The organism is Bacillus sp. B1-WWTP-T-0.5-Post-4 (assembly GCF_009183795.1).
Lineage (GTDB): Bacteria > Bacillota > Bacilli > Bacillales > Bacillaceae_G > Bacillus_A > Bacillus_A cereus.
In genome coordinates this window covers 57672-148564 of record NZ_WEIJ01000009.1, presented here as the reverse complement: position 1 = coordinate 148564, position 90893 = coordinate 57672, and the positions used below count along the sequence as shown (strand labels likewise).

Genomic DNA, 90893 nt, shown 5'->3' with positions numbered 1-90893 from the left:
GTATAATATAATTCAGTTAGCATATAGAAGTGTTTGATGAGAATGTAAAGGAGAAAATATGAAAAAGAAGATTAATAGAATTGTAATGATGATTTGTATATTAGTAGGTTTTACAATCTTTTTATATTTACAGAACAATTTAATAAGTATAACTGAAATTAAAATAACCTCTAGTAAAATACCATCCTCTTTTAAAGGGTATAAAATTCTACAAATTTCAGACTTACACAATAAAAAATTTGGCGATAATCAAGATGTGTTAATTCAAAAAATAAAAAGTATAGACCCAGATATTATTGCAATTACGGGTGATTTAATTGACAGTAAATCATACGATGCAGAAGTTAGTATGCAATTAATACGAGAAATGGTAAAGAAGTATCCTGTATATTTTGTGACAGGAAACCATGAACAATGGTCTGGAAAGTATAACAGTTTAGAAAAAGAGTTGAAGAAATATGGTGTCAATGTTTTAAGGAATGAACATGTAAGCATTCGAAAGGGTGAGCAAGAGATAAACTTGCTAGGTATTGATGATCCAGAGTTTGGTACTGGAAACCGTGATGAAGGAAATATTATAATAGATGAAATTAAAAAAGCAAAAATTGAAATGCAGTCAGATAGATATAATGTATTATTATCCCACAGGCCTGAATTTATAAAGGAATATACGAATGAGAGGTTGGATTTGGTTTTATCGGGACATGCTCATGGAGGGCAAGTTAGATTGCCATTTATCGGAGGATTAGTTGCGCCAAATCAAGGTGTTTTACCTAAATATACAGCGGGTTTATATGTAGAACAAAATACATCAATGGTAGTGAGTAGAGGATTAGGAAATAGTATCATTCCGCAAAGGATTTTGAATAGGCCAGAAATTGTAGTCGTGCAGCTAAATTAAGCTGTACGATTTTTTTTATACAAAAATGAGTAAAGGGGCTTTCTGTATTTTGCAGGAGTAAACATTACAATTTTGTTAAAAATTTTCTACGTTACATAAAGTAACAAAATTTGACCCTCAGTGTTTGTTATAGTGTAAATAATCAAAAAACTTAAAATTTGTCGAGTGAAAATTGTGATAAGTAATTCATATAAAAAACTTAAAGGGGTGTACACATGCATAAAGAATATGAAATTGAAGAATACACGGCGATTGAGGAACAAATCCATTATTATTGTAAATGTTTATTAGTAAGTCATCCTGATCAAATAATAAAGTATTTAGAAAAAAGGTTAGAAAAATATGCAGAAACATTACAATATGCACATTTATATCCTGACACAGTTATTTTACCGTTACAGCAATTAGTTATCGAATATTCTTTAGACGTTGCTAGAATTCGGAAGTATATGAATTTAAAAACGTAAAGTGAAATTTATAGTTTAAATGAAACAGAGTCGACTTTAGGAAATGAAATTCTAATGTCGACTCTGTTTCATTGTTTAATATCGGTGATTGAACATACATACTAATCAACGAAGTTTGACATATAATTAAGCAAGAGTAAAATAAAAGTGAGTACTCACTCATTTTTATTGGAAAAGGAGGATGAAACGTGCAACAACCTTCAATTATTTTACGGACTGTATCAAAAAGTTTTGGAAAAAAAGAAGTGTTACACAATCTTTCATTGCAAGTTGAAAAAGCAGAGATTTTTGGTTTTGTTGGACCTTCTGGATCGGGGAAAACAACGCTCATTAAAATGATTGCAGGTATTAATGAGGCAACGAAAGGTGAAGTGCTTGTTAATAATACTAATATGCCTAATTTAAATGAAATGAAACGAATTGGTTATATGGCCCAGGCGGATGCATTATATGAAGAATTGTCAGCATATGAAAATGCAGATTTTATAGCAACGATGTATGGATTAAAGGGAAAAAGTAAAAAGACAAGAATTGCAGAGGTTTTTGAACTTGTACAATTGTCACAGTATATGAAAAAGCAAGTACAACAATTTTCAGGTGGAATGAAAAAACGCTTATCATTAGCAATAGCACTCCTCCATGAACCAGAAATATTAATTTTAGATGAGCCTACAGTGGGGATAGATCCGCTTCTTAGGAAAACGATTTGGGAAAAATTTTATGATCTTAAAAAGAAAGGCACAACGATTATTGTAACGACGCACATTATGGATGAAGCTGAATTTTGTGAGCGTCTAGGATTAATTAGAGAAGGGAAACTAGTTGCGGTTGGAACAACTGAAGAATTGAAAAAACGCGTGTCATCTGGACGGATTGAAGATGTCTTTTTGTTGGAAGAGGTGGTGTCATCATGAGAGTTACTGGTGTAATCATTCGTATTATTCGCCAATTTTTTCGAGATAAGCGTTCGTTAGCGATGATGTTTGGGGCACCAATGTTATTACTTTGGCTATTATCGCTAGTGTTTACACAAAAAGACTATATACCGCAAATTGCTGTTGTTGATATGCCCGCTCAAATAGTAAAAGTGATGAAAAATCAAGAAGCGTCAATTTATGAATACAGTAAAGAAAACGCGATTTCTGAGTTAAAAAAACAAAAGGTAGATGCAATACTTCGAATAGAGAATGGAAAAATGAAACTTCTGTTGGAAGGTAGTGATTCGTCAAAAAATCGTGCTGTACTTCAAGTATTGCAAAAAAGCACAGAGAAGAATGATGTATCGATTATGAAACCTGAAGTAAATTTTTTACATGGCTCTAAAGACTTTACGATGTTTGATGGGCTTGGTCCTGTATTAATTGGTTTCTTTACATTTTTCTTTGTATTTATATTATCAGGTGTATCCTTCGTAAGAGAACGTTTAAGTGGTACGCTAGAAAGGTTATTATCCACCCCAATAAGAAGATGGGAAATAGTCGCAGGTTATATTATTGGTTTTGGAATCTTTGCCTTTATACAATCCATAATTATCGTAAGTTTTTCCGTTTATATTTTAGATTTATACGTAGCTGGCTCTATATGGCTAACGCTACTTATTACATGTATGCTCTCTTTAACTGCACTAACATTAGGTACGTTTTTATCGGCATACGCAAATAATGAGTTTCAAATGATTCAATTTATACCGCTTGTTATTGTGCCACAAATCTTCTTTTCTGGATTGTTTCCAATGGAATCTATGAACAAGTGGCTACAAATGTTAGGGAAAGTATTTCCACTCACATACGGCGCTGACGCAATGAGACAAGTGATGATTCGGAATCAAGGGTTTACAGAGATTGCATTAGATCTTACTGTATTATTACTTTTTTCAATATTATTTGCAGTAGGAAATGTATTTGCTTTAAAGAAACATCGCAAAATATAATAATGACAAAAAGGAGCTTTATAAATGCAGAAGGATTGGCTGGAGGAATTAATAGCTGCAACTAATACGGATAAAAAAAATGAACGTCAAATGCGAATATTAGAGGCGGCTGTTGATATGTTTGGAGAAAAAGGATACGCTTCAACTTCAACAAGTGAAATTGCAAAGCGTGCTGGTGTAGCGGAAGGAACCATCTTCCGCTACTATAAGACGAAAAAAGATTTATTACTAGCGGTCGTAATGCCAACTTTAACTAAGTTCGCTGCACCATTTTTCGTTCAAACCTTTGCAAAAGAAATATTTAAATCAGAGTATGAATCGTATGAAGGACTTTTAAGGGTTGTAATTCATAATAGATTTAAATTTGCTCAAAAACACTTTCCTATGATAAAAATATTAATTCAAGAAGTACCATTTCAACCAGAACTAAAAAATGAAATACAGCAATTAATAGAAACAGAACTTTTTTCACATTTCAAAAAATTGATTGTGAAATTTCAAGAAGAAGGAGAGATTATTGAAATACCGTCATCTTCCGTATTACGTCTTACTTTATCAGCTGTATTAGGTTTATTATTAACACGATTTTTATTATTGCCTGAAGAAAAATGGGATGATGAAATGGAAATCGAAAATACGATTCAATTTATATTGTATGGATTAACTCCACGAATTTAAGCGTTGAAATGTGAATTACATACATTACTTTTAAGTAAAAATAAATCGCCTTTAAAAAGGCGATTTATTTTCATTATATATTTTTGATAAATAAGTACTTGTTTACTAAAAACATTCTAAATCAGCGTGTTTCTTTGTCTCTTTTTCTAAGACCTAATAATCCTGCTAGTCCTAATAAACCAAGCCAAGCCCAATTATTATTTCTATCACGATTATCATTTAAATCATTTGTTGTATTAACATTTCGAGTTCTTACATCATTATTAACTCTGTCTAAGTTATTGTCATTTACTCGAGTTGAAATATCAGTGTTATTAACTCTATTCATATTATTTCCATCGTATTCAGCTTGCGCAGATGTACCTAAAAACATAATAGATAGTGCTAAAACACTTAAAATAGATGATAATTTCTTTTTCATAACAATCCCTCCTTTCTTAATCATTAATTTCTCCGAAGCATGTGTGTATTATTCATTTCACAATATCTAAACCTTCATTAATTGGGCGCACATTTATAGAAAATAGAGTTGAATGATTGTTAATATATCATTGGATATATATTTCTCATAAAAATAAAGGAATCAAACTTTGCTTAAAATGTTAATCTTAGTACAATTTATATTATACGGACTAGCACTAAGGAGGTAATGAGATGCGACAATTTGCAAAACCTACAATCGTCGTAAGTAAATGTTTAGAATTTGATGCTTGTCGTTATAATGGAGAGATGATTCCAGATGTAACAATACGAAATTTGCAGCCATTTGTTACATTTATACCTGTTTGTCCAGAAGTGGAGATTGGATTGGGAACTCCTCGTGAAACGATACGAATTGTAGAAGAAAATGGTATGAATAGACTTGTGCAACCGTCGACACGAGAAGACGTTACTGAAAAAATGGAGCAGTTTTCAAATGACTTTTTACAAACGATATCGGATGTGGATGGTTTTATTTTAAAGAATCGTTCACCAAGTTGTGGTACGCGTGATGTGAAAATTTATTCTGGTTTTGAAAAAGCACCAGCAAAGGGAAAAGGAGCTGGCTTATTTGGGGGAGCAGTAGTAAAAAATTTTTCGCATCTTCCTATTGAAGAGGAAGGCAGATTGTCGAATTTTATTATTAGAGAGCATTTCTTTACAAGGCTATTTACAATCGCATATTACAAAATGATTAAACATAATAAAAATATGAAAGACCTTGTATCGTTTCAGTCGGACAATAAATATTTATTTATGGCATATAATCAGGTGAAACAAAAGGAATTAGGGCGTATAATTGCAAATCACAAAAATGAAAAGATTGAAGTGGTATTTGAAAACTATGAGAAGACTTTATATGAATTATTTATGCGTGCGCCCCGTTATACATCGAATGTAAATGTATGCGAGCACATTTTTGGATATTTTAAAACAAAGCTAAAAAAACAAGAAAAAGATCATTTTATAGAACTGTTACAAAAGTATGCAGAAAAGAAAATACCACTTAGTAGTTTACTTACAATTTTAAAATCATGGGCCATTCGATTTGATGAAAAGTATTTATTAAGACAAACGTATTTCGAACCATACCCTGAAGCATTAGTAGAAATTTCGGATTCGGGAAAAGGTAGAGATTATTAAACAATAAATTACATAATTCGACACAAAATCTCCTATGTTGTTGTAGAACAATGTAGGAATTTTTTTGTGCATTAGTACAGAATCTGTTTTAAAATTAAGTTATGACAGAATTGTAGCAATTGTCTAACTAATATTCCTGTCTTTTAAGTTGTTATGTTTGTAGTAGAAACTCGCACGCTGTCGAAACTCAATATTCGATAAGGGGTGTGTAGCGGAATGGAATTTACTCTAACTCGCGAAAAACAAATGATTAAAGAAATGGTACGTGACTTTGCTGAAAAGGAAATCGCACCGAAAGCTGTATATTATGACAAAACTGCAGAGTTTCCATATGAAACATTTCAAAAAATGGGCGAACTAGGATTATTAGGCATCCCATTCCCAGAAGAGTATGGAGGTTCAGGTGGCGATACGGTATCGTATGCGTTAGCAGTTGAAGAAATTGGTCGCGCTTGTGGTGGCACCGGTTTAAGCTATGCTGCAACAATTTCATTAGGTGCTTCTCCAATTTATTATTTCGGTACAGAAGAACAAAAACAAAAGTATTTAGTTCCAATGGCGTCAGGTAAAACATTAGGTGCCTTCGGATTAACGGAGCCGAATGCTGGATCAGATGCAGGTGGTACTCAAACGAAAGCGGTATTAGATGGTGATGAGTATGTAATCAGTGGTGAGAAGTGTTGGATTACAAACGCAGAGTATGCAAATACAATTATTGTAACCGCTGTCAACGGTATTGAAGAGAATGGTAGAAAACGTATTTCTGCATTTATCGTGCCTACTACGAGTGAAGGATTAACGATTTCAAGTCCTTACGATAAGATGGGTGTTCGCGCTTCTAATACTTGTGAAATCGTACTTGATGGTGTTCGTGTACCGAAAGAAAATATTCTTGGTGATGTAAATAAAGGCTTTAAACAATTTTTATATACACTTGATGGAGGGCGTATTTCAATCGCTGCATTGGCAGTTGGTATTGCGCAATCAGCCTTTGAACGTGCATTACAATATGCGAAAGAACGTCAACAATTTGGAAAGTCAATCTCTAATTTCCAAGCGATTCAATTTAAATTAGCTGATATGGCGACTGAAGTAGAGCTAGCACGCAATTTAGTACATAAAGCAGCTTGGTTAAAAGATAACGATAAACCTTTCGGCAAAGAAGCGGCAATGGCAAAACTATTTGCATCGGAAGCGGCAAGCCGTATTGCGAATCATGCAGTACAGATTCATGGTGGATATGGCTATATGCGTGAATATGAAGTTGAACGACATATTCGTGATGCGAAACTATTAGAAATTGGTGAAGGAACTTCTGAAATTCAACGTCTCGTAATTGCTAGACATTTAGGATGTAGATAAAAGGGAGGAATCACTATGTTTCAAAAAATATTAATTGCGAATCGCGGGGAAATCGCTGTTCGTATTATGAAAACTTGTCAAAAACTTGGTATTCGCACTGTTGCTATTTATTCTGAAGCAGATGAAAATGCCCTTCATGTGAAAATGGCAAATGAAGCTTACTTAGTAGGTGGACCGCGTGTTCAAGAAAGCTATTTAAACCTTGAAAAAATTATTGAAATAGCTAAGAAGACAAATGCAGAAGCAATTCATCCGGGTTATGGTTTATTATCAGAGAATCCGTCTTTTCCGGTTCGCTGCAAAGAAGAAGGAATCGTATTTATCGGTCCTTCAGAAGAAATCATTACGAAGATGGGAAGTAAAATTGAATCACGTATCGCAATGCAAGCAGCAGATGTCCCAGTAGTCCCAGGTATTACTACAAATATTGAAACTGCTGAAGAAGCAATTGAAATTGCAAAACAAATTGGTTATCCATTAATGCTTAAGGCATCCGCAGGCGGCGGAGGCATTGGTATGCAGTTGATGGAAACTGAGCAAACGCTCACCAAAGCGTTTGAAAGTAATAAAACAAGAGCGCAAAACTTCTTCGGTAACGGAGAAATGTATTTAGAGCGATATATAGCAGACGCGCATCATATTGAGATTCAGCTTTTAGCAGATACACACGGTAACACAGTGTATTTATGGGAGCGTGAATGTTCGGTACAGCGCCGAAATCAAAAAGTAATCGAAGAAGCACCTTCACCATTTTTAGATGAAGGTACACGAAAGGCGATGGGAGAAGTTGCTGTACAAGCTGCAAAAGCACTTGGCTATACAAATGCAGGTACAGTTGAGTTTCTTGTAGATGATCAGAAAAATTTCTATTTCTTAGAAATGAATACGAGATTACAAGTAGAGCATCCAGTGACAGAAGAAATTACGGGATTAGACCTTGTAGAACAGCAACTCCTTATCGCAAGTGGAGAGAAACTATCATTTACTCAGGATGATGTAAAACGTAGTGGTCATGCCATTGAAGCTCGTATTTATGCAGAGGATCCGAAAACATTCTTCCCGTCACCTGGGAAAATTACAGATTTAACATTACCGTCAAATGTACGAATTGATCACTTCTTAGAAAATCATGTAACGATTACACCTTTCTATGATCCAATGATTGCGAAAGTCATTGCACATGGTGAGACTCGTGAAGAAGCAATTTCGAAATTACATGATGCTCTAGAAGAATTAAAAGTAGAAGGTATTAAAACGAACACGCCAATGCTACTGCAAGTTTTGGAAGACGAAGTGTTCAAAGCGGGTATTTATACAACGGGTTTTGTAACGAAACAACTCGTTAAAAAATAAGATCTAACAATATTAAGGGGGAAAAAATGATGACGAAAGTATACGCATCGATGGCAGGAAACGTTTGGAAGATTGTTGTAGGAGTAGGAGATACAGTAGAGGAAGAGCAGGATGTCGTCATTTTAGAATCTATGAAAATGGAAATTCCAATCATTTCAGAAGAAGCTGGCACAGTTATGAAAATTAATGTGCAAGAAGGCGATTTTGTAAATGAAGGAGATGTATTATTAGAAATTGAATAGGGAGATATAGGGGGAAGCGAATTGAAACTACCTAATTTTGCTGTCATTAAAGAAGTAGGACCACGTGATGGTTTACAAAATGAAAAAAAGATTGTTGGCACAAAAGATAAAGTAAAATGGATTCAACTACTTACAGAAGCAGGATTGTCGTATGTTGAAGTTTCCTCATTCGTTCACCCAAAATGGGTCCCAGCATTAGCGGATGCAAATGATGTGTTTTCTGAGCTGAAGAGGGATCCAAATGTTACATATGCTGCGCTTGTTCCGAACCAAAATGGTTTGGAACGAGCTTTTTTGCAAAATGTAGATGAGGTGAATGTTTTTTTATCAGCAAGTGAATCTCATAATAAAAGTAATATTAATAAATCGATTAAAGAAGCGTTAGTTGTAATCGAAGATATAACAAAACAGGCATTATTCGAAGGGAAAAAGGTAAGAGGCTATGTTTCTACTGTATTTGGATGTCCTTATGAAGGGGATATAAGTGTCACAGCAGTTGACGAATTATGTAATCAACTATTTTCATACGGCATTTATGAAGTTTCTCTTGGGGATACAATCGGTGTAGCGAATCCATTACAAGTAGAACAAGTATTAGAACATCTATTAAAGAAGTATGATGCTTCGCAGTTTGCCATGCATTTTCATAATACGTATGGAATGGCTCTAGCAAATGTAGTTAAATCATTAGAATACGGTATTACAACATTTGATAGTTCTTGTGGTGGACTCGGGGGCTGCCCTTATGCACCAGGAGCATCAGGTAATGTTGCTACTGATGACCTAGTACATATGCTCCATAAATTAGGAGTTCAAACGAATATAGACGAAGAAAAGTTATTGCGAGCTAGTCAATTTATTCAAAGTAAGCTAAATATCCAATTACCGAGTCATGTGTATAGAGCGCTTCAACATAAAACGATAAGTAGGTGAGAAGATGCTACAATTACAAAACATTTCAGTTGATTATGTAACACCTCACGTTGTAAAGATTTCGTTATATCGTGAAAGACAAGCAAACTCATTATCTTTAGCGTTATTAGAAGAGTTACAAAACATATTAACTCAAATAAGTGAAGAGTCCAATACGCGTGTAGTTATTCTAACAGGTGCTGGTGAAAAAGCATTTTGTGCTGGTGCTGATTTAAAAGAACGTGCTGGTATGAATGAGGAACAAGTTCGCCATGCTGTTAGTATGATTCGCACGACTATGGAGATGGTTGAACAATTACCACAGCCAGTTATTGCTGCTATAAATGGAATCGCACTTGGTGGTGGTACGGAATTAAGTTTAGCTTGTGATTTTAGAATTGCTGCTGAATCTGCAAGTCTTGGTCTTACTGAAACGACACTTGCAATTATACCAGGAGCGGGTGGTACACAGCGCTTACCGAGATTAATTGGTGTTGGTAGAGCGAAAGAATTAATTTATACAGGTAGACGTATTTCAGCGCAAGAAGCAAAAGAATATGGTTTAGTAGAATTTGTTGTACCAGCTAATTTACTTGAAGAGAAAGCGATTGAAATAGCAGAGAAAATTGCTAGTAATGGACCTATTGCTGTTCGATTAGCAAAAGAGGCAATTTCAAATGGTATTCAAGTTGATTTACATACCGGATTACAAATGGAAAAACAAGCGTATGAAGGTGTAATCCATACGAAAGATAGATTAGAAGGATTACAAGCATTCAAGGAAAAACGCACACCAACGTATAAGGGGGAGTAAATATGTTAGATCAAAAACAACAATCTAATTCATTTGAAGAACGAGTTGAAACGATTAAACAAGGTGGCGCACCAAAGTATCATGAACAAAATAAAGCAAAAGGGAAATTATTTGTTCGAGATCGTTTAGCGCTTCTATTTGATAATGGCGAATATGTAGAAGATGCATTATTTGCTAACTGTGAACAAACAGGCTTACCTGCGGACGGCGTTGTAACGGCAACGGGTAAAATACATGGTCGTACTGCGTGTGTAATGGCCAATGATTCTACTGTAAAAGCTGGATCATGGGGATCACGCACAGTTGAAAAGATTTTACGTATTCAAGAAACAGCTGAAAAACTACGTGTTCCGTTATTTTATTTAGTTGACTCTGCTGGAGCGCGTATTACAGATCAAGTAGAAATGTTCCCAGGGCGCCGTGGTGCAGGAAGAATCTTCTATAATCAAGTGAAATTATCAGGTAAAGTTCCTCAAGTATGCTTATTATTTGGACCTTCTGCAGCTGGTGGTGCCTATATTCCAGCCTTTTGCGACGTTGTAATGATGGTAGAAGGAAATGCATCTATGTATTTAGGATCTCCTCGTATGGCTGAGATGGTTATCGGTGAGAAGGTAACTTTAGAAGAGATGGGCGGAGCTCGTATGCATTGCTCTGTATCAGGATGCGGAGATGTTTTATGTAAGACAGAAGAAGATGCGATTACACAAGCAAGACAATACATTTCATATTTTCCAAACAACTACTTAGAAAAGACTCCATTGGTTACACCTCAAGAACCGAAACAATTCGATAAAACGTTAGCACAAATCATTCCAGAAAATCAAAATGCTCCTTTCAATATGAAAGATCTCATTAATAGAGTTATTGATGAAGGTTCATTCTATGAAGTGAAAAAATTATTTGCTCAAGAGCTAATTACAGGCTTAGCACGTATTGATGGTAAGCCAGTTGGTATTATTGCAAATCAGCCGCGTATGAAGGGTGGCGTATTATTCCACGATTCAGCTGATAAAGCTGCTAAGTTTATTAATTTATGCGATGCATATCATATTCCATTATTATTCCTTGCGGATGTACCAGGATTTATGATTGGTACAAAAGTAGAGCGTGCCGGTATTATTCGCCACGGTGCAAAAATGATTTCTGCAATGAGTGAAGCAACTGTACCGAAGATTTCTATCGTTGTTCGTAAAGCATATGGCGCTGGTTTATATGCGATGGCAGGTCCAGCATTTGAACCAGATTGCTGTCTGGCATTACCGACAGCCTCTATTGCGGTAATGGGTCCAGAAGCTGCGGTTAATGCTGTATATGCAAATAAAATTGCAGCTTTACCAGAAGAAGAGCGTGCTAGCTTCATTGCTGAAAAACGTGAAGAGTATAAGAAAGATATTGATATTTATCATTTAGCATCAGAGATGGTGATTGATGGTATTGTTCATCCAAACAATTTACGTGAAGAGTTAAAAGGACGTTTCGAAATGTATATGAGTAAATATCAAGTATTCACAGATCGTAAACATCCTGTATATCCAGTTTAAAAGCCCTATTTAGGGCTTTCTTGCTCAAAAAGTTAAGGAGGGGAAAACATTGAAACAAGCAGTTTGGTTTCCAACAGAAGAGTACAAGGAAAAAACACGTTTATATGGTTGGATGAAATCATTGGGATATGAAGACTATGAAACTTTTTATAATAAATCTATTGAGGAAACAGCTTGGTTTTGGAGAGAGGCAGAAAAAGCAGTAGGCTATCAATGGATGAAACCTTATACAGAAGTGTTAGACTTAGAAAATGGTACACCGTTTGCACAGTGGTATAATGGCGGAACATGTAACGTTGTAGAATCAGCTTTATCTCGCTGGCTTGCGGATGAAGAGACGAGAATACAGCCAGCACTTCAGTACGAAGGGGAAAATGGAACTTCAAAATCATTTACATATGAAGAGCTTGACAACTGGGTAAGCCGTGTTGCAAATGGTTTGAAACACGCGGGTATTGAAAAAGGTGATCGTGTAACAATTTATATGCCGATGATTCCAGAAACAGTTGTTGCGATGCTAGCTGTAATGAAAATCGGAGCAATTATTTCACCAATATTCTCAGGCTTTGCGTCTGATGCAGTCATGACACGTGTGCAAGCGGCAGGTTCAAAAATGATTATTACCGCAGATGGATTTTCACGCCGCGGTAAAATTGTTTCTTTAAAAGATGAAGTAGATAAAGCTTGTGAACATTGCCCAACTGTTGAAAAAGTTGTTATCGTTCGTCATGCAGGAAATGATTTTACACCACATAACTATGATTTTTCGTGGAGTACGCTAGAAAAAGAAAAACCATTCATACATGCCGAGGAAATGCAAAGTGATGATCCATTAATGCTCATTTATACATCAGGAACGACTGGTAAGCCGAAAGGAACAGTACACACGCATGCAGGATTTCCTTTGAAAGCAGCTTTTGATGCAGGATTTGGAATGAATATTAAACAAGGTGATCGTGTATTATGGGTAACTGATATGGGCTGGATGATGGGGCCGTTTCTATTATTCGGTTCACTCATTAATGGAGCAACGATGGTTATGTACGAAGGTGTTCCAGACTTCCCAGAAGCAGACCGGTTATGGGAGACAGTTGATAAATATGAGATTACTCATCTAGGTATTTCGCCAACGTTAATCCGAGCATTGATGGCAAAAGGTGATGAGTATGTCAATAAACATTCTTTAAAGAGTTTGGAAGTATTCGCATCAACAGGAGAACCTTGGAATCCTGATCCATGGATGTGGCTGTTTGAAACAGTTGGAAAAGGAAATGTCCCAATCTGTAACTACTCAGGTGGAACTGAAATCTCTGGTGGGATTTTCGGTAATGTTCTTATTAAGCCAATAGCACCGATTAGTTTTAACGCATCTTTACCAGGAATGGCGGCTGTCGTACTGGATGATCAAGGTAAACCAATTCGAGATGAAGTCGGAGAATTATGCTTAGAGAAACCTTGGGTAGGTATGACGAAAAGCTTCTGGGAAGATGATGAACGTTACGTAAACACATATTGGTCGCGTTTTGAAAATAAATGGGTCCACGGTGACTGGGTCATTTACGATGGTGAACAATATATCATCACAGGGCGTTCAGACGATACGTTAAATATTGCAGGTAAACGTATTGGACCTGCTGAATATGAATCTATTCTTGTGAAACATAACGATGTAATCGAAGCTGCTGCAATTGGTGTACCTGACGAAGTAAAAGGTGAAGTTTGTCATTGTTTTGTAGTGTTAAGAGACCATGTAACATTCACAGGAGAATTAAAGAAAGAATTAATGAGTTTAGTAAACTCTCATATTGGAAAAGCGTTGTGTCCTAAAGACATCCACGTTGTAGAAGATTTACCGAAAACACGTAATTCTAAAGTAATGCGCCGTGTTATTAAAGCAGCTTACTTAGGAAAAGAATTAGGTGATTTATCATCGCTTGTAAATCCTGAAGTAGTTCCGTTTATTCAGGGGTTACAGTCTAGTAAATTATAAAATTAGAAAGGATCTCTATATAAATAGAGCTCCTTTTTTATGTTTATAAAAAGAGAAGAAGTGAAGTTGATGAAGAAGAAAAATTCTACTATTAGTGTTAAGTATGTTTTTTAGTTTTTATCAAAATACGATATTATGGAATGTCTATTCAATGGAGAAATACTAATTTACAACAACAAGGTGATGACAAAGCGTGACTGCTTATATGTCTGTTTAAACCTTTACGTGTTAATATATAAAAAGCTGACTATAAGCAGTCAGCTTTTTATATATTACATTCTAGTATTTATCTCGCTATTTGCCGGGCAGTAATGCCCCCACCTAAAAATTCAGCGAAAGCAAGGAAGTAGGTGAGGGATCAACTTTCCGGAAAAGCCCGATTGGTTCCAAAAGACATATTCTTTCCTTTACGTTGACATTAAAAATATTACCAATTTTTTCTTTTACAATGGCAACAAATAAAGAAACATTTACAACGACACTTATTTCGTTTAGAACTCCAATCATCATCACGATGACACTTTTCTTTAGATTTCCACCAATCATCATTACAATGTTTTTCCTGAGAACTCCAATCGTCATCACAATGACACTTTTCTTTAGATTTCCACCAATCATCATTACAATGCTTTTTCTGAGAACTCCAATTATCATCACAATGATGCTTTTCTTTAGATTTCCACCAATCATCACAACAATGCTTTTTCTGAGAACTCCAGCAATCATTTTTCCAGGACATTTATTTCTACCTCCTTTCAATAGTGTTCATATTATTCTATGTTTTAATAAAAAAATGGCTTGTTTATTAACCTACTATTTTATCTTTATATGATAGAGTGTCTTCTACTCGATATAGAATTCATACAAACTATGCTAATTTTTAAGAGAAAGTGGAGAGAACTACTACTAGTTATGGTATTTTTCAATAAACACTTGTTGAAGAAAATGTTCTGATTACAAATAATATCTTATTTTCAAGTACGCTTTTTAAATGTATATTTCACAATGAAAAATGGGAAATCCACAAATAAAGTCTATGTATATGTGAGTTAATGGGAAAATCTAGTGTGTTTTTAAGGGGCGTCTTATTTAAAAGAAAAAAGGTTTGTTTTAGAAAGTAGTGTCTAAACATTAAATGGAGTAGGACTAAATTCACGGCTGCTCATTAAAAAGCTTTTAATTAGGAGAAGTCTGTTTTTATAATGAATAATGAAAAGAAAGTTTGGTACAATTGTTTGTTTTTTTCTTTTTATGTGTTTGCCTCGTACCCTTTTAAGCTAGTGGACATACTTTACTAATAGAAAGGATTAGGGGGTGAGGTATTGGGTTCTCGATTTAATAATTGTAAAAAGAAGTGTACATGTAAACAAGATGATTGTTGGGAAGTATTCGAAGAGTGTAAAAAAGAACAGCATGAGAAATGTGATAATTCTTGTGTACAAGGAATTAGAGATGAACTTAAGAAATTAATTAATCGAACAGTTCAAATTAATACAGAGGGACGTACTTATGTAGGTACTGTTTCGTCTGTAAGTTGTGATGTAGTTAGGCTTGCGGCTATTCCTGGATCGGTTGGAGTAATTATTTCCATTTGCAAAATTGAAGCAATTTTCCCACCGGTTACAACGGTTACTGCTGACTTTGATTTTAATGGTATTGATGTAGCAAACAAAGCATAATTATGCTGCCTTTTTGTAAAGCCATTCACATGAATGGCTTTATTTTAATTTTATATAAAAGGAGAATATATTCTTTATATAGAAATAAGTTTGAGGTTATAAAGCATGATGTACGAAAGGAGCAAGGAAGTGATTAAACTAGAAAGCTTTAAGAAATCTGATTTTAAACAATTAATAAATTGGATTAATTCCGAAGAATTTCTAATACAATGGTCAGGAAATGCATTCACATTTCCTTTAGACGAACAGCAATTAGAGAAGTATATAGAAAGTGCAAATACACTCGCTTTCAAAGTGGTAGATGAAGAGACTTCAGACGTTATTGGACATATTTCGCTTGGGCAAATAGATAATATTAATAAGTCCGCTAGAATTGGAAAAGTATTAGTTGGTAATACGAAGATGAGAGGACGTTCTATAGGAAAACATATGATGAAAGCAGTACTTCATATTGCTTTTGACGAATTAAAACTACATAGAGTAACTCTTGGTGTGTATGATTTTAATACATCGGCCATTTCATGTTACGAAAAAATAGGGTTTGTAAAAGAAGGCTTATTAAGAGAGTCAAAAAGAGTAGGAGAAACGTATTGGAATTTATGGGAAATGAGTATGCTAGAATATGAATGGAAGAAGTAGCAACGATAGTAATTTATAATTATATTATGTTAATAAAGGGGTTTGGTGGGTATAGTGGATAATAAAACAAAAATAATTTCAATTGCAGCTGTTTCGGGAGGAGGTAAAACTACAATTACAGAAAGATTAAAGCATAAGTTTAAAAACTCAAAAGCTCTATATTTTGATAGTTATACATTTGATAACTCTCCTGCTGATATTTGTAAATGGATTGATGATGGGGCGAATTACGACGAGTGGGTATTAACACCATTAATTCATGATATTGAGCAACTTATACAAAATAATACCTTAGACTATATTATTGTAGATTATCCTTTTGCATACTTAAATAGTGAGATGCGAAAATTCATTGATGTAACTATATTTATTGATACGCCTTTAGATATTGCGATGGCTAGAAGGATTTTGCGAGATTTTAAGGAAGGTACAATAGATGAAATACATAATGATTTGGAACATTACATGACATATGCGAGAAAAGCTTATTTAGAGGCAATTCATACTGTTAAGCCGAATTCAGATATCATATTGGATGGTTCTTTATCTGTAAGTGAAATAATTAATCACGCTGTAGAGGAACTTGGCCGAAGAGAAGTGATTGTCAATGGTTAAATGTATAACAGATGCTGTTAGGTGGATAATTGAAGTAAGGGAGAGAGAAATGTGTACACTTTATTTCAATATAATTGGCAAGTAAGAGATGATTGGTTTAAGTGGTGTGAACAACTTTGAGAGGAAGATTTACTTTGCAAACTGGGGGTATGTTAGAAACATGATTTCAAGTATAGTTGGATTAGTGCTCTTCAAGGAGAAGAAGATAGCGAACCGCAATTTAAAGATTATCAATCGATTCAAAAAGTGAAAGCGTTATCTGATTTATATAAACGAGAACTTGAAGTTTTTTTTGCAGTCATGATCATCTAGCCTAGAATGCTAGCACACTTAAAATAAGCCGTATAAAAAGTTAATCATTGGTGCTTTGATTATATAACGTCTGCGAAATAAATAGTGTGAAGGACAGCTATTCTAACAAGTATTTTATGTAACGTTCGTATATTTAAATTTTTTTGTAATTAATCGAATTCTAATTTTTTAGAAACGGATAATGAGGTATGGGTGGTGCTCTTTTTATTGAATAAAATGAGTTTATTTTTCGGAATTTCCTTACAATATAAAAATTAAAATTTTATTTGTTGTTAAGAAAATATATGAGGAAAATAAAAAAAGAGGGCTAATGCCCTCTTTTTCTTTTAATTTGGTAATTAATCACAGATTGGTATCCCAAGCACTCTTAGAGCTAATGCTACTTGAAGGGAAATCTCTAATCTAGCAATTTCAATACCAGCTACTGAAAGAACTAAAAAAGGTTGTCCGTTTACAAATACAACGCAACTATCCATAGTTAAGCCTCCTTTCTAGTAATCTACTATAGTATATGAGTAGAACTTTAAAGTGTAATAGTTCAATTGTTGGATTTAATAGAATTAATAGATTAACCCATTTAAACTAAACAAACGAACACAACGAAAGGAAACAGAGATGGATGTATGCCTCAAAAAACATAGGTTTTAAGACATGTAATGGGATATTAAATTTATCATATTGGTCAGCTATCTATATGGGCGAGAGAGTTAAACTTGCAACCAGTTTCAGCAAATTTGCTTGGAAGAGGATGATAGAATTAAAAACCGACTTGCATCTCAAGCGCAAGTCGGTTTTATATATATAAGAAGATTTCTTAATTGAAATCCTCGGATTTTTTCTGACGTATATGTAAAAACATTAAGGTGGTAATGATTAAAAAAATCATTATAGTTTGTATAATTAAATTTTTAAACTGAAGCAATATTGTCCAAGATGTAAGGGCGTCTTTAAAAGCTTGGAGTGCAGAGTACGAGGAAGGATCAAAACCATACTGGAGCAACTTTTTTGTTTCAATAAATGAAATGTTTTCTTCATCTGCATCTAATATTACTGAAATTAGTCTAGTATCTCCAAGTTTTGCTGTACTGACAAAACTATAATTACCGTTAGTTGAAAAACTAGTTTGTAAGCCATCAACACCTTGAAGTTTAATGTTTTCATTAAGGGAATATATCATTTTATTCGTATTGAAAACCTGGGAATCTTTGAAGGTAAATTGGTAAGAGGTTAGTTTCGTAATATTCAATACATCTGGAAAATCTTTTACTAATCGTGCTGCTAGTTTAGCTGCGTCTATCGCTGTTGTAGTTGATTGTTTATTTGTATTATTATTAATTCCAGTAGAGTTTAGAAATGGAGATGGTTGTAATAACTTTAGTTCTTTTGCTTTTTTATTCATTAATACTGTAAAGTTATCTTCATTTCCAGCAATGTGTTCTGCTAGGGCGAGTGCAGAACGATTATTCCCTGCCAGTAGCAATGCATGAAGTAAATCACGAACCGTTGTTTTATCATTCGATGTTACTTGTATAGGGCTTGTTTCTACTCGGAAAACTTCGTTACTTATTTGTACGAAGTCATCTAACTGTATTTTTCTATCATTTAGTTGCTCCAATACGATATATTCTGTCATTAATTTAGATAAAGCAGCTGATTGTACTGGAGTTTCTTCATTTTTTTTATAAACAATTTCACCTGAATTAGCATTTATTAAAATAGCTGATTTAGCTTGAATAATCGGACCATTTACATAAAGATAAAAATATAAAACGATAAGTGCAGTAATAAAAAAAGATAATAATAAAATAGCGAATTTCTTTAAGAATTGCATAAGCGATCCTCCTATTATGACATCAATAATAGTATTGTAAAAAGGAATGCTTAATTAGGAAGAAAGAAAAGGTAAAGAATTTCTAAAGAATTATAAAGGATTATTAAATTTAGGGTAATTATGGAAAAAGTTCAATTTCTTATATGGTAAGAAATTGAACTTTTTATTTGTAATATTAACATTTGTATGGGAGTAGTTTTACAGTGAATGTTGTTTTTTCGTCATCACTATATACTTCAATTGTTCCTTTATGCAATTCGACTATACTTTTTGCAATTGCTAATCCAAGTCCAGATCCACCAGTGTTTGTAGAGCGAGATTTCTCAACGCGATAAAAACGTTCAAAAATATGAGGTAAATCCGTACTAGGAATAGGTTGTCCGTAATTTGTTATATCAATTGTAATCATATTATTGCTTTCATAAGCAGTAAGGTCAATATAGCGACCTTCGCTTCCATAAGCGATAGCGTTTATAATAAGATTTTCAAACACACGCACTAATTTGTCACCATCAGCTAATACCATGAGCTTTTGAGACGGGAAAGAAGGCCGACATTCTATATTAGCTTCTTGAAATTGTATACGGAATTGAACAGTTAATTGTCCAAGTAACTCTACAATATCAATAGGAACAGAATACAAGCTTAATTCTTTATTTTGAACACGTGTATATTCGAACAAGTCATTCATTAATGCATTAAGACGAGTTACCTTATCGTAAATGACTTGAATATAGTATCGCAATTCCACTTCATCTCTATAATTATCATGATGGATTAAATTTACGTATCCAACTATAGAGGTAAGGGGAGTGCGTAAGTCATGTGATACATTTGTAATAAGTTCACTTTTTGCTTGTTCAGCTTGTCTTTCTTCATCAATGGAGACTTTTAATTGTTCAACAATTTCATTGACCCCGATTGCTAATTCTTCTAGATAATTATGATTTACAATAGAAACTTTATGATTGAAGTTTCCATTTGCAATATAACGAATTTCTTCTATCATTTTTTTTATACAAGTTTCATAATAAAGTTTTTTCTCGTGACGATAAAAAATGTAAAGATAGGATGAAAAAATAGAAAATAAAAACAAATAAGATACAATCATCATCCATAAAGACTCTTTAATCCCTTTATACTTTTCATAACCAAAAATTCGAATGAATTCTTTACCGAGTTCGGTTAGAGTAAGTGAACTTTCAATTACACTCGTAACGAGGCGATAAATAATTAATTCAGTAATAGGAGTGAGTGTGATAGCTAATAAAAGCCAAAAAATAAGTTTCCATTTAGGAATATCTTTTAATATATCAAATGCTTCATTTCTCAATTTTATAGCCAACTCCCCAAACAGTATGAATAAATTTTTCTCCATTTATTACTGTTTCAAGTTTATCTCGTAAGTTGCTAATATGGACCATTACCGTCTTATTTGAACCATAACCATCTTCATTCCAAACGCGTTCGAAAATTTCTTCTGAACTAAATACTCTTCCTGTATTACTCGCAAGTAAATATAAAATATCGAATTCAATAGAGGTTAGTTTAATGTACTCTCCATTTACTTTAACTGTATGATTATGTTTGTGTATTTCAACAGAGCGAATACGAATAATACCATCTTCATTCTTTTGCGAAGTAGCATTTTGGAAAGAGGATCTTCGTAATAAAGCTTTCACTCTAGCTACTAATTCTAATGGATTGAATGGTTTGATCATATAATCATCGGCACCTGTCATAAGGCCTAATATTTTATCCATATCTTCTGCTTTTGCACTAAGCATTAGAATTGGTACAGTATTATTTTCACGCACTTCCTGACAAACTTCTAATCCGTTTCGTTTTGGCATCATAATATCCAAAATCATAAGGTCAACTTCATATGTAGAAACCTTTTGCAATGCTTCATCGCCATCATAAGCTTTATAAATGTTATAGCCTTCATTTCGCAAATAAACAGCAAGTAATTCAACAATTTCTTTATCATCATCAATAATTAATATGTTTTTATTCATTGTGTAGTTCCTTTCCTTACAAATCATCAACATTACTATAATATCAAACATTTATGTACTTGTAGCGATGATTCTGTATAAAATTTCATGTAACGTATTAAAAAGGAGTAAAAAGATTAATATCGAATATAAAATAACAAAGATATTTAGATTCTACATTATAATGAAAGGTAGTTATAAGGGGGATTTTCTATGTTATGTAATGATAAATATTCATTTACTCCAACTGGAAAAATAGAAAATGATATTAAAGCTTTTCTACTAAAATATAATAAAGAGTTTACATATAAACATTCAATTCGTGTGGCAAATGAGGCAAAAAAGATTGCAGAAAAGTTTCACGTAGATAAAGAAAAAGCAGCAATTGCAGGATATTTACATGATATTAGTGGCATTTTTCCAAACGAGGAGCGGATTGCAGTTGCTGAAGAATTTGGTGTAGAAATAGTGGAAGCGGAAAGAAAGTTTCCTATGATTATTCATCAAAAATTATCGAGGGTAATCGCAAAAGAAATATTTAAAGTCGAAGATGAAGAGATTTTAAATGCAATTTGTTGCCATACAACGTTGCGTAAACATGCAACGAAGATGGATTTAGTATTATTTGTTGCAGATAAAATAGAATGGGATCAAAAAGGGACACCACCATATTTAATAGAAATAAAAAAAGGATTGGGAAAATCTTTGGAAAAAGCAGCTTTTGTATATATTTCATATTTGTGGGAAAGGAAAGATACATTGAAAGTTATACACCCGTGGCTAGAAGAAGCATATTGGGATTTAAAAAGAATTGTACAGTAGAAAGGACAAGGAAATGCAATTAAAAGAATATATGAATCAAACATTTCCAGAAGTTACATTAGGATCCTACTTATTATCTCAGTGGGAAAATCATTTGCATTTTGATTTCGGAAAAGATAAATATCAAATTGTAGAAGGAACCAACGATTTAAATATGGAATACTTTTCTCAACTATATACATATAATAAATTCTTATTTGAAGACATATTTTCAAAAGAAGATGTAGTGTTTGTAGTGACAAATGTTTATAGATTTAAAAAGGAAAACATAAAAACTCCACAGAAAATAAATGTATACAATAAATATATTAAGAAAAGAGATTTAAGATTTCATATAAGACAAGAAACATTACCGTTTCTATTTGAAGATGAAGAAGCAGATTTATATTGTACATATCAATTTTCTTTAAAATGTCTCGTAGAAGATATTAAGTATGAATCGCTTATACAAGCTGCTAATCATGAGGATTTTTCTGATTTGTATCCTCGATTTGGACGAAAAAAAGAAATTTTTTATCCAGATGTATTTCTCATTAATGCAACGAAAGATATTGTCATGTTTATGTATGATGATAGAGGATGTGAAGTAATTGCGAAGAATAAAGAAATAATACGAGATTTATATAAGAAATACAAAGAATGGATTCCAGATTATGAACGAGAAAGTATAGATAACATATTTAAATGACAATAGGGGAAGTGAAGCGTGTAATGAAACGTATTGCAATTGTATCTGCATGGGAACCAGAACTGACGTATTTGCATCAACATTATCCGAGTGAACGTGTTGAAAAAAGGGCAGCTTGGGAATTTCATTTTCATACTATTAATGAGCTGGAAATTATATCAGTTGTTACTGGTGTCGGTAAAGTAAGCTGCGCTAGTTGTGTACAATTGTTAATTAGTGAGTTTCAGCCAGATGAGTTGTTTATGACAGGAATATGCGGAAGTTTATCAAACAAGGTGAAAAACGGTCATATTGTAGTCGCACTAAACGCAATACAACATGATGTTACTGCTGCTGGTTCAGGGGAAGATGTTTTTAATTTATATAACGGTAGAACAGCACCTATTGAAACAACAAAATCACTTGTAAGAAGAATAAAAAAAATACGATCGTATGATCCGATACATTTCGGTACATTTTTATCAGGAGATCAACGTATTCGTAGTTCGGAAATGAGATATTTACTCCATACCGTATATGGAGCATTGGCAGTTGATCAAGAAGTAGCAGCTTTCGCCTATGTATGCCAAATAAATAAAAAACCATTTCTCTGTTTAAAAGCTGCTTCAGATCAAGCAAATGATAAAACGAAAGAAGAACAAAAAATCTTTAAAATGCTAGCATGTGAAAGAGCATGTGAGCATTTAATTGCTTTTTTACGTGTTTATGAGGTTAATGTAGTAAATAATAGATAGTTTGTTATAAAACAAATCAATAGTGAGTTATATGTAGGGAAATGTCCGCTCATTTCAAATTAAGAGCTGAAATTTATAATAGATGGAATATATTATATGGGTACACGTTGAGTTTAATATAAGCAGTTGGAGGGCAATTTTATATGATTCAATATAAAAGGTGTAGTGAAGTAAATATTGATTTAGTATATGAAGCTTTTAAAGATGGATTTTCAGATTACATTATTAAGATGGAGGTTTCAAAAGAGGATTTTATACAACGTTTTTTGGGACCAGAAGGTAATTTGCTAGAACATTCTTTTCTTGCTTTAGAAGAAGGCAAACCTGTTGGCGTAATACTAGGTGGTATAAAGGATTATGAAAGTATAAAGACTATGCGCTGTGGAACATTAGCGGTTCATCCTAATTACCGCGGTATTGGTGTAAGTCAAAAATTATTTGAACTGCATAAAGAAGAGGCGATTCAACATGGATGTAAGCAACTTTTTCTCGAAGTCATTGTAGGAAATGACCGAGCGATTCATTTTTATAATAAGTTGGGCTATGAAAAAGTGTACGATCTTTCTTATTATAATTTAAATGATTTGACTAAAATAATGAATAAAGATTGTAAGGATAGTGAAGTAAAACAATTAGAATTTCCAACTTTTAAAGATGAAATTCAGAAATGGTTAAACTTCCATATAAATTGGCAAAATGATATTGATTATATCAAAAAAACAAATAATGTATTTTATGGTGCATATGTCGATAATGACTTAAAAGGCTCTCTATGTGTAAATAAACAAGGTAAAATTAGTTTTATTTTCGTAGACAAAGATTATAGAAATATTGGTGTTGGGATGAAATTATTACAAGTAGCAAGAGAAGAATTAAATTTATCAAGTTTATCAATTGGGTTTCCTAACAATAATTTACTGGAAGGTTTTCTTAAGAAATGTGGATTTGAAAAGAATTCTTTAGCGCAATATGAAATGTATTTATTACTCTAAGAGCGGAAAGATTTATTCTTTTCGCTTTTTATTTTGCTGTTATGTTGGTAAATGCTCCGCAACTATAATTTATAATGAGAGGGATTTTGTTTATCCTTAAGTTATTTTTTAAATTGTCAATTTCATGCTAATAATTTTCTTTGTATAATATTCTAATTTTATGTAGAATAGATACGATGGGAGGGGATGAAATGAATAATGGATTAAAGTTTAAGATTTTTGAATTGCATTGTCTCGTTCAAAAGACTTATTCTGATATTAAAATAGCGTGTGATATTGCTATTTATCAAGAAAACACTTCTAAATATTTAATTTCATTAGGATTTTTAAATAAATCATATATGACTTATATAGAAGCAAAAAGATTCTATCGCGAAAATGAAGAGCTTGTAAGTGTAGAATTTGATAATTTCTTTGATATGTATGATAAATTAGAAAACGAATTAAAACAAGTTATTTCAACTGAAGATAAAAATCCTTCATTGCTACATAGCAGACTTGATCAGTTTCAACAGAAAGTTGAAAATATAAATGACCTAATAAAAGTATTGCAAAATGCTCGTTAATGAATGCTTTTTTCTTTTTTGTATAGAAATTATGTATTAAAAACATTTTAGGGATATTACATATTAAAGAGGTGGCTTTTGTTGATTACAAAAGTCATCTTTTTATGTTAGGAATAGATTGTATACATTTTAGCAGTTTTATATAAATAATAGAAATTTATACGAGGTAAATATCATGGGAAATAAAAAAGAAATAGCTATAGTTGCATTAACTACAGGCTTCGTTTTAACAAGTGTAACACTATATGGAGTAGGTCATGCAGAGGAACCTGGTCAAATGCAAGTTGAAATTCAAGAGGATTCGTTCCGTACAGGTAATCTGACACAACCATCAAAAAAGGCACCAGAGAATGTAGTGAAAGATGCACTTAAGGAAAATACGGAGCATGCTTTGTCTCCAAAACAAGTTAGTGCAGAAACAGGAGTAGATTACAAAGTTCTTCAAAAACGTGGTTCTTATGATGGAACTACACTTGTGCGCATGCAACAAATATATGAAGGAAAAGAAGTATATGGCCACCAGTTGACTGCTCACGTAGATAAAAAAGGTATTATTAAAAGCATTTCAGGAGCTAGCGCACAAAATTTAACACAAGAAGATTTAAAGAAACCTATTAATTTATCAAAAGAAGAAGCAAAACAATATATTTATAAAAAGTACGGAAACGATACTAAATTTATTTCTGAGCCAGAAGTTAAGGCAGTTATTTTTGTTGATGAAAATCATGGGGAGGCTAGCAATGCATATCAAGTTACATTTGCTGCTACAACACCAAATTATGTATCTGGAACTTATTTAGTGAATGCTCATAATGGTGAAATGTTAAAAGATATGGTACAAGAATCAAGTTTGAAAATAAGTGAAGAGTATGTTGAATCCGTTAAGGAAAATAAAACTAGCAATTTCACATCATTAACTGGAACAGGAAAAGATGATTTAGGCGTAACTCGTACATTTGGTATTTCTAAACAGACCAGTGGGAATTATGCACTTGCTGATTACACAAGAGGACAAGGAATTGAGACATATGATGTAAATTATAGAGATATTACAAATGAAGAAAGTTATTATCCTGGTATACTAGCAACTAGTGTTTCAACAACATTTAATGATCCAAAGGCGGTAAGCGCTCATTTCTTAGCAACAAAGGTATACGATTTTTATAAAGAAAAATATAAGCGTAATAGTTTTGATAATAAAGGAAAAAAAGTAGTTTCAGTTGTACATGCATGGGATTCTGGAGGAACAAATGATCCTGAAAATTGGGAGAATGCATTTAGTACTAATATTAATAACATTAGTATGCTTTTATATGGAGATCCTATGGTAAAAGCATTCGATATAGCGGGTCATGAATTTACACATGCAGTTACATCAAGTGAATCTAACCTTGAATTTTCAGGAGAATCTGGGGCAATTAACGAGGCATTATCGGATATTATGGGAACGGCTATAGAGAAATACATAAATAATGGGGAATTTAACTGGACAATAGGAGAACAAACTGGATCGACTTTTCGTAATATGAAAAATCCAACTGCAATTAATTTTTCAGAAGGACTACCGTATCCTGATGATTATAGTAAATATAATGATTTAAATGGAGAGGATTATGGAGGCGTTCATTTTAACTCAAGTATTATTAATAAAGTTGCGTATTTAATTGCACAAGGTGGTACTCATAACGGTGTAAATGTAAATGGTATTGGTGAAGATAGAATGTTTGATATTTTCTATTATGCAAATACTGATGAATTAAATATGACTTCTAATTTCTCTGAATTGAAATTGGCATGCCTTAAAGTGGCAACTAATAAATATGGAGCGAACTCAATTGAAGTTCAAGCAGTCCAAAATGCTTTTGATGCGGCAAAAATTACAGGAACGGTGAAAGAAAACGAAAAAACAGCAGAAAACCAAGCTCCAGAGTTAACTGTACCGTTTACGATTACACTACGTGTAGGTGATACGTTTGATCCAATGAGAAATGTAAAAGCTGTTGATAAAGAAGAGGGTGATTTAACAAATAAAGTAAAGCATAAAGGCGATGTAGATACTTCAAAACCAGGTACATACATTGTGGAATACTTGGTCGTTGATTCCCAAGGGAGAAATACAACGGCTAGACAGACTGTAATTGTAGAGGGAAATGGAGAAACATCAGATTTAGAACCTAAATTAACAGTGCCTGTTGGAGCGACAATTCATGTAGGAGATTCATTTGTTCCAATGGCAGAAGTATTAGCTATCGATAAAGAAGACGGTGATCTCACTTCTAAAATCAAAGTTGATGGTGAAGTAGATACAACTAAAGCCGGTACTTACGTATTAACGTACACGGTTACAGATTCTAAAGGTCATGAAGTAACGGCGAAGCAAACTGTAACGGTCAAAGTTAGAGAAGAAGTTAAAAATGATAAACCAATACTAAAAGTACCTGCTACAACTTCAATTACTGAGGGTGATCAATTTAATCCATTGGTAGGGGTATCAGCTACTGATAAAGAGGACGGTGACCTTATTTCTAAAGTAGCGTATGAAGGAACTATAGATACAACTAAAGCTGGTACTTATGAAATAATATATAGTGTTAGAGATTCCGTGGGTAATGAGGTAAATGCAATACAAAAAGTATTAGTGAAAGATAAAGAAACTAGCAAAGCTAATGGCCTTGCTAATAAGGAAAATAAGAGTAATATCTCAAACAACAGTAATAGCGATAAAAAAGAATATACATATAAGGAGCTTCCAAAGACGGGTGTAAGTACAACTAACAGTGCAGCAATCGGCATATTGATGATTATTACAGGCACAGTACTCACTTTTGTTCGCAAATTTAGAAAGATACAAAAATAATAGTAGGGATCATTCGTTTGAAGAAAAGAGTTCATTATTCAAAAGAAATAAAATAGAAAGTAAGTAAAACAAAATATGGATTTTTTACTTAATAAGATTTTAGTAGTTAAGCGGTGCATTTGGCTTCTATAAAAATTTGTAGTTGGATCATGTTCTGTCTACAAAACTACATTACATAAAAAACACGTTACTATTCTCATTAAAATAAAAGAATAGTAACGTGTTTTTTGGTTTGGAAAAAGCATAAATCCTATAGTTCATGAATCTGGGAGTGCTTCTAATCTGCCATTGATGAGTTACTGAAAACATTTTGTTTTAATGGAAGTTTCACTCTAAATGACAACATGAGATTTTCGATATTTACCAGGTGTTTCATTGGTGAATTTTTTAAAAATTTTAGTGAAATAACTTTGATCGCTAAAATTAAGCGAAGCGCATATGTCTGATAAAGGATAGGTGGTGAAAGTTAATAATTTCTTTGCTTCTTCGATTCGTTCACGTTGAATGTACTCAATTAATGAAATACCGACTTCTTTTTTAAATAATATAGATAAATAATCTGAATTCACATTTGCAAATTTAGCAAGTTGTTTAACAGATATTGGATTGTAAATATTTTTAAAAATGTAGTTTTTACAAATAGCAATAGTCTGTGAATATTGCTGTGTTTTTTGTGCCTTTACACGGTCTGCAAAGGTACAAAAAGCATTTTTTAATAAATCCCAAACAGATTCTTTGTCTTTTGAATCTTCTGTTCTTTGAATATGTAAATCATAAATTTTGTAAGCAATCCCAGATGGAAGTCCCCCTTTTATCGCATATCTAGTAGCGAGCGTGATGGATGAAATACAAATGTTTTTATGACGTCTTAATTGATGGAATGAAGATAAAGATGAAAGAGTCTCTTGTTGGAATTCGTAATAATATTTGAGTACGGTTTCTTTATCCCCGTCTTCTATAGAACTAAGTAGTTGCTGCTCTATATATAAATTATGATAAATGGATTCGTCTTTTTGCATTGAAATATATACATCTTCGTTTAAGATGCTGCTATGACTTATATGAAGTGAGTCACTGTTATTTGAAAAGGTGCTTACATCTGAATTTTTTTGATAGAGAATGTTATAGAACAATATCGCTATATTTACAAAGAAATTTTGATCTTTGACTGACAATGAAAAATAATGGTCTCTTGTTCTTTTATAATTTGGAATAAAATTAAGGTTACTATCCGCTTTACTTGTAGAAAAATTTACATGTGTCAAGGGCCCAATAATAACAGTACCGTTCACCATATAATCGCTCTTTATGTGAATTAAAATAAAGTGCCCTAGATATTCGTGAGTTCTGAAGATGGGGGAATTATATGTATCATTTCTCTGAAAAAGCATATGTAACTGTTCTATTTTTGATGTATATAACGAATGTGAATCATTTTTTGATTTAAATTCTAAAAGAATATTTTTGTTACAATCTAAAAAACAAACTGGAATTTCGAAAGATTGAAAAAACATATTGCAAATGTACTCTATCTCAACTAGACTGAGTTTTTTAGTCATATTCTTCCTCCTTACAGTTATGCGTAATAGTTAAATAAACATATATTCCTTTTTCATAAGTAGATACGGAAAACCTTTATCAATAAAAAATATAAATAAAAGTTATAAACTTCTAAGAATAATACCATAATTTAACATAGATAGCACATATTATTTGAATATACAGGTAATAGTTTTGGACAGTAACGTAAAATATGAATCGTCACACTTATTTGTTGGTTATTACTTATATGTATTAAAAAATGATTAAGATTGGATTTTAAATAGGGATAGGAAGTGAGAAATGAATAGATTGACAGTAAGTGACTAGTCGAAATTAGCAGTGAAAGCTATTATGTAACAAATGTAATGATTCTTGAAATAGGGATATACGTGTAATTTAGGGGAGAAAATTACATATATCATGTGGAGAGACAACGTAATAATAGAAGATAAGAAAAGTGAATAAGTGATTGTAAACAATGGATTGTTGGACGACTATGTTTTATGTTATTCGTTTAAATCTGATACTTGGCACACTATTGCTTTTAAGAAGGTAATAGTAATAAAGAAATTTTTAAAATGATAGAAGTAGTAAAGGGGATAAGAGAAATGAAAAAAATATTTAGTGTGCTTTTAGTGTTATTCTTAACATTTTCTACATGGTCTAGTGTATTAGTAAAGGCAGATTCACCATCTAAAGGTACTTTAACGATTCATAAGTATGAACAAGAAAAAGATGGAGCGCAGGGACTAGAAGGTGACGGTTCGGCAAATCAAGAGGTGCCAAAAGATGTGAAACCATTAAAAGGTGTAACGTTTGAAGTGAAAAGGGTTGCTTCTTTTGAAAAAATTTCAAACGATGGGAAAATCGTAAAAGAAGATGTGAAACCTGTAATGGGAGCCACTCCAAATCAAGTAGTAACAGATGATAACGGACAAGCTGTATTAAAAGATCTTCCGCTAGGACGTTATGAGGTGAAAGAAGTGGCAGGACCTCCACATGTGAATCTAAATCCCAATACGTATACAGTGGATATCCCATTAACGAATAAAGAGGGTAAGGTGCTAAACTATGATGTTCACATGTATCCCAAAAATGAGATTAAACGTGGTGCAGTGGATTTAATAAAAACTGGTGTAAATGAAAAAGCATTAGCAGGTGCAGTATTCTCTTTATTTAAAAAAGACGGTACAGAAGTGAAAAAAGAGTTAGCAACAGATGCTAATGGCCATATCCGAGTGCAAGGATTGGAGTATGGAGAATACTATTTCCAAGAAACAAAAGCTCCGAAAGGCTATGTAATAGATCCAACTAAACGTGAGTTTTTTGTTAAGAACTCCGGAACAATTAATGAAGATGGAACTATTACTTCTGGTACAGTAGTTAAAATAGAAGTGAAAAACTATGAAGAACCAACAATTGATAAAAAAATTAACGGAAAATTGGAAGCGTTACCAATAAATCCGTTAACTAATTATAATTATGATATTAAAACATTAATTCCAGAAGACATTAAGGAATACAAAAAATATGTGGTAACAGATACTTTGGATAATCGTTTAGTGATTCAAGGAAAGCCAATCGTGAAAATTGATGGAGCAGAAGTAAATGCAAACGTTGTTGAGGTAGCTATAGAAGGTCAAAAAGTAACAGCTACAGTAAAAGATTTCACAAAATTAGATGGTAAAAAAGAATTTCATTTGCAAATTAAATCCCAAGTAAAAGAAGGAGTACCATCTGGTTCGGAAATTTTAAATACAGCAAAAATACATTTTACAAATAAAAATGATGTAATTGGAGAAAAGGAATCTAAACCTGTAGTTGTTATTCCGACAACTGGAATAATTGAGTTAACAAAAATTGATAGTGCTAATAAGAATAAATTAAAAGGTGCAGAGTTTGTACTTAAAGATAATAATGGAAAAATAGTTGTTGTAGCAGGAAAAGAAGTAACAGGTGTATCAGATGAAAATGGTGTTATTAAATGGTCTAACATTCCATATGGAGACTATCAAATTTTTGAAACGAAAGCACCAACATATACAAAAGAAGATGGTACAAAAGCATCTTATCAATTATTAAAAGACCCCATTGATGTAAAGATTAGTGAAAATAATCAAACGGTTAAATTGACGATTGAAAATAATAAAAGTGGATGGATTCTTCCGGTAACGGGTGGCATAGGAACGACTCTTTTTACTGTAATAGGCCTTACGTTAATGCTTACAGCGGCATTTGTTTTCTTTAGAAAAAAGTTTGCTAGAAATTAAGATTTTAGGAACATGTAACTATGGGAAAAGGGGAGAAGCAAAATGCTTCCCTCTTTTCGATATTTAAGCATATACAGAGGTGGAAATATGAAACGAAATCTTGTTTTGGGGGGTATTTTTTTATTTGGATTAGGTATTTTTTTATATCCTACTATTAGTAATTGGTTGGCGACTCGTGCACATTATTCTGAGATTAGCTCTTACGATAAGAAGATCAAAGCGCTACAAAAGAAAGAAGTCGAACGTAGGGAAAAAGAAGCAGCCGAATATAATAAACAAGTTCAAACTTCTGCGAAAACATTTACAGATCCATTTTCTGAAAAAAAAAGTAATTATCAAGCGTATGCTGATGTGTTAAATTTAGGAGATGTAATGGGGTATATTGAAATATCGAAAATTAATATAAAACTGCCAATCTATCAAGGGACCTCTGAGGAAGTATTGGGTCGCGGGATAGGTCATTTAGATTTTTCTTCGCTCCCGGTAGGTGGAGAAAGTACGCATACTATTTTAACAGGGCATCGTGGTTTACCATCAGCAAAATTATTTACAGATTTAGATAAGTTGAGCAAAGGAGATCTTTTTTATATTCATTCTTTAGACAAAGTTCTTGCTTATAAAGTAGATCAAATTAAAGTAGTGTTACCACACGAAACGGACGATCTACAAATTGTACAAAAAAAAGATTATACAACTTTAATTACGTGTACGCCTTATGGAGTAAACACCAATAGATTGCTAGTTCGAGGTGTGCGTGTGGAGTTAAACGAGAAAGAAAAACAAAAAGTGAGTACAGAGATATTTATATTTAATAAGTGGACTGTAATAGTTCCAATCCTATTGTTATGTGTGTTTCTAGTCGTAATTTATAAGAAAAGGTTAACTAGATAGAATGTATTTATTTATCCTGCATTAATGGGAAGTGGGACCGGAAATTCAGAGATAAGTAAAGAAGGTATATAGGGGATTGAAGTAAATCATCATTAATAAAAATTTCATTTTATTCGACTATAGAAAAAATACGGTAAAGGTGGGAACAAAGGAATTGAGGCTACGATTAAAGCTGGTAAGTATTCATTTTATTGTTTTGTTAATGTTAAGTGTAAGTTTTTTCGTATATGTACCAAAAGAAGCATATGGATCCACGACAAACCTAGAAAGTCTAGGTGATATATCGCGTTATAATGCTGTTGTTTTTGGTAACCATAAAGCAGTAGGTGGCGACATTGAAGGGGCAATTGCAGTTCAAGGTGACATGGATGCATCGGGGTATACGATTGTAGGTGCTGCAGCGGGAACATCTAATATAGTAGGTGAAAAATGGGTTGATGAGGGATATCCGTCTTTGTTATTGTCTGGAAAATTTAAGAAATCAAGAGAAGAATCTTTTATCATTCAAAACGGAATAGTTGTAATGACAAAAGAGAGTGATCCAGATCGCATCATACAATCTTCTTATGATCGTATCGTTTATAAAGAAAAACTAGAAATTGACGCGAAATTTAATGAATTTCGCAATATAGTGAACCAAGTCAGTAAAAATGCAGGTCAATATAAAACGAATACCCCAATTCCAAATATGAGTCATGGAATCGGAAAAGATATAAACAATCCTAATATTTATGTTTCATCAGAATTGACAGGGAAAATCAATTTAGATATAAGAGATGTATTTTTACCGAGTGCTAAGGACAAAGATTTTATTGTTATGTATTCGGATGCGATAGAGGTTACATTTAAAAATGGGGCTATTCTATACGACAAGAACAATATTGGAAGGGCTACGGATATAATTCCCACATCACAACCCTATTCTCCTAATTCACCATTTACTGAGCTATACAGTAAAATGATTTGGGTTTTTCCTAATGCGAAAAAGATCACAACAGAAGGATATGGTGTTGTTGGAAGTGTGTTTGCTCCCAATGCTGTATTAGAAACAAAAGGCGGTTCGATTAATGGACAAGCATTTGTCGGTGCGGTACAACAAACTGGTGGATTTGAGTTTCACAATTTCAAATTTAACTGGAAACATTGGAACAAGCCTAGTACAGGAAAAGTAAAAATAAAAAAGGTTGATAGTAATAATGATAATAAAAAATTGGTGGGAGCAAAGTTTAAAATTGAAGATTTAAATGGGAAAATAGTTGGAGAACTAGTAACAAATGAAGAAGGAGAAGCGATATCAAAAGACTTACCAATAGGAAACTATACTTTAGTGGAAAAAGAAGCACCTAAAGGTTACGAATTATTAAAAGATAAAATAGCTGTAAAAGTAGAGAAAGATGCAGAAGTAGAAATTAAAATAGGAAATAAGAAATTGCCAGATCCAATGGGGAAAATGAAGCTTGTGAAAGTAGACATAAGTGATAAAAATAAAAAGCTAGCAGGAGCAAAGTTTAAAATTGAAGATTCAAAAGGAAAAATAGTTGGAGAACTAGTAACAAATGAAGAAGGAGAAGCGATATCAAAAGACTTACCAATAGGAAACTATACCGTAGTGGAAGTAGAAGCACCTAAAGGTTACGAATTATTAAAAGATAACATAACTGTAAAAATAGAAAAAGATGCAGTAGTAGAAATTAAAATAGGAAATAAGAAATTGCCAGATCCAATGGGGAAAATGAAGCTTGTGAAAGTAGACATAAGTGATAAAAATAAAAAACTAGCAGGGGCAAAGTTTCATATAGAAGATTTAAATAAAAAAGTAGTTGGAGAACTAGTAACAAATGAAGAAGGAGAAGTAATATCAAAAGACTTACCAATAGGAAACTATACCGTAGTGGAAATAGAGGCGCCTAAAGGTTATGAATTATTAAAAGATAAAATAGCTGTAAAAATAGAAAAAGATACAGTAGTAGAAATTAAAATAGGAAATAAGAAATTGCCAGATCCGAATGGGCAATTTGAAATTGAAAAAGTTGATGATACGGATAGTGAATTAAAGCTAAAAGGCGCTGTATTTCAAGTGTTAGATAAAGAAGGGAAAGAAGTTAGTAGATTAATAACGGATGAAAAAGGAAAGGTAATTTCCAACCAATTAGCAATTGGAAAGTATACGATTAAAGAAATAAAAGCACCGAACGGATACATGTTACTTAGAGATCCAATAGAAATAGAAATTACAGAAGCAGTAAAGACACAAAAAATAACAGTGAAAAATGCGAAGAATAATTGGGTAATTCCTAATACTGGTGGGAGCGGAACAACAATTTTTTACGTGATTGGTATTATGCTAATGTTTGGTGTGCTATATTTCTGTAAGAAAAATCGTATATTATGAACTAATTTTATAGAGTTAGACAGATTGTTGCGTTAGAGAGTTTTTAGGGCATGAGTTCGGTATTGTACTGGACTCATGTTACTAAATTTGTTAAAGGAGGAAGCATAATAGTAAACATAGAATATATTAATGAATTAAAATATTTAAGAGGTGAAAATGGTGGTAATAAAACAAGACGAAATTAAAGTAGTTGTCGGAGCTGGAGTGTTTAATAATAATCCAGGCTGGATTCAAACACAAGAAGATGAACTTAACTTACTAGATAAAGCTACGTGGGAAGAAAGATTTGAATACAACTCTATTTCAGCTATTTTAGCTGAGCATGTATGGGAACACCTTACTTTTGAAGAAGGTGTAAGAGCAGCTGAAATTTGTTATGAATTTTTAAAACCATCTGGTCATATTCGGTGCGGAGTCCCTGATGCATTCTTTCAGGATGAGGCATATCAAAATATAGTTCAAATAGGGGGCCCCGGTCCGAAAGATCATCCAGCAGCAAGTCATAAAATCGTTCATAATTATAAAACATTAACGAAAATGTTTGAAACTGCTGGATTCGAGGTAGTTTTACTTGAATATTGTGATGAAAATGGTCGGTTTTATTACAACGAATGGGATGCAAACGACGGTGTTATTTTCCGTTCGAAAAGGTATGATTCTAGAAATAAAGGCGATAAACTTGGTTTTCCATCGCTAATTGTCGATGCGATTAAGCGCTAATCATTCAACAAAAAAAGGAGTTAATCCTATGATTTCATAAGTCGCAAATGCGGCTTTTTTATTTGTACGTAAATCTATATTTATATTTAATTTTCAATACTATATAACTCGATTTAGAAAATATTTAAGTTTTTCTCAGCGTCATTCGCTTTAAATTAACACTTCGTTGACATAAATATTTATTTTATATTTATATTCGTGTAAAATGAAATAAGAACATATATTCTATATAAGGAGGCAATCAAAATGATAGCTGAAATTGGGAAACTAACTGATGGATATATTGTAAAATTTGAACGTGAATTTCCATATACGGTAGAGGAAGTTTGGTCTGTATTAACAGAAAACAGTAAGCTGAAAAAATGGATGTCCAATTTACAGATTGAAATCCTTAAAACTGGTGGAATAATAAAGTTCGACATGATGGACGGTTCATTCATAAATATTGATATTTTAGAGTGTCAACTAAACTCAGTACTTGAATTTACTTGGGATAAAGACCGTGTCCGATTTGAAATACATAAAGAGGAAAATGGTACTCTTTTACTTCTTAAAGAGTACATTCATGAATTAACAGATCATACACCGAGAGATGTAGCTGGTTGGCATATTTGTTTAAATCTTTTTTCTTGCGTTTTAGAAGGAGAAGAGAAAGAATTTTCTAAAGATGAATGGCAACAATGGTTTGAAATATACAAGGGTAAGATTCATGAAGTTAGAGGATAATTACATAATAGGTAATATTCATTATGTAATTATTATATTATAAAAATGCTTTTATGGATAAATAAGAATAGAGGTTAATATGAAAGTAAATCAATTAATTGCTAATAACATAAATAAATTAGATGCAACTATACCGTTTAATAAATCGTTTGGAATTGCTGGGTTATCTGGATCGGGTAAAACAACTTTTTGCCAAACAATTGGTGAAGAGTCAAAAAAACGATTAGTTTCTTTATTACCAAAGGCTGAATATCAATATTTATTTCCTAACATTATGGAAACAAATTTTAGTGCTATTAAGATGGAAGAAATGCCATTAGTACTTTTTTTAGGGAAATCATCGATTTCGTCTAATCCACGTTCAACGATTGGTACTCATACTGGTGTTTTTACAGAGGTTCGGGAAAAACTTGCTGAAGTATTTAATCTTTCTCCAGAGGTCTTTTCATTTAATAATCAATTAGGCTGGTGTACTGGTTGTAAAGGCCGTGGTACTACAAAAAATGTTGAGTGTAAAAAATGTAAGGGAAAACGTTATAGTGAAGAAATTGAAAAACATGAAATTGATTTGTTGGCCAAGCCACATTCAATTTCAAATATTAATGATTTAAGTGTTGAATCTATTCTTTCAATAGCAAAAGAATTAAATATTAGTGAAGAAAAACAGCATATACTGCAAAATATTATTAATATGAACATTGGTTATTTAACATTAAATCGAATTATGGGTACGTTGTCAGGTGGAGAGTTAACACGACTTTATTTGGCTGAATTCATGGCAGTAAGTGAAAATGCTGTAATTATTATTGATGAGATTTCAGTTGGACTTGATCATGAAACATTATTGAAAATTTTGGAAGAGATTAAACGATTAGGGTGTAAAAATCAAATTTGGCTTATTGATCATTCAGATACGGTACTAGATACAACTGATGAGCAATTGTTCTTTGGACCTGGTAGCGGAAAATATGGCGGGAAAATTGTGAAAGAATCACCAAGACCAAAGTCAATACTGTGGGATCGAAATAAAGAAATACCAACAGAATATTATACATTCTATGATTTATATTGCCGTAATATCCAAATGGAGGAGTTTCAAATTCCTAAAAACAGGCTTGTAACGGTTACAGGAGAATCAGGATGTGGGAAATCTACACTTGTCAATGAATGTCTAGCTACAGATTTCTTGAAAAGATATCCAAAAGATAAATTAGTTATGGTGGGACAAGACCGAAATCAATCAATTACAAGTCGATCAACTGTAGCAACTTTCCTAGATATTAAAAAGAAACTAACAAAGTATAGTGAAGACATTGATGATATTTTTGAGCGCTCGATTGAGGATATTATTGATGAACTTCCAAATGAAGATATCGCTTATAAACGTTTGAGCCTACTAATTAAGTTAGGACTTGGCTATTTAACATTAGAGAGAAAAACACAAACATTATCGACAGGTGAGTTTCAATGTGTTCATTTAGTTTCGGAATTATTTGCAAACACTAGAAATCCACATACATTATTCATTTTTGATGAGCCTTCAAAAGGTTTATCACAAAATATTTTAAATCAATTTATCGATAGTATTAGAGGTATTCTGCAAGATGAATCAGTTTCTATCATTATGATTGAGCATAATCGTTACATGTTAGAAAGCTCTGATTATATAGTTGATTTTGGAAAAAGGCAGAATGAATCTGTAGAGCATTTGGATGTTGTTAATCATGAGGATTACTATCGTCAAAAAAGTAATGTGAATAGCACAGAGAAAATAAATATCTCTTCAATGCTTAAGCAGAAAAAAGGAGTTCACTATTTAGAAGAAAATCATATTAACTATTTTAAAAATGCCGAAAATGTTTATAAGGGCGGTATTTTAAAAAGTTTATCATCAATGGCTAGGTTAATTTATGGTGAATATGAATCTGATACAATCGCACCTGTTATTGCTATTGATCTTGAAAAACATTTATATAGTCAATATAGTTTCTTATATGAGCTTGGTGGATTAATTAATCATATTGTAGCTGCTCATCCAATTAATAAAGATACGAGAAGTTTTGATTTCTATTCACAGGACAATCATTGTCCATCTTGTTCTGGACGTCTTCAAATTGAAGTTTTTGATAAAGATATTGCCATTCAAGATAAAAGTGTTCCATTTTGGGATGGGCTATTCGATCCAGAAATCATGAAGGTATTAAAATTTTATCAGCATGAAAAAATAGAATTTCTATTCGAAGAAATAAAAAATGAGCTTGGTCACGATTTGTCAAAGAGCTATAATGATATGTCAGAAGAAGAAAAGCATACGTTTTGGTATGGATATTTTGAAAAATCATTTTATGATAAAAAAGGAAAGACACGTAGAACATGGGTAGGGTTTAATACAATTATTGGTGGATATATTGTTATTTCAAAAGCACCTATTAAAGAAGAAATTAAGAGTTCAAAAAAAATGATGAAATGTCCAATTTGTGAGGGGACGGTTTTAAATCATCATAAACCACTTAAATTTGGTAACGTAGATATTCGTGAAATAATCAATCAGCCTATTAATAAAGTATTGAAAACAGTTGGTGATTTACCGGCACTTGTTAAATTGAAGTCTATTGTTGGTGGCGATATGGTATTGACGGAAGATATTTCTTTATTGCCAAGAAAAGCACAAGTTGCACTGAAGATGTTTGAATTAGAACAAGCAAGCTTTTCAAACTATGAAATGGTGTTACAAAATGTCTTACCATTCTGGGGCGAAATAAAAGGAAATATCGAATCCATTAGTGTTAATAATCAAGTAACTGTTTGTGATTTCCCTAATGTTTATGAAACGAGAGAAACCATTATAGATAAGTATTTCACAAATGGTAAATATAAAAAACTTACGTATGTATACGAAGCATTTGGATACAAAAAATTAGTTACCCAAATTAATAAAATTAAAAAAAGTAATCCATGTCCATTTTGTAAAGGTAAGAAAGTGATAACCGAAGATAATCTACATGATGGTGTCTTTAAACTAACAATTCCATGTGTAACTTGTAATGCAAGTGGTATTAATGACGAAGGGTTAAAAGAAGTTGTCGAGGGCGTGGATGTACAAACGTGGTTAACTGGAAAAGTAAGTGATGTTGTGAATGAAAGCTTATTAACAGAAGCTGTTGGACAAATACCCATTTTCAATCGCATACGTGAGTTGGATAAACGAGATATGATGGCGGTTTATGAATGTCTTGAGAGTAATCAGTAAATTTTATTAATATATGTTTTATTAATATAAATTAATAAAACATATATTCTTTATAATGTATATATTAGCGCAGTATGATTAATACAAGGTAATGAAAGAAGATCCAATTTCTTAATATCAAAATTAGGAAATTGGATCTTTTAGTATTTTTATGTCTCCATACAATATTTTTCAATAAGAAAAGAAGTAATATGGAAGGAGAGATACAAAACAAATAGTGATAAACGATTAATATATTATGTAATTATTATATTATAAAAATGAAAATTAAGGTTTAAAATGGTTCGTAAGTGATATGTTTTTGTTTATTAATCTATTTTTCATTGTCTGATTTTTTAAATTTAACAGAAATATATACTTGAATGAAGTATATATTTCTGTTAAATTTATCCTATGGATAGAACAAGTTTAATTAAAGGTCATTTAGAAATGTGTGTATTATCTATTTTGTCGAAAAAGAAAAGTTATGGTTATGAGATTATGAAAGAACTTGAAATAAACAATTTAAAATTGAAAGGAGTAGGAAGTATTTATCCTATTTTAACTAAGTTGAAAAATCAAGAGTGGGTTAACACTTATCAAGAGGTAACAGACAGTGGTAAAGTGAGGATTTATTATGAAATTAATGAAAATGGGAAAATACGTCTTGAGAAGAAAATTAATGAGTGGTTAGAATTGCAATTGGACATTCAAACATTATTAAAAAGTGGTTTGAAAGGAGACCTTCTGAAATGAGGAATAAATTGATAGGTAAAGAAAAGCAATTTTTAAGAGACGTACTTAAGGAATTAAAGCAATACGATATTAGTTTAGAAGAAAGGGAAAATATTAAGAGACAAATATTAGAACATATTCAAGAGTGTCATGAACATGGTGAAGACAGTATAGATGATTTAGGTACCCCTCAATTATTTGTTAAAGATTTTATAGAAATAAATGAAATTGATTTACAAGTTAAAATGAAACAACTTCAAAATGAAAAAGGAAAATTCAACACATTTATCTTACGTGGCATATTCATCGCAATTATTACTTACCTCATCTCGCAAACTACATTTTCAATATTTTTAACTGAATCATTTAATTCAACTAATAGCAAAAATACATTTAATTATAATATTTTATATCGCATATCAGAGAATCAATGGTGGAACGTTTTATTAATAATGATTAGCTTTATGCTCTCTGTAGTAGTGTTTATTAGCTTAGTAAGTTATAAAAAAAGAAAGCTATCTAAAGTATAATGAAGAAAACTATCTATAAACTATTTCAAATCTATATTCTTTGTAATGTAATAGTATTATGTATCATTTATCCAAAAGCATATGCTCAGCAAGATATTAAAGCTACTTTAGATAAGTATATTGAAAAATTTATAAAGGAACAGAATATTCCAGGGGCTGCTGTTGCAATTGTACATAATAAAGATGTATTCTTCACTAAAACGTGGGGGATTACTGGGGAATCTGAAAAAAAAATAACTAGTAAAACACCATTTGCAATCGGCTCAATAAGCAAATCTTTAACAGCTTTAGCTATAGTAAAATTAATAGAAGACAAAAAGATAAAATTAGAGGATTCAGTTCAACAACATCTTCCTTGGTTTAAACTAAAAGATTCTCAAATATCCTCATCTATAACAATCCAACACCTTTTAACTCATACAAGCGGAATAAACACATATGAAGGCTTATTAATATCAGATAAGCAATCCAAAAGTTCTACAGCATTAAAAGAAAATGTAATGAGACTTTCAAATGTAAAATTAACTGCTCTACCAGGAGAAAAATATCAATATAGTAATGCGAATTATATTGTTTTAGGTGCACTTATTGAGGAAATTACAAATGATACATATTCCTCATATATGGAAAAACATGTTTTTCAGCTATTAAATATGAATGGTGCGGCAGCAAGTAAAGAAACTGCATATGAAAAAGGCTATTTAACAGGTTATCAGTCATGGTTTGGCATACCAAGAAAAAGTGTAGTATCCTATGATAATGCCGGGGCATCGTATGGTTATATTACCGCAAATTTGGAAGATATGATTCAATTTATTATGTTTTTGAATCGACAAGAAGATACTCAATTTTTAAAGAAAGAAAACATCGACCTTTATCTTACACCACTTTATAACATAAATTCAGAAAAAAGCTATGGTTTTGGATTAAGAACAACAAGTATAAATGAAAGCGAAACGATGATTTGGCATTCAGGATCAACGCCCGATGCTCGTACAGAAATATTTACTTTAAATAAAAGTGGCTGGGGTGGTGTGATTTTAACAAATAAAAATCATGTATTAGAAGAACCAGCACTTTCAGTATTAAAAAAGGGGATTATTAATATTTTGAATGAAGAAGAACCGGTTGATCCCCATAAAAGCATACCATTTACACAAATTGTTATGTCTACAGTTATACTCGCGCTTTTCATTTCATCAATTATGTTAATTAAAAAATATAAACATAAGGAAACTGTAAAAAAATTAACTTGGTTATTCGTAGGGGCTCTATTCCTACTATTATCTATTATTTTCATCCCACTTCTTACTTATTGTACAAGCTCACCATGGCGTACGATAAAAATATTTGCGGCAGATGTAGGTTTACTTACAAGTATTATAGTAATTTTATTAGCTGTGAACGGATTATTATCAATCTTTATAGGCATAAGACAGAAGAGTATATAAGGGTAAATAATTAAAGAAATATAATTCAAACGTTATAAACAGTTGACCCTCACACAATGTCATTGTTTAAGATAAAGTTGAGCTTCAAAGTAGATGTAACTTATAGGAGGAAATCATGTTTAAAATAGGGGATTTTTCAAAACTATCTTCCATTAGTATACGAATGTTGAGACACTACGATAAAGTGGAATTACTACAACCAGTAAAAGTCGATGAGCAGAGTGGATATCGATTTTATTCAGCAGACCAATTAAAAAAAGTAAATCAAATTCAAACGTTAAAAGCTATGGGGTTTAATATTGCTACTATTAAAGAAATAATAGAATGCGATAATATAGATACCATAAAAGAGAAATTTTTTAATCGTAGTGCTCAAGTTAAAGAAGACATGAATAACCTCCAAAAACAATTCCGTCTCCTCGAAGACTCAATGAAAATGATGAGAGAGGATGTTGTTGAGATGAATTATCATGTTTCAATAAAAGAAATTCCAGAAAGAACTGTAGCTAGTGTTAGAAAGATTATTCCATCGTATAATTGCGAAGGTGATTTATGGAGTATATTGATGCAAGAAATTCAAATGGGAAATATTAGTATTGACCATCCAAGTTATAGTATTGCGGTTTTCCATGATAGTGAATACAAAGAAAATGATGTAGATATAGAAATACAGCTAAGTATTCTTGGTAAGCACGAAAATACAAAAGATGTTGCATTTAAAAAGATTGAATCAACTCATGTAGCTTCCATAACAGTTAATGGAAGTTATGAACAGATGACAGCTGTAAATGAAGCTGCGGCAAAATGGATTGAGACAGAAGGTTACGAATTAGCAGGCCCAATGTTTAATATTTATCATGTGAGCCCAGCGATGGAATCGGATCCTAATAAGTGGGTTACAGAAGTTTGTTATCCAATAAACAAATAAGCAATAAAAAAAGGCATGTTTTATGCCTTTTTTTATTTTATTAATATCTCAAAATATATAATTTTTCCTCTTTACAGTTTTCGTATCGGACTACATAAGGCAATAAAGACTTCAATTATTTTAGTAAAAGCAGCTAAAGCAAATATAAATACAGGATTGTAGGCTGAAATAATTCCACCTACTAATGCCCCCAATAGCATAGATAATCGTGTAAGTACACGAGAAAAACCTAAAACACGTCCTTGCAAATTGGATGGAACAGTTTCCTGCCGAATTGATGTAACAATCGTATTCCATGTGATATTACATGTCATCGCGATACCGAAAGCAATTCCGGGAGCAAGCCAATATGTACTCCATAAAGCAAATGTTAATCCAAGCGCTCCACAAAATAGGAGTAAAGGAATAAGTATACCACGTCGAAATTTCTTTTCTAAAGGAACGGCAATTAAGCTTCCTAAAAGCCCACCTATTCCTATTAAAGTATAATTATAACCACTTTGTGCGGAGGTAAGATTTAATGTCGATAATAAATAATACATAAGTACACCTAAAACAGCACTTGCTCCAAAGTTACCTACCATAGCTTGAAGTGACAAAGCTATATTTAACCAATCATTTTTGAGCCATTTAAATCCATCAAACAAATCATTTAGTACATTTTGCAATATTTTTTTATCAGTATTCTTTTTATTTAAGTTTTTCATAGAAGGTAATATAATCACAGCAATTAATGTAGCAATAAATGAAAGAGCATTAATCCAAAGTACTTGAAAGCCGCCAATAAAAGATATGAAAAGCCCAGCTATGATTGGACCAAACAAACTAGCCAATTGATTAACCATTTGATATAAAGAATTAGCCTTCGTTAATGATGCACCTGCGATGTGTGGAATGACTGTAACTGTTGTTACATCGAAAAGCATGGACATAACTGCTAAGATAAAAGTAATTACGTATAAATGCCAGACTTCTAATAGATGTAATGCATGTAAAATTGGTACGAGACTTACTAAAATAATATTGGTAATATCTGATATCAAAAGTAACTTTTTTCGATCATATCGATCAACTAGTACACCAACTAAAGGGCCAAATAAAACGATTGGCAATACGTTAACAGCAAATAAAGAACTCATAATTACAGCTGAACCAGTTAATTGATAGGCAATCCAAGGCAGTGCAAAAGTATATAGTGAATCCCCGATTCGTGAAATGAGTAAACCCAAAATAAAAATCTTGTATTCTTTTGAAAAAGTTGTCTTGACAGTTAATCTTTGTTCTTGTACAAATTTCACAATTGTATGACCTCCCTTTTTTATAGAGGAACTTGAAAATAATCCGTCCAATACGTATTAAATATAGAATTCTGTAAGAAGTTGTTGAATCCTACTTTATAATATTGATTTTATATAAAAGTGTAGGGAATAGAAATTAGGGCGGCTTTTATTGGATGAGGCGGAATGATTCGAGAACAAAAGGGGTTGCTGGATAAAGAGTTAATCTTATGACCTTTTCCGCAATTAGTGTTGTTAGCAGAACTAATAAAAGAGAATCCTATATTACTTCAGCGATGTTTAAATTAGCAACAAAAGCCACTGTAATAAGGGGCTTTTGTTGCTAATAATTTAATGATATGTGTACCCTCCATCTGGAAATAATACATTACCCGTAGTAAAACTATTTTGCATTAAATATAGAACAGTATGTGCAATTTCATTATTATGGCCAGGCCTTTTTACAAGAGAAAGAGATTTATAAGATTCATAAGCATTATCAAGAAATACCACCTAAAGTAGAATATAGCTTAACTGAACATGGAAAAACAGTCAGTACTGTTTTGGATAGTATGTGTAGTTGGGGAAGAGGGCATTTAGAATATATAGATAAAGATAAACCATAAAAATGTTATGTAAACTTATTGTAGTGTGAAGGGAAATATTGTTTTAATAATTTGTATTTTATAATATATAATTAAGGAGTGTCGTAGGTTATTATACATATTTAATTTATTTTTACAAAGGGGAAGTAATAAGATGAACGAATTAGAGTATAAAAGCTTCTATGATAAAGTAGGAAGATTAAATGGATGGGATTTTAGCAAAATAAAATGTGAAACTGTAGGAGATACATGGGACTTTTATAGTGAGGTAAAAGAAAGGTGTAAACCATCACATATTTTACTTGATGTTGGTACAGGCGGAGGAGAAAATGTACTTAACATAGCATCATCAGCTAAATTGTTAATTGGAATTGATAATTCTAACGGCATGATTGAAACGGCACATTCTAACTTGAAAAAATCAGGTGTACAAAATGTTGAGTTTCTTCAAATGGGTTCTGAAGCTTTAACATTTCCGCATGCCCATTTTGATATTGCTTCAAGTTGTCATGCTCCGTTTCTAGCGTCTGAGTTAGCAAAAGTAATGAAAAAGGGTGCCTTTTTCTTAACACAACAAGTAAGTGAGAATGATAAATTAAACCTGAAAGAAGCATTTGGCAGAGGACAATGCTTAGGTGAACGAGATGGCACTTTAAAAGAAAAGTATATGGATAAACTTATTAGTGCAGGATTTGATCTCGTGCAAGTACGCGAATATGATGTTACTGATTATTACAGTACGCCTGAAGATCTTATTTTCTTATTAAAACATACACCTATTATTCCTAGATTTGGAGAAGAGGAAGAGGATTTTACTATTTTACAAAAGTTCATTGAAACAAATAGTTCTGAAAAAGGGATTCGTACGAATTCAAAAAGATTTATGATTATCGCTGTTAAATTATAATATATTTTAGTGTAAAAGCTGCTTTTCATTTAAAGAAAAGCAGCTTTTTGTGTGGAAAAGAATACAGGAAATACTTGAAAATAATAGAAATAAATAAAGTGTAAATTAAAAAATCAAAATATGGAGGATAAATGTTTTGAAACGTTACTATATTAGCAATGAAAAAATAAATGTACATATTACTGAATGGGGGAATAATGACAAGCCTGTTATCTTTTGTTTACATGGATTAGGTAGTACGAGTTTAAGTTTTATAGAAATTGCTGAGGAATTAAAAGAAGAGTATAGATTTATCTCCGTTGATGCACCTGGACATGGTAAAACACCGCCCTTTGAAAGAACGGAAGATTATGAGATGCACAATTTAGTAAATTGGTTAAATGAAATAATAAATGAATTGAGAATCGAACATTTTTATTTTCTATCACATTCATGGGGAAGTTTTGTAGCCTTATTTTATTTGTTAAATCATCCAGAAAAAGTACAAGGAAGTATTCTTATTGATGGTGGATATCAAACAAAAAGGCTTCAAGAAAAAACGTTGGAAGAAGAAATTGCTTATTATGAAAAGGACTTTGATGAATACGTTTTTAATAATTGGGACGAATTTTTCAAAAGTGAAAAAGAAGCTTATACTAGGTGGTCTTCATTGTTAGAAGTTGCTGTAAAGGATCTAGGGGGCGAAATGGATAATAAAGTATGGTGGCATGCCAGGGGGAATACAGCTAGTAATATAATAAGAGGTATGCATAAAGATGAAACGATAGATATATATGAGAAGCTGCCGGCTAATATTGTATTACTCCGAGCTACAGTTCCACAAGTTTGGGCGGATTATAGAGATAAGACAGTAAATGTTTTCAAAGAGAAAACTGATAGTATAGTAAAAGTAATTCCTGATACTACACACATGTTGCACTGGGATAAACCAGAAATTGTTATAGCAGAAATAAAAAATAATTGGAGCTAACATATTCATACTAAAGTTGTATTTTCTATATGAAAAATCCATCCTTCCGTTTGATTTTATCTATTTATAAGTGTAATACAATACGAATAGATAATAAGAAATGAGGGGGAATGTAAAGTGATTACACATATATCAGATATAAAATTACAAACGGTTTCCATAGAAGGGGTAAAACAAGTGTATAAGGACATATTATCTTTTCCAATAAAAAAAGAAACAGCATCCTTCATTCAATTTGAAGTAACACCTTATACAACAATTAGTTTTCAAGAAGTGTATGAACCAATTGTACCTGCACATTTTGCTTTTGAAATTTCATATTCAAAATTTCATGAAACAGCAAGATGGCTTGAGGAGTCTGGATTACTCATTGCGAAATGGAAAGATGGTCATATAATTGATGAAGAGGATGGTCGATTCAATTTATACTTTAAAGACGGAGATGGAAATCTACTCGAAATTATCGCGCATAGTTATGTTAAAGAAGATGTATTAGTACCGCAGTCACCTTTAAACATTTTATATGTAAGGGAAATTGGTCTTCCTGTTAAAAGTGTACCTATTTTTAGGGAATGGCTGAAATCAAATCTAAATATGAAAACGATGGAAGACGGGGATATTTTTAACTTTGTAGTTGGTGGCACTGCTTATGTCGTCGCAACTTGGTGGCAGCGACCTTGGATTCCAATCGCGATGAAAGCTCTATCACCGAAAGTACACGTTTCTTTCGGAACACCAGACGTCGTATTTTTACAGCGAATCCAAAATAACTTTAAGAAAAATAGTGTATCATTTGAATGTAAATGTAATGAAGTATCATTTATTGAGCAAGGATATACATTTTCAATTGTGCATACATCAGAGTTTCATTCTGATATTCCTAAACAATTAAACTTACCGCTTTCTATTTAAGGATGGAAAGCGGTAAGTTTTTTGTATATTCGTGAAGAAGGTTTTAGCTAGGATTATAGTGAATTTAAAGAGGGGTATAAGGTGTTATTTTAATTTATGTTAAGGGGAGAAATGAAGTGGTTTTAGGTAATCCAATTGCAAAAGGGAATACAGCAGAAATTTATTTAACTGATGATAAGGTTGTAAAATTATTTAAAGATTACCTCCCAGATACAGAGTCTATGAATGAAGCAAAAAAACAAAAATATGCTTATTCATGCGGGCTGCCAGTTCCAAACGTATTTGAAGTGACAAAGATACACGATAGACAGGCAATTATTATGGAATACGTAAAAGGGGACAGTGTTGGTGATCTCCTACTTAATAATTTAAATGAGGCAGAGCGTTATATCGGACTTTGTGTTAATGAGCAAAAAAAGATCCATGCTATACGTGTGAATACAGATGAAATGGAGTTAATGAGGAAAAGGTTAGAGCGTCAAATTAAATCTGTACATAAATTGGATGAAAGCAAAAAGAAGAATATATTACAAAAATTAGATTCTATTACATTTGATTTTAGGCTATGTCATGGAGATTTCTATCCATTTAATTTGATTTTGAGTAAGGAAGAGAAAGTGAAAGTTATAGACTGGGTAGATGCAAGTTCAGGTGATATTCGCGCAGATGTATTTCGAACATACTTGTTGTACTCACAATCTTCGGTAGAATTAGCTGAGATGTATTTACATATATATTGCAGTCGTACCGGCTTATCAAGAGATGAAGTTTTTCAATGGGCTCCTATTATTATTGCAGCTAGATTTTCTGAAAAAGTATCACCGCAAAATGAAGTGTATTTGAAAAGATTATTGAATCAGTATTTATAAGTCATAAAAAAGGCTGTCAGCAAATTAATAAATGCTGTTGTTTAACCAAAGTTTCCTTGTAGTTAAACAACAGCATTCTTAAATATTGATATAGGTATACTTATTTTCGATCTTCATCCTATAAAGGTTCATAATCCGTACTTGTTCCTCCGTTAATTCTTCTTTATCCCAATACATATGCATTAAGCTATATTCAAAAATCTCCTTTAATTTAATAAATAATGGAAACTTGTCTATCATCTCTTTTGGTAGTTCATTTTCCTCTTGGTAGCCTTCAAATAGTGCTTTTGTAATAGAATGTTCATAGTCAATGATATTCCCATTTCCAGAAAATGAATATTCTATCGCACTATAAATAGGAACGGCTAAATCGAATATGTAAAAATGTTTTTGGAATGAATCCAAGAGAATACCAACGAACAACATGCTTATTCAATCATTTGTTAAACTCAATATAAATAAAGAAGGGGAGTTCAAAATGAATATTTCTAGAAAATTAGAGGTTGAACAGTTACGTAATAAGAATAGTGAGCTATTTGATAAAGATGTACTTAACATATTGAATGGTCAAATGATGTATGAAGAATTTAAAACGGAGGAGCTAATGGGTGAGTCTGATTATGCCCCATTTAACGAGGCCATGTGTGTAAATAGCGCTACTGCACAAGTTTTTGATGAAGAGTTTATTAAAATAAGAGCAGAAGGTCATAACAGTTCAGTCGAAAATTATGCAAAAAAAGTTATAGATCCGTTAGAAAATCTATTTGCGAAAAAGTATAAATGTATTGTTTTATGGTTCGGTGAAGATATGTTTTGCCAAATGAATCTACTTACTTTACTTTCATACCTTGAGCAGTCGTGCTATGAAGGGAAAGTATACTTAAATAGTTTCAGGGAGGATGAATTTAAAGTAAATCAAATTGAACTTGAATTGGGGGATTATTCTACTATATACAATGAAGTATTAGTAAACCATAAAAAGACTTATCATAAAGTACCACCTGTAATGTATCAAGCTATAGATTTATATTTAGAAATGCTAAAAGAAGATAATATCGTAATGAAATTCATCTCTAAAAATAAAGGTTTATCAAATCAAGAATTATTAACAAAGTTGTTTTATCTTTTTCCAACAATCGGATATGGTGATACTCAGTACATAGAACTGATTAATAAAATGAAGAAGAAAACTACACCTAAAATATAGGTGTAGTTTTCTTCTTATAATTGCTCAAGTAATTCTAATTCTTTTTCTACAAATAGCATTAGTTCTTTAATGGTTTCACCAGAGAAATCAAAACGAATACCGGCTGCATCATATACTTCTTTTATAGATTGCGAGCTTCCTAGTGATAATGCCTTTTTATAATTTTCTAGTGTTTGCTTAGGATCCTCTTTATATTGTTTATACATTTGTAATGCCCCAAGTTGGGCAATCGCGTATTCAATATAATAAAATGGTACTTCAAAAATATGGAGTACAGGTAACCAACTCGTTGCTATCCAGTTTTCGTAGCCATCAATATGTATGACGCTAGACTGATAATGTTTTTGAAGTTGTAAGTATTTTTCATTTCTTTCTTCAGAAGTATGACTTGGATTTTCATACAGCCAGTGTTGAAATTGATCGACAATAAGCATAATAGGTAAATATGAAATAACATCTTTAAAGAAGTTAATTTTTGCTTGTTTTAAATCTTTTTTGTCTGTATAGAAGGTATCCCAATAATTAAGCGAGAATAACTCCATTGTCATACTGGCTAGTTCAGCTGTTTCAGCTGGAATTTCTATATACTGTCGTAATTTTAATGGTTTTATGAGTTCGTTATGAATACTATGACCCATTTCATGTATAAAAGTGATAATATCATCTTGTGTATAATTTAAGTTCATAAAAATATAAGATAATTGTGAAGCTGGTAAGTACTCACAAAAGCCACCAGCTGCTTTTCCTTTGCGGCTTGTTAAATCAAGACAATTGTGTTTATACATTCGGTTTAAAAGTGCTGAAAATTCAACATCTAGTTTATTAAAGATATGAGTGCTCTTTTCAATTAAATCATTTTCATTTGCAATAGGTTTAAGCACTTTTTGATCTGGAGTTACAGCTGATACATCCCACGGGCGAAGCGTATCAACTTGCAGTTTTTCTTTTTTCTCTAGCATTATTTTATCTTTAAGAGGCACAACATACTTACGTATGGATTCGGCTAGTTCATAGCAATCTTTCGCTGAATAATCAAAACGCTCGTATTTTTTGAACATATAATCGCGATAATTCTCTAGTTGAATATTTTTTGCTTTTTGATGACGAATTTCAATTAATTGATTTAATATGTTTTGGAGTTCTTTTTCAACAGATAAAAATTGTTCAGAAATAATGGTTTTTGCCTTTTTACGGATGTCACGATTCGAATCTTGTAAGTAGGATTGTAATTCTGTTATCGTTTTTTCTTCTCCGTCCCAAATTCCACTTAATCCTCCAGTGATTTCAAAGTACTCTGTGACTAATTTATCTTCCTTTATTTCTAATTCGATATTTTCCTCACAAAATAACTTTTGAGCATTTTTTATTTTTGCATCTAACAAACCATATACGTTAGAATCTAATTCCATTCGAAAAGGTGACTCTAAATATTTATTATCCAATAAATTTTGGTACCGCTTTAAAAGAGGCTTTACAAATTGTTGATCATGTTCAAAAGTATCCTTTATTTCTTCATCATCCGTATTACATTGAAAGGCGATGTAATGTGATCTTAATTGTTCTTCGATTTCCCAAATTACTTTTGACTGCTCTTTTAACCAATTTTCAAGGTCTAGTTTTGAAGAAATCATCTTATTTAATAAAGTCGAAAGAGTTTTTTCCAATTGTAGTACATTACTAATATCAATCGTATTTACACGTTGCATTATATATCCCTCACTTTTTATTTATTCATAGAGATATTCTATTTATTAATTGTAATTCCCTTGTTAAGTGGGGAAAATGTGAAATAATGTTAAATTTAATAATTATAGAAGGTATTTATATGTGAAAGTAAAAGTTTATCGTAAATGAAAATTTACGGAGGGAAGTGCAATGAAAAGAGGAAAGAAGTTGATTGTATTTTTATTTTCAATTGCTGTATTGTGTGCTTGTGAGCCTGAAATGGAAGAATCTAAAAGTGAAGATTCTATAGTTATGGGTATTGTTACAGCGACAGTCAAGGAGGAATCTTTTTTTAGTGCTGCTATAAGAGATGAAAAAGAAAGGATAGTAGATTTAGAGATTGCTGATAGCGAAAATGCTAACGAAATAAAAAAAGAAATTAATAAAAGATTGCAAATTCAAGGCATTATGTCCTATAAAGTAAATATATCTCAAAGAAACCAGGAGATTGTAAATGCAGAACAAAGATGGCAGTTAGTTTTTGGACAGATATTTGATGACGTATTCAGAAAGAATGGATATGAAGGGTTTGGTATTCAGCAAATAAATTATAAAAAGAATCAACCTGCTACCATTGATATAAAAACTAAGATTAGCGATGGTGAAGTAAGGGCGAGAGAACTTGGACAGAAAATAGAAAAAGAAGTTGAAGGGGTACTTAAAACAGAAGCAGTAAAGAAATGGATTGAAAATGATTCATACGCTATTGGGATTTACGATATAGATGATCGGAAAATTAACTAATTGAGGAATGAATGCTATATGAATATAAAATCGATATAATTAAATAGAAAATTGCTGAAGGAGGTGTAATATGTATAAGTATTTACATATTTTAAACGACATAGAAAATATGATTCAAAATGGAGAAATAAATGAAGGAAAGAAATTACCGTCTATACGGTCACTCGTTACGCAATATGAATGTAATAAGGCGACAGTTATACGTGCGCTTCATGAATTAGAAAAGCGTCATATTATATATTCTGTCCCTCAAAGTGGATATTACGTTGTTAAGAAATCTGGGAGTACCATAGAAAATAACGAGATAATTGATTTTGCTTCCTCAGCACCAGATCCAGATGTTTTCCCATATTTAGATTTTCAACATTGTATTAATAAGGCTATTGATACGTATAAAAATGATTTGTTTGTATATGGAACGCCGAAAGGGTTACCATCTTTAATACCAGTTATTCAAAAACAACTAGCAAATTATCAAGTCTTTACAAAAGAAGAAAATATTTTTATAACGTCAGGTGTTCAGCAGGCACTTGCTATATTAACTTCCATACCATTTCCGAATGGAAATGAAACTGTATTAATTGAACAGCCAACATATCATCTATATATTGATTATCTAGAAATAAATAAAGTTCCTGTAATCGGTATTAGACGTACGAATGAAGGTATCGATTTGAATGAATTGGAGCAAATATTTCAAACTGGAAAAATAAAATTCTTCTATACGATACCGAGATATCATCATCCGCTTGGAACGTCTTATTCTAAAGATGAGAAAGAAAAAATCACACTATTGGCTAAGAAATACAATGTATTTATAGTGGAAGATGATTATTTAGCAGATTTAGAAACTGATTCAAAAGCAGATCCGTTATATAGCTTGGATAATTGTAGTCATGTCATATATTTGAAAAGTTATTCGAAGATTATTTTTCCAGGTTTACGGGTTGGAGTTGCGGTCATCCCACGATCCATTGCAAATGCTTTCTATACATACAAAAAAATACTAGATATTGATAGTCCGATGATTTCTCAAGCGGCTTTAGAAATTTATATAAAGAGTGGTATGTTTGAACGTCATAAAAGTAAAATTAATTCTTCCTACTACAATAGATCAATAAAACTAGCAGAAACATTAGAAAAAGTGCAAAATGAAAATTCATCATTATTTACATATAATAGACAAAACACACTTGGAATACACACTTGTTTAGAAATGCAGAAAAACATAGTTACAGAAACACTTATACAAAAATTAGGTGACATTCAAATAAGTGTCGATACTATTGATAAGAATTATATGAGGGATTTTCCTAAAGAAAAACTATTAAAATTAAATGTTTCGAATGTAAAAGAAGATAAGATTGAAGAAGGTATTCGTAAAGTAATTGAGGAAATCAAGCAATCAAGACAGTTGGATTTTCAGTTTAGAAAGGAATAATTTGAATTAGGAGGTTTGTTGTGAGATTGTTTTACAATTAGTTACTCCAGATGGAGAAGCCTATATGAGGAAATATGATAGGAAGCATATACCAGAGGTTATAAAGCTGAATTATAAAAGTTGAATAAAATGAAACGATTACGGAGAAAAGTAGCAGTTGTGGCCGGAGCAACTATATATGTAACTGAATAACTATATGTTTTTTAAGAGCGCTCTTAGAAAAGAGTGCTCTTTTTCATTAATGTAAATATTTACTTAGCATCTTTTTAAAATGATTTTTATCATAATTTATATATTGCGTAGCTGTATTTCGTATTGGATCTCCGGCATAAAATCTTTCATACAATTCGTGTCTAGATCCTAATGGACTTCCAATGATATCCCAGGCCAACTTAAATAATTTTGTGCGTTGTTCGGCATCTATATTCGTTCCTTTAAAGTACTTTTTCAATAAATCAGCTATCGGACTTTGGAAGTCATTCGAGCTCGAAGGAAGTTGAATGAACCCACCTGCTCCAATTAATTGTAAAATTTCTATTGCACGGGGATAATATTTGGAACCAAGATTCCTTGCAGTTTCGATATATTTAAAATTCGGCAAATAAGTTTTCGTTTCATTTGTAGTACCTTCAACTTCTGCAGCAATTAAAAGTGCGCGAATTGTTTCGATTTGCATAATTAATTCCCCAAGCTTCTCTTGAACATGCAAATAAGTAGTAGCACCGATCGCTTCAGCAATTTCACAAGCAATTGCAGTTATAAATTCTAGCTTTACTACTAATCGTACAATTGCTTGGTGATAAGCTAAACTACTAGAAGCTACATCTGACTTTATTGCCCATAACGCTTCAGGGTTGTTATATAGTAAGACACGTTCCCATGGTACAAATACATTATCAAAGATTAATAGTGCATCCATTTCATCGTACTGTGAGCTAAGAGGGGAATCAACTGTAATTGAATGTGTATTCGCAAATGGTTCTCTACAAACCATATGTAATCCAGGGGAATTGGCTGCCACAATGAGAAAGTGAGCTAAATCTTTTTGCGTATCAGTCAGTTTTGCTAATGGATAGATTAATAAATCATTTGAATAAGGAGAAGCAGTACCAATCATTTTAGCACCACTTAAATAAATTCCATCAGAAGTTTTTTTCGTAACTCTTAGTAATCCTAAGTCGTTTGTATTCAACATTGATTCTGTAGATCGATTTATTTGTGGATCACGTTGAACTACGCTTAAGAATAAGTGATTATCTCTCGCTTCTTCATAATAAGATGTAATTTTATTTGGAAACTGTGCATCGAATTTTTTATAAAAATATTTTGATACGTACCAGCCAGTAAGTCTCGATCTTGCGTAATCAGATAGTCTACTCATTACACCGTCTGTAGCATAACTCCACGTTTCAAAAGCGGTTCTCCTCATTAATAATTCGTTATAGGAATTCGGAACTAAAAAGGCTGTATGAACAAATTCTTTCGTTTTTGGACTAACATATCCAACAGAATCTCTTCGTATTGGATCATCAAACAATGTAAATAAATTAGAAATGGTACTTAATGTTCCTGCAAAATGTTTGTCTGTAGTTACATCTACTTTTTGACCATAGAGCCAAACGTTACGACCATCTTGTAAGCTCTTTATATAGTAATCTTTCAAATTTTGCATATTTCCTCCTTCTAAAGACTATTCATATATTTGGACATCTTTTAATGGTGGGGAATATACGTGGAAAGTTATTACTGCTGAATCTGTAGCATTATACATTTTATGCACAGTATCTTTTTTTACTGTGAAAATATTTCCCTCTGTAAACTCTTCAATCCGCTCGCTATTATTTTCGTACGTTATATTTTGTAACGTACCATTGACTATTAGTATACATCCTACAGATATTCCATGATCGTGCACAAAGGTCTTTGCTTTGCTGGGGAAATTTAATACTAAAATCTCTACAAATTCAGATTGATAGATAATGTTCCTTCCGTATTCAAGGTTAACTGGTGAAGTAATAAAAGGAGCTATTTTATGAAGTGAAATATTTAATGATTGAATAGTGTGTATTAAATTGAACGTATCGTAGTTACATAGGTTATTAAATGCCTTTCTTATGTTATGAATCAATTGCATGTACAACTTCCTCCTAAGCATTTGCAGTGAAAGAAAGTAATCTCCTATTATATCGTGTGTAGTCGATTACATAACATTGTATTGAATAAATTCAAAAAGGTGACTGGTTTTAATTGGGTAATATTTGCTCTAGACTACATGGTAATTAATTCCTTTTTTATGGTATGCTTGAACTATAGCCCGCTTTCTATTGGAAAGGTGATGAAATAAATGGCAGTTCTTTTAGTGGATAATCTATATCAAATGTCTATTGTTTTACTGATCTTATGTTCATTTTGTTTTTATAGATATTTAAAGAAAATAAAAAGGGAAAGAAAGCTTACAGGTTTTGAAATTACGATGTATATCGTGACGCAACTTGCGTATTTCATTTGGGCGGCAACGACTTTTCTTAAAATGTTATCAGAATAGTAATCTTAAAGTATTAGACGCTGAACAGAAAGGTACAGGAGCATTAAAGGTATAAACGTGGGCAAGGGTAATTTATCATCTATTAGGTAAATAAATTTAGTCGAAATCTAGATGGATAACAATATTACTTATAACATCTTTATAAAAAGAGAGGATATAAATGGAACAATATAAGTTAATTGTAAAAGGGCCTAAACAACTTGAGTGGGAAACAAATGAAATTAAGGACATACAGGACGATGAAATTATCGTTAAAACAATCGCAGGAGCGATAAGCATTGGGGCCGAGTTACCACAGTATAATGGATCCGATATTACGGAAACGAATCCTTCTTATCCAAGAAAAACTGGATATGAAAGTTATGGTGAAGTAATTCAAGTTGGTAATCAAGTAACACATGTAAACGTAGGTGATAAAGTAGTTTCTTTTTATGGACATGAAACGATAGGGATAGTTAAGGTACATAAAGTAATTCGAGTGCCTAGTTCTATACAACCTAAAGTTGCTTTATTATCCATTCTTTCATGTGATGCTGCTAAAGGAGTATTGAAACTAAACCCGCGACATGATGAAAAAGTACTTATAACTGGAATGGGAGTTATTGGTTTGTTCGCTTGTTATTTCTTAAAATACTATGTAGGCATTGAGCACGTGGATGTTGTTGAGCCTAATAAAAATAGAAGAGATTTTGCAAAGAAGTTTGGTCCGAAAAACATATATGATTCAGAAGAGAAAATAATAGAAACATATAATTATGGTTTCGAATGTTCTGCTACAAATAGTGGGTTCCATACTTTGCAAAAAGCTCTTAAAACTAATGGTAAAATATGTATACTATCTGATGGTAATATAGAAGAACTAACATTAACTGCTAACTTTTATCAGAAAGAATTGCAAATCATTGGATCAAGTGATGGATACGATTATCAAAAGCATGCAGATTGGTTTTTTGAAGAAATAGGAAAAACACCATTTATAGAAGAGATCTTTCAACATGAAATACATTATACTTCACTCATACAATGCTTTGATGAATTGAGTTTAGGGATAATTAAACCATTAAAAGTATATGTTTCATATGAATAACGAAAAAAATGAGCAAATATTTGTCACATACCTTACAAATGTTTCGTCACATTTATGATTACTAAATGAGGAGGAACATATATGAAAATATTTGTAGCAGGTGCAACGGGTGTAATAGGACGTTCTTTATTGCCAATGTTAATAAAAAATGGGCATACAGTTTTTGCGATGATCCGTAATACTTCGCAAGTAGAAGCAATGAAAAAGGTTGGTGCCATACCAGTAATAGCTGATGTATTTAATAGAAAGGCTGTATTTTCTGTATTAGAAGAAACAAATCCCGATGTAGTTATTCATCAATTAACGTCATTATCTTCATGGGATTTTGAGGATAATGCAAAAATTAGAACAAAAGGCACTCGTAACCTTGTCGATGCAGCTAAAAATGTAGGGGTACAGAAAATAATCGCTCAAAGTATTTCATGGGCGTATGAACCAGGGGATACATTTGCGACTGAAAAAGATTCACTACATATTACTGCTTCCATGCCTCGACAAGTCACTGTTAATGGCATATTGAAATTAGAAGAAGCTGTTACTGAGTTACCTGAATCGGTAATACTTCGTTATGGCACATTATACGGACCAGGAACATGGTATGCGGAAAACGGATTAATAGCAAATCAAGTTCGTAATAATGAGATTATTGCATCAGATGGGATAATCTCGTTTATACATGTCGAAGATGCTGCAAGAGCTACTATGCTAGCCCTTAATTGGCCTTCAGGAATCTTAAATATTGTAGATAATTATCCAGCAACTAGTAAAGAATGGTTACCAATATATGCAGCAGCGATAGGGGCACCTAAGCCTAAAGTTCAAGATGGGAAAGATAGTTGGGAAAGAGGAGCTTCCAATAATAAGGCGCGTAAAGAGTATGGTTGGATACCTTTATTTCCATCATGGTCTGAAGGGTTTAACAACTTAATAGGTAAGTAAAACACAACTTTAATGGGAATGATAGTAAAATACACCATTAAAGGATTGGGTTATTATGAATATAATTTTGGAAAGTATTATATTAACTTTTACTGGAATAATTGTTTTGAAAATGACAGGTAGTGCATCTGTCAGCCAAATGACAAGAGCTGAAATCATTATAGTTGTATCAATCGGCCGTATTATTGTGGAACCTGTATTAAGTAGAAAAGTAGTCCCATCTATATTTGCGGCTATCATATTTGCAAGCATACTACTTATCATTCATTTCTTTGAATTGAAATCAAGGAAGGTGGAACAATTTCTAAATGGAAGTAGCATTATAATTGTTGAAAACGGAGAGATTGTAAAAGAGAATTTGATGCAGGCAAAAATGTCGGAGCAACAACTATATATGCAATTAAGAGAAAAAGGAATCCATGATGTAAAGAGTTTACAGCAAGTTACAGCGGAACCGAATGGTCGTATTGGTTATCAATTAATAAAAGAAGCACAACCAATAACTTTAGAAATGTTAGAAAAAGTATTAGATCGGTACAATATAAAAAGATAATTTCTCGTGAGAAAAAGCCAATACTATAACGGAAGTATTGGCTTTTTTATTTTTCTACAAATGTAAGGATTAATAAAATAGGGTGGATTTTAAACCAATCATTATAATAGATATAGGCTTATAATTGTGCTATATTCAATGGACTTATAGTGAATGTGGTAAAAAATTAATTTGGCATAGGTAGACGCAGCGTTAAAATTTATAAGTTTTTAATGTGATACTAAAAATGGATTGAAAATAAGGAGATAGATACATAATGGAATTTTGGGAATCAAGTTTTATCGAAAAACAAACGATGTGGGGATTTGAATCTACAGAATCTGCAATTTTGACAAAAGATTTTTTTCTTGAAAAGAACGTTAAAGACATATTAATTCCGGGTATTGGATATGGAAGAAATGCAAAGGTTTTTATCGATAATGGTATAAATGTAACAGGTATTGAAATTTCAAAAACAGCCATTGATTTAGCAAAGCAAAATGGACTAGAAGATATTAGTATCTATCACGGTTCGGTAAATGAGATGCCTTTTAATAACAAACTGTATGATGGGATATTTAGTCATGCACTTCTTCATTTGTTGAATGAACAGGAAAGAGAGAAATTTATTGAAGATTGTTATAATCAGTTAAAACCAGGCGGATATATGGTTTTTACAACTGTTTCTCAAAAAGCCCCAATGTACGGAAAAGGAAAACAGCTGGAGCAAGACTATTATGAAATAATGGAAGGCGTAAAAATGTTCTTCTATGATTCTGAATCTATAAAACGAGATTTTAATCAATATGGATTAGTACAAGTTTCGGAAATTGATGAACCAAATAAGAACGTGGTAAATAAACCTTCAATCAATTTTTTTACGATAAAATGTAAGAGAGAACTATAATTAAAAGTTATTAAGAATGATTAAAGATGTTTATATATTGATTATGCACAAATAAAAAGGACAAGCATATAATAGAAGTACCTATTAACTTTAAGTAACCTTAACTTTCTTTAATAGGATATCTCAAAATCCCCAAAAAGAGCACTTGCGGAAACAAGTGCTCTTTTATTTTTTGTTTCATAAATATTTATAGTTGCAAATTTCGTGCAATAAAAATAAATCTGAGAGAAATAATCATATCTTTATTATACGATTATTTTTGAACTACAAACGTTATAGCATTTGTTTTTAATTGAATGTGTCTTTCATTACGAACTATATTATAAGCTAATTCTTTTATTTCAACTTTTACTTCTTTCCATCCTTTATAAATGCTTTTTAATAGACGTATTATTTCTTCGGTTGGGAGATTAATTTCAATTAAAGCTTCTAATTCTTCATTCGTTTTTAAATCAATTTCTTGTATGTTAGAGTTAATAATCAAACAATTAATACCGCCGTTTTTTGTCCCTTTTTTCATAGAATGAAGCACGTTTTTAAAATCTTCTTCTGATTTGACATGTTCTAAACTTGATACTGCAACGATATAATCATAAGCGTTAGAGTCAATATGATAGTTTTCAATTGCTGCTTCTTCTGTTTTTATAACCTCGAATACATCATGTTCTTTGCTATAAATTTGTAGTTTTGTTAAAGCGGAATTAAGTAAATCAACACATGTAACAGTGCCGCTAGTATTTTTTATTTTTTTTGCAATTGGAATGCTATTTCTCCCAACGCCAGAGCCAAGATCAAGTACTTGCAAATTGTTTTGTCCTTCAAAGTGATCCATCAAGTCCATAACTGTTTTAACCGGTTTGTACAGCCAAGAGCCAATTTCAAATAGTTTATATTGTTCATAGCAAAGGTCGTGATATTTCTTTTCTTCTTGTCTTATGTAATCGATACGGTTCACATTGTTTCAGCTCCAATATTTTTATTACAAAATGAATAGGTGGGACAGCCTTTAACATTTGTTTGAATTCGAAAAATACCACCAGCATGTGGATACTCTTTTAATTCGTCATCCGTCATTCTTGTTCTGGCTGTTGTAACATATAAATCAGTTAAGTTAGGCCCACCAAATGTACATGATGTTACATATAACGCAGGAATTGGAATACTTAATATTTGTTCTCCAGTAGAGGGATTCCATCTAGTTATTTTTGAACCTCCCCAATGTGCAATCCATAAACAACCTTCTTCGTCAATTGTCATACCATCAGGTAGACCATCATTTTCAGAGAAAATGATTACATCACTTGGATTATGAATTTCTCCAGTACGTATATTATATTGATAGCGAACCACTTTTTTAGTAGGTGTATCTATAAAGTAAAGGTATGTATGATCAGGTGACCAAGCAATTCCGTTTGAAGTATTTACATGTGAAACTTTTTTCTCTACACTCAAATTATTATGTAAACAATATAAGGAACCTGCAGCATTCATACCGTATGTATCTGTAGAACCTGCCCAGAAACGACCAGCTGGATCACATTTTCCATCATTGAAACGATTTTCTATTAAATGTGGTTCAGGGTCAAAAATATGTGTCAGTTTTTCGGTATTTACATTAATAGAATAAAAGCCTTTTTCCATAGCTAAGAGTAGTACATCCTCTAAATATGGAACAACACAGCCAATTTGTTGATTGAGAGCAATTACTCGGTTCGTATTAGCGGTAGGATTGTATATGCATAATTTTCTCTCCATAATATCAACCCAATATAAAAGTTGCTTTTTTCCATCCCAACATGGTCCTTCAGCTAAACTTGCTTTAGCATCTAAAACTAATTCTATATTACTGAACAAGATGTTCACCTCGCGTTATAAGATATTAATATAATTCGATAAGAATAGAGGTAAACCTTTTAGTCAAAGGATATTAAAATTTATACTGTAGAAAAATGACCTTCTCACAAGTGATTAAAAAAGTGTATAAACAAGGAGAGGAAAATGCATATGATGTTTTATGAGATTGTTTGCTTTTCTTGTAAGAATATATTTCGTGTTTACGAAGGCAGTGAAAAATATAAGCGATTTAAAGAGAAACCAAACGGGGTATATTGTTGTGATGAGTGTAGTCATAAAATTCAATTAGAAGCGATAAAGAATTTTTTTAGGTAATTAAACTAAAATTCCGGAAATCATAACTTAATTTTTATTTTAGAAGATTTTTTAAGAATAATGTCTAAATATAGAATGTAAATAAAGATGAAGTATACACAAAACAATTCGTTTAATCGATAAGTATATATTATGAAAATTGAGTTAGAAATAAAAACGGCAAGCTAGAATTCGCTTGCCGTTTTTTTATAGTTTTGTATGTATTTGTATACCTTTTGCTTTTGCTTTTTCGTTCTTTACGCGTACAATTAAATTATAAGATCCAGATTTTGGTGCTTCAAAAGAAAGTAAACCTTCTTTTTGAGAAGTGACTTCTTCTTCGTAAATGACCTTATCGTCTTTAGTGATTTGTAATAAAATTGTACCCTCTTCAACGGTTGCATCAAAAGGAAATTGTACATTTCCTTGTTCAGTTTTGATCGTTTGTACATCGTAATACCCTTTCAGGGAGCCAATGTTTAAAGTTGTTTCGCCGTTTTTTTGAACCTTGGTGACTTTTACTGCTGTATTACCACATGCGCTTAATAATACAACAAGAGTTAGAATGAGAAATAAACGTAGTAATTTCATAGTGATCCCCTTTTTATCATTATAAAATTTTTCCAATGCGTAAATTAGTTTATCATTTTTTTATAAACAAATATATACATTAAAACTAAAAGTTGTTATTTAGTGATAATCTCTTATATACCATTTGGTTTCTATTAGTCTAAGAAACTTCAGTACATGTTGAATATTCGATTAATAAAATGTTATAGGAGTTAAATATTTTATCTTACTATTAGATTACTTGAATAAAAAGAAAACACCGAAAGTATATATAAAAGCAGGTACTTTCGGTGTTTTCTTTTTTACTATCGTGAATACATTTTCGGACATTCATCACCACTTGGCTCATAAAAACAATGGCTTTTAAACTGTCCTACAAATGGCTGATTATACCATTCAGGTGGACAAGCTCCGACTGGACGGAAATACCAAAGAGCCCATCGTGCAGGCCAGCGCCATTGACCTTGTAAAACTTTTCGTGCGATTTCTTTTTCTGATTCACGAGCGCGTTGATAAAAATATCCATATTGTACTGCTTCAAATCCGCCGGGGCTTTGATATACAGCGTCTCGTACGGTACGGAGTTGTTTAAAATCTAAGCAATCACAAAATACACGGTTTACTACAACGCATCCAACTAACTCCTCACCTTGGCGACCTTCGCCTTCAGCTTCAGCACGAATTAATCGAGCTAGTAAATCAACATCACTTTCGTTGTATGGAATAAGGGGCATAGTGATACCACCTTTCTGTTATAGTAAAGAGTGTATGTTATAAAACAATCTGCGTGCTTTTTTACATAAAAATAACATTTAATTTTAAGAGGAGCTTGTATAAAAAGAGCTAATTAGTAATAGTAGATAAATATAAAAGGGAGAGGTATTATGTATCGAATTCATAAAGACCATATTATTTACTCAATGTCACCAGAAAATAAGCCTTGTATGGAAGTGGAAATTGGGAGCAGTCTTGTATTTGAAACATATGATTGCTTTGAAAATCAAATCGATTCTGAAGATGTTGTGTTTCAAGAATTAGATTGGAACCGAATTAATCCGGCCACTGGACCTGTATATGTTAAAGGAGCAGAACCTGGCGATATATTAGCCGTAACGATTGAAAAGATTAAAATTGCAGAGCAGGGCGTTTTGACTACAGGTGCAAACCTTGGTGTAATAGGTGATGAGTTAAATGAAAATACAGTGAAAATTGTCCCAATACATAATGAACATGTTTTGTTTTCAAGTGAACTACAAATCCCGATTAATCCAATGATTGGGGTAATTGGTACTGCACCGAAAGAAGAGAGCATTTCATGTGGCACACCGCATGATCACGGCGGGAATATGGACTGTAAAGAGATTAAAGAAGGAACAACATTACTACTACCAGTTAATGTCTCAGGAGCACTATTAGCGTTAGGTGATTTACACGCAGCGATGGGTGATGGTGAAATTGGTGTTAGTGGTGTAGAGGTTGCTGGTGAGGTAACGGTAACAGTTCAAATTATAAAAGAAAAGAAATGGCCGTTACCAATGGCTATTCAAAAAGGAAAAATGATGACGATTGCTTCAGAGAAATTGTTAGATGATGCAGCAAGTCGTGCTGTACATAATATGGTAACATTTTTACATGAAGAATTAGCAGTGTCTAAAGCTGATGCAACTCTTTTATTATCGGCAGCAGGTAATTTAAAAGTTTGCCAAGTTGTGGATCCGTTGAAAACGGCGCGTATGGAATTAGGGATGGATTATGTGGAGAAACTAGGATTTACTTTTAGTAAATTTCATATTAAATAGATAAGGGACGAAAAAGGATACTTTTGTATAAAAGCATCCTTTTTTTAATTTACGGATTTTGTGAAAAGAGGTAGTATTTATTTTATATAAGTATATTTGAGATTGTGGATTAAAAAGGAGTTCAATAATGGTCAAAATTATGATTGTAGAAGACGATATGAAAATTGCAGAACTATTATCAACATATGTTGCGAAATATGGTTATCAAGGAGTTATTGTATCGGACTTTCAAAATGTATTAGACATTTTTTTAGATGAACAACCAGAGTTAGTTTTATTAGATATTAATTTACCGAGTTTTGATGGTTACTTTTGGTGTCGTCAAATTCGTGGTGTTTCTACATGTCCGATACTATTCATTTCGGCTCGTGAAGGTACGATGGATCAAGTTATGGCGTTAGAAAACGGTGGCGATGATTTTATTCCGAAGCCTTTTCATTATGAAGTTGTAGTGGCGAAAATTCGTAGTCATTTAAGACGTGCATATGGAGATTATGCACCGAAACTAGAAGAGCGAATGATTGAGCAACAAGGCCTTTGTTTATATCCTGAAAGACTTGTATTGAAACTTAGAAACGAAGAGATTGATATAACGAGAAACGAAGCTATTTTATTAGAGACATTAATGAAAAATTATCCGCGTGTTGTGAGTAGGGAAGTGTTGTTAAATAAATTATGGGATAGCGAATCTTATGTTGATGATAATACATTAAGTGTAAATACAACACGTGTGCGTAAAAAGTTACAAACGTTACATATAGAAGGTGCGATTGAAACGATTCGTAGTGTTGGATATAGATTGCATATTACTTGGGATACTGGTATAGAAAAATGATAAGGTTGTTTATACGTGATCATATACCACTTATTTGCTTTACTATAATTCAACTACTAGCTATATTTCTCGTATATTGGTTTGATGGGCATAATCATATTACAACGGCGTTATATGCAATGTTTCTAGGTGTTTTCTTTATGGGAAGTTATTTAGTGTTTCGTTATTTTACACATCGTTCTTTTTATGAGCGCTTAGCAAACCCGATGCAATCTTTGGATGAATCTGTTCAAAAATCTGATTTTGCAGCTGTATCGGCTGCTCTTCAAGAACTACTTGAGGTGCAATATCGACATTATCAAAATCAGCTGCAAATGCAAGAGAGAAAAAATAATGACCATTTAACCTTTATGAATCAGTGGATTCATCAAATGAAAACACCTTTATCTGTAATAGAATTAATTACACAGGATGAAGTAGATTCACGTTTTGAAAGTATAAATGAGGAAACTGATCGATTAAAAAAGGGATTAGAAATGGCTCTGTATGTCGCACGTTTAGAAGCATTTACACAAGATTTTTATGTAGAAAGAGTACAACTATATAAAATAGTGAATGATTCGGTACATGAGCATAAACGGTTCTTTATCCGGAATTTTGTATATCCAGAGCTTGAAATTGATAAGGACATTACAGTAGAAAGTGATGCGAAATGGTTACAATTTTTAATTGGACAAATACTATCGAATGCGATTAAATATTCATCTGGTAGTAGAGAGAAGATTAAAGTGAAAGCTTGTAAGGAAGGTAATAATGTTATACTTGAAATTGCTGATAATGGTGTAGGAATACCGAAGCAAGATTTACCAAGAGTGTTTAAACCTTTCTTTACAGGAGAAAATGGTAGAGATTTTAAAGAATCAACTGGAATGGGGCTATATCTCGTACATGAAATTACGAAGCAATTAGGACATAGTGTAGAAATCCATTCAGAAGTTGGTAAAGGTACCGTTGTACGTATTAAATTTTAAATGTGTAAAAATGACTCAGGCTAAAGAACTTTTGAAATAAGTTTTTTAGCCTTACTTTATATGGATTAAATAAAATGATATAAAAGACTGGTATGATCCTAATAAAAGGTCGTGTAAGTATGTGTAATGACACAATAATAAATAAGGCTGTTAAATGAGAGGTTTTTAATAATTTATTAATATTTAAATAGTTTTTTGTAAGAAAAAAGCTCGCCCTTTGAAAGAGCTAGCTTCATGAATTTTAATTAAGTAAACAAACTTAATAATTTATATCCAATTAATCCTAAAATAGTGATAGGAACCATCATTAAGAAAGAAGAAATTCGATTAGCATTAGAGCGTTCTAATACAAGAATCAAGATAATCCCGACTATGACTTCGGTATATCCAACAGGTAACATGTGACTATAGTCTTCAAAATTTAAAAGAATGTGAAGTCCATCCGTTACAAAAACGCCACTAATAAGCGCGCTTCCGAATTTATGAAGTGGATCCGTAGTATCTTTCCATAGAAAACCTGCAACTCCAAAGATAGTTCCTCCTATACATGCACATACAATCCATACGGATATAAAATAAATAGAGTGAGCTACATTTTTAATAACTATTGCATAACCATAGTAGCCTAATACCATACCGAGTAGTGCAAGGATACCAGAAAGTATAGCTGTACGCTTAGAATAACTAAAGCTAGCCACAAAAAAGGATGGAACTAACCAAACGCTTCCTAGATTAGCTAATGAATTCCAATGTCCAGGAAGTATACCTTGCCCCAATTTAGTTAGTATACCAACAATTATCCCTACTATAATCGGGACGAGAAAAATCCTTAAAAACATATTTAACTTTGTGATTTTTAATGTCCTGTCCATAAATTCAATCCTTACATTAATATTTTCTGTAAAGATATAATAGCTTATTACAAGGGAATAATCAATAAAAATTTATCGAAAAACAATAAGTTATTATTGGATAATGAATAACATTTTGTTTTTATACAAAATTTATCCCGCTTTAATGGGCAGTAAGACCCCCACCTCAAAATTCAGCGAAAGCAAAGAAATTAGGTGGGGGTCGGGCTGCCCATTAAAGTCCGATTGGTTCAACTAATAATCAGTGGGGATGAAGAAAACCCCCACTGATTAAAGTTTCACTTTATATAATAGAGAGTGCTTAGAAGTTTACTACTGGGGAAATCTAAAGGACGTATTACAATCAATGTAACTTGTGCTTATTCAACATGAAGTTAAGGAATGATAAATAAACCTAAAAGAAAGCAATCTTTTTAACAGCACATATAATTGCATTTACTCATACAGTACTAGTATGGTACAATATGGTTATTAACGACGGAAAGGAATGATGGGTGGACGATGATTAACTAATCTTATTTTTAAATGTTGAAATTCAATAAATTTCAATTTCTAAAAAATAGGATTAGTCTGCCCAATTTCCATACAACGGTATTGCTATTTATATTGCGCAATAGCTTATTTGGGTATAAATAATGTAATGACTAATCCTGCCAAATTTATTTGGGAGGATTTTTTATTCTCCCTTAATGAAAGGGATCGGTATTTATGAAAGAACTATTAAAATTAAATGATGTTTATGTTGAAATAAAAGAAAATATGTTGTTAGAGAAAATGAATGTGACAGTAAAACAAGGGGATGTTATCGGATTAATCGGTAAAAATGGTGCTGGTAAATCAACGTTACTTCAATTAATAAATGGGAAGATTGAACCTTCAAAAGGTACTGTTGAATGGATGCAAATGAATATGACAACAGCATATGTTGAGCAAGAAATAGAATCTTTTATTAGTAATGATGTAATTGCAAAAGAAGCAGAACTTCTTGCGAAATGGGGCGTGCCAACGAACGATTTTCATACTTTAAGTGGTGGTGAAAAGCTGAAAATTCGATTAGCAAAAGGATTTGCTGAAAATCCTAATGTCTTAATATTAGACGAACCGACAAATCATTTAGATGAGATCAGTACGGGATTTCTCATTAAACAAATAAAAAACATGAAAGGTACAGTTATCGTTGTATCGCATGATCGATATTTTTTAGATGTTGTCGCAACAAAAATATGGTCAATTGAGGACAAAAAATTAATTGAGCATAGTGGTAATTATACGAGCTACATGAAAGCACGTGAGAAAAAAAGAAAGTCGCAGCAGCGTGAATATGAAAAGCAGCAAAAAAAGATAGAACAAGTAGAAACACATATAAAAGAATTGAGTTCATGGTCACAAAAGGCACACGCGCAGTCTACAAAACAAGAAGGTGTGAAAGAATTCTATCGTGTAAAAGCGAAGCGAATGGATGCACAAGTGAAGTCAAAACGAAAACGACTTGAAAAAGAGCTGGAGAAAGCGAAAGTAGAACGTGTGAAAGAAGAGTATTCAGTTGAGTTTTCTATTCAAGCGAACAAAAAAGTAGGAAAACGTTTTTTAGAAGTGAAGCAATTAAAAAAAGACTTTCATGGGAAAGTATTATTTGAAAACGTTAATTTTACAATTCAGCACGGTGAGAAAGTTGCGATTGTTGGACCAAACGGTAGTGGGAAAACAACATTACTGAAGATGATTATGGGAACGGAAACTGCTGAAGGAGAAATATGGATTTCACCATCTGCGAACATCGGCTATTTAACACAAGAAGTTTTTGATTTACCGCTTGATAAAACACCAGAAAATTTATTTTTTAAAGAGACGTTTGAAGAAAGAGGAAAAGTCCAAAATTTAATGAAACATTTAGGGTTCCAAGCTTCTCAATGGAAAGAGCCGATTGAGCATATGAGTATGGGAGAAAGAGTAAAATGTAAGCTAATGGCTTATATTTTAGATGAAAAAGATGTACTCATTTTAGACGAACCGACGAATCACTTGGATCTACCTTCACGTGAACAACTTGAAAATACATTAGCTGAGTATAACGGAACATTAGTAATTGTATCTCACGATCGATATTTTCTGGAGAAAACAACTAACACAAAACTCGTGTTTTCAAACAATACGATACAAAAGCAGCTAGAAGAACCTACGAAAACAAGAGATGATATTGAAGAGCTACGTTTAACGTTAGAAACAGAGAGACAAGAAGTATTAGGGAAATTAAGCTTTTTAACTTCTAACGACAAAGAATATAAAGCACTGGATGAACGGTTTATGGAACTTACGAAGCAGATTAAGGAGCTTTAATGTAAGTAAGGGGGATTAACATGGATGAAGAGAGATTCACTAAGTTATTTAAAATAGATTGTGGAGATATATACCTACAAGAGTTTACGGTCAAAGATGCAGAGAGTATTTATAACATATCCAATCAACCGGAAATAGAAAAATTTTTACCGGACTGGAAATCGACGAAAGAACAAAGGGTTAATTGGGTTGTAAATTATGAAATACCAGAAAATAAAGCGTTTCTTCATGCAGTGAGAACTACGACTAACATAGATGATCACATATTAAGAATAGGAATATTTAAGAAAACCACAAATGAATTTATTGGATGGTGCTGCACAGGTATGAAAGAAGAACTCCCTTCACCAAACAGAGAGATAATGTATGCTATCTCAAATGAACATCAAATCATGGCTATGCTACAAAAGCGACTAAAGGTTTAATTGACTTTTTGTTTAAAGAAACAAATTTAAATGTCCTTAACGCAATTGCTTTAATTAACAATGTAGCATCAAATAAAGTTATTGAAAAATGTGGGTTTATTTATAAGAGCCAACAGAGGATAGAAAATCAAATATATAATCATTATATATTGAGAAGATCTGAGTGGATAAAAATATAACGTTGGGTAGTAAAAGACCGATAAAGCAATCGGTCTTTTCTCATTTATATAATAAAGGTTTCATATACTTTGTATTTCCTGCTACTATACAATTATTATAAGATAGTTATGCGTTAATTTCAGTTTAAAAAAAGTTTTATTATCAGTTTTTTTAGAAATCTTACAAGCGTGTAAGATAAATGAAAGGCGAATCAATATGAGCTGTAAGACAATTCATTTACACTCTGTTATGAGACGTGCAAATGAAGGGAGAATATACATGGAAATTTTACATGCAAAAAGTATTAGTAAAGTATATAAAGGGAAAGTACCTTATAAAGCATTAGTTGATATTGATTTATCAATTCAAGAAGGTGAATTTGTAGGGATTATGGGGCCATCTGGTAGTGGAAAAACAACGTTATTAAATATGGTATCTACTATTGATTCTCCATCATCGGGAGAAATTTTAATAAATGGCACAAATCCTTTCCAATTATCATCAGAAGATTTAGCGTTATTCCGCAGAAAACAATTAGGATTTGTTTTTCAATCATTTAATCTTCTTAGCACACTTACTGTAAAAGAAAACATCGTATTGCCGATGACTTTAGATGGTGTTTCCGTGCAAGAAATGAACAAGCGATTGGAAGAGATTGCAGAGAAGTTAAATATTACAGATATCTTGAATAAAAGAACATTTGAAATATCAGGGGGACAAGCTCAAAGAACAGCAATCGCTCGTGCGATCGTTCATAAGCCGCAATTATTACTTGCAGATGAACCAACAGGGAACTTGGACTCTAAATCTTCAAATGATGTAATGGAGATGCTTGATACTCTTAATAAAGAAGAAAAAGCAACGATGATGTTAGTTACACATGATCCGTATGCAGCGAGCTTTTGCAGCCGAGTAATCTTTATTAAAGATGGTCAACTATATAACGAAATTTATTGTGGTGAAAGCAGACAAGCCTTTTATCAAAAGATTATGGATGTTCTTTCTTTGTTAGGAGGGAAAAGGCATGACTTTTCGTCAGTTCGCATTTAATAATATTTTTCGTAATAAGCGTACATATGCTGCCCATTTTTTAAGTAGTACATTTTCTATTATGGTTTTCTTTACGTATGCTCTTTTATTATTTCATCCTGATTTACAAGGGGAATTAAAATCAACAAGTGCAACAATGAGTGCATATGGTACGATGGGATTTACAATTTCGCAAGGTTTGATTTTTGTATTTTCATTTTTCTTTATTTTATATTCAGTTAGTTCATTTTTAAAAACTCGTAAGAAAGAATTTGGCATATTAATGATGCAAGGTATGTCAATGAGACAGTTTAAGAAATTATTATTAATTGAAAATATGTTGATTGGACTTGGTTCAATTTGTATAGGGATTTTCATTGGACTCATATTTTCTAAACTAGTTTTATTGATAAGCGCAAGTGTATTAATGATTAATAATGGTTTGCCTTTTTATACACCAGTGAAGGCTGTATTATTAACAGTTATCACTTTTCTTTTCTTATTTTTCATTGTTTCACTATTTACATTTAAAATGGTAAAAATAACGGAACTTGTCGAACTTATTCGAGCAGAGGAAAAACCAAAACCTGAACCGAAATCTTCAATTTTATTATCACTGCTTTCTTTAATTAGTATAGGATATGGATATTTCTCAGTATTTCGCTTTATTTCAAGTTCCAGTTTTACTACACTTGGAATGGGTGTCTTACTAGTAATTATAGGAACGTACTTTTTATATACACAGTGTAGCGTTTATATATTACATCTTGCTAAAAGGAGAGAATCTTTCTTTTTAAAAAGAACAAATATATTAACGTTTTCTGAATTAATTTACCGTATGAAAGATAATGCAACGATGTTTTTTATTGTATCTATTATTTCAGCAGTTGCATTTACAGCTATTGGTACAACAGCTGCTATTGGTAATAGAAATTTAGTGTGGATGACAAACCCATATACATTTCTGTATGAAAGCTCTGAAAACAACAAATTGGTAGATAAACATCTCTCTATTATAAAAAAACATCTCTTGGATGCAAATATTCCGTATCGAATGGCTTCATCTTCAAGTAAATTTACAGAAAGTAACGTAAATGTATTGAAATTAAGTGAATATAACGAACTTACGAGAGCACTCGGGTACCAACATGAAACGATTGAAAAAGAAGATGAAATTTTACTAATCCCTGGGAGGGTGTCACAAAAGCAAGAATTTAAAAATGGTGACTATAAAAAAAATATTGAAGTCATTCAAGGAGATTGGACAAAGACATTTCGTGTGAAGAAAACTGTAGAGAATTTAGTTTTACCACATGATTCTAGTAGTATTTATATTGCTGTTCAAGATCATGTGTATGATGAAATTCCTCTGACGAGTAATCCAGAGGATGAAGATATTCAACATCGTACTTACGGATTTGTTGTAGATGATTGGATAAAAACGAAAGAGATTTCCAATCAATTAAAGAGTATATTCGATAAAGATCTTAGGGACAGAGATTTCTACTTTGAAGCTTTAACATTAAACTTGTTGGAGGCAAAGCAAAAGAATGGTTTATTACTTATGGCAAGTGTTTTAGTCGGAATCGTTTTCTTTACATTTGCTGCTAGTTTTATTTATTTTCGATTATATACTGATTTGAATCGTGATCAACAGCAGTATAAAATGATTTCGAAAATGGGGTTAAGTAAACGGGAGCTAAAGAAAGTTGTAACGAGACAGTTATTATTAATGTTCTTCTTACCGATTGCTGTTGCGGTGATTCATACTGTAGTAGCGTATACGGCACTGCAACAATTAGTTAGTTTTTCTATTTTAAATAGCTCGATTTTTATTTTAATTTCATTTATATGTATACAAGTTTTATATTTCTTTATTACTCGTTGGCGTTACCTACAAAAGCTTTATAAGACTATGGAGCAATAAAGGATATCAACTAATAAAATTACAGAAAAGCATGTAAAAAATGATATGAATTATGAAAGGAACCGTGATGAAAAGAACTTTAACTATTTTTATGTTAACTATAATACTTTTAATAAGCTTTAGTTCATGCTCTAAAAAGGATAAATCATTTCCTGCAAACGGTGTATTAATTATTGGAGATGAAAATAATATTTCACCAATTATTAATCGTTATCAGGAAATTACGAAAGAAAATGAAGTGTTTTCTGTGAAAAAAGGTGAAGTTGGAAATGGACATGTATTAATTTTAAATGAATCTACAGCACTAGCACTGATTAAAGAAAAAATTTTTCATAAACGAGGTAATGGCTCAAATTATATTTTAGATACGTTACCAAAATTCCCAAAAGAAGGATCACTATTGTTTACAAATGAAGACGAAAAGACTATGAAAAGTATTAAAATAGAAGGAAATGAGATTCCTGTTACATACGATAGTGACACTTGGATAGGAAACACTCGTAAATATCCAACGCAATCGTATGTGATTGTAGCAAAAAATAGCGTATATAAGGAAATAAAAGCAAATGAAACGAAAATGCACCTTCTTCAATTAAAGAAATCTCTAGGTGATGAAAGACCTAAAATGTCGACAGATAATACAATGGTTAATGAAAATGTCAAAGTAAAAAAGCTAATTAAAGGTTTGGAAGGAGAAGTATCTTTTCAATTTGTAACGATTGGCGAAAAACCTTAAAAAAGAGTTCGGAGTTGATAAAAATTTCATCAGCTTCGAACTCTTTTTAGTTTATAGACAAATCAATTATTATGCTTTACATTACTTCATTTAATCGAGTCTCGTTTGTTTCCTCAATCCCATTTGAATTTTGAACTGAATTATTTTGGGCTTCTTTTTCTTTACGAGCCTTTTGTAGCATTTCAAGGATGATCCATAAGGGAACACCTTTATCCTTTAACATCTTCCATAAATCTAATTCATTAAATTTATGCTCAGGCTGTTTCATTTCTTTTTCAGATAAACGAATATCAAACTTGATAGGATCATTTATTTTCTTACTTTCAAGTTTAGTAGAAGAGATAGTATTATGCTCAAGATTAGATGGAGTTATTTTAGTAGGTTGAGACAATGTATGAATATTTGATCCGATTTGCATGATTTTTCCTCCCTTTCAAGCAATGAGATTAGTTTTCTTATGGTTTTTAAATCTTTTTAACATGAGGAAACTATATCTAATTATAAATCTAAATAAATAGATTTACAAGTTGTATTGTAAAAAGTAAATATTTACTTGAATTAATATTTATCAACATTTGTATATGTTTTCTATATATACAACGTATATAAAATACTTTACATTATGTTTAAGTTATTAAATTATTCTGTTATTTTTTTGAAAAGAAAAATGTAAACGTTTTATTAGGGGGAGAAAGTATGGGGAAGTTATTTTTTAAAATATGTTTTTTTGTATTAGTGACCGTATGTTCATTCGCAGCGAAAATATCATACGCTGAAGAGAGGCAACAAAATAATTATCCTATCATATTGGTGAATGGATTTGCTGGATGGGGTAGAGAAGAAATGCTTGGCGTAAAATATTGGGGTGGTGTTCATGATATACAGGAAGATTTGAAACGAAATGGTTATACGGTACATACCGCAGCTGTTGGACCTGTTTCTAGTAACTGGGATCGTGCATGTGAATTGTATGCACAAATTAGCGGTGGGACAGTAGACTATGGTGCAGTCCATGCTGAGAAACATGGACATAATCGTTTTGGCAGAACTTATAGTGGTTTTGCGCCGAATTGGAGTGAAACAAATAAAGTTCATTTAGTTGGACATAGCATGGGTGGACAAACGATTAGAACATTAGTACAGCTATTAAAAGAAGGTAGTTTTGAAGAAAAGAATTATGTGAAAAATCACCCAGACACCAAAATATCACCACTATTTGAAGGCGGAAAATCATACGTTCATAGTGTTACAACATTAGCAACCCCTCACAACGGTACAACACTTGCGGATGGTAGTCTTCTACTGCCGTTCGTTAAAGATTTACTCATTACAGCTGCAAGCTTTGGAGGAAACAATAATTTATCATTATATGATTTTAAATTGGATCAATGGGGTATAAAGAAGAATGCTGGAGAGTCCTTTTTCCAATATAGTAATCGTATTCTAAATAGTTCACTTTGGAAAAATACAAAAGATATAAGTCAATGGGACTTAAGTACAGATGGTGCAAAGGAGTTAAATAATTGGGTAAAGACGCAACCAGATGTGTATTATTTATCCTATAGTGGACATGCATCACAAGCAGCACCTATAACAGGTTTACATTTGCCTCATATAACGATGAATAAAGTGTTGATGGGGAATGCATTTTTCTTAGGTTCTTATGCGAGATATGAAGAAAGCCGTCCGTTAGTTGATACTTCTTGGTGGCAAAATGATGGTGTAGTAAATACGAATTCTATGATTGCACCATCTTCTAATGTTGCTGTAAATAATAATGGGTCATTACAGATTGGAAAATGGAATCATATCGAAACGAAAGCGAATTGGGATCATCTCGATATGGTAGGATTAAGTGTTTCAGACTCATTAGGTTTTTCTAGCATTCAAGAGTTTTATAGAACAATTGCTGAAAAGCTATCACGTTTACCGAAATAGGTAATAATAAAGCGCTCTCGATGGAATTCGAGAGCGCTTTATATTATATTGAAAGAGGGATTTGGTAGAAAAATATGGGGGGATATTATGAAAATTCAAGTTGTATTATCAGGATACGGAACAGTAGGCAGAGAGTTTATAAAATTATTAAATGAAAAATATTCATATATATATGAAACATATGGGATTCAATTAGTTGTAAGTGGCGTATTAGGGAGAAATATTGCAATACATAATGAAGACGGCTTATCACTTCATCATTTATTGATGTATGGTGGCGGTACCGCTGCAATTGAAAAATATTTAGAGTATCATCCGAAGGAACGTGCAACAACTAGCATAAGTGGTACTGTATTGGTAGAATCAACAGTTACAAATCTTAAAGATGGAAATCCAGGGAAACAATATATGAAACAAGCGATTGAAAAACAGATGGATATAGTAGCAATTTCTAAAGGTGCGCTCGTTACAAACTGGAGAGAAATAAATGAAGCAGCAAAAGGCGCAAATATACGAATTCGATATAGCGGTGCAACAGCCGCTGCACTACCGACACTAGATATCGGACAATTTAGTTTAGCCGGTTGCAGTATTGAAAAAATAGAAGGAATATTAAATGGAACAACTAATTATATTCTTACGAAAATGTATGAGGAAGATATGACATTTGAAGAAGCACTGAAAGAAGCACAAAATAAAGGAATTGCTGAGACGAACCCTATATTAGATATAAGTGGTTCAGATAGTGCGTGTAAATTGTTACTTTTGACAAACAGCTTAATGGAAACAGAGAAAACACTTACTGATATACATATAAAAGGAATCGAGCACGTTACAAAACAGCAATTTAGAAATGCTAAGGAACAACATAAAATTATTAAATTAATAGCATCAGCATATAAGGATGAGGGTGGCAATGTCAATTTAAATGTTGAACCGTGCGAAATAGAAAAAGATCATCCGTTAGCAAAAGTAAATGGGACCGAAAAAGGAATTACGTTCTTTACAGATACGATGGGACAAGTTACTACAATTGGTGGGGCTTCTAATCCACGAGGCGCTGCAGCTGCAGCTTTAAAAGATGTAATTAACTTATATCGAAAAGATTTGTAAGACCGTACCGCCCTTTATAAAAAATACATATGTCGTGGACCTTTTGAGAATGAAATAAATATGCAAAAATGATTGCAGGGGGTAAGGAATTGTTTAAGGATTTTAAAGTTGTTAAAGATCGTCCCGTTTATATTCAGTTGAAAGATTATTTGAAGAAGATGATTATGAAAGGGCATTTGCTCGGGGATCAAAAAATCCCATCAACAAGGGAACTAAGTGAATTACTAAGTGTGAGTAGAAACACTGTACTCGCTGCTTATGCAGATTTAGAGCAAGAAGGACTCATTTATGCAGTTAAAGGAAAAGGGAACTTTGTTGCGAAGGTGGATATATCTAACACTTCGTCTGTTGAAATAGATTGGAAAAAGAAACTTAATACAGTGACCGCATTAGCGGATGAATTAGATTTAATGAAACATGGTGTTCGTTGGGAAAAGGGAATGATTGTTTTTAATAGTATAGCCCCGGATGAGAAGCTATTTGATGTTGAAAATTTCAAAAGAGCTTTTCTTACTCGTATGTCCATTGAAGGAGACATCGTATTGAACTACGGATATGCAAAGGGATATAGACCGTTAATGAATTATTTACTTCATTACATGGAAATGAAAGGTGTAGACATTTCGAATAAAGATATTCTAATTACAAATGGATTTACAGAAGGATTGGATATTGTACTCTCTTCTTTATCAAAAAAATCCGGGCGTGTCATTTGTGAGAATCCAACTCACCACGCTGCACTTAAGCTTTTCCGTTTACATGGACTTGAAGTTCATGGGATTGATATGCATGAGGATGGTATTGATACGAATGAAGTTGAAAAAAGTTTGCGTGAAAAAGATTTTGATTTTGCTTATTTAATTCCTTCTTATCATAATCCAACCGGTATTGTTACGAGTTCAGAGAAAAGAACGGAATTGATGAGGTTATTCTCAAAATACAAGGTTCCTATTATAGAGGACGGATTTAATGAAGAATTACGTTATTCAGGTTCACATTTAGCCCCATTATTAACTTTTGCTGGAGCTGGCAATAATGTGATTTATATTAGTAGCTTTTCAAAGGTACTTTTCCCTGGTTTACGTGTAGGCTGGATTATTGCAGATAAAGAGCTGATTCATTATTTAGAAAGCGTAAAAAGAGCAAGAACGATCCACACATCTACGTTAGATCAAGCTGTTCTGTTTCAATATTTACATGAGGGATACTTTGAGAAATATTTAAAAAAGGCAAGATCTGTTTATAAGAAAAAATATGAGTTAGCTGTCGGGGCATGTGACCAGTACATTCATTTCAAAAGAATGACTGGAGATGGTGGACTTCATTTATTTATAGAACTAGAAGAGCATATGAATGCCCGCACACTTTTACAAAAGTGTTATGAGAAAGGCGTTACGTTTTCACCTGGAGATGTTTTTTACTCTGATGGAGAAGGAGCGAACACTTTCCGATTAGGTTTTTCGCGCTTGAAAGAAGAAGAAATAGTTCGGGGAATTAAAATAATTGGTGATACATTAAAAAATGAAATTTGGAGTTGAGAAAATGAAAATCGGTGTTATTATGGGCGGGGTATCGTCTGAAAAACAAGTTTCAATTATGACGGGGAATGAAATGATTGCTCATTTAGATAAAAATAAGTATGAAATAGTTCCAATTCCATTAAATGAAAAAATAGATTTAGTTGAAAAAGCGAAAGACATTGACTTTGCGTTGCTCGCATTACACGGAAAATACGGAGAAGATGGGACAGTTCAAGGAACACTGGAGAGTTTAGGGATTCCTTATAGCGGAAGTAATATGTTATCTAGCAGTATATGTATGGATAAAAATATTTCGAAAAAGATTTTACGTTATGAAGGTGTAGAAACACCAGATTGGATTGAACTTACAAAAATGGAGGATCTAAATCTTGATGAGTTAGATAAGTTAGGATTTCCATTAGTAGTAAAACCAAACTCTGGCGGATCGAGTGTCGGAGTGAAAATCGTTTATAATAAAAATGAATTGATCTCAATGCTAGAAACTGTATTCGAATGGGATTCTGAAGTAGTAATTGAAAAGTATATAAAAGGTGATGAAATTACATGTTCAATTCTGGATGGAAAACAGTTACCTATAGTTTCAATTCGACATGCAGCCGAGTTCTTTGACTACAATGCAAAATATGATGATACTAGTACAGTTGAGGAAGTTATCGAACTTCCAGCAGAAATTAAGGAACGTGTAAATAAAGCGTCACTTGCTTGTTATAAAGCATTAAAATGTAGTGTTTATGCAAGAGTTGATATGATGGTGAAGGACGGAATTCCATATGTAATGGAAATTAATACATTACCAGGGATGACACAATCAAGTTTATTGCCAAAAAGTGCAGAAGCAGCGGGGATTAGTTATAGCAAACTATTAGATATGATTATTGAAACATCATTAAAAGTTAGAAAAGAAGAAGGGTTTTAAGGGAATTATATAACGAATTTTTTTGACAGTTTCACGAAGTATGCTATGATGAATACATTATAAAAACAAAATATTTATCCACTAGGGGGGCCTTTTATAGGCTGAGATCAAATGTGATTTTGAGACTCTTAGTACCTGATCTGGTTAATGCCAGCGTAGGGAAGTGGGAAAGACGTTGCTATTTAATGAGTAAATAAATACTGTCGATTTCACTTTCTTTACGCCTGTAAAGAAAGTTTTTTTATTTTACAGCTTTAATAATTGTGGATAAATACTTATATTTTATATATTATTGGAGGGATTTAAATGAATTTTTCACAATCATTACGTAAAGAAGTAGATTCAATTTGGGAAGCGAGTTTTAACCATCCTTTTGTAAAAAAACTTGGTGAAGGAACGTTAGATTTAGCTAGTTTTCGTTATTATGTGCTTCAAGATTCATATTATTTGAGTCATTTTGCTAGAGTACAAACTTTAGGAGCTGCAAAAGCTCTTGAATTAGAGACGACAGCTCGTATGGCACATCATGCTCAAAATACATATGAAGCAGAGTTATCTTTACATGAGAATTTTGCTAAAAAACTAGGGATAACGAAAGAAGAAAAAGATAATTTTATTCCTGCGCCAACTGCATATGCGTATACTTCACATATGTATCGTGCTGCGTATGAAGGGCATTTAGGAGATATCATTGCAGCAATTTTACCTTGCTATTGGTTGTATTATGAAATTGGCGAACGCTTAAAAGAGTGCCAGCCGGAAGAGCCAATTTATAACGAATGGATTTCTGCTTATGGATCTGATTGGTTCCGTACGCTAGTTGAAGAACAAATTACACGTTTAGATACTATCGCTGAAAAAGTAACAGAGGCAGACCGCAAACGTATGAAACAGCATTTTATTATTAGCAGTCAATATGAATATTCATTTTGGGAAATGGCTTATACATTAGAAAAGTGGCCAGTGGATACAGACGTAAAAGACGTAATTGGATAAAGAATAGAAGTAATGTTATAGCTAGGTATGGATCATACCTAGCTATATATTTTTTCTTGTCAAATTTGCGTAAAGTCATTAGTGCTACGGATATGGCGAAATAGAATATCGATAATTTAGCTCATTTACTTGTCTACGCATTAACTGGATAAACTTCTGTCACATTTATTTTACAATCAAAGAACGTAAATGTTGGTGGTATGAAGTTAAATAAGAAAAGAAACCCGAGCTGTTAGCTGTAACGGAGTTGTTTTTTCTTTGCAGGAATTTCTAAATTATCATGGAGTGTTGTTAATACGATATGCAAATATGCATATCGTATTTTTTTTGAGCTCTTTATGTGTTAAAATCAGATATAGAGATATGGAAATATAAAGAAGCAAAAGCAGGAATATCCAATGAATTTTGAGAGGTGTTATATGTTTACAAATAAGAAATTAATTCGATTTGGTTTATCGTTATTTGTATTTTTAGGGATAATTAATTTTACAATCAGCTATTTCCAAACATATCTTGAAACAGCAGCAGATATTAAATGGATAATTCCAGAAATTTGGAAAACCATTTTGCTAGATGTTCCTCAAGGGATACTTGTTCTTTTAGGCGCAATTGCTTTATATGATTTCACAAAAGAGGCATCACAAAAAGACGCATCAATCTAAGTGTGTCTTTTTTCTATTAGGAATTTCATAGAGAGTTTTACTGGAGAAATAGAATGAAAAGCCCTAATTAGGGCTTTTTTTGTTGGAATTTCTTATCCGTCATAGAAACCGGTCACTTGGAGGTGTTATAGCGAAAGCCATTTACAGTACAGAAAAATCTAAGCAGCAGACGGAAATATATAGGATATGGCATCATAATTATTGAGAAATTAATTGAACTTAGTAAGTATGAAGATATGACGCTAGAATTCATATTTTTTAATTTTTATTTATCCCGCTATTTGCCGGGCAGTAAGCCCCCCACCTCAAAATTCAGCGGAAGCAAAGAAGTTAGGTAGGGGATGAACAAAACCCCACTGATTAAAGTTTCACTTTATAAAAATGAGCCCATAGTAAAAATAGGTATATGAACAAGGTGCATCATCTAGTGATAAGTCATACTTTGTTGGTGTACGTATTGAACTTAGTTTATAGCGCTATTTCTACTTAGATGTAACGAACAGGAATATAGGGAAGTATCGATGAGGTTGTATTTTATAAACGGAGGTTATGAAAATGAATCAGTTTCAACAAGAACTACAAGCGTTAAGCCTTAATGATTACCGGTCTGGAAATATTGTCTATTGGGACCAGCAAAACCAATATCCATATTACTATATTGAAGATGCTGCTCGTCGCTGTGGCGGTTGTGGTCGTTGTGGCGGTTGTGGTGGAGGTCGTTGTGGCGGCTTCCGTTGTGGTGGCTTCCGTTGTATTGGTTGCTTCGGTTGTTTTGGTTGCGGAGGCTGTGGCGGTTGTGGCGGCTGTGGTGGTTGCTCTAACTGTTTTGATGGTTTTACTGATACTACCGGTACTATTGTAACGTATGAATATTGATAACATCTATCTTGCTAGTTGCGGGCAGTAACATCCCCCAAAAAAATTCAGCGAGAGCAAAGAGAAGTTAGGTGGCGGACTGCCCATAAAAGCCCGATTGGTGAGAGCTGATTAAAGTTTCACTTTAGCAATTAAAAAACATTAGTTATATGTACGTGCCGACAAAGAATATAGCCATTATTAATGGATATATTCAATCATTCAAGTGAAAAAGTAACAATAAGATATATAGATGTAATCAAGATGTGATGGATAAAGCAATGACTAGATTTAAAATCTAATCATTGTTTTTTTCTTATGGTTTTATCATTAAATATCTGTCTAGTTTGGGCATTGCTTCCTTCTAGCTAATGATTTTATTACAACCGTGTAAGGTTAATGTAATGTTAATCGATAGTAAAATAAGTTGCTTAAGTGTATTTTAAATAAGATTAAAAAGTACTGTTTATCTACAAAATAATAGGGTAAATACTATGTAATTAGGAAGTGTATGAATATGGTTGAACTAAAATCTATTTTCCATTCGTATAAACTAAAGAGAAAAATAGCTAAAGATTTATACGGAAAAAGAGATGAATTATCACTGTTATTAAATGAATTTAATAATATGAAATGTACAGTAACATCTGAAAAGAAGAAAAATAATATATTATCTCGTTTGCAACTAATTTATCAAAATATGAAATCGGATAAGCAGTACCCTCTAGCAGTTGCTTTTGATAGTAAATTATTGGAGCGATTAGAAAAAGAATCTGTACATACTATTGAGGAGGGTGTAACATGTCTACATTTAATGTTAGATATGAATTATGAGAAGATAAAACAATATGGTTCGGGTACAAGTAGGTCATTCGTTCCATTATCGCAGTCTTCTATTTGTCTTGCTGATTGTATTTGTTTAACAGGAGTTGTAGTAGGTTTACTAGGAGCAATTTCATTTGGGGGATTACTGTTATCTATATGTTCAATTACATAAAGGTTGATATTTGTAAAAAGGGCACCGAATTAAGGTGTTCTTTTTTGGTTTTTTTGTAAAGTTATTGTAAATGATAAGTACAATGCATTAGGTGTAATGTATAATTCGAATGTATTGAAATACAAATATTATAGAGGTGTTATACATGATAATTACTTTGAATTTTTAAAAGAGTCGGTTTGATAATAGTTTATGTAGATAAATAGTTTTTACTTTTCTTTTAAATACTTGATTTAAATGGATTAGATTAATTAACTATTGTTCTAGCTTTTTGATAATCAAGAAAACTGAAGAAAGGAAGGAATCATTTTATGAAAAAATTAAGGCTGCTAACATTTGAAAATATAGTAGAACCCCTTTTAAATGAAAAGGTATCATTTATATACTTTCCTATTGAATGGCTGGACATCGTAGAGATACATTATAAGACATTTTTATTAACGAGTAAGTTGAAACGTTTGAATGAAAGATTGTATGATATGTTTTCGGATATATTGTTTATTCAGCATAACCCGTACGTATTAAATGAAAATACACCATGGATTGTATCGAAAGAACCTATTAGACAAGAGCAGCTCGATTATATTTTTCAAAGTTGGTATGAGATTATTCATGATTGGAAACCAAATAGATTAGTAGAACCACCAAAATATGAATGGCAATCCGATTTGATTTCTAATTTGCCAGTACTACATGATAATGAAACGTATTCTAAGTGGGTGCCCGCTTTAATCTCACATATTTTTTGTGAGCGTCCTATATATTTAGAAAATACAAATGAAGAAGAAATCTATTTTTCCCCTCTTAGATCACAAAATATTTGTGAGGCGATGTCTGGGCCGATAAAAGATGAAAAAACACAAGATTTTTTCTCCTATGTATATCGATTCGAATGCATAACCCGCGGTGGTGAGAACGCTCCATTATTAAATATTTCAATAGGAATTCGGAGATTTTATCAAGAATATAATCATCCAGATATTCCTTTACTTTTAAGACGAAAACGAGGCATGATATTGATTTCTACCTCAGAGTTTGCGTCAAATAATAAAAAAATACGGTTTGTAAAACTAAAAATACAACAAGCTACAACCGGCATGAAATGGATTAAGATATTTAGAAATTTAAAAGATGATTTTCAAATAGGGGGAGAGGTGGATTTAGACCATATTCTCCAATATCCGAAAGATTATATTGTAGGAGAAAATAAAAAGGTGTTATTTCCATACAATGAGAGAATTTATAAAGTTCAAGGTACTAAAATAGAACCGGGTATAACAGTAAAGGAAAGAGAGTATTTATTTAAAGAATTTCAGCGTAAATTCTCTTATTTCACAATACTTCCAGAATGTAAAAAGGTAGCAACAAATAACAAAAATGAATTATTTCCTTTATTTGCACCAAAAGGATTAGAGACATTAACATTAGAAGTTTGGTCTGAAAATATAGCGCTGGAAATAGAACAAGCATTACTTGATAGCAAAATTGTTTTGACTAAAGTTGGTGAAAATTCTTATGTATTGAATACAGATTTTCCGGTGTTATTAAAGATTGTGAGATACAATATTGAAAAGGTGTTACAAAATCCATATAAAATGCAATATTGCCAAAAATATAAAACAAATCTTGTAGATGATGTTAAGAAAGCTGTCTATGCTACCGCGGGTGAGCGCAGTGATGCGACATTAGCATTAATCGCAATGAAAAATTGTGATGGACGCGAAAAAATTGATCCAAAACAAATCATTAGAGAGGGATTTGCAAGAACAAACCGTATTTCAACATTTATTAATTTATTTATAGGACAAAATGTATCTCGTAAAACAATTGTAAATAGTGTTTTTAGTCTATTAGAACAAAAAGGATTTTTGAAGCGTAGTTGGAATAAGATAAATTTACCTTGTACATATGTTAGTTTATCAATTGAACGAATATCGAAATTCGATTTCTTACCTATTTTTTCAAAAATAAAAGGAAAAGAAATTTTATATAAATTATATGGGAGTACAGAGTGGCAAACGATTGATTACGTATTATTAAATATAAATAAACATAATGCATTTTTACCACAACCATCAAAGAGAAATGATATGGGGGCTCTTTTTAAACAATATGTTTTCGAAACATTAATGGAAATTGTACAATATGCAAAAGAACAAAATGAACAAGTTTACTTCATTGTAGATGCAAATTTGAGAAAATATTGGATAAAAGAGTTACAAAATAAAGAAATTAATATAGATATTTTACCTGATATTGTTCCAGAGGTCTTAAAGGTTCCAAATTTAAATATTATTAGAATAAATACAGGTTTTGATGTACCAAGTTACGGTGTAATAGAGCGGGATGATGCTCTAGATAGCATTGGCTTATATGCAGATCAAAAAGGGATGTATTATAGCACTGGTGAATATTCACTTAATTGTAGTGGGATTTTTCAGCGATATATACTTGAAATTTTACCATTGGGTGTAAAACCTGTAGAAAGGGATTATATCGCTAAAATGATACATTACATGTGCTGTAATTCTAGTATGCTTTCGAAAAAGAATGTACACATGACATATTCCGTACATATGGAAAAAGTAATGAAGACTTATATTACTGACATAGATGCAAGAGAGTTTAAAGAATTTGATGATGAATTGGATGTAGATGTAGTAAAGGTAGAAAAGAAAGATTCAATTACTCTACTTTAAATACTAGTAAACAAATCCTGCTCGTTATATCGATCAGGATTTGTCATTTTTTTATGTAAATAAGGATATCCTTTGTCAAGTATCTTTTCGTTTACATATTTACTTTATGTGCAGACAGGATTAATATGTTTTTTAGAAATACAAAAACTATATCATATGGAAAAACGATTTTTATTAATTGAAAAAATTTGAAAGGAATGGGGAATTGTGAAGAAATTAGATGTGCTCTTAATGCTACTGAGCGGCCTCTTTCCAATTGCAGGACTTACAAAGCAAATCCCTTTAGAACAATCTATATATATTGGAGGGCTTTTATTTTTTACTAGTTTCGGTAGTTATTTTGCTAAAAAGATGTATTCACGTATATGCAGTTGGATAGCGTATGCGCCATTTATAACACTACTGTTAGTTATTTGGCATCAAGATATTGCAACAAGCTCAATCATAGCAAATGCGAAAATTGCTGCATGTGTCGCGTTAATTCCATGTTTATTCCGTTTTCGTACATATGGACTTACTTTGGGCTTATTCTCATTATGGGCCGCTTTACTATGGGATATAAAAGAAGTACAGTCGTTAGTCATACTTGAACGCATAATGAGTTTAATGACAAGCCATTATGTATATATATTACTATTAATTGGAGGACTTGTAATAGGAGGATTACTTGCGATGTTCATTCACCGCAAAGAGAAAGATAATAATAAAGAAAATATAAATCTACTTGGACCAAAAAAGAAACGCAAAAGATTATCATTTAAGATTCGTCTTCCAAGATTACCGAAATTAAAGATGAAACTATTTAAGTTTGGTGGGAAAGAATCTAAAAGTAAAATGCCAGAAAAAATCCATGAGTATAAGTACGAAGAACCAGTTGCAACATATGAAATGACAGAGCAAATAGATCCATACAAAGAAAATGCAGTTCAAGGTCAAACAAGGATGGAACGCCGAAGAAATAGGTATAATGCATAATGAAGTTTAATAACCCCGTAATGACTTATCTTAATATTGATAAATCATTACGGTTTTTTTATGTAATGAAATGAAGGTTGCTATTGCGGAGGGGAATAGCATATTTTATAGATAGGAACTAAAATAAGGGGAGGATAAAATGCTTATCATTACATATATATCTGCTTGTATATTATTCTTAGTTAGCTTTTTACATGTATATTGGGCTTTCGGAGGTAATTGGGGGACAAATAGTGTTATTCCAACTAAATCAGGGGAAAAGGCGTTTACACCTCGCGCCGGAATGACATTGTTCATTGCATTATTATTAAGTATGGCAGCAATAATTTTGTTGCAACAAGCAAATATTGTTCATTTTGCAGTTCCTAATGTTATTATTCAAGTCGGTTCCTGGATTTGTATGATCGTCTTTTCTATTAGAGTAATTGGTGAATTTAACTATTTTGGTATCTTTAAACGACAAAAAGATACGCACTTTGCAAGAATGGATACCGGTTTATATATTCCACTTTGTGCATTTTTATCTTTATCTTTCTTATTAGCAATAATTTTGTGAGTGAATAATAGTAGTTTCCGTTCTCAAAATATATATAAACGTGAGAAATCTAAGAGTAAATAAAAAGGATGTAAGCGCCTTCTTGTCGAAAGGTAAATTATTATGAAAGGCGGTGACACTATGAAGTATGTAAAAGTTAGTATGAATGGTGGAAGTGAACATAAATTCTCAATGACTTTAGATCGGTTTGAAGAACTTATTACTACAGAGAATGGGATATTAGAAAATAAATTAGTATGTATTGAAAATGTAATGATTAATCCTACTAATATATCTTCTGTAGTTGAAAAAATTGGTGTACCGGCTAAGTTTATGGAAGCTTAAAATCGTTAGATAAAAAACATCCATTGAGGATGTTTTTTAATTTATAAATATGAAATTGTACAGTGAATATTTGAGTAGATTTTTTAGCAATGACTATGCATATATTAAGTACCTGAACATGGTGCTTAATACATGCACGAAATAATAAGTACAAGCATATATTATGTAGTAGGACAAGATCTTCGTGTCCTACTTAATACTCAAAACCTCTAATCACATAAGAGCAGCCAATTGCAGGGTGCTCTTATTTTTTTATGAAAATCTACTATGAGCCTTATTTTATAGTAGGATGCAATAATAAAGGTCTATTTTGAAATAGTGTTTTTTAGCCTTTAATTTTAAATTTATCTTTAACGTTAATAAATATTAAAAATAATATGATAGCAGAAATTAAGTTAGATAAGTAGAAATTTTGATGAAACAGTAGTTCAAAGATGACATCGAAAGTAACGAATAAGGCAATAGCAGGTAGTATGCAAATAAATATAAATCTCCAATTTTTTAAGTAATGTTTATAATTTGTAAGTACTTTATCCATAAATATAGCTCCTATATTTTTGTTTTTATATAATTATACATTTAGATACAAGGATTTTCAAAGTAAAAATATTTAGCAATTCAAAAATATAAGGAGAGCTTTTGTTGAAAATCCAGATTGCTGTAGTAATCTGGATTTGACTTTAAAGAACTATACTAAAATGATACACTATAATCTACGTTATTTTTGAAATGAATAGAGGGATTTGTGTGATAGATAAAATTAAAAATGCTGTAGAGGATATGTACGAAGATGAGGCTAAAGATTTACTTCAAAGTATTCTCATACAGTTAAACTTATTAGAAGAAAACTATAGTGAAGATACAATTAAAAATTTGATGGATATTCCGAAACAATTAACAAGTAATCCTACTTATAAAAGGAATGTAAAAGAAAGTACGCACGTACATATTGCTTTTGATGATTCAACGGCTGGTTGCTTAAAATATATGTTAAGTCAAGAAGAATTATTTGAAGAGAGTGTTGTTGCTTTTTCGGAATTCTTTTCAATTGGACCGATATATAGGTTGCATACGAATGAGGGGCAACTAGCAAGACAGAAGTGGTTAATAAATAACTTAACTGCATATGATAGTTATTTTGAAGAAGAATATTTATTAAGATTTATAGCAACTATAGAAGAACTACATACTATTCCTGTTGAAACGCCTATTACAATTTGGAGGGCTGATAATGCACATGAACATGTAGGTCTAAGTTTTGTAATAGCACAATTAAAGGATAAGAAAAACATTCGAATAATTAATACGTCTGAAGCAAGTAGAGAAATATTAAAACAAGAGTATGATATTCGTGGAACGGGAGAATTACCACCTGAAAGTTTAGCTCTATTCCAAAAAAGTTTTATAAAGTTACCTTATTTAACTGAAGAGAAGCGAATGAAGTTTGAACATGAGTGGGATAGATTATCGGAAAGCATAGAATGTTTAAGAGTGTGGAAAGAAAATGAAGTGCATTTTGTACAAGAAGATTATTTTGATCAATTTATAATTGAATGCGCGAAAAGTGTGGGTGCTGATCGAGAGTTCCTCAAAGCTCCTAGAGTAATTGGTGAAGCACTTGGTCTTGTTGAACAATTGGTTGGAGATACCTTCTTAGAATATCGCTTGAAACAATTAATTAAACAAGAAGTATTTGAATTTGAAGGTTCGTTAGATGAAATGCGTTTTTATAGTGTGAAGTTAAGGAAATAATAAACACATTCTATTTTTGAAAGGCTCGTATTTTTAATAATACGAGCTTTTTAAGTTGAATTTGGGCTATACATAAGCTTCCCAGAGAGGGCATATCACATATGAATGATAAAGGTAATGAATGAAAAGAAGGTGATTTGTTAATATGTATAACCAACAAAATTATCCATATGATCAAGCGATGTATTATAATCCACAAAACTACGGGTATGAACCTACAAATGAAGTGAGAGATATTGAACAAGAAGATTACAGACCAGATGATGCGGAGGATGCTCCAACGTCACCACCACCGTCACAAGCGCCATCGTTACCGTCTACATTTGCTTCTCCGGCACAACCAGGCAATATGAAATCATGGATGTGTAACTGTTTAGGAAGATGGGGCTATTTACGTTTACATCGTCCTGGGCCTTTTGGAAGAGATTTATGGTTCTTTCCGACTGAAGTGAGAAGAAACGGAGTATCAGGTTACACTTGGCAGGGTGGTCGTCGTCGTAAAGTAAGTTATCGCTATCAACAAATTAGTAATTTTATGTGCTTCGCATAAAGAGAAGTGGGAGAGTGAAACGATTTTACTTTCTCACTTTTTTATTTTTCAATATACGAAGTAAGATTTTGATTAAAAATTTACAATTTTCACGTTTTTATTAGAGTATAATGCATATGTTGGTTGGTTTTCAAAAACAAATGAGAGTGAGGGAATACAATGTCAATGAAAAACAAAGTTGGGTTAAGCATAGAGGATGGCATTAATTTAGCTTCAGCTCAATTTAAAGAAGATGCGTATGAAATTTATAAAGAATCGCGAAAAAAACAACCTATATTATTTGTAAACCAAGTTGAAATCGGTAAAGAATGGCTCATTACTAGATATGAAGATGCTCTGCCACTTTTAAAAGATAATCGTTTAAAAAAAGATTGGACAAATGTATTTTCTCAAGATACAAAGAACATGTATCTTTCCGTTGATAATAGTGACCACTTAACAACACATATGCTAAATTCAGATCCACCTAACCACAGTCGTTTACGATCTTTAGTTCAAAAAGCTTTTACACCGAAGATGATTGCACAATTAGACGGAAGAATTCAGAGAATAGCAGATGATTTGATAAGTAATATAGAGCGAAAAGGTACATTAAATCTTGTGGATGATTATTCATTTCCGTTACCAATTATTGTAATAAGTGAGATGCTCGGTATTCCAAAAGAAGATCAAGCGAAATTTAGAATTTGGTCTCATGCTGTTATTGCATCACCAGAAACACCTGAAGAAATAAAAGAGACCGAAAAACAACTATCTGAGTTTATTACATATCTTCAATATTTAGTTGATATTAAAAGAAAAGAGCCAAAAGAAGACTTGGTGAGTGCTTTAATACTTGCAGAGAGTGAAGGGCATAAACTTAGCGCTCGGGAACTATATTCAATGATAATGCTATTAATTGTCGCAGGACATGAGACGACAGTGAATTTAATTACAAATACGGTATTAGCACTTCTTGAAAATCCAAATCAATTACAGTTATTAAAAGATAATCCAAAACTAATTGATTCGGCTATTGAGGAGGGATTGCGTTATTATTCTCCAGTTGAGGTTACAACTGCAAGATGGGCAGCGGAACCTTTTCAAATTCACCATCAAACAATACAGAAAGGAGATATGGTTATTATTGCATTGGCTTCAGCGAACCGTGATGAAACAGTATTTGAAAATCCAGAAATATTTGATATTACACGGGAGAACAACCGTCACATTGCCTTTGGTCATGGTAGTCATTTCTGCTTAGGAGCTCCACTTGCGAGGTTAGAAGCAAAGATTGCTATTACTACTTTGTTTAATCGAATGCCTGAACTACAAATAAAAGGGAATCGTGAAGAAATTAAATGGCAAGGTAACTATTTAATGCGTTCTTTAGAGGAATTACCTTTAACTTTCTAGAATAGTTAAAAGGAGACATGCATACATCGAAAATGATTTACATAGAGTATGTATGTGTTATTTAAATTCGAAACGGAAGGGTGAAAACATCCCAATGATCAACTAATTCTATTTGTAAGAGATCTTCGTTAAAAAACGAAATATTCTTCTGAATAGGGTTAGTCTGTACATTTATAGAAAAGGGATG

Annotated in this window: 86 protein-coding genes, 8 pseudogenes and 1 riboswitch; of the genes and pseudogenes, 74 read left to right on the top strand and 20 right to left on the bottom strand. The window is 32.2% G+C overall.

Translation table 11 applies throughout. The annotated features are described in order from the left end of the window. Nucleotides 1-58 precede the first annotated feature (58 nt). From GBN91_RS23620 to GBN91_RS23600, 5 genes are all read left to right on the top strand, one after another. Nucleotides 59-901, top strand: coding sequence for a metallophosphoesterase (locus GBN91_RS23620; RefSeq protein WP_152122483.1), 843 nt, complete (start codon nt 59-61; stop codon nt 899-901). A 215-nt stretch (nt 902-1116) separates the two neighbouring features. Next, nucleotides 1117-1368: a hypothetical protein gene (locus GBN91_RS23615; protein WP_000548621.1), complete on the top strand. Its 252-nt coding sequence runs from the start codon at nt 1117-1119 to the stop codon at nt 1366-1368. Nucleotides 1369-1556: 188 nt separating this feature from the next. Continuing rightward, nucleotides 1557-2282, top strand: coding sequence for an ABC transporter ATP-binding protein (locus GBN91_RS23610; RefSeq protein ID WP_001187075.1), 726 nt, complete (start codon nt 1557-1559; stop codon nt 2280-2282). Then, on the top strand, nt 2279-3298 hold the full coding sequence (locus GBN91_RS23605; protein WP_149215699.1) for an ABC transporter permease: 1020 nt from the start codon (nt 2279-2281) through the stop codon (nt 3296-3298). The genes GBN91_RS23610 and GBN91_RS23605 overlap by 4 nt, the downstream gene beginning before the upstream one ends. A gap of 24 nt (nt 3299-3322) precedes the next feature. Continuing rightward, nucleotides 3323-3976, top strand: coding sequence for a TetR/AcrR family transcriptional regulator (locus tag GBN91_RS23600; RefSeq protein WP_152122481.1), 654 nt, complete (start codon nt 3323-3325; stop codon nt 3974-3976). A 121-nt stretch (nt 3977-4097) separates the two neighbouring features. On the opposite strand, the gene GBN91_RS23595 is transcribed toward GBN91_RS23600, so the two are convergent. Next, complete coding sequence (locus GBN91_RS23595) at nt 4098-4397, bottom strand: WGxxGxxG family protein (RefSeq protein ID WP_049107879.1); 300 nt, start codon at nt 4395-4397, stop codon at nt 4098-4100. A 233-nt stretch (nt 4398-4630) separates the two neighbouring features. Between GBN91_RS23595 and GBN91_RS23590 the strand changes: the two genes are divergently transcribed. The 8 genes from GBN91_RS23590 (at nt 4631) to GBN91_RS23555 (ending at nt 13816) form a co-directional block, all read left to right on the top strand. Continuing rightward, on the top strand, nt 4631-5599 hold the full coding sequence (locus tag GBN91_RS23590; RefSeq protein WP_113304432.1) for a YbgA family protein: 969 nt from the start codon (nt 4631-4633) through the stop codon (nt 5597-5599). A gap of 216 nt (nt 5600-5815) precedes the next feature. Then, nucleotides 5816-6961 (top strand): acyl-CoA dehydrogenase, encoded by a 1146-nt coding sequence (locus GBN91_RS23585; protein ID WP_149215697.1) that lies wholly within the window; start codon nt 5816-5818, stop codon nt 6959-6961. A gap of 15 nt (nt 6962-6976) precedes the next feature. Next, entirely contained in the window at nt 6977-8314 is a 1338-nt protein-coding gene (locus GBN91_RS23580) for an acetyl-CoA carboxylase biotin carboxylase subunit (protein WP_016098542.1), read from the top strand. A gap of 26 nt (nt 8315-8340) precedes the next feature. Further along, nucleotides 8341-8556 carry an acetyl-CoA carboxylase biotin carboxyl carrier protein subunit gene (locus tag GBN91_RS23575; RefSeq protein ID WP_001987345.1) on the top strand — a complete coding sequence of 72 codons (216 nt, stop codon included), beginning with the start codon at nt 8341-8343 and terminating at the stop codon, nt 8554-8556. Between the two features lie 21 nt (nt 8557-8577). Beyond that, complete coding sequence (gene mvaB, locus GBN91_RS23570; protein ID WP_000775436.1) at nt 8578-9489, top strand: hydroxymethylglutaryl-CoA lyase; 912 nt, start codon at nt 8578-8580, stop codon at nt 9487-9489. A gap of 4 nt (nt 9490-9493) precedes the next feature. Next, nucleotides 9494-10282, top strand: coding sequence for an enoyl-CoA hydratase (locus GBN91_RS23565; protein WP_000939818.1), 789 nt, complete (start codon nt 9494-9496; stop codon nt 10280-10282). Between the two features lie 2 nt (nt 10283-10284). Then, nucleotides 10285-11826 (top strand): acyl-CoA carboxylase subunit beta, encoded by a 1542-nt coding sequence (locus tag GBN91_RS23560; RefSeq protein ID WP_086388517.1) that lies wholly within the window; start codon nt 10285-10287, stop codon nt 11824-11826. Between the two features lie 49 nt (nt 11827-11875). Beyond that, on the top strand, nt 11876-13816 hold the full coding sequence (locus tag GBN91_RS23555) for an AMP-binding protein (RefSeq protein WP_086388516.1): 1941 nt from the start codon (nt 11876-11878) through the stop codon (nt 13814-13816). A 321-nt stretch (nt 13817-14137) separates the two neighbouring features. On the opposite strand, the gene GBN91_RS23550 is transcribed toward GBN91_RS23555, so the two are convergent. Continuing rightward, nucleotides 14138-14575, bottom strand: a complete 438-nt coding sequence (locus GBN91_RS23550; RefSeq protein WP_171009802.1) for a hypothetical protein — start codon at nt 14573-14575, stop codon at nt 14138-14140. A 563-nt stretch (nt 14576-15138) separates the two neighbouring features. On the opposite strand from GBN91_RS23550, the gene GBN91_RS23545 reads away from it, so the two are divergent. The 4 genes and pseudogenes from GBN91_RS23545 to GBN91_RS29330 all read left to right on the top strand — a co-directional run. Further along, nucleotides 15139-15495: a hypothetical protein gene (locus tag GBN91_RS23545; protein ID WP_000535577.1), complete on the top strand. Its 357-nt coding sequence runs from the start codon at nt 15139-15141 to the stop codon at nt 15493-15495. Nucleotides 15496-15600: 105 nt separating this feature from the next. After that, the gene (locus GBN91_RS23540) at nt 15601-16134 is read left to right on the top strand and encodes a GNAT family N-acetyltransferase (protein WP_000990082.1); all 534 of its coding nucleotides are present in this window, start codon (nt 15601-15603) and stop codon (nt 16132-16134) included. Between the two features lie 45 nt (nt 16135-16179). Beyond that, the gene (locus GBN91_RS23535; protein WP_000513268.1) at nt 16180-16749 is read left to right on the top strand and encodes a nucleoside/nucleotide kinase family protein; all 570 of its coding nucleotides are present in this window, start codon (nt 16180-16182) and stop codon (nt 16747-16749) included. 51 nt (nt 16750-16800) lie between these two features. Next, nucleotides 16801-17049 (top strand): annotated as a pseudogene (locus GBN91_RS29330) (DinB family protein); the annotation flags it as partial. 350 nt (nt 17050-17399) lie between these two features. On the opposite strand, the gene GBN91_RS23525 reads toward GBN91_RS29330, so the two are convergent. Beyond that, nucleotides 17400-17537 carry a DUF3956 domain-containing protein gene (locus GBN91_RS23525; protein ID WP_000376554.1) on the bottom strand — a complete coding sequence of 46 codons (138 nt, stop codon included), beginning with the start codon at nt 17535-17537 and terminating at the stop codon, nt 17400-17402. Between the two features lie 165 nt (nt 17538-17702). Between GBN91_RS23525 and GBN91_RS23520 the strand changes: the two are divergent. Further along, a pseudogene (locus GBN91_RS23520) lies at nt 17703-17813 on the top strand (DinB family protein); the annotation flags it as partial. 62 nt (nt 17814-17875) lie between these two features. Here the strand turns inward: GBN91_RS23520 and GBN91_RS23515 are convergent. The 3 genes from GBN91_RS23515 to GBN91_RS23505 all read right to left on the bottom strand — a co-directional run bounded on the left by GBN91_RS23515 (nt 17876) and on the right by GBN91_RS23505 (nt 20910). After that, the gene (locus GBN91_RS23515; protein ID WP_006917594.1) at nt 17876-18892 is read right to left on the bottom strand and encodes a D-alanyl-D-alanine carboxypeptidase family protein; all 1017 of its coding nucleotides are present in this window, start codon (nt 18890-18892) and stop codon (nt 17876-17878) included. Nucleotides 18893-19067: 175 nt separating this feature from the next. Next, nucleotides 19068-20225 carry a sensor histidine kinase gene (locus tag GBN91_RS23510; RefSeq protein ID WP_001243307.1) on the bottom strand — a complete coding sequence of 386 codons (1158 nt, stop codon included), beginning with the start codon at nt 20223-20225 and terminating at the stop codon, nt 19068-19070. After that, nucleotides 20215-20910 (bottom strand): response regulator transcription factor, encoded by a 696-nt coding sequence (locus tag GBN91_RS23505; RefSeq protein ID WP_001038807.1) that lies wholly within the window; start codon nt 20908-20910, stop codon nt 20215-20217. Before GBN91_RS23505 ends, GBN91_RS23510 begins: the two co-directional genes overlap by 11 nt. A gap of 192 nt (nt 20911-21102) precedes the next feature. Here GBN91_RS23505 and yqeK point away from each other — a divergent pair, with 192 nt between their 5' ends. The 6 genes from yqeK (at nt 21103) to GBN91_RS23475 (ending at nt 27548) form a co-directional block, all read left to right on the top strand. Continuing rightward, nucleotides 21103-21711 carry a bis(5'-nucleosyl)-tetraphosphatase (symmetrical) YqeK gene (gene yqeK / locus GBN91_RS23500; protein ID WP_000882449.1) on the top strand — a complete coding sequence of 203 codons (609 nt, stop codon included), beginning with the start codon at nt 21103-21105 and terminating at the stop codon, nt 21709-21711. 13 nt (nt 21712-21724) lie between these two features. After that, entirely contained in the window at nt 21725-22399 is a 675-nt protein-coding gene (locus GBN91_RS23495) for a DUF3885 domain-containing protein (RefSeq protein ID WP_152122479.1), read from the top strand. Next, nucleotides 22396-23133 carry a 5'-methylthioadenosine/S-adenosylhomocysteine nucleosidase gene (mtnN, locus tag GBN91_RS23490; RefSeq protein ID WP_001987381.1) on the top strand — a complete coding sequence of 246 codons (738 nt, stop codon included), beginning with the start codon at nt 22396-22398 and terminating at the stop codon, nt 23131-23133. Before GBN91_RS23495 ends, mtnN begins: the two co-directional genes overlap by 4 nt. Nucleotides 23134-23276: 143 nt before the next feature. Then, the gene (locus tag GBN91_RS23485; protein WP_000617060.1) at nt 23277-24125 is read left to right on the top strand and encodes a GNAT family N-acetyltransferase; all 849 of its coding nucleotides are present in this window, start codon (nt 23277-23279) and stop codon (nt 24123-24125) included. Nucleotides 24126-24316: 191 nt separating this feature from the next. Next, nucleotides 24317-24691, top strand: a complete 375-nt coding sequence (locus GBN91_RS23480) for a hypothetical protein (protein ID WP_001059022.1) — start codon at nt 24317-24319, stop codon at nt 24689-24691. Nucleotides 24692-24866: 175 nt separating this feature from the next. After that, nucleotides 24867-27548, top strand: coding sequence for a M4 family metallopeptidase (locus tag GBN91_RS23475; RefSeq protein WP_152122477.1), 2682 nt, complete (start codon nt 24867-24869; stop codon nt 27546-27548). 332 nt (nt 27549-27880) lie between these two features. Here GBN91_RS23475 and GBN91_RS23470 read toward each other — a convergent pair whose 3' ends face one another. Further along, nucleotides 27881-29107 (bottom strand): AraC family transcriptional regulator, encoded by a 1227-nt coding sequence (locus tag GBN91_RS23470; RefSeq protein WP_152122475.1) that lies wholly within the window; start codon nt 29105-29107, stop codon nt 27881-27883. Nucleotides 29108-29698: 591 nt separating this feature from the next. Here GBN91_RS23470 and GBN91_RS23465 point away from each other — a divergent pair. The 10 genes from GBN91_RS23465 to GBN91_RS23420 all read left to right on the top strand — a co-directional run bounded on the left by GBN91_RS23465 (nt 29699) and on the right by GBN91_RS23420 (nt 42962). Further along, entirely contained in the window at nt 29699-31360 is a 1662-nt protein-coding gene (locus GBN91_RS23465) for a SpaA isopeptide-forming pilin-related protein (RefSeq protein ID WP_000719304.1), read from the top strand. 87 nt (nt 31361-31447) lie between these two features. Then, nucleotides 31448-32251, top strand: coding sequence for a class C sortase (locus tag GBN91_RS23460; protein ID WP_098376414.1), 804 nt, complete (start codon nt 31448-31450; stop codon nt 32249-32251). Between the two features lie 154 nt (nt 32252-32405). Further along, entirely contained in the window at nt 32406-34643 is a 2238-nt protein-coding gene (locus GBN91_RS23455; RefSeq protein ID WP_048558506.1) for a SpaA isopeptide-forming pilin-related protein, read from the top strand. Nucleotides 34644-34802: 159 nt separating this feature from the next. Further along, nucleotides 34803-35363: a class I SAM-dependent methyltransferase gene (locus GBN91_RS23450; RefSeq protein ID WP_006929239.1), complete on the top strand. Its 561-nt coding sequence runs from the start codon at nt 34803-34805 to the stop codon at nt 35361-35363. Nucleotides 35364-35609: 246 nt separating this feature from the next. Then, nucleotides 35610-36089, top strand: a complete 480-nt coding sequence (locus GBN91_RS23445) for an SRPBCC family protein (protein ID WP_152122473.1) — start codon at nt 35610-35612, stop codon at nt 36087-36089. A 79-nt stretch (nt 36090-36168) separates the two neighbouring features. Beyond that, nucleotides 36169-39339, top strand: coding sequence for an ATP-binding cassette domain-containing protein (locus tag GBN91_RS23440; protein ID WP_152122472.1), 3171 nt, complete (start codon nt 36169-36171; stop codon nt 39337-39339). Between the two features lie 393 nt (nt 39340-39732). Continuing rightward, the gene (locus tag GBN91_RS23435) at nt 39733-40074 is read left to right on the top strand and encodes a PadR family transcriptional regulator (RefSeq protein ID WP_000376286.1); all 342 of its coding nucleotides are present in this window, start codon (nt 39733-39735) and stop codon (nt 40072-40074) included. Then, a complete protein-coding gene (locus tag GBN91_RS23430; protein WP_001244705.1) occupies nt 40071-40583 on the top strand; it encodes a hypothetical protein in 513 nt (170 codons plus the stop codon). Before GBN91_RS23435 ends, GBN91_RS23430 begins: the two co-directional genes overlap by 4 nt. Next, entirely contained in the window at nt 40583-42034 is a 1452-nt protein-coding gene (locus GBN91_RS23425) for a serine hydrolase domain-containing protein (protein ID WP_152122471.1), read from the top strand. The genes GBN91_RS23430 and GBN91_RS23425 overlap by 1 nt, the downstream gene beginning before the upstream one ends. A gap of 115 nt (nt 42035-42149) precedes the next feature. Beyond that, the gene (locus GBN91_RS23420; RefSeq protein WP_087947581.1) at nt 42150-42962 is read left to right on the top strand and encodes a MerR family transcriptional regulator; all 813 of its coding nucleotides are present in this window, start codon (nt 42150-42152) and stop codon (nt 42960-42962) included. 71 nt (nt 42963-43033) lie between these two features. Here GBN91_RS23420 and GBN91_RS23415 read toward each other — a convergent pair whose 3' ends face one another. Continuing rightward, complete coding sequence (locus tag GBN91_RS23415) at nt 43034-44260, bottom strand: MFS transporter (RefSeq protein WP_152122470.1); 1227 nt, start codon at nt 44258-44260, stop codon at nt 43034-43036. Between the two features lie 180 nt (nt 44261-44440). Here GBN91_RS23415 and GBN91_RS29750 point away from each other — a divergent pair. Beyond that, nucleotides 44441-44548 (top strand): annotated as a pseudogene (locus GBN91_RS29750) (NUDIX hydrolase); the annotation flags it as partial. 42 nt (nt 44549-44590) lie between these two features. Here the strand turns inward: GBN91_RS29750 and GBN91_RS23410 are convergent. Beyond that, a pseudogene (locus tag GBN91_RS23410) lies at nt 44591-44734 on the bottom strand (SDR family oxidoreductase); the annotation flags it as partial. Here GBN91_RS23410 and GBN91_RS23405 point away from each other — a divergent pair. The 5 genes and pseudogenes from GBN91_RS23405 to GBN91_RS23385 form a co-directional block, all read left to right on the top strand. Further along, nucleotides 44731-44865 (top strand): annotated as a pseudogene (locus GBN91_RS23405) (winged helix-turn-helix transcriptional regulator); the annotation flags it as partial. The pseudogenes GBN91_RS23410 and GBN91_RS23405 overlap by 4 nt on opposite strands. A 133-nt stretch (nt 44866-44998) precedes the next feature. Further along, the gene (locus tag GBN91_RS23400) at nt 44999-45751 is read left to right on the top strand and encodes a class I SAM-dependent methyltransferase (protein WP_152122469.1); all 753 of its coding nucleotides are present in this window, start codon (nt 44999-45001) and stop codon (nt 45749-45751) included. Nucleotides 45752-45887: 136 nt separating this feature from the next. Then, a complete protein-coding gene (locus tag GBN91_RS23395) occupies nt 45888-46721 on the top strand; it encodes an alpha/beta fold hydrolase (protein ID WP_000833449.1) in 834 nt (277 codons plus the stop codon). A gap of 117 nt (nt 46722-46838) precedes the next feature. Next, on the top strand, nt 46839-47633 hold the full coding sequence (locus GBN91_RS23390; protein ID WP_097999465.1) for a VOC family protein: 795 nt from the start codon (nt 46839-46841) through the stop codon (nt 47631-47633). Between the two features lie 116 nt (nt 47634-47749). Further along, nucleotides 47750-48502, top strand: a complete 753-nt coding sequence (locus tag GBN91_RS23385) for an aminoglycoside phosphotransferase family protein (protein ID WP_097999464.1) — start codon at nt 47750-47752, stop codon at nt 48500-48502. A gap of 78 nt (nt 48503-48580) precedes the next feature. On the opposite strand, the gene GBN91_RS23380 is transcribed toward GBN91_RS23385, so the two are convergent. Beyond that, a complete protein-coding gene (locus GBN91_RS23380; protein WP_098023279.1) occupies nt 48581-48928 on the bottom strand; it encodes an aminoglycoside phosphotransferase in 348 nt (115 codons plus the stop codon). A gap of 52 nt (nt 48929-48980) precedes the next feature. On the opposite strand from GBN91_RS23380, the gene GBN91_RS23375 reads away from it, so the two are divergent. Further along, nucleotides 48981-49709, top strand: coding sequence for a hypothetical protein (locus tag GBN91_RS23375; RefSeq protein WP_001027427.1), 729 nt, complete (start codon nt 48981-48983; stop codon nt 49707-49709). A 14-nt stretch (nt 49710-49723) separates the two neighbouring features. Here GBN91_RS23375 and GBN91_RS23370 read toward each other — a convergent pair whose 3' ends face one another. Further along, nucleotides 49724-51415: a M3 family oligoendopeptidase gene (locus GBN91_RS23370; RefSeq protein WP_152122468.1), complete on the bottom strand. Its 1692-nt coding sequence runs from the start codon at nt 51413-51415 to the stop codon at nt 49724-49726. Between the two features lie 169 nt (nt 51416-51584). Here GBN91_RS23370 and GBN91_RS23365 point away from each other — a divergent pair, with 169 nt between their 5' ends. From GBN91_RS23365 to GBN91_RS29325, 3 genes and pseudogenes are all read left to right on the top strand, one after another. Further along, nucleotides 51585-52178: a DUF4030 domain-containing protein gene (locus tag GBN91_RS23365; RefSeq protein ID WP_061654798.1), complete on the top strand. Its 594-nt coding sequence runs from the start codon at nt 51585-51587 to the stop codon at nt 52176-52178. 70 nt (nt 52179-52248) lie between these two features. After that, nucleotides 52249-53619, top strand: a complete 1371-nt coding sequence (locus GBN91_RS23360) for an aminotransferase-like domain-containing protein (RefSeq protein WP_097797164.1) — start codon at nt 52249-52251, stop codon at nt 53617-53619. 13 nt (nt 53620-53632) lie between these two features. Beyond that, nucleotides 53633-53743 (top strand): annotated as a pseudogene (locus tag GBN91_RS29325) (carboxypeptidase regulatory-like domain-containing protein); the annotation flags it as partial. 114 nt (nt 53744-53857) lie between these two features. On the opposite strand, the gene GBN91_RS23350 reads toward GBN91_RS29325, so the two are convergent. Both GBN91_RS23350 and GBN91_RS23345 read right to left on the bottom strand, forming a co-directional pair. After that, nucleotides 53858-55291: a 4-hydroxyphenylacetate 3-hydroxylase family protein gene (locus GBN91_RS23350; protein WP_152122467.1), complete on the bottom strand. Its 1434-nt coding sequence runs from the start codon at nt 55289-55291 to the stop codon at nt 53858-53860. A gap of 18 nt (nt 55292-55309) precedes the next feature. After that, nucleotides 55310-55753 (bottom strand): cysteine dioxygenase, encoded by a 444-nt coding sequence (locus GBN91_RS23345; RefSeq protein WP_001176008.1) that lies wholly within the window; start codon nt 55751-55753, stop codon nt 55310-55312. A 210-nt stretch (nt 55754-55963) separates the two neighbouring features. Here GBN91_RS23345 and GBN91_RS23340 point away from each other — a divergent pair, with 210 nt between their 5' ends. The 5 genes from GBN91_RS23340 (at nt 55964) to GBN91_RS23320 (ending at nt 59629) form a co-directional block, all read left to right on the top strand. Then, complete coding sequence (locus GBN91_RS23340) at nt 55964-56164, top strand: hypothetical protein (protein ID WP_000279689.1); 201 nt, start codon at nt 55964-55966, stop codon at nt 56162-56164. A gap of 160 nt (nt 56165-56324) precedes the next feature. Next, the gene (locus tag GBN91_RS23335; protein WP_078439914.1) at nt 56325-57251 is read left to right on the top strand and encodes a zinc-binding dehydrogenase; all 927 of its coding nucleotides are present in this window, start codon (nt 56325-56327) and stop codon (nt 57249-57251) included. A gap of 81 nt (nt 57252-57332) precedes the next feature. Next, the gene (locus tag GBN91_RS23330) at nt 57333-58190 is read left to right on the top strand and encodes an NAD-dependent epimerase/dehydratase family protein (RefSeq protein ID WP_152122466.1); all 858 of its coding nucleotides are present in this window, start codon (nt 57333-57335) and stop codon (nt 58188-58190) included. 55 nt (nt 58191-58245) lie between these two features. After that, nucleotides 58246-58743 carry a DUF421 domain-containing protein gene (locus GBN91_RS23325; protein ID WP_001021411.1) on the top strand — a complete coding sequence of 166 codons (498 nt, stop codon included), beginning with the start codon at nt 58246-58248 and terminating at the stop codon, nt 58741-58743. Nucleotides 58744-58999: 256 nt separating this feature from the next. Then, on the top strand, nt 59000-59629 hold the full coding sequence (locus tag GBN91_RS23320) for a class I SAM-dependent methyltransferase (RefSeq protein ID WP_000397627.1): 630 nt from the start codon (nt 59000-59002) through the stop codon (nt 59627-59629). A gap of 253 nt (nt 59630-59882) precedes the next feature. Here GBN91_RS23320 and GBN91_RS23315 read toward each other — a convergent pair whose 3' ends face one another. After that, nucleotides 59883-60584, bottom strand: coding sequence for a class I SAM-dependent methyltransferase (locus tag GBN91_RS23315; RefSeq protein WP_088363929.1), 702 nt, complete (start codon nt 60582-60584; stop codon nt 59883-59885). Beyond that, entirely contained in the window at nt 60581-61483 is a 903-nt protein-coding gene (locus tag GBN91_RS23310) for an SMP-30/gluconolactonase/LRE family protein (RefSeq protein ID WP_152122465.1), read from the bottom strand. Before GBN91_RS23310 ends, GBN91_RS23315 begins: the two co-directional genes overlap by 4 nt. A gap of 144 nt (nt 61484-61627) precedes the next feature. On the opposite strand from GBN91_RS23310, the gene GBN91_RS23305 reads away from it, so the two are divergent. Beyond that, on the top strand, nt 61628-61798 hold the full coding sequence (locus GBN91_RS23305) for a DUF2197 domain-containing protein (RefSeq protein ID WP_000551048.1): 171 nt from the start codon (nt 61628-61630) through the stop codon (nt 61796-61798). Between the two features lie 186 nt (nt 61799-61984). Here the strand turns inward: GBN91_RS23305 and GBN91_RS23300 are convergent, their stop codons facing one another. Then, nucleotides 61985-62368 carry a BA_1872 family lipoprotein gene (locus GBN91_RS23300; RefSeq protein WP_152122464.1) on the bottom strand — a complete coding sequence of 128 codons (384 nt, stop codon included), beginning with the start codon at nt 62366-62368 and terminating at the stop codon, nt 61985-61987. 284 nt (nt 62369-62652) lie between these two features. Next, nucleotides 62653-63081, bottom strand: coding sequence for a cell wall hydrolase (locus GBN91_RS23295; RefSeq protein ID WP_001128402.1), 429 nt, complete (start codon nt 63079-63081; stop codon nt 62653-62655). Between the two features lie 150 nt (nt 63082-63231). Between GBN91_RS23295 and GBN91_RS23290 the strand changes: the two genes are divergently transcribed. The 3 genes from GBN91_RS23290 to GBN91_RS23280 all read left to right on the top strand — a co-directional run bounded on the left by GBN91_RS23290 (nt 63232) and on the right by GBN91_RS23280 (nt 65952). Next, nucleotides 63232-64146: an acetamidase/formamidase family protein gene (locus tag GBN91_RS23290; protein WP_152122463.1), complete on the top strand. Its 915-nt coding sequence runs from the start codon at nt 63232-63234 to the stop codon at nt 64144-64146. A 127-nt stretch (nt 64147-64273) separates the two neighbouring features. Next, on the top strand, nt 64274-64981 hold the full coding sequence (locus GBN91_RS23285; RefSeq protein WP_000239007.1) for a response regulator transcription factor: 708 nt from the start codon (nt 64274-64276) through the stop codon (nt 64979-64981). Then, nucleotides 64978-65952, top strand: coding sequence for a sensor histidine kinase (locus tag GBN91_RS23280; RefSeq protein WP_002164532.1), 975 nt, complete (start codon nt 64978-64980; stop codon nt 65950-65952). The genes GBN91_RS23285 and GBN91_RS23280 overlap by 4 nt, the downstream gene beginning before the upstream one ends. 245 nt (nt 65953-66197) lie before the next feature. Here the strand turns inward: GBN91_RS23280 and GBN91_RS23275 are convergent, their stop codons facing one another. Then, nucleotides 66198-66824, bottom strand: a complete 627-nt coding sequence (locus tag GBN91_RS23275) for a DUF6518 family protein (protein WP_000376271.1) — start codon at nt 66822-66824, stop codon at nt 66198-66200. 708 nt (nt 66825-67532) lie between these two features. Here GBN91_RS23275 and abc-f point away from each other — a divergent pair. The 5 genes and pseudogenes from abc-f (at nt 67533) to GBN91_RS23250 (ending at nt 73437) form a co-directional block, all read left to right on the top strand. After that, nucleotides 67533-69161, top strand: coding sequence for a ribosomal protection-like ABC-F family protein (gene abc-f, locus GBN91_RS23270; RefSeq protein WP_000661370.1), 1629 nt, complete (start codon nt 67533-67535; stop codon nt 69159-69161). Nucleotides 69162-69181: 20 nt separating this feature from the next. Then, nucleotides 69182-69765, top strand: a pseudogene (locus GBN91_RS23265) (GNAT family N-acetyltransferase). 259 nt (nt 69766-70024) lie between these two features. Further along, nucleotides 70025-70795 carry an ABC transporter ATP-binding protein gene (locus tag GBN91_RS23260; RefSeq protein WP_000404282.1) on the top strand — a complete coding sequence of 257 codons (771 nt, stop codon included), beginning with the start codon at nt 70025-70027 and terminating at the stop codon, nt 70793-70795. Continuing rightward, the gene (locus tag GBN91_RS23255; RefSeq protein WP_006921585.1) at nt 70770-72701 is read left to right on the top strand and encodes an ABC transporter permease; all 1932 of its coding nucleotides are present in this window, start codon (nt 70770-70772) and stop codon (nt 72699-72701) included. Before GBN91_RS23260 ends, GBN91_RS23255 begins: the two co-directional genes overlap by 26 nt. Nucleotides 72702-72768: 67 nt before the next feature. Continuing rightward, on the top strand, nt 72769-73437 hold the full coding sequence (locus GBN91_RS23250; protein ID WP_006921587.1) for a lipoprotein BA_5634 family protein: 669 nt from the start codon (nt 72769-72771) through the stop codon (nt 73435-73437). 76 nt (nt 73438-73513) lie between these two features. On the opposite strand, the gene GBN91_RS23245 is transcribed toward GBN91_RS23250, so the two are convergent. Further along, nucleotides 73514-73855 carry a DUF3914 domain-containing protein gene (locus tag GBN91_RS23245; protein ID WP_001165493.1) on the bottom strand — a complete coding sequence of 114 codons (342 nt, stop codon included), beginning with the start codon at nt 73853-73855 and terminating at the stop codon, nt 73514-73516. Nucleotides 73856-74133: 278 nt separating this feature from the next. Between GBN91_RS23245 and GBN91_RS23240 the strand changes: the two genes are divergently transcribed. The 13 genes and pseudogenes from GBN91_RS23240 (at nt 74134) to GBN91_RS23180 (ending at nt 87009) form a co-directional block, all read left to right on the top strand. After that, nucleotides 74134-75375, top strand: coding sequence for an esterase/lipase family protein (locus GBN91_RS23240; protein WP_152122462.1), 1242 nt, complete (start codon nt 74134-74136; stop codon nt 75373-75375). Between the two features lie 87 nt (nt 75376-75462). Beyond that, nucleotides 75463-76488, top strand: coding sequence for a homoserine dehydrogenase (locus tag GBN91_RS23235; protein WP_046392717.1), 1026 nt, complete (start codon nt 75463-75465; stop codon nt 76486-76488). 89 nt (nt 76489-76577) lie between these two features. Continuing rightward, on the top strand, nt 76578-78026 hold the full coding sequence (pdxR, locus tag GBN91_RS23230; RefSeq protein ID WP_086385295.1) for a MocR-like pyridoxine biosynthesis transcription factor PdxR: 1449 nt from the start codon (nt 76578-76580) through the stop codon (nt 78024-78026). Nucleotides 78027-78030: 4 nt separating this feature from the next. After that, nucleotides 78031-78945, top strand: coding sequence for a D-alanine--D-alanine ligase (locus tag GBN91_RS23225; protein ID WP_046393158.1), 915 nt, complete (start codon nt 78031-78033; stop codon nt 78943-78945). A gap of 73 nt (nt 78946-79018) precedes the next feature. Continuing rightward, a riboswitch (TPP riboswitch) is annotated at nt 79019-79124 on the top strand. 127 nt (nt 79125-79251) lie between these two features. Further along, nucleotides 79252-79941 (top strand): thiaminase II, encoded by a 690-nt coding sequence (gene tenA / locus GBN91_RS23220; RefSeq protein ID WP_001011746.1) that lies wholly within the window; start codon nt 79252-79254, stop codon nt 79939-79941. 398 nt (nt 79942-80339) lie between these two features. Next, complete coding sequence (locus GBN91_RS23210) at nt 80340-80603, top strand: DUF3937 family protein (RefSeq protein WP_016122577.1); 264 nt, start codon at nt 80340-80342, stop codon at nt 80601-80603. Nucleotides 80604-81158: 555 nt separating this feature from the next. Continuing rightward, nucleotides 81159-81479 carry a heterocycloanthracin/sonorensin family bacteriocin gene (locus GBN91_RS23205; RefSeq protein ID WP_001071364.1) on the top strand — a complete coding sequence of 107 codons (321 nt, stop codon included), beginning with the start codon at nt 81159-81161 and terminating at the stop codon, nt 81477-81479. A gap of 146 nt (nt 81480-81625) precedes the next feature. Continuing rightward, nucleotides 81626-81760: pseudogene (locus GBN91_RS28990) on the top strand (site-specific integrase); the annotation flags it as partial. A gap of 209 nt (nt 81761-81969) precedes the next feature. Beyond that, nucleotides 81970-82455, top strand: coding sequence for a homoserine dehydrogenase (locus tag GBN91_RS23200; RefSeq protein ID WP_152122460.1), 486 nt, complete (start codon nt 81970-81972; stop codon nt 82453-82455). Between the two features lie 311 nt (nt 82456-82766). Then, a complete protein-coding gene (locus tag GBN91_RS23195) occupies nt 82767-85154 on the top strand; it encodes an RNaseH domain-containing protein (RefSeq protein WP_152122458.1) in 2388 nt (795 codons plus the stop codon). Nucleotides 85155-85361: 207 nt separating this feature from the next. Beyond that, a complete protein-coding gene (locus GBN91_RS23190; protein ID WP_000732176.1) occupies nt 85362-86129 on the top strand; it encodes a DUF3959 family protein in 768 nt (255 codons plus the stop codon). A gap of 139 nt (nt 86130-86268) precedes the next feature. Continuing rightward, complete coding sequence (locus GBN91_RS23185; RefSeq protein ID WP_000905571.1) at nt 86269-86685, top strand: DUF3995 domain-containing protein; 417 nt, start codon at nt 86269-86271, stop codon at nt 86683-86685. Nucleotides 86686-86805: 120 nt separating this feature from the next. Then, on the top strand, nt 86806-87009 hold the full coding sequence (locus GBN91_RS23180; RefSeq protein WP_000878369.1) for a hypothetical protein: 204 nt from the start codon (nt 86806-86808) through the stop codon (nt 87007-87009). 325 nt (nt 87010-87334) lie between these two features. Here the strand turns inward: GBN91_RS23180 and GBN91_RS23175 are convergent, their stop codons facing one another. Beyond that, a complete protein-coding gene (locus GBN91_RS23175; protein ID WP_000362067.1) occupies nt 87335-87547 on the bottom strand; it encodes a hypothetical protein in 213 nt (70 codons plus the stop codon). 209 nt (nt 87548-87756) lie between these two features. Here GBN91_RS23175 and GBN91_RS23170 point away from each other — a divergent pair, with 209 nt between their 5' ends. The 3 genes from GBN91_RS23170 (at nt 87757) to GBN91_RS23160 (ending at nt 90706) form a co-directional block, all read left to right on the top strand. Next, on the top strand, nt 87757-88761 hold the full coding sequence (locus tag GBN91_RS23170) for a DUF1835 domain-containing protein (RefSeq protein ID WP_152122456.1): 1005 nt from the start codon (nt 87757-87759) through the stop codon (nt 88759-88761). 145 nt (nt 88762-88906) lie between these two features. Beyond that, nucleotides 88907-89311, top strand: coding sequence for a hypothetical protein (locus GBN91_RS23165; protein WP_000282687.1), 405 nt, complete (start codon nt 88907-88909; stop codon nt 89309-89311). A gap of 159 nt (nt 89312-89470) precedes the next feature. Beyond that, on the top strand, nt 89471-90706 hold the full coding sequence (locus tag GBN91_RS23160) for a cytochrome P450 family protein (protein ID WP_000062133.1): 1236 nt from the start codon (nt 89471-89473) through the stop codon (nt 90704-90706). The last annotated feature ends 187 nt before the right edge of the window (nt 90707-90893 follow it).

Coding starts and splice junctions, on each gene's coding strand:
- GBN91_RS23380 (WP_098023279.1), bottom strand. CDS start 48,928: ATGTTGTTCGTTGGTATTCTCTTGGATTCATTCCAAAAACATTTTTAC.
- GBN91_RS23295 (WP_001128402.1), bottom strand. CDS start 63,081: ATGCCCCTTATTCCATACAACGAAAGTGATGTTGATTTACTAGCTCGA.
- GBN91_RS23475 (WP_152122477.1), top strand. CDS start 24,867: ATGGGAAATAAAAAAGAAATAGCTATAGTTGCATTAACTACAGGCTTC.
- GBN91_RS23430 (WP_001244705.1), top strand. CDS start 40,071: ATGAGGAATAAATTGATAGGTAAAGAAAAGCAATTTTTAAGAGACGTA.
- yqeK (WP_000882449.1), top strand. CDS start 21,103: ATGTTATGTAATGATAAATATTCATTTACTCCAACTGGAAAAATAGAA.
- GBN91_RS23235 (WP_046392717.1), top strand. CDS start 75,463: ATGAAAATTCAAGTTGTATTATCAGGATACGGAACAGTAGGCAGAGAG.
- GBN91_RS23175 (WP_000362067.1), bottom strand. CDS start 87,547: ATGGATAAAGTACTTACAAATTATAAACATTACTTAAAAAATTGGAGA.
- GBN91_RS23330 (WP_152122466.1), top strand. CDS start 57,333: ATGAAAATATTTGTAGCAGGTGCAACGGGTGTAATAGGACGTTCTTTA.
- GBN91_RS23540 (WP_000990082.1), top strand. CDS start 15,601: ATGATGTACGAAAGGAGCAAGGAAGTGATTAAACTAGAAAGCTTTAAG.
- GBN91_RS23260 (WP_000404282.1), top strand. CDS start 70,025: ATGGAAATTTTACATGCAAAAAGTATTAGTAAAGTATATAAAGGGAAA.
- GBN91_RS23345 (WP_001176008.1), bottom strand. CDS start 55,753: ATGCAATTGATTCATAACATAAGAAAGGCATTTAATAACCTATGTAAC.
- GBN91_RS23480 (WP_001059022.1), top strand. CDS start 24,317: ATGAATAATGGATTAAAGTTTAAGATTTTTGAATTGCATTGTCTCGTT.
- GBN91_RS23205 (WP_001071364.1), top strand. CDS start 81,159: ATGAATCAGTTTCAACAAGAACTACAAGCGTTAAGCCTTAATGATTAC.
- GBN91_RS23185 (WP_000905571.1), top strand. CDS start 86,269: ATGCTTATCATTACATATATATCTGCTTGTATATTATTCTTAGTTAGC.
- GBN91_RS23165 (WP_000282687.1), top strand. CDS start 88,907: ATGTATAACCAACAAAATTATCCATATGATCAAGCGATGTATTATAAT.
- GBN91_RS23375 (WP_001027427.1), top strand. CDS start 48,981: ATGAATATTTCTAGAAAATTAGAGGTTGAACAGTTACGTAATAAGAAT.
- mtnN (WP_001987381.1), top strand. CDS start 22,396: ATGACAATAGGGGAAGTGAAGCGTGTAATGAAACGTATTGCAATTGTA.
- tenA (WP_001011746.1), top strand. CDS start 79,252: ATGAATTTTTCACAATCATTACGTAAAGAAGTAGATTCAATTTGGGAA.
- GBN91_RS23620 (WP_152122483.1), top strand. CDS start 59: ATGAAAAAGAAGATTAATAGAATTGTAATGATGATTTGTATATTAGTA.
- GBN91_RS23280 (WP_002164532.1), top strand. CDS start 64,978: ATGATAAGGTTGTTTATACGTGATCATATACCACTTATTTGCTTTACT.
- GBN91_RS23605 (WP_149215699.1), top strand. CDS start 2,279: ATGAGAGTTACTGGTGTAATCATTCGTATTATTCGCCAATTTTTTCGA.
- GBN91_RS23285 (WP_000239007.1), top strand. CDS start 64,274: ATGGTCAAAATTATGATTGTAGAAGACGATATGAAAATTGCAGAACTA.
- abc-f (WP_000661370.1), top strand. CDS start 67,533: ATGAAAGAACTATTAAAATTAAATGATGTTTATGTTGAAATAAAAGAA.
- GBN91_RS23575 (WP_001987345.1), top strand. CDS start 8,341: ATGATGACGAAAGTATACGCATCGATGGCAGGAAACGTTTGGAAGATT.
- GBN91_RS23585 (WP_149215697.1), top strand. CDS start 5,816: ATGGAATTTACTCTAACTCGCGAAAAACAAATGATTAAAGAAATGGTA.
- GBN91_RS23370 (WP_152122468.1), bottom strand. CDS start 51,415: ATGCAACGTGTAAATACGATTGATATTAGTAATGTACTACAATTGGAA.
- GBN91_RS23590 (WP_113304432.1), top strand. CDS start 4,631: ATGCGACAATTTGCAAAACCTACAATCGTCGTAAGTAAATGTTTAGAA.
- GBN91_RS23580 (WP_016098542.1), top strand. CDS start 6,977: ATGTTTCAAAAAATATTAATTGCGAATCGCGGGGAAATCGCTGTTCGT.
- GBN91_RS23195 (WP_152122458.1), top strand. CDS start 82,767: ATGAAAAAATTAAGGCTGCTAACATTTGAAAATATAGTAGAACCCCTT.
- GBN91_RS23300 (WP_152122464.1), bottom strand. CDS start 62,368: ATGAAATTACTACGTTTATTTCTCATTCTAACTCTTGTTGTATTATTA.
- GBN91_RS23210 (WP_016122577.1), top strand. CDS start 80,340: ATGAATTTTGAGAGGTGTTATATGTTTACAAATAAGAAATTAATTCGA.
- GBN91_RS23600 (WP_152122481.1), top strand. CDS start 3,323: ATGCAGAAGGATTGGCTGGAGGAATTAATAGCTGCAACTAATACGGAT.
- GBN91_RS23525 (WP_000376554.1), bottom strand. CDS start 17,537: ATGGATAGTTGCGTTGTATTTGTAAACGGACAACCTTTTTTAGTTCTT.
- GBN91_RS23460 (WP_098376414.1), top strand. CDS start 31,448: ATGAAACGAAATCTTGTTTTGGGGGGTATTTTTTTATTTGGATTAGGT.
- GBN91_RS23245 (WP_001165493.1), bottom strand. CDS start 73,855: ATGCAAATCGGATCAAATATTCATACATTGTCTCAACCTACTAAAATA.
- GBN91_RS23180 (WP_000878369.1), top strand. CDS start 86,806: ATGAAGTATGTAAAAGTTAGTATGAATGGTGGAAGTGAACATAAATTC.
- GBN91_RS23325 (WP_001021411.1), top strand. CDS start 58,246: ATGAATATAATTTTGGAAAGTATTATATTAACTTTTACTGGAATAATT.
- GBN91_RS23470 (WP_152122475.1), bottom strand. CDS start 29,107: ATGACTAAAAAACTCAGTCTAGTTGAGATAGAGTACATTTGCAATATG.
- GBN91_RS23495 (WP_152122479.1), top strand. CDS start 21,725: ATGCAATTAAAAGAATATATGAATCAAACATTTCCAGAAGTTACATTA.
- GBN91_RS23335 (WP_078439914.1), top strand. CDS start 56,325: ATGGAACAATATAAGTTAATTGTAAAAGGGCCTAAACAACTTGAGTGG.
- GBN91_RS23365 (WP_061654798.1), top strand. CDS start 51,585: ATGAAAAGAGGAAAGAAGTTGATTGTATTTTTATTTTCAATTGCTGTA.
- GBN91_RS23560 (WP_086388517.1), top strand. CDS start 10,285: ATGTTAGATCAAAAACAACAATCTAATTCATTTGAAGAACGAGTTGAA.
- GBN91_RS23320 (WP_000397627.1), top strand. CDS start 59,000: ATGGAATTTTGGGAATCAAGTTTTATCGAAAAACAAACGATGTGGGGA.
- GBN91_RS23340 (WP_000279689.1), top strand. CDS start 55,964: ATGGCAGTTCTTTTAGTGGATAATCTATATCAAATGTCTATTGTTTTA.
- GBN91_RS23515 (WP_006917594.1), bottom strand. CDS start 18,892: ATGCAATTCTTAAAGAAATTCGCTATTTTATTATTATCTTTTTTTATT.
- GBN91_RS23290 (WP_152122463.1), top strand. CDS start 63,232: ATGTATCGAATTCATAAAGACCATATTATTTACTCAATGTCACCAGAA.
- GBN91_RS23360 (WP_097797164.1), top strand. CDS start 52,249: ATGTATAAGTATTTACATATTTTAAACGACATAGAAAATATGATTCAA.
- GBN91_RS23275 (WP_000376271.1), bottom strand. CDS start 66,824: ATGGACAGGACATTAAAAATCACAAAGTTAAATATGTTTTTAAGGATT.
- GBN91_RS23350 (WP_152122467.1), bottom strand. CDS start 55,291: ATGCAAAATTTGAAAGATTACTATATAAAGAGCTTACAAGATGGTCGT.
- GBN91_RS23225 (WP_046393158.1), top strand. CDS start 78,031: ATGAAAATCGGTGTTATTATGGGCGGGGTATCGTCTGAAAAACAAGTT.
- GBN91_RS23595 (WP_049107879.1), bottom strand. CDS start 4,397: ATGAAAAAGAAATTATCATCTATTTTAAGTGTTTTAGCACTATCTATT.
- GBN91_RS23255 (WP_006921585.1), top strand. CDS start 70,770: ATGACTTTTCGTCAGTTCGCATTTAATAATATTTTTCGTAATAAGCGT.
- GBN91_RS23485 (WP_000617060.1), top strand. CDS start 23,277: ATGATTCAATATAAAAGGTGTAGTGAAGTAAATATTGATTTAGTATAT.
- GBN91_RS23465 (WP_000719304.1), top strand. CDS start 29,699: ATGAAAAAAATATTTAGTGTGCTTTTAGTGTTATTCTTAACATTTTCT.
- GBN91_RS23615 (WP_000548621.1), top strand. CDS start 1,117: ATGCATAAAGAATATGAAATTGAAGAATACACGGCGATTGAGGAACAA.
- GBN91_RS23200 (WP_152122460.1), top strand. CDS start 81,970: ATGAATATGGTTGAACTAAAATCTATTTTCCATTCGTATAAACTAAAG.
- GBN91_RS23505 (WP_001038807.1), bottom strand. CDS start 20,910: ATGAATAAAAACATATTAATTATTGATGATGATAAAGAAATTGTTGAA.
- GBN91_RS23160 (WP_000062133.1), top strand. CDS start 89,471: ATGTCAATGAAAAACAAAGTTGGGTTAAGCATAGAGGATGGCATTAAT.
- GBN91_RS23240 (WP_152122462.1), top strand. CDS start 74,134: ATGGGGAAGTTATTTTTTAAAATATGTTTTTTTGTATTAGTGACCGTA.
- GBN91_RS23425 (WP_152122471.1), top strand. CDS start 40,583: ATGAAGAAAACTATCTATAAACTATTTCAAATCTATATTCTTTGTAAT.
- GBN91_RS23435 (WP_000376286.1), top strand. CDS start 39,733: ATGGATAGAACAAGTTTAATTAAAGGTCATTTAGAAATGTGTGTATTA.
- GBN91_RS23445 (WP_152122473.1), top strand. CDS start 35,610: ATGATAGCTGAAATTGGGAAACTAACTGATGGATATATTGTAAAATTT.
- GBN91_RS23420 (WP_087947581.1), top strand. CDS start 42,150: ATGTTTAAAATAGGGGATTTTTCAAAACTATCTTCCATTAGTATACGA.
- GBN91_RS23440 (WP_152122472.1), top strand. CDS start 36,169: ATGAAAGTAAATCAATTAATTGCTAATAACATAAATAAATTAGATGCA.
- GBN91_RS23305 (WP_000551048.1), top strand. CDS start 61,628: ATGCATATGATGTTTTATGAGATTGTTTGCTTTTCTTGTAAGAATATA.
- GBN91_RS23400 (WP_152122469.1), top strand. CDS start 44,999: ATGAACGAATTAGAGTATAAAAGCTTCTATGATAAAGTAGGAAGATTA.
- GBN91_RS23250 (WP_006921587.1), top strand. CDS start 72,769: ATGAAAAGAACTTTAACTATTTTTATGTTAACTATAATACTTTTAATA.
- GBN91_RS23565 (WP_000939818.1), top strand. CDS start 9,494: ATGCTACAATTACAAAACATTTCAGTTGATTATGTAACACCTCACGTT.